The 115,343-nt window shown below is 60.0% G+C and carries 93 protein-coding genes and 4 pseudogenes (2 of these 97 running past the window's edge); 50 read left to right on the top strand and 47 right to left on the bottom strand.

The features are described from left to right. Nucleotides 1-1,247, top strand: partial view of a DUF3772 domain-containing protein gene (locus ABTV22_RS11925; RefSeq protein ID WP_433740334.1) — the 3' portion only. The gene continues 1,138 nt to the left of window position 1, outside the view; only the last 1,247 of its 2,385 coding nucleotides appear in the window; the start codon falls outside the window, past its left edge; the stop codon is at nucleotides 1,245-1,247. Between the two features lie 121 nt (nucleotides 1,248-1,368). Here ABTV22_RS11925 and ABTV22_RS11920 read toward each other — a convergent pair whose 3' ends face one another. Both ABTV22_RS11920 and ABTV22_RS11915 read right to left on the bottom strand, forming a co-directional pair. Beyond that, nucleotides 1,369-2,859: an aldehyde dehydrogenase family protein gene (locus ABTV22_RS11920; protein WP_433740332.1), complete on the bottom strand. Its 1,491-nt coding sequence runs from the start codon at nucleotides 2,857-2,859 to the stop codon at nucleotides 1,369-1,371. Nucleotides 2,860-3,006: 147 nt separating this feature from the next. Beyond that, nucleotides 3,007-3,396 carry a c-type cytochrome gene (locus ABTV22_RS11915; RefSeq protein ID WP_433740330.1) on the bottom strand — a complete coding sequence of 130 codons (390 nt, stop codon included), beginning with the start codon at nucleotides 3,394-3,396 and terminating at the stop codon, nucleotides 3,007-3,009. Nucleotides 3,397-4,648: 1,252 nt separating this feature from the next. On the opposite strand from ABTV22_RS11915, the gene ABTV22_RS11910 reads away from it, so the two are divergent. The 7 genes and pseudogenes from ABTV22_RS11910 to ABTV22_RS11880 form a co-directional block, all read left to right on the top strand. Next, complete coding sequence (locus ABTV22_RS11910; protein ID WP_433740329.1) at nucleotides 4,649-5,971, top strand: hypothetical protein; 1,323 nt, start codon at nucleotides 4,649-4,651, stop codon at nucleotides 5,969-5,971. Nucleotides 5,972-6,106: 135 nt separating this feature from the next. Beyond that, nucleotides 6,107-7,330 (top strand): annotated as a pseudogene (locus ABTV22_RS11905) (PDC sensor domain-containing protein); the annotation flags it as partial. 63 nt (nucleotides 7,331-7,393) lie between these two features. Then, nucleotides 7,394-8,233 (top strand): methyl-accepting chemotaxis protein, encoded by an 840-nt coding sequence (locus ABTV22_RS11900; RefSeq protein ID WP_433741373.1) that lies wholly within the window; start codon nucleotides 7,394-7,396, stop codon nucleotides 8,231-8,233. Nucleotides 8,234-8,592: 359 nt separating this feature from the next. After that, nucleotides 8,593-9,906, top strand: a complete 1,314-nt coding sequence (locus ABTV22_RS11895) for an amino acid permease (RefSeq protein WP_433740327.1) — start codon at nucleotides 8,593-8,595, stop codon at nucleotides 9,904-9,906. Then, nucleotides 9,899-11,176, top strand: coding sequence for an aspartate aminotransferase family protein (locus ABTV22_RS11890; RefSeq protein ID WP_433740326.1), 1,278 nt, complete (start codon nucleotides 9,899-9,901; stop codon nucleotides 11,174-11,176). The genes ABTV22_RS11895 and ABTV22_RS11890 overlap by 8 nt, the downstream gene beginning before the upstream one ends. A gap of 9 nt (nucleotides 11,177-11,185) precedes the next feature. Next, nucleotides 11,186-12,199 carry a phosphotransferase enzyme family protein gene (locus tag ABTV22_RS11885; protein ID WP_433740324.1) on the top strand — a complete coding sequence of 338 codons (1,014 nt, stop codon included), beginning with the start codon at nucleotides 11,186-11,188 and terminating at the stop codon, nucleotides 12,197-12,199. An 858-nt stretch (nucleotides 12,200-13,057) separates the two neighbouring features. Next, nucleotides 13,058-13,297, top strand: a pseudogene (locus ABTV22_RS11880) (DHCW motif cupin fold protein); the annotation flags it as partial. A gap of 98 nt (nucleotides 13,298-13,395) precedes the next feature. Here ABTV22_RS11880 and ABTV22_RS11875 read toward each other — a convergent pair. The 4 genes from ABTV22_RS11875 to ABTV22_RS11860 form a co-directional block, all read right to left on the bottom strand. Next, a complete protein-coding gene (locus ABTV22_RS11875) occupies nucleotides 13,396-14,037 on the bottom strand; it encodes a hypothetical protein (protein ID WP_433740322.1) in 642 nt (213 codons plus the stop codon). Nucleotides 14,038-14,056: 19 nt separating this feature from the next. Beyond that, nucleotides 14,057-14,569 (bottom strand): alkyl sulfatase C-terminal domain-containing protein, encoded by a 513-nt coding sequence (locus tag ABTV22_RS11870; protein WP_433740320.1) that lies wholly within the window; start codon nucleotides 14,567-14,569, stop codon nucleotides 14,057-14,059. A 425-nt stretch (nucleotides 14,570-14,994) separates the two neighbouring features. Continuing rightward, nucleotides 14,995-15,798: an SIR2 family NAD-dependent protein deacylase gene (locus ABTV22_RS11865; RefSeq protein ID WP_433740318.1), complete on the bottom strand. Its 804-nt coding sequence runs from the start codon at nucleotides 15,796-15,798 to the stop codon at nucleotides 14,995-14,997. Nucleotides 15,799-15,808: 10 nt separating this feature from the next. After that, nucleotides 15,809-16,396 carry a hypothetical protein gene (locus tag ABTV22_RS11860; RefSeq protein WP_433740317.1) on the bottom strand — a complete coding sequence of 196 codons (588 nt, stop codon included), beginning with the start codon at nucleotides 16,394-16,396 and terminating at the stop codon, nucleotides 15,809-15,811. A 148-nt stretch (nucleotides 16,397-16,544) separates the two neighbouring features. On the opposite strand from ABTV22_RS11860, the gene ABTV22_RS11855 reads away from it, so the two are divergent. After that, nucleotides 16,545-17,243: a hypothetical protein gene (locus tag ABTV22_RS11855; protein ID WP_433740315.1), complete on the top strand. Its 699-nt coding sequence runs from the start codon at nucleotides 16,545-16,547 to the stop codon at nucleotides 17,241-17,243. Nucleotides 17,244-17,373: 130 nt separating this feature from the next. On the opposite strand, the gene ABTV22_RS11850 is transcribed toward ABTV22_RS11855, so the two are convergent. Then, nucleotides 17,374-18,267, bottom strand: a complete 894-nt coding sequence (locus ABTV22_RS11850; RefSeq protein ID WP_433740313.1) for a polysaccharide deacetylase family protein — start codon at nucleotides 18,265-18,267, stop codon at nucleotides 17,374-17,376. Next, complete coding sequence (locus ABTV22_RS11845; RefSeq protein WP_433740311.1) at nucleotides 18,267-19,139, bottom strand: GNAT family N-acetyltransferase; 873 nt, start codon at nucleotides 19,137-19,139, stop codon at nucleotides 18,267-18,269. The genes ABTV22_RS11850 and ABTV22_RS11845 overlap by 1 nt, the downstream gene beginning before the upstream one ends. A 525-nt stretch (nucleotides 19,140-19,664) precedes the next feature. Between ABTV22_RS11845 and ABTV22_RS11840 the strand changes: the two genes are divergently transcribed. Beyond that, nucleotides 19,665-20,021 (top strand): DUF6124 family protein, encoded by a 357-nt coding sequence (locus tag ABTV22_RS11840; protein ID WP_433740309.1) that lies wholly within the window; start codon nucleotides 19,665-19,667, stop codon nucleotides 20,019-20,021. A gap of 736 nt (nucleotides 20,022-20,757) precedes the next feature. Here ABTV22_RS11840 and ABTV22_RS11835 read toward each other — a convergent pair. The 7 genes from ABTV22_RS11835 to ABTV22_RS11805 form a co-directional block, all read right to left on the bottom strand. Next, on the bottom strand, nucleotides 20,758-22,089 hold the full coding sequence (locus tag ABTV22_RS11835; RefSeq protein WP_433740307.1) for an LLM class flavin-dependent oxidoreductase: 1,332 nt from the start codon (nucleotides 22,087-22,089) through the stop codon (nucleotides 20,758-20,760). 53 nt (nucleotides 22,090-22,142) lie between these two features. After that, on the bottom strand, nucleotides 22,143-22,904 hold the full coding sequence (locus ABTV22_RS11830; RefSeq protein ID WP_433740305.1) for an ABC transporter ATP-binding protein: 762 nt from the start codon (nucleotides 22,902-22,904) through the stop codon (nucleotides 22,143-22,145). 25 nt (nucleotides 22,905-22,929) lie between these two features. After that, nucleotides 22,930-23,715 carry an ABC transporter permease gene (locus ABTV22_RS11825; RefSeq protein WP_433740303.1) on the bottom strand — a complete coding sequence of 262 codons (786 nt, stop codon included), beginning with the start codon at nucleotides 23,713-23,715 and terminating at the stop codon, nucleotides 22,930-22,932. Beyond that, complete coding sequence (locus ABTV22_RS11820; protein WP_433740301.1) at nucleotides 23,712-24,617, bottom strand: ABC transporter permease; 906 nt, start codon at nucleotides 24,615-24,617, stop codon at nucleotides 23,712-23,714. The genes ABTV22_RS11825 and ABTV22_RS11820 overlap by 4 nt, the downstream gene beginning before the upstream one ends. 4 nt (nucleotides 24,618-24,621) lie before the next feature. Next, nucleotides 24,622-25,734 carry an ABC transporter substrate-binding protein gene (locus tag ABTV22_RS11815; protein WP_433740299.1) on the bottom strand — a complete coding sequence of 371 codons (1,113 nt, stop codon included), beginning with the start codon at nucleotides 25,732-25,734 and terminating at the stop codon, nucleotides 24,622-24,624. 33 nt (nucleotides 25,735-25,767) lie between these two features. Then, nucleotides 25,768-26,679, bottom strand: a complete 912-nt coding sequence (locus ABTV22_RS11810) for a TauD/TfdA dioxygenase family protein (RefSeq protein WP_433740297.1) — start codon at nucleotides 26,677-26,679, stop codon at nucleotides 25,768-25,770. 591 nt (nucleotides 26,680-27,270) lie between these two features. Next, nucleotides 27,271-29,331 (bottom strand): TonB-dependent receptor, encoded by a 2,061-nt coding sequence (locus ABTV22_RS11805; protein ID WP_433740295.1) that lies wholly within the window; start codon nucleotides 29,329-29,331, stop codon nucleotides 27,271-27,273. 428 nt (nucleotides 29,332-29,759) lie between these two features. Between ABTV22_RS11805 and ABTV22_RS11800 the strand changes: the two genes are divergently transcribed. The 8 genes from ABTV22_RS11800 to ABTV22_RS11765 all read left to right on the top strand — a co-directional run bounded on the left by ABTV22_RS11800 (nucleotide 29,760) and on the right by ABTV22_RS11765 (nucleotide 38,724). Then, nucleotides 29,760-30,107 carry a hypothetical protein gene (locus ABTV22_RS11800; protein ID WP_433740293.1) on the top strand — a complete coding sequence of 116 codons (348 nt, stop codon included), beginning with the start codon at nucleotides 29,760-29,762 and terminating at the stop codon, nucleotides 30,105-30,107. A gap of 63 nt (nucleotides 30,108-30,170) precedes the next feature. Continuing rightward, nucleotides 30,171-31,418: an MFS transporter gene (locus tag ABTV22_RS11795; RefSeq protein ID WP_433740291.1), complete on the top strand. Its 1,248-nt coding sequence runs from the start codon at nucleotides 30,171-30,173 to the stop codon at nucleotides 31,416-31,418. A 222-nt stretch (nucleotides 31,419-31,640) separates the two neighbouring features. Continuing rightward, entirely contained in the window at nucleotides 31,641-32,153 is a 513-nt protein-coding gene (locus tag ABTV22_RS11790) for a sigma-70 family RNA polymerase sigma factor (RefSeq protein ID WP_433740289.1), read from the top strand. After that, on the top strand, nucleotides 32,154-33,131 hold the full coding sequence (locus ABTV22_RS11785) for a FecR domain-containing protein (RefSeq protein ID WP_433740287.1): 978 nt from the start codon (nucleotides 32,154-32,156) through the stop codon (nucleotides 33,129-33,131). Nucleotides 33,132-33,240: 109 nt separating this feature from the next. Continuing rightward, the gene (locus ABTV22_RS11780; RefSeq protein WP_433740286.1) at nucleotides 33,241-35,673 is read left to right on the top strand and encodes a TonB-dependent siderophore receptor; all 2,433 of its coding nucleotides are present in this window, start codon (nucleotides 33,241-33,243) and stop codon (nucleotides 35,671-35,673) included. 56 nt (nucleotides 35,674-35,729) lie between these two features. Next, a complete protein-coding gene (locus ABTV22_RS11775) occupies nucleotides 35,730-36,917 on the top strand; it encodes an ABC transporter substrate-binding protein (RefSeq protein ID WP_433740284.1) in 1,188 nt (395 codons plus the stop codon). Then, nucleotides 36,914-37,975, top strand: a complete 1,062-nt coding sequence (locus tag ABTV22_RS11770) for a FecCD family ABC transporter permease (protein ID WP_433740282.1) — start codon at nucleotides 36,914-36,916, stop codon at nucleotides 37,973-37,975. Before ABTV22_RS11775 ends, ABTV22_RS11770 begins: the two co-directional genes overlap by 4 nt. Next, nucleotides 37,969-38,724 carry an ABC transporter ATP-binding protein gene (locus ABTV22_RS11765; protein WP_433740280.1) on the top strand — a complete coding sequence of 252 codons (756 nt, stop codon included), beginning with the start codon at nucleotides 37,969-37,971 and terminating at the stop codon, nucleotides 38,722-38,724. Before ABTV22_RS11770 ends, ABTV22_RS11765 begins: the two co-directional genes overlap by 7 nt. Before the next feature lie 263 nt (nucleotides 38,725-38,987). Here the strand turns inward: ABTV22_RS11765 and fhuF are convergent, their stop codons facing one another. After that, the gene (fhuF, locus tag ABTV22_RS11760) at nucleotides 38,988-39,677 is read right to left on the bottom strand and encodes a siderophore-iron reductase FhuF (protein ID WP_433740279.1); all 690 of its coding nucleotides are present in this window, start codon (nucleotides 39,675-39,677) and stop codon (nucleotides 38,988-38,990) included. Nucleotides 39,678-39,875: 198 nt separating this feature from the next. On the opposite strand from fhuF, the gene ABTV22_RS11755 reads away from it, so the two are divergent. Continuing rightward, on the top strand, nucleotides 39,876-41,579 hold the full coding sequence (locus ABTV22_RS11755; RefSeq protein ID WP_433740277.1) for an ABC transporter ATP-binding protein/permease: 1,704 nt from the start codon (nucleotides 39,876-39,878) through the stop codon (nucleotides 41,577-41,579). Nucleotides 41,580-41,699: 120 nt separating this feature from the next. Here the strand turns inward: ABTV22_RS11755 and ABTV22_RS11750 are convergent, their stop codons facing one another. Further along, nucleotides 41,700-42,653 (bottom strand): LysR substrate-binding domain-containing protein, encoded by a 954-nt coding sequence (locus ABTV22_RS11750; RefSeq protein ID WP_433740275.1) that lies wholly within the window; start codon nucleotides 42,651-42,653, stop codon nucleotides 41,700-41,702. Nucleotides 42,654-43,004: 351 nt separating this feature from the next. On the opposite strand from ABTV22_RS11750, the gene ABTV22_RS11745 reads away from it, so the two are divergent. The 3 genes from ABTV22_RS11745 to ABTV22_RS11735 all read left to right on the top strand — a co-directional run bounded on the left by ABTV22_RS11745 (nucleotide 43,005) and on the right by ABTV22_RS11735 (nucleotide 46,386). Next, a complete protein-coding gene (locus ABTV22_RS11745) occupies nucleotides 43,005-44,183 on the top strand; it encodes a M20 aminoacylase family protein (protein ID WP_433740274.1) in 1,179 nt (392 codons plus the stop codon). Nucleotides 44,184-44,224: 41 nt separating this feature from the next. Beyond that, nucleotides 44,225-45,526 carry an MFS transporter gene (locus ABTV22_RS11740; protein WP_433740272.1) on the top strand — a complete coding sequence of 434 codons (1,302 nt, stop codon included), beginning with the start codon at nucleotides 44,225-44,227 and terminating at the stop codon, nucleotides 45,524-45,526. 347 nt (nucleotides 45,527-45,873) lie between these two features. Continuing rightward, nucleotides 45,874-46,386: a PaaI family thioesterase gene (locus ABTV22_RS11735; RefSeq protein WP_433740270.1), complete on the top strand. Its 513-nt coding sequence runs from the start codon at nucleotides 45,874-45,876 to the stop codon at nucleotides 46,384-46,386. On the opposite strand, the gene ABTV22_RS11730 is transcribed toward ABTV22_RS11735, so the two are convergent. The 4 genes from ABTV22_RS11730 to ABTV22_RS11715 all read right to left on the bottom strand — a co-directional run bounded on the left by ABTV22_RS11730 (nucleotide 46,383) and on the right by ABTV22_RS11715 (nucleotide 50,813). Continuing rightward, entirely contained in the window at nucleotides 46,383-47,132 is a 750-nt protein-coding gene (locus ABTV22_RS11730) for a hypothetical protein (protein WP_433741371.1), read from the bottom strand. The two genes, ABTV22_RS11735 and ABTV22_RS11730, sit on opposite strands and share 4 nt — an antisense overlap. A gap of 91 nt (nucleotides 47,133-47,223) precedes the next feature. Continuing rightward, entirely contained in the window at nucleotides 47,224-49,008 is a 1,785-nt protein-coding gene (locus ABTV22_RS11725) for a DUF5666 domain-containing protein (RefSeq protein WP_433740268.1), read from the bottom strand. Then, nucleotides 49,005-49,850, bottom strand: coding sequence for a DUF6502 family protein (locus ABTV22_RS11720; protein ID WP_433740266.1), 846 nt, complete (start codon nucleotides 49,848-49,850; stop codon nucleotides 49,005-49,007). Before ABTV22_RS11720 ends, ABTV22_RS11725 begins: the two co-directional genes overlap by 4 nt. A gap of 192 nt (nucleotides 49,851-50,042) precedes the next feature. Further along, nucleotides 50,043-50,813, bottom strand: coding sequence for a hypothetical protein (locus ABTV22_RS11715; RefSeq protein WP_433740264.1), 771 nt, complete (start codon nucleotides 50,811-50,813; stop codon nucleotides 50,043-50,045). Nucleotides 50,814-51,116: 303 nt separating this feature from the next. On the opposite strand from ABTV22_RS11715, the gene ABTV22_RS11710 reads away from it, so the two are divergent. Beyond that, a complete protein-coding gene (locus ABTV22_RS11710; RefSeq protein ID WP_433740262.1) occupies nucleotides 51,117-52,394 on the top strand; it encodes a flavohemoglobin expression-modulating QEGLA motif protein in 1,278 nt (425 codons plus the stop codon). Between the two features lie 150 nt (nucleotides 52,395-52,544). Then, the gene (locus ABTV22_RS11705; protein ID WP_433740261.1) at nucleotides 52,545-54,338 is read left to right on the top strand and encodes an alpha/beta fold hydrolase; all 1,794 of its coding nucleotides are present in this window, start codon (nucleotides 52,545-52,547) and stop codon (nucleotides 54,336-54,338) included. A gap of 1,092 nt (nucleotides 54,339-55,430) precedes the next feature. Here ABTV22_RS11705 and ABTV22_RS11700 read toward each other — a convergent pair. From ABTV22_RS11700 to ABTV22_RS11690, 3 genes are all read right to left on the bottom strand, one after another. Then, nucleotides 55,431-55,655, bottom strand: coding sequence for a YMGG-like glycine zipper-containing protein (locus ABTV22_RS11700; protein ID WP_433740260.1), 225 nt, complete (start codon nucleotides 55,653-55,655; stop codon nucleotides 55,431-55,433). Between the two features lie 11 nt (nucleotides 55,656-55,666). Further along, nucleotides 55,667-56,047 carry a hypothetical protein gene (locus ABTV22_RS11695; protein ID WP_433740258.1) on the bottom strand — a complete coding sequence of 127 codons (381 nt, stop codon included), beginning with the start codon at nucleotides 56,045-56,047 and terminating at the stop codon, nucleotides 55,667-55,669. A 322-nt stretch (nucleotides 56,048-56,369) separates the two neighbouring features. After that, nucleotides 56,370-57,050 carry a TetR/AcrR family transcriptional regulator gene (locus tag ABTV22_RS11690; RefSeq protein ID WP_433740256.1) on the bottom strand — a complete coding sequence of 227 codons (681 nt, stop codon included), beginning with the start codon at nucleotides 57,048-57,050 and terminating at the stop codon, nucleotides 56,370-56,372. A gap of 211 nt (nucleotides 57,051-57,261) precedes the next feature. On the opposite strand from ABTV22_RS11690, the gene ABTV22_RS11685 reads away from it, so the two are divergent. From ABTV22_RS11685 to ABTV22_RS11665, 5 genes and pseudogenes are all read left to right on the top strand, one after another. Then, nucleotides 57,262-58,101, top strand: a complete 840-nt coding sequence (locus ABTV22_RS11685) for a TauD/TfdA dioxygenase family protein (RefSeq protein ID WP_433740254.1) — start codon at nucleotides 57,262-57,264, stop codon at nucleotides 58,099-58,101. A gap of 52 nt (nucleotides 58,102-58,153) precedes the next feature. Further along, nucleotides 58,154-58,924 carry a class II aldolase/adducin family protein gene (locus ABTV22_RS11680; protein ID WP_433740252.1) on the top strand — a complete coding sequence of 257 codons (771 nt, stop codon included), beginning with the start codon at nucleotides 58,154-58,156 and terminating at the stop codon, nucleotides 58,922-58,924. Nucleotides 58,925-59,010: 86 nt separating this feature from the next. Then, nucleotides 59,011-59,169 (top strand): annotated as a pseudogene (locus ABTV22_RS11675) (IS5/IS1182 family transposase); the annotation flags it as partial. Between the two features lie 299 nt (nucleotides 59,170-59,468). Beyond that, entirely contained in the window at nucleotides 59,469-62,354 is a 2,886-nt protein-coding gene (locus ABTV22_RS11670; protein ID WP_433740250.1) for a multicopper oxidase domain-containing protein, read from the top strand. Between the two features lie 266 nt (nucleotides 62,355-62,620). Further along, entirely contained in the window at nucleotides 62,621-63,697 is a 1,077-nt protein-coding gene (locus tag ABTV22_RS11665; protein WP_433740248.1) for a diguanylate cyclase, read from the top strand. A 249-nt stretch (nucleotides 63,698-63,946) separates the two neighbouring features. On the opposite strand, the gene ABTV22_RS11660 is transcribed toward ABTV22_RS11665, so the two are convergent. The 3 genes from ABTV22_RS11660 to ABTV22_RS11650 form a co-directional block, all read right to left on the bottom strand. Next, a complete protein-coding gene (locus ABTV22_RS11660; protein ID WP_433740247.1) occupies nucleotides 63,947-64,516 on the bottom strand; it encodes a YSC84-related protein in 570 nt (189 codons plus the stop codon). Nucleotides 64,517-64,819: 303 nt separating this feature from the next. Continuing rightward, a complete protein-coding gene (locus ABTV22_RS11655) occupies nucleotides 64,820-65,245 on the bottom strand; it encodes a GNAT family N-acetyltransferase (RefSeq protein WP_433740246.1) in 426 nt (141 codons plus the stop codon). A gap of 91 nt (nucleotides 65,246-65,336) precedes the next feature. Then, complete coding sequence (locus tag ABTV22_RS11650) at nucleotides 65,337-65,546, bottom strand: hypothetical protein (protein WP_433740245.1); 210 nt, start codon at nucleotides 65,544-65,546, stop codon at nucleotides 65,337-65,339. Nucleotides 65,547-66,098: 552 nt separating this feature from the next. On the opposite strand from ABTV22_RS11650, the gene ABTV22_RS11645 reads away from it, so the two are divergent. From ABTV22_RS11645 to arsH, 4 genes are read left to right on the top strand one after another with little or no spacing between them, the layout of a single operon-like run. Further along, nucleotides 66,099-66,446, top strand: a complete 348-nt coding sequence (locus ABTV22_RS11645; RefSeq protein WP_433740244.1) for a metalloregulator ArsR/SmtB family transcription factor — start codon at nucleotides 66,099-66,101, stop codon at nucleotides 66,444-66,446. Nucleotides 66,447-66,469: 23 nt separating this feature from the next. Beyond that, nucleotides 66,470-67,753 (top strand): arsenic transporter, encoded by a 1,284-nt coding sequence (locus ABTV22_RS11640; protein WP_433741369.1) that lies wholly within the window; start codon nucleotides 66,470-66,472, stop codon nucleotides 67,751-67,753. A 27-nt stretch (nucleotides 67,754-67,780) separates the two neighbouring features. Continuing rightward, entirely contained in the window at nucleotides 67,781-68,251 is a 471-nt protein-coding gene (locus ABTV22_RS11635; RefSeq protein WP_433740243.1) for an arsenate reductase ArsC, read from the top strand. Between the two features lie 12 nt (nucleotides 68,252-68,263). Then, nucleotides 68,264-68,965 carry an arsenical resistance protein ArsH gene (gene arsH / locus ABTV22_RS11630; protein ID WP_433740242.1) on the top strand — a complete coding sequence of 234 codons (702 nt, stop codon included), beginning with the start codon at nucleotides 68,264-68,266 and terminating at the stop codon, nucleotides 68,963-68,965. A gap of 528 nt (nucleotides 68,966-69,493) precedes the next feature. Here the strand turns inward: arsH and ABTV22_RS11625 are convergent. Then, a pseudogene (locus ABTV22_RS11625) lies at nucleotides 69,494-70,330 on the bottom strand (type VI secretion system baseplate subunit TssF); the annotation flags it as partial. Nucleotides 70,331-70,611: 281 nt separating this feature from the next. On the opposite strand from ABTV22_RS11625, the gene ABTV22_RS11620 reads away from it, so the two are divergent. Next, a complete protein-coding gene (locus ABTV22_RS11620) occupies nucleotides 70,612-71,064 on the top strand; it encodes a hypothetical protein (RefSeq protein ID WP_433740241.1) in 453 nt (150 codons plus the stop codon). Between the two features lie 201 nt (nucleotides 71,065-71,265). Here the strand turns inward: ABTV22_RS11620 and ABTV22_RS11615 are convergent, their stop codons facing one another. After that, nucleotides 71,266-72,237, bottom strand: a complete 972-nt coding sequence (locus ABTV22_RS11615; protein WP_433740240.1) for an AraC family transcriptional regulator — start codon at nucleotides 72,235-72,237, stop codon at nucleotides 71,266-71,268. A 190-nt stretch (nucleotides 72,238-72,427) separates the two neighbouring features. Between ABTV22_RS11615 and ABTV22_RS11610 the strand changes: the two genes are divergently transcribed. Together ABTV22_RS11610 and ABTV22_RS11605 are read left to right on the top strand one after the other, a co-directional pair. Then, nucleotides 72,428-73,381, top strand: coding sequence for a diiron oxygenase (locus ABTV22_RS11610; RefSeq protein WP_433740239.1), 954 nt, complete (start codon nucleotides 72,428-72,430; stop codon nucleotides 73,379-73,381). 57 nt (nucleotides 73,382-73,438) lie between these two features. Continuing rightward, nucleotides 73,439-73,861 carry an MAPEG family protein gene (locus ABTV22_RS11605; protein WP_433740238.1) on the top strand — a complete coding sequence of 141 codons (423 nt, stop codon included), beginning with the start codon at nucleotides 73,439-73,441 and terminating at the stop codon, nucleotides 73,859-73,861. A gap of 63 nt (nucleotides 73,862-73,924) precedes the next feature. Here ABTV22_RS11605 and ABTV22_RS11600 read toward each other — a convergent pair whose 3' ends face one another. After that, the gene (locus ABTV22_RS11600; protein WP_433740236.1) at nucleotides 73,925-84,763 is read right to left on the bottom strand and encodes a peroxidase family protein; all 10,839 of its coding nucleotides are present in this window, start codon (nucleotides 84,761-84,763) and stop codon (nucleotides 73,925-73,927) included. Between the two features lie 694 nt (nucleotides 84,764-85,457). On the opposite strand from ABTV22_RS11600, the gene ABTV22_RS11595 reads away from it, so the two are divergent. From ABTV22_RS11595 to phnE, 7 genes are all read left to right on the top strand, one after another. Continuing rightward, complete coding sequence (locus tag ABTV22_RS11595; protein ID WP_433740235.1) at nucleotides 85,458-87,194, top strand: type I secretion system permease/ATPase; 1,737 nt, start codon at nucleotides 85,458-85,460, stop codon at nucleotides 87,192-87,194. 6 nt (nucleotides 87,195-87,200) lie between these two features. Further along, the gene (locus ABTV22_RS11590) at nucleotides 87,201-88,541 is read left to right on the top strand and encodes an HlyD family type I secretion periplasmic adaptor subunit (RefSeq protein WP_433740234.1); all 1,341 of its coding nucleotides are present in this window, start codon (nucleotides 87,201-87,203) and stop codon (nucleotides 88,539-88,541) included. Nucleotide 88,542: 1 nt separating this feature from the next. Then, nucleotides 88,543-89,871 (top strand): TolC family outer membrane protein, encoded by a 1,329-nt coding sequence (locus ABTV22_RS11585; RefSeq protein WP_433740233.1) that lies wholly within the window; start codon nucleotides 88,543-88,545, stop codon nucleotides 89,869-89,871. Between the two features lie 953 nt (nucleotides 89,872-90,824). Further along, nucleotides 90,825-91,676, top strand: coding sequence for a putative selenate ABC transporter substrate-binding protein (locus tag ABTV22_RS11580; protein WP_433740232.1), 852 nt, complete (start codon nucleotides 90,825-90,827; stop codon nucleotides 91,674-91,676). After that, a complete protein-coding gene (locus ABTV22_RS11575) occupies nucleotides 91,673-92,470 on the top strand; it encodes a phosphonate ABC transporter ATP-binding protein (RefSeq protein WP_433740231.1) in 798 nt (265 codons plus the stop codon). The genes ABTV22_RS11580 and ABTV22_RS11575 overlap by 4 nt, the downstream gene beginning before the upstream one ends. Further along, nucleotides 92,464-93,291, top strand: coding sequence for a PhnE/PtxC family ABC transporter permease (locus ABTV22_RS11570; protein ID WP_433740230.1), 828 nt, complete (start codon nucleotides 92,464-92,466; stop codon nucleotides 93,289-93,291). Before ABTV22_RS11575 ends, ABTV22_RS11570 begins: the two co-directional genes overlap by 7 nt. Next, the gene (gene phnE, locus ABTV22_RS11565) at nucleotides 93,288-94,055 is read left to right on the top strand and encodes a phosphonate ABC transporter, permease protein PhnE (RefSeq protein WP_433740229.1); all 768 of its coding nucleotides are present in this window, start codon (nucleotides 93,288-93,290) and stop codon (nucleotides 94,053-94,055) included. Before ABTV22_RS11570 ends, phnE begins: the two co-directional genes overlap by 4 nt. Nucleotides 94,056-94,057: 2 nt before the next feature. Here the strand turns inward: phnE and ABTV22_RS11560 are convergent, their stop codons facing one another. From ABTV22_RS11560 to ABTV22_RS11550, 3 genes are all read right to left on the bottom strand, one after another. Beyond that, nucleotides 94,058-94,750, bottom strand: coding sequence for an RES family NAD+ phosphorylase (locus ABTV22_RS11560; protein ID WP_433740228.1), 693 nt, complete (start codon nucleotides 94,748-94,750; stop codon nucleotides 94,058-94,060). Then, nucleotides 94,744-95,151, bottom strand: coding sequence for an antitoxin Xre-like helix-turn-helix domain-containing protein (locus ABTV22_RS11555; protein WP_433740227.1), 408 nt, complete (start codon nucleotides 95,149-95,151; stop codon nucleotides 94,744-94,746). The genes ABTV22_RS11560 and ABTV22_RS11555 overlap by 7 nt, the downstream gene beginning before the upstream one ends. 197 nt (nucleotides 95,152-95,348) lie before the next feature. Further along, on the bottom strand, nucleotides 95,349-96,476 hold the full coding sequence (locus ABTV22_RS11550) for a diguanylate cyclase (protein ID WP_433740226.1): 1,128 nt from the start codon (nucleotides 96,474-96,476) through the stop codon (nucleotides 95,349-95,351). A gap of 400 nt (nucleotides 96,477-96,876) precedes the next feature. Here ABTV22_RS11550 and katG point away from each other — a divergent pair, with 400 nt between their 5' ends. Continuing rightward, nucleotides 96,877-99,132, top strand: coding sequence for a catalase/peroxidase HPI (gene katG / locus ABTV22_RS11545; protein ID WP_433740225.1), 2,256 nt, complete (start codon nucleotides 96,877-96,879; stop codon nucleotides 99,130-99,132). Nucleotides 99,133-99,481: 349 nt separating this feature from the next. Here katG and ABTV22_RS11540 read toward each other — a convergent pair whose 3' ends face one another. Further along, nucleotides 99,482-100,294, bottom strand: a complete 813-nt coding sequence (locus ABTV22_RS11540) for a cupin domain-containing protein (protein ID WP_433740224.1) — start codon at nucleotides 100,292-100,294, stop codon at nucleotides 99,482-99,484. Nucleotides 100,295-100,428: 134 nt separating this feature from the next. Between ABTV22_RS11540 and ABTV22_RS11535 the strand changes: the two genes are divergently transcribed. After that, nucleotides 100,429-100,947 (top strand): carboxymuconolactone decarboxylase family protein, encoded by a 519-nt coding sequence (locus ABTV22_RS11535; RefSeq protein ID WP_433740223.1) that lies wholly within the window; start codon nucleotides 100,429-100,431, stop codon nucleotides 100,945-100,947. A 137-nt stretch (nucleotides 100,948-101,084) separates the two neighbouring features. Continuing rightward, nucleotides 101,085-101,336 carry a glutaredoxin 3 gene (gene grxC / locus ABTV22_RS11530; protein WP_433740222.1) on the top strand — a complete coding sequence of 84 codons (252 nt, stop codon included), beginning with the start codon at nucleotides 101,085-101,087 and terminating at the stop codon, nucleotides 101,334-101,336. Nucleotides 101,337-101,690: 354 nt separating this feature from the next. Here grxC and ABTV22_RS11525 read toward each other — a convergent pair whose 3' ends face one another. Continuing rightward, nucleotides 101,691-102,893 carry an NAD(P)/FAD-dependent oxidoreductase gene (locus tag ABTV22_RS11525; protein ID WP_433740221.1) on the bottom strand — a complete coding sequence of 401 codons (1,203 nt, stop codon included), beginning with the start codon at nucleotides 102,891-102,893 and terminating at the stop codon, nucleotides 101,691-101,693. Between the two features lie 298 nt (nucleotides 102,894-103,191). Between ABTV22_RS11525 and ABTV22_RS11520 the strand changes: the two genes are divergently transcribed. After that, nucleotides 103,192-103,761 (top strand): RrF2 family transcriptional regulator, encoded by a 570-nt coding sequence (locus ABTV22_RS11520; RefSeq protein WP_433740220.1) that lies wholly within the window; start codon nucleotides 103,192-103,194, stop codon nucleotides 103,759-103,761. A gap of 3 nt (nucleotides 103,762-103,764) precedes the next feature. Here the strand turns inward: ABTV22_RS11520 and ABTV22_RS11515 are convergent, their stop codons facing one another. Then, the gene (locus ABTV22_RS11515; RefSeq protein WP_433740219.1) at nucleotides 103,765-104,106 is read right to left on the bottom strand and encodes a hypothetical protein; all 342 of its coding nucleotides are present in this window, start codon (nucleotides 104,104-104,106) and stop codon (nucleotides 103,765-103,767) included. A gap of 306 nt (nucleotides 104,107-104,412) precedes the next feature. On the opposite strand from ABTV22_RS11515, the gene ABTV22_RS11510 reads away from it, so the two are divergent. Both ABTV22_RS11510 and osmE read left to right on the top strand, forming a co-directional pair. Further along, entirely contained in the window at nucleotides 104,413-104,652 is a 240-nt protein-coding gene (locus ABTV22_RS11510; protein ID WP_433740218.1) for a hypothetical protein, read from the top strand. A gap of 13 nt (nucleotides 104,653-104,665) precedes the next feature. Then, nucleotides 104,666-105,019, top strand: coding sequence for an osmotically-inducible lipoprotein OsmE (osmE, locus tag ABTV22_RS11505; RefSeq protein ID WP_433740217.1), 354 nt, complete (start codon nucleotides 104,666-104,668; stop codon nucleotides 105,017-105,019). 117 nt (nucleotides 105,020-105,136) lie between these two features. Here osmE and ABTV22_RS11500 read toward each other — a convergent pair whose 3' ends face one another. The 9 genes from ABTV22_RS11500 to ABTV22_RS11460 all read right to left on the bottom strand — a co-directional run bounded on the left by ABTV22_RS11500 (nucleotide 105,137) and on the right by ABTV22_RS11460 (nucleotide 113,063). Next, entirely contained in the window at nucleotides 105,137-105,325 is a 189-nt protein-coding gene (locus ABTV22_RS11500) for an SPOR domain-containing protein (RefSeq protein WP_433740216.1), read from the bottom strand. A gap of 86 nt (nucleotides 105,326-105,411) precedes the next feature. Continuing rightward, on the bottom strand, nucleotides 105,412-106,185 hold the full coding sequence (locus ABTV22_RS11495; protein WP_433740215.1) for a 1,6-dihydroxycyclohexa-2,4-diene-1-carboxylate dehydrogenase: 774 nt from the start codon (nucleotides 106,183-106,185) through the stop codon (nucleotides 105,412-105,414). A 152-nt stretch (nucleotides 106,186-106,337) separates the two neighbouring features. Continuing rightward, nucleotides 106,338-107,351: a benzoate 1,2-dioxygenase electron transfer component BenC gene (gene benC / locus ABTV22_RS11490; RefSeq protein WP_433740214.1), complete on the bottom strand. Its 1,014-nt coding sequence runs from the start codon at nucleotides 107,349-107,351 to the stop codon at nucleotides 106,338-106,340. A 10-nt stretch (nucleotides 107,352-107,361) separates the two neighbouring features. Next, entirely contained in the window at nucleotides 107,362-107,850 is a 489-nt protein-coding gene (gene benB / locus ABTV22_RS11485) for a benzoate 1,2-dioxygenase small subunit (protein WP_433740213.1), read from the bottom strand. Continuing rightward, complete coding sequence (gene benA / locus ABTV22_RS11480; protein WP_433740212.1) at nucleotides 107,847-109,211, bottom strand: benzoate 1,2-dioxygenase large subunit; 1,365 nt, start codon at nucleotides 109,209-109,211, stop codon at nucleotides 107,847-107,849. The genes benB and benA overlap by 4 nt, the downstream gene beginning before the upstream one ends. A gap of 254 nt (nucleotides 109,212-109,465) precedes the next feature. After that, the gene (locus ABTV22_RS11475) at nucleotides 109,466-110,425 is read right to left on the bottom strand and encodes an AraC family transcriptional regulator (RefSeq protein ID WP_433740211.1); all 960 of its coding nucleotides are present in this window, start codon (nucleotides 110,423-110,425) and stop codon (nucleotides 109,466-109,468) included. Nucleotides 110,426-110,629: 204 nt separating this feature from the next. Beyond that, nucleotides 110,630-111,559 (bottom strand): catechol 1,2-dioxygenase, encoded by a 930-nt coding sequence (catA, locus tag ABTV22_RS11470; protein WP_433740210.1) that lies wholly within the window; start codon nucleotides 111,557-111,559, stop codon nucleotides 110,630-110,632. A gap of 54 nt (nucleotides 111,560-111,613) precedes the next feature. Beyond that, a complete protein-coding gene (gene catC, locus ABTV22_RS11465) occupies nucleotides 111,614-111,904 on the bottom strand; it encodes a muconolactone Delta-isomerase (protein ID WP_175392068.1) in 291 nt (96 codons plus the stop codon). A 10-nt stretch (nucleotides 111,905-111,914) separates the two neighbouring features. Beyond that, nucleotides 111,915-113,063: a muconate cycloisomerase family protein gene (locus ABTV22_RS11460; protein WP_433740209.1), complete on the bottom strand. Its 1,149-nt coding sequence runs from the start codon at nucleotides 113,061-113,063 to the stop codon at nucleotides 111,915-111,917. Nucleotides 113,064-113,190: 127 nt separating this feature from the next. On the opposite strand from ABTV22_RS11460, the gene ABTV22_RS11455 reads away from it, so the two are divergent. After that, nucleotides 113,191-114,075, top strand: coding sequence for a LysR family transcriptional regulator (locus tag ABTV22_RS11455; RefSeq protein ID WP_433740208.1), 885 nt, complete (start codon nucleotides 113,191-113,193; stop codon nucleotides 114,073-114,075). 619 nt (nucleotides 114,076-114,694) lie between these two features. On the opposite strand, the gene ABTV22_RS11450 is transcribed toward ABTV22_RS11455, so the two are convergent. Together ABTV22_RS11450 and ABTV22_RS11445 are read right to left on the bottom strand one after the other, a co-directional pair. Further along, nucleotides 114,695-114,934: a DUF1652 domain-containing protein gene (locus ABTV22_RS11450; RefSeq protein WP_433740207.1), complete on the bottom strand. Its 240-nt coding sequence runs from the start codon at nucleotides 114,932-114,934 to the stop codon at nucleotides 114,695-114,697. A gap of 113 nt (nucleotides 114,935-115,047) precedes the next feature. Continuing rightward, nucleotides 115,048-115,343, bottom strand: partial view of a polysaccharide deacetylase family protein gene (locus ABTV22_RS11445; protein ID WP_433740206.1) — the 3' end only. The gene runs 604 nt beyond the window's last position; 296 of the gene's 900 nt are visible here — the last part of the coding sequence; the start codon falls outside the window, past its right edge; its stop codon occupies nucleotides 115,048-115,050.

Below are 115,343 nucleotides of genomic sequence, written 5' to 3'. Positions count from 1 at the left end.
GGATGATCGGTGCACTTCTGTTGCGTGTCAGCCGTACTCGCCGGGCCCTGATCGCGACGGGTGAGGCGCCCGAAGCCGGCACGACACTGGCCGGGGTCATTTATGCGTTCGCCAGCATTGCGGTGGTGGTTTCCCTGCTCGCCCTGCTGTTGGGTTACGTGTCGCTGTCGCGCTTCATCACCTACGAACTGGTCTGGCTCTTCATTATCTTTGCCGGCTTCTACTTACTGATCCAACTGTTGAAGGACGGCTGCGAATACCTGTTTTCGCCCCGGTACTCCACTGGCAAGGCGCTTAAACAGCTGCTGGGGATTGGCGACACACGCCTGGAGCAGGTTTCCATCGTGCTGTCCGGCGTCGGTCGCGCCACGCTGGTGTTGATTGCATTGATCTCACTGGTGGTGGGTGGGGTGGGATCGACATTGGGACAGCTGGCGACCAACACCGTGGCAATACTCGGCGGCGACGGGCTGCGCAAATTGAACATTGTGCCGGCCAACCTGCTGCAAGCTGTGCTCGCCCTGGTCCTCGGCTTCTACCTGATCCGCACCTTGCGCCGCTGGCTGGACAACGAGTTCCTGCCGAAAACCGAAATGGACCCGGGCATGTGCGCCTCGCTCAGCACGCTGTTTTCCAATATCGGTTACTTGCTGGTCATCTTGCTCGCACTGTCTTCGTTGGGGATCAAGTGGACCAATCTGGCCTGGATCGTCAGTGCCTTGTCGGTGGGTATCGGCTTTGGCCTGCAGGAAATCGTGAAAAATTTCGTCTCCGGCCTGATCCTGCTGACCGAACGCCCGGTGAAAGTGGGCGACCTGATCAGTATCAGCGGCGTCGAAGGCGACATCCGCCGGATCAACGTGCGGGCTACGGAAATACAACTGTCCGACCGCTCGATCGTCATCGTGCCGAACTCACAGCTGATTTCGCAGAACCTGCGCAACGTCACTCTGGGTGGCAGCGCCCAGGGTGTGGCGACTCTGGAATTGATGTTTCCGTTGGACATCGACCCGGAGCAAGTGCGCAAACTGCTGTACGACACCTACATCGAGCACGAATCCATCCTCGATAAACCGGCGCCCTATGTACGCTTCAGCCAACTGAAGCCCGAAGGCATCACCTTGACCATCACCGGTTACGTCAGCAGCCCGCGCACGGTCGGGGGGATCAAGAGCGAGCTGCTGTTTGAAATTCTCAAGCGGCTGGGGGCCGCGGGGATTCAACTGGCGAAACCGGCTGCGACATAACACGAAACCTCTGTGTAGGAGCTGCCGAAGGCTGCGATCTTTTGATCTTGCTTTGAAAAGATCGCAGCCTCGCTACGCTCGACAGCTCCTACACAGGTCCCACATTGGCCCTACAGGTTCATCAATGCGCGATGCACACCGACTTGAGCTCGGTGTAAGCCTCGATCACCGCACGGCCGAATTCGCGGCCCATGCCCGATTGCTTGACGCCGCCGAATGGCATCGCCGGGTCGAGCAGCACGTGGGCGTTGACCCACACGGTACCGGCTTCGATGCGTGGCACCAGGTTCATCGCTTTGCCCAGGTCGTTGGTCCACAGGCTGGCGGCCAGGCCGTAGCGGTTGTCGTTGGCCAGCTCGATCACAGCGTCTTCGTCGTCGAACGGCATCACACCCAGCACCGGACCGAACACTTCTTCGCGGGCCACGGCCATGCTGTGGTCGATGTCGGCAAGGATGGTCGGCTGGACGAAGAAGCCGTCGCCTTCGAGCAATTCACCACCGGTCACCACCCGCGCACCTTCGCGGCGAGCCTGTTCGATGTGCTTGAGCACGCTTTGCTGCTGCTTGCGCGACACCAGCGGGTTGATCGCCGCGTCACAGTTCATGCCGGCGCCGATTGGCATGGCCGAAACCGCGGCTGCCAGGGCTTCGACGAACTTGTCGTGGATCGAACGGTGCACGTAGAAACGCGACGCCGCTGCACACACCTGACCGTTGTTCAGCAGACCGCCGAGGATCGCGCCTTGTACGGCTTTTTCGATGTCGGCATCGGCGAGCACGATCATCGGGTTCTTGCCGCCCAACTCCAGGGAGAAGCGCGTCATGTTTTCCATGCACGCCACGCCGACGCTCTTGCCCACGGCGGTGGAACCGGTGAACGACACCTTGCTCACCAGTGGGTGCGAGGTCAGCACGCCACCCACCGAAGCACCGCCACCGGTGACCACGTTGAACACGCCTGCCGGAATGCCCGCTTCCAGTGCCAGCTCAGCCAGACGCATGGCGGTCAGCGGAGTTTCCATCGCCGGTTTGATGATCACGGTGCAACCAGTGGCCAATGCTGGCATCAGCTTCCAGGCAGCGATCAGCAACGGGAAGTTCCACGGCACGATACCCACCACCACGCCCACTGGCTCACGCTTGGTGAACGCGGTGAACTTGGCGCCCGGCGGCAGCGGGATCGACACGTCGAAGGTCTGGCCTTCGATCTTGGTCGCCCAGCCGGACATGTAGCGCATGAACTCCACAGTGGCGTTCAGATCCAGTGCGCGGGCCATGTTGATCGACTTGCCCTGGCTCAGGGTTTCCAGCTGAGCCAGCTCTTCGGCGTGCTCTTCCACCAGACGGGTGAAGTTGAGCAGGATGCGTTCACGGTCGGCCGGACGCAGCGAAGACCAGACACCGGACTTGAACGCCTTGTGCGACGACTGCACGGCCTGCTCGACGATGGCCAGCGGCGCATCCATGGTTTCGCACAGGGTTTGCCCGGTAGCCGGGTTGACCACGCTAATGCTGTCGCCTTCGGCAAACACCCACTGGCCATCGATAAAGCAACCGTGACGGCGCTCGAGGAATGCAGCCACCTGCGGCAGGATTTCAACGTTGCTCATAAATCACCTTTATTTATTCAAATGTAGGAGCCGGCTTGCTGGCGAAAGCAGTGTGTCAGGCGACATCAATGTTGATGGGGGCATCGCCATCGCCAGCAAGCCGGCTCCTACAGGTTGGTCAAGCGCGTGTAGCCGTAATCCGGCCGCTTAGTGTTGTTCTTTGAGGTAGCACACGACCGCTTGGCGATCGTCAGCCGAAGCCAGCCCCATGTAAGGCATGTAAGTGCCTGGCACGAAGGCTTGGGGTTGGGTGATCAGTTGCTCGATGTTCTCGGCTTGCCAATCGATGTTCTTGTTACGCATCGCCTGGGAGTAGTTGAAGCCTTCCAGCGAGCCGGACTTGCGCCCCACCACACCCGCCAGGTTCGGCCCCATCATCCCGGCCATGCCCTTGCTCACCGAATGGCAGACCCCGCATTCATTGGCGAACACTTCGGCGCCACGGCTCTGGACCGGCGCGCAATCAGCCGCCACGGCAGCCTGGGCCAAGGACAGGGACAACAAACCAAAGAGAGACACACGCAGAGCGGTAAACATAAGTAACGACCTTGAAAATCCACGCGCTCGTCACGCAGACGAACGCCAACACTGAAAGTGCCGCGGCCACGGAGCCCCGGCAGGTTGAAAAGGATTGTCGGCGGTCGGTGGCACGCAGGGTTTGCGCTGCGTGCCAGTTGTGTTGGCGGTTCTGCCAGATCGCTCAAATGCGTGCCGGCAAACCTTGGGCTTATGCAAACTTCCTGTAGGAGCGAGCATGCTCGCGATGGACGCCAACGATAACGCGTGCCATCTGAATGATCGCGTTGTCCGAACGTTCTTCGCGAGCGAGCTCGCTCCTACAGTTTTATTTTACAAGTCCAAAGATAACTTCGGATTCATGCCATGCGCTAACAAAAGCTCATCATACTCGGCCCTTGAAATACTCGAGCACTGATACAACTCATGTAGCGCAGACAGCAAACATGAAGTTCGCTCTTCGGGCGACCTCTTCTTTAAAACAACAAAATTATCCACGGGAAAGTTGAGTATTGCGTAGTTGTACGAATCTTGTTTCATGGAGATCCTTTCCATGGCTTCCCTGCACAGAAAAGCCATGCAGAATGGGTACTGAATCCATGCCAGGGTGTGTTCCTGAGGGCTCGGGCGAGCCTACATCGAACTCTTCGGCATAATTGAAAAAGATGTCACCGAGGTCTTCCTTTAACATGGTTATTCACTCGCACTTAAGAAAGATAGAAAGCGGTAATGACCAGAATGAATGACTTCAATGACAAATGACAAGAAGGCAAACTTTAACGTGCAGGAAACTTCACACACACTCAAAAGACACTTCACACACAAAACGACGAACAGCAACTTTATTGCTTTAACTTAAAACACCACATAACGCAGCCGGCCAGCGTTTCAGTACATGTAGGGCGGTGTAAGAAATTTCCGTCGTTCCTAACAAATCCCCCTCTTAAAGCTGCCGATTCCTTTACCAAAAAACGACGAACGGTCATACCTCGTAGGAGCTGCCGCAGGCTGCGATCTTTTGATCTTGATCTTCAGGACGGTCAGGGCGCCAAAAGATCGCAGCCTTCGGCAGCTCCTACAGAGGGCGCGATTCGTCGATGCAAAAGCGCAGGTCAACAGAAGACGCAAATCCCACCGTGCCATCACCTAGCCACTCAATCTGGCATGCACAACCAATTAATTGGCAAACAGACAAAAGGCCGGAAAAACGGCGGACCTTAGTATTAAAAAAGACCGCAACCCTGCGCCTAAGAACAAGAACGGATGTCATGCCATGCTCAAGTCCCCATTGCTTCGACTTTCCACGCTCGCGCTGATGATCAGTGCCGGGCAGGCCGGAGCCTATGAACTGTACTCAGACAGCGACACTCACCTGAACGCCACCCTGGAAGCGGTTTTCGGCATTTTCCACAGCCAGGAAAACTACAACCAGTCGGGTCGTCTCGATGAAGGTTCGTCGTCCTGGCGCGAGGGTTACATCAAGTACGGCCTGGCCTTCGACAAAGGTCTGGCCGGTGTCGGTACCGCGTACGGTGCGGCGAACATGCTCAGTTCGGGCACCTGGGGTGACGGCGATGCCGCCGGCTTCACCGACGGTACCGAGCGCACCACCAAGTTTGAAGACGCCTACCTCGGCTGGCGTTCGGCCGATTTGTTCCCGGTGCTGGGCAGCGACGGTATCGACCTGTCCTTTGGCCGCCAGAACATTATGGTCGGTGATGGTTTCCTGATTAATGGCGACGCGCTGAACCTGGGCAAGGGCCTGGCCGACGGTGAATTCAACCGTGGCGGCGCCTACTGGCTGGCGGCGCGCAAGGCCTTCGACGAGACCGCCGTATTGCGTATCGGTGGCAAGGAAGGCTGGCGCGGCGACCTGATGTGGCTCAAATCCGACAACCGCGCCCAGGCCAAGACCGAAATGTACGTCGGCACCCTGGAGCACGTATCCGACGTTGGCACCGTGGGCCTGACCTACATCGACACCACCGATGTCGACGAAGAATTCGCCTCGCCGATCCAGCTCGAACGCGACGGCATGAAGACCTACAGCCTGCGCGCCACCGGCAATGCCGGTGTGAAAGACCTGTTCCTCTCCGGCGAATACGCCAAGCAGGACAAGCCACACACCTCCAACGAAGACGCCTGGTACCTGGAAGCCGGCTGGACCTTCTCCGACGTGGCCTGGTCGCCGTATGTCAGCTACCGCTACAGCCGCTTCTCGGAAAACTACGACACCCTGTTCTACGGTTTCAGCCGTGGCTTCGGTACCTGGTTCCAGGGTGAAGTGGCGGGCAACTATGCCGGCCCGTTCAACACCAACTCGCGCATCCAGCAATTCAAGCTGTCTGCCTCGCCGCTGGAAAACCTGAACGTCGGCGTGATGCACTTCAACTACGACACCATCGACCGCAGCCTGGGCAACACCGATGGCCACGAAACCGACCTGTATGCCGAATGGCACGTCAACGACCACCTGAGCATCATGCCGCTGGTGGGTCTGTTCCAGCCGGACAAGAGCGCCGAGCAGGGTGGTACGCAGTTGGGTAACAGCGACAAGAACGTCTACAGCCAGGTGATTTTCGCCACGACGTTCTAAGCCCAACACACCCCTGTAGGAGCTGCCGCAGGCTGCGATCTTTTGATCTTGATTTTAAAAGTCAAAGTCAAAAGATCGCAGCCTGCGGCAGCTCCTACAGGGGTCGGGTTCACTTCCAGGAAAAGGGCCTTTCCAATGCACAAAACATTCCTGACGATCCAGAGCAAGATCGCCCTGCTCGCCGGCCTCTGCCTGCTGCTGGTGGTGGGTTTGCTCATGGGGCTTTCGCTTTACCAGACCCACAAAAGCAGCCAGCAAGTGGCCCAGGCCAGCAGCGAAATGCTTGCCGATGCGGCGAAGGAACACATGCAGGCGCTGAGCAAAGTGCAGGCGATGCAGGTGCAACGCACCTTCATGCAGACCCATGAATTCGGCCAGGGGTTATCGCGATACTTGCTTTATCTGCGACAACTCCAGCATCAGGGGACGCTGCCCCGCCAACAACTGCGCCAGGAGCTGACCACCCAGCTTCATCAGGCCCTCATCGTTAAGCCCGACCTGCTCGGGCTTTATGTCATTTTTGAACCCGATGCCCTGGACGGCGCCGACGCGGGTTTCGTCAATAACACTGATCTGGGCAGTAACGAAAAAGGCCGATTCTCGTTGTACTGGGTGCAAAGCAAACCCGGCGAGCTGCAAGCGGTGATCGGTGATGAAGGCTTGCTCGCCAACACTGAGCCGGGCCCGAGCGGCGCACCCTACAATGCGTTCTACACCTGCGCCCGAGACACGCGTCAGGCTTGCGTGCTGGAGCCCTACTTCGACGAGGCGTCCGGCAGTCGCAAACTGGTGACCAGCGTCGCCTTCCCGCTGCTGGAGAACGGCAAAGTCATCGCTGTCGTGGGCCTGGACCTCAACCTCGCCGCGCTGCAAAAGAACAGTGAAACCAGTGCACAGCAACTGTTCGACGGCCACGGCCAGATCAGCATCGTCAGCCCCCGTGGCGTGATCTCCGCCAACAGCCACGATGTCAGCCGCCTCGGTCAGCCAATGGACAGTACCGACGTGATGGACGCCCTGCACCAAGGCCAGCCGAAGGTGTTTGTCGATCCGCAGCAGATCAAGGTCCTGGAACCGCTGGCACCGATCGCCGGCGCTGCACCTTGGGGTGTGCTGGTGGGTGTGCCGCAAGAGGTGCTGCTGGCACCGGTTACCACCTTGCAAAAAGAGCTGGATGCCCAAGGGGTGCAAAGCACGGCGCTTGAGCTGTTGCTCGGTGGTGGCTCGGCCCTGCTCGGCCTGCTGTTGATCTGGTACACGGCGCAGCGCATCACCCGTCCATTGCAGGTGCTGACCCGGGTCATGGAAGACATCTCCCTTGGCGAAGGCGACCTGACGCGGCGCCTGCAAGTGCAATCACGGGATGAAATCGGTCAGTTGGCCACGGCGTTCAACCGCTTTGTCGAACGCATCCATCAGTCGATGCGCGAGGTCTCTTCGGCGGCTCTGGGCGTCAATCAGGGTGCCCGCCGCGTGCTGGAAGCGTCCAACTCGTCGCTGAGCAATTTCGACGATCAATCCACTCGCACCAACAGCGTCGCCGCCGCGATCAACCAATTGGGCGCCGCCGCCCAGGAGATTGCCCATAACGCGTCCGACGCCTCGCAGCAAGCCTCCAACGCCCGGCAACAGGCGGAAGACGGGCGTCAGGTGGTCGAGCGCACGATCGAGGTGATGAACGAATTGTCGGGCAAGATCCGTACCTCGTGCGCCAACATCGAAGTGCTCAACGGCAAGACCGTGAACATCGGGCAGATCCTCGAAGTGATCAAGGGCATCTCCCAGCAGACCAACCTGCTGGCGCTCAACGCCGCTATTGAAGCGGCGCGAGCCGGTGAAGCCGGTCGTGGTTTTGCCGTGGTGGCCGACGAGGTACGCAGCCTGGCGGGCCGCACCCAGACATCGGCGCTGGAGATTCAGCAGATGATCGAGGAGCTGCAAGTGGGCGCCCGGGATTCGGTCACGACGATGACTGAAAGCCAGCAGCACAGCGAGGAAAGCGTCAACATCGCCAACCTCGCCGGCACCCGCTTGGGCAGCGTGACCCAACGCATCGGCGAGATCGACAACGTCAACCAGTCGGTGGCCGCCGCCACGGAAGAACAGACCGCCGTGGTCGAAGCCCTGAACGTCGACATCACGCAAATCAACACCCTCAACCAGCAAGGCGTGGAAAACCTGCAATCGACCCTGCGCGCCTGTACGGAGCTGGAGCAGCAGGCGGCGCGGTTGAATCAGTTGGTGGGGAGTTTTCGGATCTGACATTGGCGGTGCCTGATGCCCGCCTTCGCGGGCAAGCCTCGCTCCTACAGGTTCTGCGTCGAACACAAATCTCGTGTCCACCGCCAACCCCTGTAGGAGCTGCCGCAGGCTGCGATCTTTTGACTTTAAAAACAGGATCAAAAGATCGCAGCCTGCGGCAGCTCCTACACAAGCATTTGCGTTGTACCCGAGCCAATCTGGCACACACAATCAACGACATGGCATGCACGCAAACATGCCGCGCCGCACCCCGCGCGTAGTATCGAGACCAGCCCCATCCAGTGGGCGCAAAGCAACGCTGAACCCCCTCCATTTCTCACTAAAACAATAAATCGGCCTTCGGGCTGCGGGAGACTTCTGTGCTTAAGAAAAGTGCGTTGGGCTGGCCAAAGATTGCCGGCCTCGGAATTGCGTTGGTGGTGGCCGGGCAGTTTTCCGGCTGGAACTTCGGATTGGCGGCCGGTGGTTGGCTGAACATGCTGATCGCCACCTTGTTGATGGCGCTGTTGTGCGGTGGCTTGGCGTTGTGCGTGGCGGAGCTTTCCACCGCTCTGCCCAGTGCCGGCGGCGTATTTGTGTATGCGCAAACCGCGTTCGGGCCATTCGTGGGATATCTGGTCGGTGTGGCCTGCGCGCTGGCGCTGACCATCGGCACCGGCGCCGCCGCAACCTTCATCTGCGCCTACACCGAGTCGATTTTCGGCATTGGCGGCTGGACGGTGAAGATCGCCCTGTTCGCGGTGATCATCGGCATTCACCTGCGCGGCGTGGGCGAGGCCATGGGCCTGACGTTCATTGCCGGCGTGATTGCCGTGGTCGCCCTGCTGACCTTCGGTGTGGCCATGGCGCCCCATGTCGAGCTGAGCAACCTGTTGGTGTTGCCAGCCAATGTCGCCACACCGGTCAGCCTCGGCGGCATCTTCGCCTGCGTGCCGTTCGCCATCTGGTTGTTCATCACCGTCGAGCAGACCGGCTCGGCAGCGGAAGAAGCGGATAACCCTGGCCGCACCATGCCGCGCGGCATTCTGGCGGCCATCGGCACCCTGCTGGTCACCGCTTTGGTGGTGTTGGTTTGCGCACCGGGCGCCGGTGGCGTTGAGCTGGTGGGCTCGGCAGGCGATCCGCTGTACGCAGCGATGTCCAGCAAAAGCGCGTTCGGCGACGGTTCGTGGCTGGCCAAGGTGATTGGCTGCGGCGGTGTGTTCGGCCTGATCGCCACCTTCTTCTCCCTGGTGTACGCCGCCTCCCGGCAACTGTTCGCCATGGCCCGCGACGGTCTGTTCCCACAATGGCTGGGCAAGACCGGCAAGCGCGGCACTCCGTACCCTGCCCTGTTGCTGATCGGCGCCATTGGCCTGCCGCTGTCCACCGTCGACCCGGCCACCGTGATGCTCGCGGTCGTGCTGCTGCTCAACGTGTGCTACCTGTTCATCTTCGGCGCGTACCTGCGCATCAAGACCAGCCAACCCGACCTGCCGCGCCCGTTCAGCCTGATCGGCGGAAAACTGGTGGCCTGGCTCGGCCTGGCGCTGACGCTGGTGGTGATCGCCGCCTGCTTCCAGCTCGACATGACGATGCTGATCGCCCTCGGCGTGACGTTCGTTCTGTGCATTCTCAATTTCCTGCTGCGCACCCGTCGCGCCCCTGTCATCGAGGTTCCAGACCATGCCTGATACTCTCCTGCAACGCCGCCATCGTGTCCTGGGCAGCGCCTCGCCGCTGTTCTACGACAAGCCTTTGCACCTGGTGCGCGGCGAAGGCGTCTGGCTGTTCGACGTCGACGGTCGCCGCTACCTGGACGTTTACAACAACGTGCCCTGTGTCGGGCACTGCAACCCGCGCGTGGTCGAGGCGATGCATCGCCAGGCGACCACCCTGAACATCCACACCCGCTACCTGGACGAGCAAGTGGTGCGTTACGCCGAGCGCCTGACCGCCACCTTCGCCCAGCCGCTGGACACTGCGATGTTCACCTGCACCGGCACCGAGGCCAATGAACTGGCCTTGCGCCTGGCACGCTTCGCCAGCGGCGGCACCGGGATCATCGTCAGCGACTACAACTACCACGGCAACTCGGCGTCCCTGGCAGAGGTGACCACCGCCCTGCCCTCGCCAGAACCCTTCGCCGCCCACGCCCGCGCCGTGCCGATTCCGTGCCTGTACCGCGCACCGGCAGGCACCACTGAAACGCAACTGGCCGAGGAGTACGCGGCCAACATCGCCGCCGCCATCGCCTCGATGCAGGCCCAGGGCATTCGCCCGGCGGCCCTGTTGATCGACACCCTGTTCGCCAACGAAGGCTTGCCACGGGTACCGGCCAGTTTCGTCGCCAAGGCCGCCGAGCTGATTCGCGCGGCAGGTGGCTTGTTCATCGCCGACGAGGTTCAGTCCGGTTTCGGCCGCACCGGCGATCACCTGTGGGGCCACCAGGCCCACGGCGTAACGCCGGACATCGTCACCCTCGGCAAGCCCATGGGCAACGGCTACCCGCTGGCCGGGCTGATCACCCATAAGGCGCTGGTCGAATCCTTCGGTCGCAACGCCATGTACTTCAACACCTTCGGTGGCTCGCCGGTGGCGGCAGCCGTGGGCATGGCGGTACTGGACGAAATCGAGGAGCGGCAACTGCTGCAAAACGCGCAGAGCGTCGGCGCCTATGTACAGCAGCGCTTGCTCGCGCTGGCCGACAAGCACTCGATCATCGGCGATGTGCGCGGCAAGGGACTGTTCTTCGCCATGGAACTGGTGCGCGATCACGCCACCAAGGACCCGGCAGGGCTGGAAGCGCGCAAAGTGGTCAACGACATGCGCGAGAACGGCGTGCTGATCAGCAAGATCGGCGCCGGCGACAACATCCTCAAGCTACGGCCGCCGCTGGTGTTCGGCCGTGAACATGCCGACCTGTTCGTAGACACACTGGACCAGGCGCTGAGCGCCATTTGAGGAGCTGCCATGACTGAATTTCACACCTTGAGCCATGACCAGCAGATCGCTCATCTGCACGATCTGGCCCGTCACGCCCTGCAGCATTGGGAAGGTGATTTCGCTGACATCGAACTGGTCAAGTTCCGCGAGAACGCGGTGTTCTCCGCCCGCCGCCACGACGGCCAGCGGGTCGCCCTGCGCATTCATCGCAACGGCTATCACTGCGAAGCGGCGCTGCGTTCCGAGTTGCAGTGGATGGAAGCGCTGGAAAGCGCCGGGATTACCGTGCCGCAGATCATTCGCGCTCAGGACGAGCGCCATTTGATCGAGGTGAGCCATGCCGATGTCGGCGAACGCCACGTCGACATGCTCGCCTGGTTGCCCGGTGCAACCGCCGGCACTTCAGAAGCGGGCGTGCAGCCTGATACGGAAATCGATTTTTTGTTTTCCGAAGCTGGGGCGATTGCCGCGCGCATCCACTTGCACTCGGCCGACTGGCAGCAGCCGGACGAGTTCATCCGGCATGCCTGGGATGAAGAAGGCTTGATCGGTGCCAACCCGTTCTGGGGCCGGTTCTGGGAGCTGGAGCAGTTGACTGGCGAGCAACGGGATCTGCTGCAACGGGCCCGGCGACAGGCGCGACAGGATTTGCGCCAATACGGCCGACACCTGGACAACTTCGGCATGATCCACGCCGACCTGGTGCCGGAAAACCTGCTGATCGAAGGCCCGCGCCTACGCCTGATCGACTTCGACGACGCCGGTTTCGGCTGGCACATGTTTGAACTCGCCACGGCGCTGTACTTCTGCCTGGATGACCCGCGCTACGAGCAGATCAAGGCGGCACTGATCGAGGGCTATCACGCGATCAAGCCCCTGACCGACGCAGATCGCCGGACGCTGGCACTGTTCCTGATGCTGCGTGGCACCACCTACCTGGGCTGGATTCACACTCGCAAAGGCACACAGACCGCAATTGAAATGGCGCCGATGTTGATTGATCGGGCTTGTCAGCTGGCTCGGGAATATCTGCAGAACTGAAACACCGCATTCGCGAGCAGGCTCGCTCCTACAGGGGTTCTCTGTCGTACACAAACCTTGTGTTCACAGCAGACCTACTGTGGGAGCGGGCTTGCTCGCGAAATACGTTCTGGCAACGCGGGCATTCAGACAGCCCGCGTTTTCGTTGGCCTCCATCGATAGCAAGCTTCGCTCCTACACAGGTCCGCGTTGAACCTGTAGGAGCGAGCATGCTCGCGAAGAACGTCGAGACCACGCGGGCATTCAGGCAGCCCGCGTTATCGTTGGCCTCCATCGCGAGCAAGCATTGCTCCTACACAGGTCCGGGTTGAACCTGTAGGAGCGAGCATGCTCGCGAAAAATGTCGAGACCACGCGGGCATTCAGACAGCCCGCGTTTTCGTTGACGTCCATCGCGAGCAAGCATTGCTCCTACACAGGTCCGCGTTGAACCTGTAGGAGCGAGCATGCTCGCGAAGAACGTTCAGGCAACGCGGTCACTCAGACAGCCTGCGTTATCGTTGACGCCCATCGCGAGCGTGCTCGCTCCTACAGGGGGATATTGGGCCTGCTCGCGAAAAAACGGGGCGGTGTAGATATCCGTTGCTGCGGTTATGGCAACTTGGGGTTCCGCTTTTGCCCCTGACGTTCGGCGGCGTGTAGAGCGCAAAGCTCGGGCAGACAACGGAGCTCGACGCGGAGGATGTGATGGTGGTGATCAACACGACCGCCAGTGATGAATGGTCTTTTGGCGATGGCCGGGTCAATGAGCCTGCGGGTTTGTGCGCCGCTGTATCGATTAATGGCGGGCCTTCTGTGTCTATCGGTGCGATTACCGGGTTGATTCGGTCCGCTTTCACTGAATCTCGATGAGGCAACCATGAGTCCTGTTGCCCTTCCCTTTGGAACCACCGATTGGTCAACGATTGAGCCGGTGGCCCATGCCGACGAGACAGGCACCGCCTGGTGGCGGACTTGTCAGTTTGGGGTGACGCGAGTTCGGATGCTCGAATACAACCCCGGCTATATGGCCGATCACGGGTGCTGGCGAGGCCATATTTTGCTTTGCCTTGAGGAAGCGTGGTTCACCGCTCCTCAAGAACCTCGATTTTGGTTGACTGACTTCCTCAGGGCGTGAAGCGGTCGCTCATGAAGAACGGGATTCAGCCTGCCCGCAGTTGATGACCGACACCTTCTAACGGCACGCCTTACGAAATTTCAGCGTTGCATTGGAGGAAGTGGGCCAATGAACATCACCTTCAGCCGATCACGTCCGATGACGCGTGCCAACTCTGCGATCACGCAATACATGAATATCAACGTAATGAGCAGAATTTGTATGGCCCAAAAGCGAGGCCAGTTTATTGAGGACCAAAGCAAGGCGTTGGCATCCATGAATCCCGGTGCCTCTTTCCAGTAGTCGTACAGTCGCTCCAGGTAGTGCACGATCAGCGCGACCAGGGCATACATGAGTGTTTTCCAAGTGACATTCCACACCAGTGGTTTATCGGGAAATCGGTTGATGAACGGCAGCATATCGGCGATCAATACGCACTTGCCGAGCACCAGAGAGGCGATCAGTACCGATGCGGAAACAGGCAATTCAACCCCCGAGCCTTTGATCATGAGCGCTCGAATCAGGGCAACAATGTGCAGAATGACAAAAAAGAAAATGGTCGGCGGCAGTACCTTCATGAACTCATGTTTGATCTTGTGTAGTACCGTACTCATATCGGCGTCCTTCAATTGAGATGCGCGTAACTTCACCAGGTTGGTGCTGGGAACCTTGGAGTGATTGCACTCTTGTGAGTCAAAAAGAGGCAAGCCATCGGCATTTGCCAATGACTTGCCTTGATGCAATCAGGCATCCGTAGGAGCATCAGGGGGTGACGATGTTGAACCACAGGTCGAAGTTATCCATGTAGCTCATTAACTCATCAAGCTTGCCCTCGTTGCCGTTGATCTTCACATTGCCCGCGCTGACAGCGTCCTTCAGCGTGGTCTGCTTGAGCATGATGTTGTTCAAGGTGTCACGGGTCAGGGTGATGGTCGCGTCGGCGTCCTTCGCTTGCGCACCTTCGGTGTGGTTGAGTACACCGTTGACCATCTCTAGCGTGTACTTCTGTTTCAGGTCAGTGAAGTCCAGGTTGAGGGTGATGTGCTTGTCTCCCACTTCAGGCCCTTTGAGTCGCATGGCCAAGAAGTCGAAGAAAAGGTCCAGGTCCATCGCCTTGACGGTGTCGGGGCTGGCGGTGTCCGGCGTTGGCAGCTTCTGTACGCCGTTTTGTAAAGGTGCGACCAGCCCAGCGATGACTAGCGAAAGCCTAGTCGTGAAACCGGAGCGCGCAATAGTTTTGGGAAAATAGTGAGACTGGATCTCATTTCCAAGCATTAAAGTTGTGTCCTCGGAAGGCACACAAAAGAACGCTCGCACCGGAAAGATTTAAAGGTTGGTCGCAATTAGCCAGCAGATTTTATGTTCGAAGGGTGAGAATCAGCACCTGCAAGAGCGTCTGCTTTTGGCCCAAGCTGTGTGAAAGCGTTTTAGGGTGTGTTTTACAGTCAGAATCGCAACGAAAATCGCGATCCTACGCAAATTCTTAGTATGTTGACCTACTAACCGTTGGCAGATTTTACGTAGCAACAAAGACTTCAAAACGGTGCATGCGTTTTCACACAACCTGGGCCGATTGCTGACCGAGGTTGACTGACTTCCTCAGGGCGTGAAGCGGCCCGTCGCCACTCAGCCGTTCGGGCCCTCCAGTATTTCAGTTCATCTGAATCCGATACAAAAAGGGTGGGGCGTTAAATGCCCATTCACAGGTCTGCGTTTGGATTTGCTTTGCGCAATAACTGATCGTGAGGCCTGAACCCTTGCATTAGCAGTTGTGGCAGTACCTCACTTGCTCGCCCCCCTAACCAAAACTCCCGCGCGCTTCGGACACACTTGGTGTCTGGATTGATATGCACCACGGTTGCCCCCGCCCGCCAGGCAATTTCTGGTATCTGTGCAGCGGGCTCGACGACTCCCGATGTACCGACAGATAGCAGTAAGTCGCAGTCTTTCGCAGCGGCAAAAGATTGTGCGAGAGCCTGGGTAGGCAGGCTTTCTCCAAACCAAACTACGCCAGGGCGCAGCTTGCCACCGCAATGAAGGCATTTCGGCGGCTCCAAATGCCGACCTGCTATTGGCTCGTCAGGCGGCGGTAAGGGGTCGATAGCGAACCTGGCGCAGGCAAAACAACGTGGCTTGTTTAAACTCCCGTGCAGATGGATGACCTCAATACTGCCGGCGCGCTCATGCAGGTCATCTACGTTCTGTGTAACCAGCGTTAGCTTCGGCACTTTGGCGGAAAGTTCAGCAATTGCGAGATGCGCCAGATTGGGTTGCGCGTTGTACACCTGCATCCGCCGCCACTCATACCAGCCCCATACGAATGTCGGATCTCGTCTAAAGGCTTCACGTGTAGCCAGGGCAGCGGGGTCGAAACGTGCCCACAATCCAACCAGCGCATCACGGAACGTTGGAATTCCGCTTTCCGCAGAAACTCCAGCTCCGGTGAACACAAGGACATGCTTGGCGCTACGTAATGCATCGAGCAAGCCCTGATCAATTTCCACGGGATGTACCTCAGTTTTTTCTTTTTACCAATGCGATATGGATAGCCGACTGTCCATTCGCCGTGTCGATGTAGTTTGCCGTAGACATGTCGCACAGATGCACGGGTTCTAATGCCAGTTCCAGCTTTGGAGCGCCTTCATACCATTCGTCTTCGTCTTGCAGTGCATGTTCAAAGGCCTGAAGCATTCCCTGGAAATCCTCGAACTGACGATTCAGCGCGTACCCGCCGGCTTGATCTTCGTAGAAGCGATGGAATACCAGAAGGACCACACCCCACCGTATGACCTGGTCATTCGATTCGGTATTGGGTATGACCTTTTGCAGGTCACGGCGGATTTCCCATATTTTCTGGTAGGCATTTTTATTATTGTGGACGACTTTGAACTCCACAGAATGAGGTGGCTGCTCTCCTGTCTGATCTTCAATCCACAAATCCACTTTCTTCCGCTCGGGAGCGATCAGCCAGCGGGGCACATTGTGACGCTCATCCAGAGGTTCGCCCAATCCAAACCGGGCACGATTGACGTCCAGTAGCGCAGCAGCTTCCAGGCTCAACCAATGCTCCGGTGCTGCTGTGACCGCGACGGACATCAGCATGCGTCGGCGCTCCTCCTGCTGGAGATGGGTAATCAAGAAATCAAAAAATGAAGGCACAAAGGACATGAGTGGTGTCTGCTCTCGAAGGGTTACGTGGTGACAGCAATGATATAATGGCCATTTGCCATAGTGCAGGAGTGCTGACCGGATGACCAGTAGAAGTGAAATTTTTAGTTTCAAATTCAAGTCACAAAATTTCCAAATCTACAGTTATACCGATGAGGCTGGCTTGCTTTCTCATACAACTATTCAGGAAGTCGATCGCGCCCGATTTGCGTTTCTTGTCAATGCCCCGCTGGATGTCTCGATACAGGTTACCGGCCAGTTCTCGTATGTGTTTTATCTAGATGCGGAACCTGTCGAGCGAACATTCTTGCCACAAAATTATCAACTGGTTTACTCGGAACAGCCGTGTGGTCGCTCGTTCGCCGGGTGGACTGAGACAGTTATCCGCTATTTGTGCGCCTGCTTCTGTTGCAATGCCATTCCGGCGTTCGATGCGCATGAAATAGCAAGTGTCCTCCTGGAAGCGCGGCAACACCGATTGCTTTTCAACGTAGTGCCCTTTGATACCCTTTCGATATTACCGTCGACCCTTGATGGTGAGCGGGTTTTCAATCGATTGCTGGCAGTCGTTTTCTACTCGCCCGATTGGGGCTACGGGGATGTTTTCGATAAGTTGGAGTTATGCGAGTGTCTTGGGCACCGCGTTGTTGGAGGTGGGGCTTTCCATCCGTACGATGAGCGTTTGGTGATGCTGCTAGGTGATCTAGCCTGCTGTGACCAACCTAGTCATGCGATAAAAGCTGAACTCGGTCCCGGAGATTTGCCGGCCATTTATGAATGAAAATGGGGCATACAACCGATAAAGCTCAGCACCGCCTTGGGAAGAAGACAGTCACTTGTCACCGGCCACTTCTGGCCGGTAGTTACCTGTCGCCCGCGACGGACTCAGGCCATTCCAAACCACTCGCCGCTCACGCCGGGAATTGGCTTATCCAGTGCCGGGCAATGTCTTCGCGCCGGCAGATCCACACCGCGTCGTGGCCTTGCACGTAATCGAGAAAACGCGCCAGCGCCATCGCACGACCTGGATGGCCACTGATCCGCCCATGCAGGCCCACGCTCATCATCTTCGGATATTGCGCGCCCTCCTGCCACAGCAGGTCGAAAGCATCCTTGAGCAGCTGGAAGAAATCTTCACCGCAAGCAAAACCGTTCGGCAGCAGATAACGGGCGTCGTTGTTCACCAGTGTGTAAGGGATTACCAGGTGGGCGGGCGAGTCTGGGAGCCAATAGGGCAGATCATCGTTATAGGCGTCCGAGCTATAGAGAAACCCACCCTCCTCACGCAACAGGCGACGGGTGTTCTGGCTGACCCTGCCTGTGTACCAACCCACGGGGCGTTTACCGCAGATCTGCTCGATCACGTCGAGGGTGAGGCGGATATGATGCCGTTCCTCGTCTTCAGGCATGTTGCGATAGTCCAGCCAACGGTAGCCATGCCCGGCAATCTCATGCCCAGCAGCGTGTAGCGCATGGCCAATCGCCGGGGTGAGTTCCAGTGCTCGACCGACAGCGAAGGCCGTCAGCGGCAGGCCTCGGGCACTGAACAGTTCCAGAATGCGCCACACCCCTGCTCGCGATCCGTATTCGTACATGCCCTCGACGCTCAAGTCCGGTTCCCCCGTACGCGGCGGGCGGCCGGGTAGTTCGTGAAGCCAGGCCTCGGACTGTGCATCGCCATTGTGGATGCATGACTCCGCGCCCTCTTCGATATTGAGTACGAACTGGACCGCGATGCGCGCGTCACCGGGCCATCGCGGGTGCGGTGGGCAGCCGCTATAACCAACGAGGTCGCGAGTGGACATCAACCCAGCTCGAAGGTCGTGACGCCGAACACGCGTTCGTGCGCGATGGCCGGAAGCGGCCCGAGGTACATGCGGGCGCAGCCGAACACTTCGATCATGCCCTGTTGGCGCACGAGCGCCATCGCGGCGGGGTTATTCTGCGGGGCATCAAGAAACAGCGGGCCGCCCTGCGCACATTCTGCCAGCCGCGCGTAGAGGGCATTAGCCGCCAAAGCGTCATCGGCGAACAAAGGGCCGATCTTGTAGCCCTCCCGGCAGCGCCTTGCTACGCCATAGCCGCTTAGCCTGCCCTCGCGCTGGCAACCCACGGCGAGTGCGTCGGCTTGGGCTATCCACCCGCTCAGAAAGGTTTCGCGCGCGGCGGGGAAGCAGGTGCGGTCGTAATCGACAACCTGATCGAACGGGAGCGTGGCCAGCGGGACGATGTCTTGCCCGACTACCTGCGAGGTCGTCGGACGTTGGGTGATTTCGGCACGAAAACGCATGTTGCGATGGGAGAAGACGAAACCACCCTTGGCGTAGTAGTCCTGCATCGCAAAGACGCCGTCCATACCGATGCTCGCGCCTGGGCGCAGGCGAGCGAGGAGTCGCTCGCGGCGTGCGTGCCAGAGGGTATTGCCCAGACCTTGACCGCGATATTCAGGTCGGACGATGAAAAAACCCATGAAACCGAATTCGCCATGGTAGGAAGTGATGGCACCGCCGCCGATCAATTCGTCACCCAGGGTCGCCGCGATGAAGGCGTCAGGGTCCGTAGCCCAGAACAGCTCGGCATCGTGAACCCCGGGATTCCACCCCTCACGGGCAGCCCAATCGACGAGCTCATCCAGCTCGGGTCGGGTCATGTTGCGTATGACCAACTCATTGGACACTGCGAAGTGCTCCTGCGTCGCTAATCGGGCAAGGGGTCCATCCCCACTGTGAACCCTTTTGGTATAGCTTCAAGCCGAATATTGATCCAGGTCGTCACGTCACCTGCAGAACATGTTGGTAGCCCTATCGCAATGCACCTCGTGTAGGAGCCCTTCGCCTACTCGTTAAACATCAGCCGCGAGCGCTTGTTTAAAAGCACTTGCCGTTACGGGATGAGGGCTACGAAACCTTGCGTCGCTGCCTACGGTTACGCCAGAATCCGCCGGCTTGTGCGCCTTGGGGTCGCTGGGTAACTTGATTCGCGTCACTGCCCATCAGTGATCGGGTTTAGCAGCCCGCGGTCAATCGGGCGCATCCGCATCCAGACAGTCAGGTCATCTCATGCCTGCACTTTATGGTAGCTGTGCGCAGGGCGCCTCCGGGCGCGCCGGATTCGATTCTCCCCGGTCTGCTAACCTGCGCACGGCTGCCACCCATCGTTTAGCAGCGATTCGGTGACAGCTCCAACTGTTGGAGAATCGAATATGTTCAAAGTCACACCCAATCCCCCTGACAACGATCCAACCTCCCCCTCCGAACCAGCTTCAGACAACCTCAATAAGACCGCCGAACGCGCCCTCGACGTTCCCTTTCCCTCGACAGCCGATATCAAGGCCACCCCACGAACACCTAGCACCCTGTTCACCGTAAACCCGGATACCAGCACTGAAACGCTGATGGTGTACCTGGTCGAAACCCTGGCCTCGGTCGATGTGATGGTTCATCAACTGGTCGATCATCTGGAGGGTGGAGATCGCCATGCGCTGCTGGGGATTTCCAATAGTGTGATGCTGGCGGAGATCACGGCGAATCGGGTGTTGGATCAGATCGTTCCACTCTGAAAAATCTGAACCCGAACCTGTAGGAGCGAGCATGCTCGCGAAGAATGACGAGACCACGCGGGCATTCAGACAGCCCGCGTTATCGTTGACCTCCATCGCGAGCAAGCTTCGCTCCTACACAGGTCCGCGTTGAACCTGTAGGAGCGAGCATGCTCGCGAAGAATGACGAGACCACGCGGGCATTCAGACAGCCTGCGTTATCGTTGGCCTCCATCGCGAGCATGCTCGCTCCTACACAGGTCCGCGTTGAGCCTGTGCTCGCGAAAAATGTCGAGACCACGCGGGTATTCAGACAGCCCGCGTTATCGTTGGCCTCCATCGCGAGCATGCTCGCGAAGAATGTCGAGACAACGCGGGCATTCAGACAGCCCGCGTTATCGTTGGCCTCCATCGCGAGCAAGCATTGCTCCTACACAGGTCCGCGTTGAACCTGTAGGAGCGAGCATGCTCGCGAAAAATGTCGAGACCACGCGGGTATTCAAACAGCCCGCGTTTTCGTTGGCCTCCATCGCGAGCATGCTCGCGAAGAATGACGAGACCACGCGGGCATTCAGACAGCCCGCGTTATCGTTGACCTCCATCGCTAGCAAGCTTCGCTCCTACACAGGTCCGTGTTGAACCTGTAGGAGCGAGCATGCTCGCGAAGAATGACGAGACCACGCGGGCATTCAGGCAGCCCGCGTTATCGTTGACCTCCATCGCGAGCAGGCTCGCTCCTACAGGGGAGCGTGGCACTTCAGGCCGATTTCAACGCAAACCGCGAGACCGGGCGGCTCAGGCCGTAGTGCTCGCGCAGTGTGGTACCCGTGTATTCCTCGCGAAACAGTCCACGCTTGCGCAGGATCGGCAGCACTTCATCGAGGAACACTTCAAAGCCGTCGGGGAACGCCGGTGGCATGACGTTGAAGCCATCAGCGGCGCCGCTGCGGAACCATTGTTCGATCAGGTCGGCGATCTGCACCGGCGTGCCCACCGGCACCCAGTGCCCGCGAGCGCCGGCCAGGCGGTTGATCAGTTGGCGCAGGGTCGGCTTCTCGCGGTCGACGATGTCGATGACCAATTTGAAGCGACTGGCCTGGCTCTCGCCGCCCTCAAAGTTGACCAGATGACGCGGGAACGGCGCGTCCAGATCCTGACCGGACAGGTCGACACCCAGCAGACGGCGCAACTGGCCCAGGGCGACGTTCGGCAATACCAGTTCGTTGAGTTCGTCGAACTTGCGCTGGGCTTCGGCTTCGGTGCTGCCGATGTAGGGGCTGATGCCCGGAAGGATTTTCAACTGGCGCGGGTCACGTCCCACTGCCCTCGCCCGCGCCCGAATGTCGTTGGCGAATTCGGTGGCGCTGTGCAGGGTCTGGTGCGCGGTGAAGATCGCTTCGGCATGCCTTGAGGCAAAGTCACGACCATCCTCGGACGAACCGGCCTGCACCTGCACCGGCCGACCTTGCGGCGAGCGTGGCGAATTGAACGGCCCCTTGACCCGGTAGTGCGTGCCCACGTGGTTGATCGAATGCACCTTGGCACCGTTGGCGAACACCCCGGCGGCCTTGTCCAGCACCAGCGCATCGTCCTCCCAGCTGTCCCACAAATCACCCACCACTTGCACGAATTCTTCGGCCTTGGCGTAGCGATCGTGGGCCGGCGGATGCTGGTCCAGGCCGAAATTCGCAGCGGCCGCTGCCAGGGATGTCGTGACTATGTTCCAGCCGGCGCGCCCCTTGCTCAGGTGGTCCAGCGCGCTGAACGAGCGGGCCAGGTTGTAGGGCTCGCTGTAGGTGGTGCTGGCGGTGGCGATCAGGCCGATGCGTTGGGTCACTGCGGCAATCGCCGCCAGCCAGGTCACCGGTTCGAAACGAATACGCAGACCTTCGCGGTCGCTCTCAGCCAGGGACGGCGAATCGGCGAAGAAGATCGCATCGAGCTTTTCCCGTTCAGCACGTTGCGCCAGCTGCTGATAGTGACCGATGTCCATGGACGCTTCCGGCACCGACTGTGGGTGACGCCAGGCGGCTTCGTGGTGGCCGTTGGGGTAGATGAAGAGGTTGAGGCTGAGCTGACGTTCGGACATTTCCTTTCTCCTGAAATAGAGAGCCTGAAACAAAAAACGGGAATACGCGCGACTCAATGCAACTCGGCAAAGTCGCTCAACACGTCATCGCGCAGGGCAATAAATCGGCTGTCGCTGCGGTTGCGCGGACGCGGCAGATCGACGTCTACAATGCGCCGGATGCGCCCCGGATTGGGCTGCATCACCACCACCCGGTCGCCGAGGAACACCGCCTCGTCGACATCGTGGGTCACCAGGATCATGGTGATTTTTTCCTTGGCCCAGATGTTCTGCAGCTCGCCCTGCAGGCGCGCACGGGTCAAGGCGTCGAGGGCGCCAAGCGGTTCGTCCAGCAGCAGTACGCTGGGACGATTGACCAGGCCACGGGCGATGGCCACGCGCTGCGCCATGCCACCGGAAATCTGATGCGGGTAGGACTCGATGAAGTCCTGCAGGCCGACCAGTTCGATGTGTTCGCGCACGGTGTCGCGCTTCTGCCCGGCGCTCAGGGGTGAGTTCTTGAGGCCGACGGCGACGTTCTGCTCGACGTTGAGCCAGGGGAACAAACGGTGATCCTGAAACACGATGCCGCGCTCCAGGCCCGTGCCCTTGATGGGTTTGCCATCGAGCAGGATGCGCCCATCGAACTCCTCGTCCAGGCCGAGGATCAGTCGCAGCAGCGTGGATTTGCCGCAGCCGCTGGCGCCGACGATGCTGATGAATTCGCCGGGGGCGATGTCGAGGTAGATGTTGTCGAGTACCTGCAATTGCGTCGAACTGCCGGGTTTGGAGGTGAATCGCTTGCTGATGTGTTCCAGGGTCAGGCCGTTGCTCATGTTGCGATCCTTCTCAAAGAGGCAATCAGTTCGTAGCGATGCCGTACAGGCGCTGCATCCGCCGTTCAAGTGTCCGGGCCAGGGCGTTGAGCCCCCATCCCACCAGACCAATAACCACCATGCCAAACAGCACCAGGTCCATCATGAAATGCTCGCTGCCATCGATCAGCGTGTTGCCGATCCCCTCCCCCGATACCAGCAGGTATTCGGCGCCGATGGTCGCCAGCCAGCTGTAGACCAGCGCCAGATAGAGCCCGGTGAAAATCGATGGCAAAGCGGCAGGCAGCATCACCCCGATGATGGTTTGCCACCGGCTGAAGCCATACACCCGCGCCACTTCCAGCAGGTTGGGCGGGACATTGCGCAAGCCGTCACAGGTGTTGACCACCACCGGCACCAGCGCTGCCAGTGACAGGAACACCACCTTGGCCACATCGCCCAGGCCGAACCACACCGAGATCAGCGGAATCCAGGCGAATAGGGAAATCTGTTTGAAGGTATTGAAACTAGGGCCTACCAAGCGCTCGAATTGCCGCGAAAGACCCAGCAGGCAACCCAGTACCAGTCCCAACGCGGTACCGATAAAGAAGCCACTGAGGTTGCGCGCAAGACTCGCCGAAATCGCCCGCCAGAATTTGTCCGAGGTGATTTGATCCCAGGCCGTCGCCGCGACTTTCTCCGGCGAAACCAACAGCCCCGATTCGCTCCAGCCCTGGTTCGAAGCCAGCCACCACAGGGCAATCACAGAGAGGGGCAAGACCCACCCGCGATAGCGATGACTACCACCAACCGATGTCAACGTCGCACTCATGACAGGCGCCCTCCTACCGCTGGCCGACCGCGATTGAGGCGCTTTTCCGCGTAATCGAAACCGCGATCGATCAGCAGGCCGAGCGTCCCGACCACCACGACGGCGGCCATCACCAAATCCAGTTGAAACAGCTGGCGCCCATAGACGATCAGGTAACCCAGCCCTTCACTCGACGCCACCAACTCGACCACCACCAGCGACAGCCAGGCCTTGGTGAAGCCCAGGCGAAACCCGGTGAACAGCGTCGGGATCGCCGCTGGTAAGACGATGGAGATGACGCTTTGCCGACGGCTGAAGCCGTAGGTCCGGCCGACTTCCAACAAGCCTTTGGGCGCCTGGCGGAACGCCTGCAAGGTGCACAGGGTGATCGGCACCAAAGCGGCCTTGGCAATCAGCACGTACTTGAGCGTCTCGCCGATGCCGAACAGCAGCAAGGCAAACGGCAGCCAGCCCAGTACCGGAATCTGCACCAGTGCGTTGAAGGTCGGCAGCAGATAATCCTCCAGCGTCCGCGACAGCCCCATGGCCAGGCCCAGCGCCACGCCGAGCAAGGCGCCGAGACTGAAGCCGACGACCACCCGCTGCAGGCTGGCCGAGGCGTTCATCCACAGATCGCCGCTGCCGACCAGGTCCGACAGCGCCTGATAAACGTAGGCTGGCGGTGGCAGCACTTGCTCTGACAGCCAGCCCCGCTCCACCCCCAGGTACCACAATCCCAGTAACAGCAACGGCAACAGCCAGGGCAAGGCCTTGTCACCCAGACTCAAGGACCAGGCATTGCTGCGCGGCGCCTCGACCTTGCGCACCGGGCGAGCGGGCGCCGGTGGCAGACGTTTGACGTTGTCACTCGGCAGTGCCGGCGCCCCATACTTCTCCAGTCTTGCGGTCTGTGCCCTGGCCATGTGCCTAGCTCCCTTGCTTGCTGGTCGTCGCGGCCGCTACCGCGTTACCGGCCGGCTGCTTGCCATCCGGACCGTAAGGCGTCCAGTAATTTTCCAGGCCCTTGGCCTTGAGGGATTTTTGCAAGTAACTGCTTTCGAACCAGCCATCGAGAGTGATCGGGCGACGGATGAGTTTTTCTTCCTTGGCCTGATCCGCCACGGCCTGATAGCGGCTGATCAGGAAAGTGTCGACCAGCGGCGAAGCCCTGTCCCTGAGAGGGACGCCGGTGAAGTCGGCACGCAGTGAGTCGGCGGGGTCATTGCTCTTGGCCCACTCGGCGAAGACTTCGTCGCGATGGCTCTCGTCCGATGCCCATTTCGCCGCGTCCACCAGCGTGTCGACGACCCTCTGTACCTTGTCCGGATTCGCTTTTTCATAATCCCCGCGAACCACCAGCGCGGTCTGGCGGGTGTAGCGCACGTCCTGTTCGGGGTTGTCGTAAACGATGTCGATCAGGCCTTTGTCACGCAGCTTGAACAACTCGCGCCCGCCGAAGGCGGCATCCACACCATTGGAGATTAACGCCGCCTGGGAGCTGCCGGTATCGAGGTTGATGGCCTTGATATCGCGTTCGCTCAGCCCGTGCTCGGCCAACAGATTGATCATCACCAAGTGGCCGTTGGTACCGCGAAAGATCGCGACCTTTTTACCCTTGAGGTCCTCGATGGTTTTCAGGGGGGAGCCCTTGGGCACTGCCAGATACAGGTTGGCGCGCACACCCAGTGCCGCCAGCAACTTGGTGTCCAGTCCGTTGGAACGTCCGACGACCGCCGGCAGGTCGCCCTGGTAGGCGAAGTCCAGTTGCTGGTTGGAAAAGGCTTCGTTGACCGCCGGTCCCGCCCCCTTGAAGAAGAACCACTGCACTTCGGTTCCGGTACCGGCGAAGGCTTTCTCCAGCAGTTGCTGATTGCGCACGATGCCCAGGGGCGAGCCGCTGAAGGTCACCGGATCACCGCCACCGGCGGTGGCAACACCGATGCGTAAGACATCAGCTTCGGCCACAGGTATTGCAAGAATCGCAGCCAGTACAGCAGCGATGCTGCTTTTTTTAAGCAAACGAATGCCATTGAGCTTCATGTCAGCCTTCCTTGTACCAGTGAGAGTCGCTCGTCAGGCGGCGAGGTGTTTTTTGTCGGCTTCGGTTTTCGGCGAGCGTGCGTCCGGGCTCGGCAGAAGCGCCTGGCTCAGGCGACCATCCACCCCCACCGGCACGTCACCGTCGATGGTGGTGCGGCGCACGATGCGCGGGGCATCGCCGTAATCGTTGATCGCGATGTGCTGGGTGGCGCGGTTGTCCCAGATCACCACATCGCCCTCCTGCCAGCGCCAGCGCACGGTGTTGTCGACATGGGTAATGCGGTCGTGGAACAGGCGAATAAGTTGCTTGGAGTCGTTAGTGTTTACGCCCTGAATGTGTTTGACAAAGTGCCCCAACAACAAACTTCTTTCACCCGACTCTGGATGAACTCGGACTAATGGATGTTCGGTTTCATAGATTTCGGCGGTGAACTGTTCGCGATAACGCTTGAGTCCCGACTCATCGGTATTACGCGGCGCGGCGTAGTCATATAAGTTGGTGTGCAATGCGCGAAGATTATCGGCAAGTTGTTTTAACGGCTCGGGCAAATCGGCATAAGCGGCTGCGGTATTGGCCCATACGGTGTCGCCGCCGTAGGGAGGAATAACCACACCGCGCAAGATGGAAATCTTCGGGTAGTTGGCCACGAAAGTCACATCGGTGTGCCAGGAATTGGCCCGGGTTTCCTTGGCATCCAGGTGCAGAATCGCGGCGCCCTGCTCGGCGGAGCGCACGGTCGGGTGCGGGACCTGATCGCCGAAGCGACGGGAAAAAGCTTCGTGCTCGGCGTCATCCAGATGTTGGTCGCGAAAGAACAGCACTTTATATTTCAACAGTGCCTGATTAATGAATTCGAATGCTTCGGCGCTGATATCGCCCCCCAACTTCACGCCTTCCAGTTGTGCCCCAATTCGACCAGCGACCGGTTTGATTTGAATAGTCATCGAGTTACCTCCTGTCTCACGAGTTGTTGTGAGACAGATCATAAAGACATAAAAGCGGTGATGACTAATCACTAATTATTCTAAAGATAGAATAAGCCTCATATACCAATCACGTCACTAAGTTCAACTAAAAGACATAAGCCATTCGTGTAGGAGCTGCCGAAGGCTGCGATTTTTTGATCTTGCCTTTAAAAGATCGCAGCCTCGTTGCACTCGTCAGCTCCTACAGGGAAATGCGAAACCCTGTGTAGGAGCAATGCTTGCTCGCGATGGATGTCAACGATAACGCGCCCTGTCTGAATGACCGCGCTTACCGGACGTTTTTCGCGAGCAGGCTCGCTCCTACAGGGACCGCCTAATACCTGTAGGAGCGATGCTTGCTCGCGATGGACGTCAACGATAACGCGGCCTGCCTGAATGACCGCGCTTACCGGACGTTTTCGCGAGCAAGCCCGCGCCCACAGGGACCGCCTAATACCTGTAGGAGCGATGCTTGCTCGCGATGGACGTTAACGATGACGCGGCCTGCCTGAATGACCGCGCTGCCCGGACGTTTTCGCGAGCAGGCTCGCTCCTGCACGGGTCATCCATTTACATGTCGTAGCGCAGAATCAGGCCCGCTGTGCGCGGGGCACCGACGTCGATGATGTCGCCACTGCGGTTGTTGGTGACGTACCCCTTGTCGAAGGCGTTTTTCACGTAACCGGAAACTGCGATGTTCTTGGTGAGTTTGTACTCGGCGTTGAAGTTGGCCAGCCAGTAGTTGTCGGCCTTGCGCTCACCGATGACCTGGCCTGCGTCATCGAACTCGTATTCCGACGGCGACGTGCTCTGCCAGACGACATCGGAGTTGAGGGTCACGCGGTCATTCCAGCGATAGGTCGCACCCAGCGCCATCTTGTACTTGGGCGAGAAGAGGAAATCTTCGCCGCTCATGTCCCGGCCGTCACTGGTGACGAAGTCCTTGTACTTGCCATCGGTCACCGAGGCACCAGCGTTCAGGGTCAGCTGTTGGCCGAAGTCTTTTTCAACGGACACTTCCAGGCCCTTGATGTCACTGCGACCGGCGTTGAACACGTCGAAGAACTCGGTATCCGGGTTGACCACACTGACCTGCTGATCCTTCCAGTCGGTGTAGTACAGGTTGGCGCGTGTACGTAGGGTCTGGTCCATGAACGAGCCGCGATACGACAGCTCGTAGTTGGTGGTGTATTCCGGGTCGTAGGCGGTGTGGCCGCTACCGGCACGGACGTTGACACCGCCGCCGCGATACCCACGCTGCACCATGAAGCCGACGAACTGATTGGCGGCCAGTTCGTAGTCGATACCCAGCTTCGGCAGGACCGCATCGGACGTCTGCTTGTCTTTGCCAGGTGCAGAAAAGTCATCGACCTTGACGTCAGTGTCGTTGGTCTCGTGGTCGTAGCGCAGGCCGGTGATCAAGGTCCAGCGTGGGGCGAAGGTCCAGTTGATTTCACCGAACACGGCCTTGTTCTCGATGGTCGTGTCGCCCTTGACCGTGCCGAATGGTTCGCCTTCGAAAAACAACCGGTCATGGAAGTTGTTGGTGTTGTGCCCGTAGTAGAGGCCGGCAAAACTCTTCACCGTGTCCGAGCTGTAGTTCAGGCGCAGCTCCTGGCTGAACAGGTCGCCATACTGCTTGCGCAGCACCACCTGGTCGTCGACCGAAGTCTGGTCGAAGTCCAGGCGGGCGTCATAGTCGGAGTCGGTGTTGGCCGTGAGACTGGTGATGGACCAGTCGTCATTGAGGCGGTAGTCGACCTTGGCGCTGACCGTGTCTTGCTTGAGTTTGTCGTAGGCGTCGGTGTTGGAGTCGATCTTGTAATAACGGATCCTGTCGCCCTGGCGCACCACCGAGTTATCGCCCTTGCGGCTTTGATCGTGGGCATAGGTCAGCAGCACATCCAGATCGTCGCTTGGCAGAATCAGCAACTTGCCACGGTAGTTCGCGTTGCGGGTCTGGTTGGCATCGCTACCATCGAAGAGGTTGTCGATGTAGCCGTCACCTTCCTGATAATCCACGGCGATACGGCCGGCGATCTTGTCGTCGACGATCGAGCCGCCACCGGCTATCGCGCCACCGCGCTCACCGTAGGTCCCCCCGTTGGCCTGCATCGAAAGGCTCGGTTCGAAGGTGGGATTTTTAGTCTGGATGACCACTGCGCCGGCCAGGGAGTTGCGACCCTGGGTGGTGGATTGCGGGCCGAGGAACACTTCGACCTGCTCGACGTCCCACAGCGGCATCGGGCTCAAGGTCAGTGCACGGTTGGGCTGCACGGCACCGTCGACGAACACCGAGACCGCGCCATTGAGCGCGGCCGGGCCCTGGTCGTCGAAACCGGACACCGGCACGCCACGGATGCCCCAGTTTTCGTTGCCGGACGTGTTGTAGACGCCCGGTGTGCGGGCGAATACATCGACCAGGCTGTGGTCTTCCTTCTCGCGCAGTTGCTTGTCGGTCACTACGGCAACACTTGACTGGGTCTGCTCCAGGGTACGGTTGATTTTTTCACCCGTCACGGTGATCGGCGTGATCTCCATTGTGTTCGCCTGTTCAGCCGCCCATGCACTGTTAGCCAGGCACACGGCCGACCCCACAGCCAACGCAATTGTATTCTTTTTGAAATTCACGCCCCGCTCCCCCGCGACAGATTTTTAGTGTTTTTCCTACGCCTTTGGCGGCGCTTTCCTACAGCCGGCGGGAGTCTAATCCAAGTCACACTTAAAAAGAACAGTATTGATAACAACTCTCATTTGTATTGATTGCGCACCTATGTATCAGATCAAATACATGTCTGGTCGGTGCCGGGCGCGTAAACCTGATCAACCGCGGGCCGCCCCACCTGTAGGAGCGAGCACGCTCGCGATGGTCGGCAACGATAACGCTGGGTGCCTGATACCCAGCGGTGTTCTCGGGTACATCGCGAGCATGCTCGCTCCTACAGGAGGAACTGTTAATCTGTCGCGCTTTTTGAATTGCAGCGATGGCACTGCCTGACAATTTCGGGGGGCGATGTCGTCTACAGTTCAGGAGGTCATCAATGACTGAGCCCTGATCCATGGCCTTGAGCGGATCAGGTGCGACAAATGCAAATCGCAAGGGAGGAATGCACATGCACGGCTATGGAATGGCAGGAGACCTACTCCACCTGGCTCTGTATTTACTCAGTATCGGGTTTTGGGCGCTGTTCTTTATCGTCTGCATGTTCTGCCCAAAACAGCGTTTGAAAAAACGCCTGGGTACCCATGCACTGCTGATCGGCCTGCTGTTTTTTCCGGTGTTGCCGGCGACCATCGTCGGTGGCGCATTGATCGCATTTGGTATCGAAAGCCTGATCTGGAGTCTGTGCATCGCCGGTGTCGGAATACCCTTGGCCGGTTTGCAGCTTGTCCGGCGATATGCCTGAGTTGCCTTTGGCCAACCGGCTGACCGACCTACCCTGCGCATTGTTTAAAACCGAGACTGACCCATGTCCCATGCGGGTATCGAAAAGAGTTTGCCTGTTCGCGTTTTGATCTACCTGCTGTTCACGATCCAGCTCATCTCAATGGGCGCCATGGAAATGAGCGGGCCTTTCTGGCCAGTCCATTTGCGTGAAATGACCTCGTCGGAATCGCTTTTCAGTTTTGCCAGCATCGCGGTGTATGTCGGGCCGATGCTGGGCATTTTGCTGACCAGCGCATTCTGGGGCCGTATCGGCGATCGATATGGCCACAAGCTGATGATGATCCGTGCCCTGGCCGGATTGGCATTGACCCAGTTCGCCCTGGCCTTCGCCAATGACATCTGGCTGATCCTGATGCTGCGTTTGCTGCAGGGTGCCTGCGCTGGCTACATCGCCCCTGCCCAGGCTTACGGGGTAAGCATCGAGGCGCCGTCACGGCGCGCGCGGCTGTTTGCCATCCTGCAAATTTCCACCAACGTGGGGTCGTTGCTCGGTGCCGTTGTCGGTGGCTTGATTCTCGACCTTGCCACCTTCTTCTGGATCAACATCGTCGCCGCTGCGCTGTGCGCGCTGTGCACCGTGGTCGCGGCAGTGACATTGCCGGATGTGCCGCCGGTGAAAAAAGCGCCTCCAGCGACTCTTCAAGGCACGGATGCCCGCAAGACCGCCAGCCCGTGGCGCGACTCGCCACTGCTGCCGCTTCTGGCGATCATGGGCATCCTCTTGCTGGCGCGGATGCTGCCGCAAACGTCGTTCTCACTGTATGTCAGCTCGGTCTTCGGGGTCAGCAACGCCGTGGTGGGACTCTGCTACGGACTGCTGGCACTGGGTTTCATCCTCTCTGCAACGCCCTGGGCCCGGTACTTCGAACAGCGATCTCAGGCGCAAACCCTTCAGCGAATCATCGGCATCGTCGTCGGTTGCATCGGCCTGACCGCGCTGGCGGGCACGACACATAACCCGGCAGTCTTCGTGATGACCTATTTCCTCTGGGGCGTACTGCTGGGCGCTACGACGCCGGTACTCATGACGCTTGTCTCCCGGACGGCTGACAGTTCCAGCCAGGGCCATGTGCTGGGCATTGCTCAGGGCACTTCACAATTTGCCTCCATCGCGGGCATCTGCGTCGGGGGCCTGCTCAGCCAGGTTTATGGTTTGCAGTACACCTACCTGTTCGTGGCTGGGGCTTATGTCGTTGCGCTGGTGATGCTGATTGCCATGCGGTATCGGGCGCCGGTTGTGCTGACGAGCGAATCGCCCCCGGCAGAATGATCGGGAAACCCGTAGGAGCAAAGCTTGCTCGCGATGGCGCTCGTCCAATCAGCAACGATGGCGCCTGATGCTACGCCATCGCGAGCAAGCTTTGCTCCTACAAGGGATGCGTTTCAGATGTGAGCACGAAAACAACCAGGACTACCCGCCAGCCGGGCTTGCAGGCAGTTGATGCTTTCCAATACCATCTGCAAATAATTCTCAATTAGAAACTTTTCCCCCATGAGCGAAGCCCTGTCCGCCCACGCCACCCGCCTGCGCACGGTCGAAGACCTGTACAGCGGCCACCACAGCTGGCTTTACGCAAGATTGCGTAAAAAGCTGGGCAACGCGATGGATGCGGCAGACCTGGCCCACGATACGTTCACCCGAATCCTGGCTTCGAATGTCGGTGTGGTCGAACAGCCTCGGGCCTATTTGAGTTGTGTCGCCGGCGGGATACTCGCCACCTGGTGTCAACGCAAAGCGCTGGAGCGCTCTTATCTCGCCGCGCTGGAACACCTGCCCGAAGCCGAGGTTCCCTCGCCGGAACACCGCTACCTGATACTGGAAACACTGCATGAAATCGACGCCATGCTCGATACCCTGCCCCCTCTGGTCAAACGTGCCTTCCTGCTGTCGCAAATCAGCGGCATGAAGTACGAGGACATCGCCGAGCAAATCGACGTATCGCTCATCACCGTCAAGCGCTACATGAAGCAAGCCTTTTTGCAGTGCTTGACCCTGGTGCAATGAATGAATCAAGCCACGCGTGCCGCAGTAATAGACCCCGTTGCCCTCGAGGAAGCCGCCGAATGGCTGATGTGCTTGAGCGCGTCCGATGTCAGCGATGAAGACCGGGCGGCCTGGGCGATCTGGCGCAACAGCAGCCCCGAGCGCCATCAGGCCTGGTGTCGTGCGGAATTGGTGATGGGCAAGCTCGGTGCCGTCCCGCCGTCCCTGGCGATGCGCACACTGGATCGCCCAACCAGTCCGAGCCGTCGCGCTGCGGTGGCCAAGCTGGCGGCGATACTCGCGCTGGCGCCGCTGGGCTGGAGCAGCTGGAGACTGACTGAGCAACAAGGTTGGACAGCGGACTACCTCTCCTCCGTAGGCGAGTGTCGCGAATTGACCTTGGCCGACGGCACGCAAATCTTCCTGAACACCGACTCGGCCATCGATGTGCGTTTCGATGCCAGCCAGCGCCTCATTCGCTTGATGCGGGGAGAGATTCTGGTGCAGACCGCGCCCGATAACGTCGTGCCCTCGCGCTCCCTGCGAGTCATGACGGACGAAGGCCGGATGCAAGCCCTCGGCACACGGTTCTCCGTGCGCGAGACATCGGGCCGTACGTATCTGGCGGTGCTCGAAGGCGCCGTCAGGATCGACCCCACTAACAGCAAGAACACCGAGCCACTGGTAGTCCAGGCCGGTCAGAAAACCGACTTCAACGCCAGCACCACCAGTACCGTCACGCCCGTCGACAAAACTGCCACCGCCTGGACGCAGGGCATGCTGCTGGCGGACAAAATGAGGCTGGCGGATTTCATCGCCGAACTGGGTCGTTATCGTCGGGGCTTCATCCGCTACGAACCGGCCATTGCCAACCTGCTGATATCCGGCACCTATCCGGTCGACGACCCGCAACGAGCGTTGAACATGCTGGTGTTGACCTACCCGCTGACCGCCACCAGTCGCCTGAACGGCTACTGGGTTTCACTCTCCCCCCGCTGAACATTCAACCCACTGAAAAAATAGTGGCCCGAGGCTGATACTTTTTTGCATCTCATTTGGCTAACAAGACAGAGCCCCAATCAACGTTAGTCAAAAGGACCCATCTGTCATGTCTGTTGCGAGTCGACCTTGCGGTGAGCGCGTGTTAACACTGGCCATCCGCGCCGCCATGCTGAGCTGTATCTTTGCCGCAGGAAGCGCCAATACCTGGGCCGCAACGCCCAAGCAACTGGATGCTGTCGAGACCAGGACCTATGACATTTCCGCCGGTCCATTGGGGCGTGCACTTTCCACCTTTGCCATGGAATCGGGCATTGCCTTGTCCTTCGACCCGGCATTGACCGAAGGCCTGGTCAGCCCTGGCCTGACGGGTACGTACTCGGGCCGCGACGGCGTCATGCAATTGCTCAAAGGCAGCGCACTGGAATTGGTCGAGCGTGAAGACGGCAGTTACACCCTCGTGCCTCGTCTGGCCGGCAGCGCCGACGGCCTGACCCTGGCCGCGACCAACATCAACGCCACCTACACGGGCCCCACCACACTGCCAGACGTGCTTGCCGGCGGCCAGGTCGCCCGTGGTGCACGCCTGGGCATGCTGGGCAACAAGGATGTGATGGACACCCCCTTCAGCGTGACCAGCTACACCGCCAAGACCCTGGCCGATTTGCAGACGGTGACCGTTGCCGATGCCCTGGAACGCGATCCTTCCGTGCGCTCCACCGGCCAGACAGGCGGGATCGTCGACTCGTTTTTCATTCGGGGTTTCCCGGTAGGTGAAGGCAACCTCGGCGAACTGGCCTTCGACGGCGTGTACGGCGTGGCACCCAACTATCGTGTGTTCACCGAATACGCCGAACGGGTCGAAGTCCTCAAGGGACCGGGTGCCCTGATGTACGGCATCTCGCCCAACAGCGGTGTCGGCGGTGTGATCAACATCGTTCCCAAGCGGCCACTGAGCGAGGACCTGACTCGCTTCACCGCCAGCTATGCCTCAGACACTCAAGTGGGTGGTCATCTGGATGTCAGCCGCCGCTTCGGTGACGAAAATCAGTTCGGCGTACGTTTCAACGGCAGCCTCCAGGGCGGCGACACCGCCATCGATGATCAGGAACGGGCTGTCGATATCGGCGCCATTGCCCTGGATTATCAAGGCGAACGACTGCGCTTGAACCTGGACTTCATCAGCCAGAAAGAAAGCTTCGACGCCGCCTCGCGCCCGTTCACCGTCGCGCCGGGCATCGATGTCCCATCGGCCCCGAACGGCCGCACCAACCTGCCCCAGGACTGGGGGTGGTCAGACACCAAGGAGCAATCGGCCTTGCTGGGCGGCGAATATGACCTCAACGACTCGGTCACAGTATTCGCCCATGGCGGTGGCGGCCGATCCGATGTGAAGCGCATGTCGGACCAGGTGCCGAGAATCCTCAACGACGCCGGCGACACCACCAACATCCCCGGGTACTACAAATTCAACGTCGACCGCTCCACCGCCGACATCGGCATGCGCGGTATCTTCGCCACCGGCCCGATCACCCACATGACCACGCTAATGGCGACCCAGTACCAGGACGAGTTGTCCAGGGGCATCAACAACGGCACGCCCATCAATTCGAACATCTACCATCCGGTGGACGTACCCAAGCAGTTCATCAACGCACCCAAAGTGCTGCGAATCTCCGAGTCGGAACTGTCCGGCGTCGCACTGACCGACACGATGTCGGTGCTGGACGACCGCCTGCAACTGACCCTGGGCGTGCGCCGACAGGACATCGAAACACGCAACTACAGCGCGACCGGCTCGGTGAGTTCCAAATACGACGACAGCGCCACGACGCCCGTGGTCGGTGTGGTCGTCAAACCCTGGGAGAACGTCTCGTTCTACTACAACTACGTCGAAGGTTTGAGCAAGGGCGACATCGCCCCGGCGACCGCGGCCAACTCCGGCGAGGCATTCGCGCCCTACGAGACCAAGCAGCACGAACTCGGGGTCAAGGTCGAGCACGGCACGTTCATCAGCACCCTGGCGCTGTTCCAGATCGAGAAGCCCAGCGGTGAGCTGGGTGCCGGCAACCAGTTCTCGGTCCAGGCCGAACAGCGCAATCGCGGTGTCGAGCTGAGCATGTTCGGCGAGGTGGCAACGGGCACTCGCCTGATGGGTGGCGTGACCTTCCTCGATGGCGAACTGACCGACTGGGCCACGGCTGCCAATCGCGGCAACGATCCGGTGGGCGTGCCTGACGTACAGGCCAACCTCTGGGCCGAGTGGGACACGCCGTGGATGGAGGGCTTTACCCTCACTGGCGGTGCGATCTACACCGGCAGCCAGTACGTCAATCAGGCCAATACCCAGGAGCTGGACGCCTGGACCCGCTTCGATACCGGCGCTCGCTACGCCACCAAAATCGAAGGTCGCCCCACGACATTCCGCGCCACGGTACAGAACGTATTCGATCGTGAGTATTGGTCGGGGGTGGCGTCCTATGGCGCGTTCTCGCCGGGCTATCCGCGCACGCTGCAGCTGTCGGCCACGGTTGATTTCTGACCCATATGGCACTGGCCTGAGCGTTAATTCCCCTGTTCAACGATAGAGATTCGACTATGGCTTTTCAGCGTCGATTGAGCGCTGTGTGCTTTGCCCTGCTGTTCGCAGCGATGGCGGGTATGGCGCTACTGGCGTTGCTGCCCCGTGGCGCCGTCGCCGCCGATCAGCAGCCGGTGACAACAACAGTGACCGACCTGCTGGGTCGTCAGGTCCAGGTTCACGTGCCCGTGCGGCGCGTGATCCTGGGCGAAGGCCGGCAACTGTATCTGGTGGCCGCGCTGGATACGCAAAACCCGATGCAACGTATCGTGGGGTGGCGCAAGGACCTGATTCAGTCCGATCCGGATACCTGGTCGGCGTACCTGCGCAAGTTTCCCGAGATGGCCAACATTCCCACCTTCGGTGGCTTTGAAGACGGCACCTTCGACATCGAGCAGGCGATCTCGCAGCAGCCGGACGTGATCATCCTCAACATCGAGGCGCAGCACGCTACCGAAGATGCGCGCTACATCGAGAAACTGGGGGCGCTGGGCATTCCGGTGGTCTACGTCGACTTTCGCAACAACCCGATGGAAAACACCGAAGCGACCATGCGCCTGTTCGGCAAGCTGTTCGGCAAGGAAGCCCGCGCCGAGGAATTCATCGAGTTTCGCGCCCGGCAGATCGCCCGGGTGACCGATGTCATCGCCGCGCACAACCCGCCCCGCCCCAAGGTGTTCATCGAGCGCATCGGCGGCTACACCCAGGATTGCTGCTTGAGTTTCGGTAATGAGAACTTCGGCAAATTCGTCGAACTGGCCGGTGGCGATAACGTGGCCAAGGGCATCATCCGTGGCACCTTCGGGCAATTGAATCCGGAACAGGTGCTGGTCTCCAACCCAGACCAAGTGGTGATCACCAGCGCCAACTGGGAGGCGTTCGCCCCTCAAGGCAGTTGGATCGGTGTGGGACCGGGAGCGGATCTGGTCGAGGCGCGGCGCAAGCTCGCCCCCTACACCCAACGCCCGGCCTACTCTGGCATCAAGGCGCAGCAGGACCAGCAATTCCATGCCATCTGGCACCAGTTCTACAACAGCCCTTACCAGTTCGCGGCGATCCAGCAGTTGGCCAAATGGTTCCACCCGGACCTGTTCGCCGACCTTGATCCGGACGCCGGCTTTCGCGAACTGCATGAACGCTTTCTGCCTGTTCCCTACGAGCCGGGTTACTTCCTGAGCTTGAACAAGACCGAGGTTCGCCCATGAGCGCAGTCGATTTGAACGAGGTGGGACAGCGCCAGGTCTACCGTGGGCTGGTGCTGCGCAAACGCCTGATCCTGGGCGGTTTTGGCGTTTTGCTGATCATGAGCCTGCTGCTCGATCTGGCCCTGGGCCCGGCGAACTACGGCATCGGCGAAGTGTTGCAGGCACTGTTTTCTCCCGATACCGCGCCCGCCCAGGTGCGGGTGGTGATGTGGGAGATTCGCCTGCCGGTAGCCTTGATGGCGGTGGTGGTCGGCGCCGCGCTGTCACTGGCCGGCGCACAGATGCAAACGATCCTGAACAATCCGCTGGCCAGCCCTTTCACCCTGGGTATCAGCGCCGCCGCCAGCTTCGGTGCGGCGTTGGGCCTGGCGTTCGGTGTGGCGCTGTTCCCGGTCATCGCACAGTACATGGTGCCGCTCAACGCGTTCATCATGGCCATGCTCTCGGCCGGGCTGATTCACCTGCTGAGCATGCGCCGTGGGGTCACGGCGGAAACCATCGTGCTGCTGGGGATTGCCCTGGTGTTCACCTTCAATGCCCTGCTCGCCCTGGTGCAGTACTTCGCCACCGAACAGGCGGTGGCGGCAGTGGTGTTCTGGACCATGGGCAGCCTGACCAAGGCCACCTGGCCGAAGCTGGCCGTGGTGACGGTGGTGATCCTCATCACGCTGCCGATCTTCGTCCGCCGTGCCTGGGCCATGACGGCCCTGCGCCTGGGTGACGACAAGGCCGCGAGCTTTGGCGTGAATGTGCCGCGCCTGCGCTTGCAGACGCTGATCATGGTCAGCCTGCTCGCTTCGTTTCCGGTGGCCTTCGTCGGCACCATCGGCTTTATCGGCCTGGTCGGGCCGCACATCGCACGGATGGTGATCGGTGAGGATCAGCGGTTCTTCCTGCCGGCCTCGCTGCTGACCGGCGCATTGATTCTGTCGTTGAGTTCGGTGATCAGCAAAACCCTGATTCCGGGGGCGATCTTCCCGATTGGCGTGGTGACGTCGCTGATCGGCGTGCCCTTCTTCATTTCTCTGATTCTGGGCGGGAAAAAGAACGCATGGTGACGATACGACTGGAGGGGCTCGGCGCACGTTACGGCAAGCGCGAGATCATCTCGAACATCAACACCGGGGACTTTTGCGGCGGCCAGGTGGTGGCCGTGATCGGGCCCAATGCTGCCGGCAAATCGACCCTGTTCAAACGCATGGCCGGGCTTATTGCCGGGCCCGGCGAGGTCGTTTTGAAAGGCTCGAAAAAGGGCCCGCAAGGCATTTGCTACATGCCGCAGAACATCAACGCCAATGCACGCCTGACCGTCTACGAATCGATCCTGCTGGCCAGCAAGCAATCGACGCCGGGATGGCGCGTGCAGGACGCAGAGCTAAACCTGGTCGATGGACTCCTGCATTCACTGGGGATCAGCGAACTGGCGTTCAGAAACCTCGGGGAACTGAGTGGCGGCCAACAACAACTGGTGTCCATCGCCCAGACCCTGGTCCGCGAGCCGGAAGTCCTGTTGATGGACGAGCCCACCAGCGCCCTGGACATGCGCCGTCAGGTCCAGGTGCTCGACTTCATGCGCGCGGTCGCCAAGCGCCAGCAAGTCATTGTCTTCATCGCCATCCATGACCTGAACCAGGCCATGCGCTTTGCCGATCAGGTGCTGGTGATTGCCGATGGCACCGCACAAGGCAGCGGACCGTGCGAGGAAGTCATCACGGTGGACATGTTGCGCGACGTCTACCGCATTCAGGCCCGCATCGAGAAATGCAGCCAGCAGGCCAGCCATGTGATTGTCGATGCGATTGTGTAGCGAGCAGTGGGAATACATGTCCCTGTAGGAGCGAGCATGCTCGCGATGGCGGTGTGTCAGTCGCTATAGATGTTGAATGTGCCGGCCCCTTCGCGGGCAAGCCCGCTCCCACAGGTTTAGTGTTTATCCGCAAAACCCGTCAGCGACACACATCACTGTGGGAGCTGGCTTGCCAGCGATGAAGTAGTGTCAGGCAGAGCATCACTGGCTGCCCCACCGACATCGCGAGCAAGCTTTGCTCCTACGAGTGTTCTTCGAGAAGGTCAATCGCCCTGGTAGATGGAGTGCAGGTAACTTACCTGCTCGGCCACCGGCAGGCGGTGCAGCTTGGGGCAGGACTCGCACAATACGGGTGGCTCGCCTTCGACTGGCTTGTGCAATTGGTAATGCAGGCAGCAATGCCGACGCAAAGGCAGTCGGGGGACGATCTGCGGCGCGGGTGATTCGACTATTCGTTGCAGACCCCGCAACTTCAGGCGCCCGTCGTTGACGATCGCTTGTTCCAGCCATTGGTGCGCCTCGGCGAATCCGTCCCTGGACAACTCGGCGTCCATTCTCGCGAAGGCGCCGTCCCAGATGGCGACCATGTTGCCCCACAATACTTTCGGCGCCAGGCCACCGGCAGCGGCCAAGGTGGCAAAAAGCGGTGTCAGGTGTTCGTGAACCAATCGCGACCAGTAGGCCGCGCGGTCTTTTCGAAGCAGTGTGGCGGGTTGGACGGTCAAACCGACGGACTGGGGTGAACCATCATCGTGTAGCAGCACGGCCTCCCCGTTCCAGAAATCGATCGCACCCTGACGGGTGAGGACACAGGCGAACGCGGCCGGCAGGACGATGCTCATGTAGTTCATCGACCACTGCGAAACCACGGCCGCGCGGTTCACCCCCGGATACAGCAGGGCGAAGCGCGTCAGCAAGGGTTGCAGCAAGGCGGGATCGGCAACCTGGCTCAAGGCAATTGAAGGCCGATCCCCCGGCTCATTGCAGATGACCTGAGTGATCGGCGGCCAGGCCTGGTTGAGCCATTCTGGAAATTCGATGACGGGTCTCCCGTGGCTTTCCCTAATGAATGCAAACGATTAGCATTGGCAGATCGTATCCTCCCTCACTTGCAAACTCAACGTCGCTAGCGACCGGGCCATCACGACCTCATGCAAACACTCCGCAATTTCTGGCGTCTGGCCGGGCCTTTCTGGGCCTCGGAAGAAAAGTACCCGGCGTTGCTGTTGCTGGTGACCACCGTGGTGATGACCCTGTGTCTGGTGGGGGTCAACATCCTCACCAACTTCTGGAACCTGCACTTCTACAACGCCTTGCAGGCTCTGGATTACCACGGCTTTATCGTCGGCAGTGCGCAATTCATCCTGCTGCAGATTGGCACTGCCGCCTTTACCGTCGCCGCGTTTCACTTCCAGCAAAAGCTGACATTGCGCTGGCGCCGCTGGGCGACCCGCAACCTGCTCGAGCAATGGCTGGGTCACCAGCGTTATCAGAAACTCAAGCTGACCGAAACCGAAGTCGACAACCCCGACCAGCGGATTGCCGAAGACATCGACCTGTTCATTGTCAAATCGCTCAAGTTGAGCCTGGGCTTGTTGACGTCGGTGGTTTCGCTGTTTTCCTTCCTCCACATCATCTGGCAGGCCTCCAGCCTGGTCAGCGTGCCGTTCGCCGGTGACTCGGTGGTGATTCCGGGGTTGCTGGTGTGGATTGCCATCGTCTATGCGTTGGCGGGCACGGGGCTGGCGTTCTGGCTGGGGCGCGCGTTGCCACGGCTGAATTTCATGCAACAGCGGCGCGAAGCGGACTTCCGTTTTTCGCTGATGCGCCTGCGGGAAAACGCCGATTCGGTGGCCCTGTACAAAGGCGAGGCCGTGGAAAACCTGCGATTCAACCAACGCCTGGAAGCCGTGCTGGAGAACTTCTGGGCCCTGGTGAAAAAGCAGAAGCTGATCATGGGTTACTCGACCTTCTACCTGCGCAGTGCCACGGTCATCCCGATGTTCATCATGGCGCCGCAGTTCTTCGCCGGCGCCTTCCCCCTCGGCCGCCTGACCCAGATCAGCGCCGCCTTCGGCGAGGTGCACTCGGCCATCGCCTATCTGGTGGAGGTGTTCCCGGAGCTGTCGGCGTGGAAGTCAGTGATCGACCGGCTGATCGGTTTTCAGGAGCGCCTGGACAAGGTCGAGGTCAACTCGAACGTCGTTGAAGGGCATCAGCTCGAAGGCCTCGAGATCAAGGACCTCGATATCTGGCTGCCCAACGGCCGGCGCCTGTTCGATGGTTTCAACCTGTCACTCAAGCCCGGTGACAGCCTGTTGATCAGCGCGCCTTCCGGCTATGGCAAGTCGACCTTCATTCGCACCGTGACCGGGCTCTGGCCCCATGCACGGGGCGTTGCCAGCTACGACCGCGAGCGGGCCCTGACCCTCTCACAAAAACCATATCTGCCGTTGGGCAGCCTGCGCGAAGCGCTGTGGTACCCCATGCCCCCGGATCGCGAGGCTGACAGCACCCTGCGCTTGCTCATGCAGCAAATCGGTTTGCAGCACCTGAACGAACAGCTGGACCGGGAACACGACTGGTCGCAGACCCTGAGCGTCGGCGAACAACAACGCTTAGCCTTCGTCCGCGCCCTGCTCGCCCGCCCTGCGGTGCTGTTTCTCGACGAGAGCAGCTCGGCGCTGGACGCGGCCAACGAGGCGCGCTGCTATCAGTTGCTCAAGCAGACCCTGCCGGACACGATTCTGATCAGCGTTGGCCATAACGCTTCGCTGGAGCGTTTTCACTGGCAGGTGCTGGAGTTGCAAAGCGAGGCGCGGTGGCTGCATCGCCGGGTTGAGCAGCCGGTTTGAGTGCTCACTGAAAATCAAAACCTGTAGGAGCTGCCGAAGGCTGCGATCTTTTGATTTTGCTTTTCAAGATCAAAAGATCGCAGCCTCGTTGCACTCGGCAGCTCCTACATGAAGCAAAGCTCAAATCAACAGATCCAGCGTATCGAACAGTTCGACATCCTCCGGTCGCGCCGAGCGGGCCCGGCGGCGGATGACCTGGAACAGGCAATCGACGAAACACTGGGCAGCAACACCCAACTGGGCATTGCGCGGGGTAACGATGCCGATGGTGTCGGTGGCGAAGGTTTCCGACAGAGTCAGGCGTGCCACCCGTTCGCGGTAGATTGGCACAGTGAGCATCGGCTCCGGGAAGTAGCTGAGCATGTCGGTCTGTTCGATCAGCGATAAGGTCAACTGCGGCGAATGCGCCCGATGGATGTGTTGCATGTCGATCTGCGCGCCGTGTTGCCAGAACAGCTCGGTCATCAGGCCTTCGTGGCTGGCATCGGGGTAATTGAGCACCCAATCCTGATCCAGCAAATTGTGGATGGAACGGCTGTCACGGCGTGGATGACCGTGGCGCGCCACGACGGCCATGTGGTAGGAACAGATCGGTTCGCAGACGAACTCCGGACGCGGCAGCAACGAAGACACCAGCCCCACTGCAAACTCCATGGTGCCGTCGCGCAAGCGCGGCAAGGTCACCGCCATCAAGCCTTCGAAGACTTCCAGGCGCACACGGGGCATGCGTTGACGGAACAGCGTGACCACCTCCGGCAACAGGGTCATGCCCATCCACGGCGAGATGCCCAGGCGCAAATGCCCTTCGGCCTGATCGCTCAGGTGAGCCAGTTCCAGTTGCGCACGCTCGAGTTGGCTGAGCATCTGCCGTGCATGCTGCAACAGCGATTGACCGTATTGGGTCAGCACCACCCCGCTGGCGTTGCGCACCAGCAGCGGCAATTGCAGTTGCTCCTCCAGCTCACGCAGGGCCTTGGCCACCGCCGTCTGCGAGACCTCCAGTTGCCGCGCCGCCGCACGAATGCTGCCGCAATCGGCAATCATCACCAGCGCGCGCAATTGATGCAGCTTCATCCTTTCCTCCCAACTCTGGGGTGTAAACCCTGGGTTTTCAGCCCCGCTTTTTTGCGACTGCCGTGGCCTTCGCCAACTCATTAGGATCGCAGGGTATCAGTCGAACCTCCAAAAACGACCCATAAAAACGCAAAGCTGATTACTCAAGAGCGAGCAAACAAGTTTGTGGCGAGGGGATTTATCCCCGCTGGGCAGCGAAGCGGCCCCCTGCGTTATTTCAGACAAAACGAGTTGTCTGGATTTACGACTGCTGCGCAGCCGCACGGGGATCAATCCCCTCGCCACAGATTCCCTCCTCTCTTGAAGATTGTCTTGAGCGAACAGTAGTCAAATAACAACGAGGAATTTTTGATGCTCAACCTGCCTGCCCTGCCCGGCATTCGCGCGCTCGAAGACGAGATGATCGCGTTGCGTCGACACATCCACGCCCACCCGGAACTGAGCTTCGAAGAGTTCGCCACCGCCGATCTGGTGGCGGGTAAGCTCACCGAGTGGGGCTACGAGGTACATCGTGGCTTGGGCGGCACCGGCGTGGTCGGGCTGTTGCGCAACGGCCAGGGCAACAAGATGATCGGCCTGCGCGCCGACATGGACGCCTTGCCGATCATCGAGCAGACAGGCCTGCCCTACTCCAGTCGCCACGACGGCGTGATGCATGCTTGCGGTCATGACGGTCACACGGCGATGTTGCTGGCGGCCGCCCGGTATCTGGCCGAGAGCCGCGAGTTCGATGGCGCGTTGGTGGTGATTTTCCAGCCTGCCGAGGAAGGCGACGGCGGTGCACAGCGCATGCTCGATGACGGGTTGTTCGAGCGCTTCCCCTGCGATGCGGTGTTCGCGATGCACAACATGCCGGGCCTGCCGGTGGGCAAGCTCGGCTTTCTGCCGGGGCCGTTCATGGCCTCCACCGACACGGTGACCATCCGCATCGACGGCGTCGGCGGTCACGGCGCCATGCCGCACAAGGCGGTGGATCCGGTGCTGGCGGGATCGGCCATTGTCATGGCGCTGCAGAGCATCGTCGCGCGCAATGTCGACCCGCTCGACACCGCGGTGGTCACGGTCGGTGCTTTCCATGCCGGGATCGCTGCCAATGTGATTCCCGATCACGCCGAGTTGCAGTTGAGCGTGCGCGCCCTCAAGGCCCAGGTGCGTGATGAACTGATTGCGCGGATCACCGCCGTGGCGCAAGCCCAGGCGACGAGTTTCGGCGCTCGCGCCACCGTCGAAGTCGATGAAGCCCAACGTTTTCCCGCGCTGTTCAACCATCCCGACAGCACTGCATTCGCCCGGCAAGTGGCGCTGGACTGGGTTGGCGAAGACGGGCTGATTCGCGACATGAAACCGCTGACCGGCAGCGAGGATTTCGCCGTGATGCTGGAGCGTTGCCCCGGCTGCTACCTGCTGATCGGCAACGGTGACGGCGAAGGCGGCTGCATGGTGCATAACCCCGGCTACGACTTCAACGACGACTGTCTGGCGACGGGTGCCAGCTATTGGGTTCGGCTAGTGGACACCTTCCTGGCCTGATTCGCACTCGACAACCGCCCTCGTCTTCTGGAGTTCGTCCCATGTCCACTCCCGTTTCTACTGCCATGCCAGCCGCCACCGCAGTGCGCCGACCGATCGGCGCACGCGCCATCGCCGCCATCACCATCGGTTCCGGCCTTGAGTTCTACGATTTCTCGGTCTACAGCTTCTTCGCCACCCTCATTGGTCGGCAGTTCTTTCCGGTCGAAAGCCCGCTGGGGCAATTGCTGCTGTCGCTGGCAACCTTTGGCGTCGGCTTTGGCATGCGCCCCATCGGCGGCCTGGTGCTGGGCGCCTATGCCGATCGGGCCGGGCGCAAACCGGCGATGATGCTGACGTTGTGGTTAATGGCCCTGGGGTCGCTGCTGTTCGCCATCGCGCCGACCTATGCACAAATCGGTATGGCCGCGCCGGTGATCATCGTGTTGGCGCGGCTGATCCAGGGCTTCGCCATCGGCGGTGAAGTCGGCGCTTCCACTGCCATGCTGATGGAATACGCCGACGACAAGAGTCGTGGCTTTTATGGCAGCTGGCAGTTGTTCAGCCAGGGCCTGAGCTTCTTGCTCGGCGCGCTGGTGGCCCTGGCCCTGAGTTCGAACCTGTCGCCCCAAGCGCTGGAAAGCTGGGGTTGGCGCCTGCCTTTCGTGCTGGGCATTATGGTGATCCCGGTGGGCGTCTACATTCGCCGCCACCTCAAGGAAACCGCTGCCCAAGCCCAGGGCCATGAACGCGAGTCGGGCATTCGGCTGATCTTCACCCGTCATCGCCGGACCATCCTGACCGGTGTGCTGCTGGTGATTGGCAGCACGGCGTCCAGCTACATCGTGCTGGACTACATGACCAACTACAGCGTCACGGTGCTTCACCTGCCGATGAAAATGGGGACCACCGCTGCCTGTCTCGGCGCGCTGGTGCAGATCAGCCTGTCGATCTGGGCTGGGCGGTTGAGCGATCGCATCGGCCGTCGTCGTACTGTAGCCCTGGGTGCTATTGCGATGCTGTTGCTGATCTATCCGGCGTTCATGTTGATGAATCAGTACCCCACGTTGGCCACGCTGTTGGCTGTCTCGTTGGTCACCACGTTACTGTTGGTGCTGATCACCGTGCCGACCCTGGTGCTGGTGACGGAGCTGTTTCCGCGCGCGGTACGTGCCACCGGTTTGTCGATTGTTTATTGCCTGGGGGTTTCGGTGTTTGGGGGTTTTGCGCAGTTTTTTGCCACCGGGTTGATTGGCCTGACGGGCAACAATAATGCGCCGGCGTTGTATGTGATGGGGTGTCTGAGCCTGACGTTGGTGGGGTTGGCGATGGTGAAGGAAACGGCTGGCAAGCCGTTGGGCTGACCTGGGATGCTTTTGCTCGCGATGGCGGTGTATCAAGACAGCCCATGATTGACGGGGCTGCCATTATCGCGAGCAAGCTTTGCTCCTACAGGGGATGCGTTCGTTTGGAAAAGACCGTAGGAGCGAAGCTTGCTCGCGATGGCGGTGTATCAGACAGCCCATGATTGACGGGGCTGCCATTATCGCGAGCAAGCTTTGCTCCTACAGGGGGATGCGTTCGTTTGGAAAAGACCGTAGGAGCGAAGCTTGCTCGCGATGGACGTTAACGTTAACGTTAGCCTCCTGAATAATCGCGTTGCCCAGCCGCTTTTCGCGAGCAAGCTCGCGCCTACATAGGATGATCAGGCATGACCACCTGCGACACTTCCCTGCAAGACACCGCCGCGCCGGATGGCGTTTGCTATGGCTGCGGCAGCAGCAATCCCCATGGGTTGCACATCAAGAGTTACTGGCATGAAGACGGCGAGCATGTCGTGGCCGACCACGTGCCGGATGACAAGTATTGCGGCTGGCCGGATCTGGTGTACGGCGGCCTGATCGCGATGCTGGTCGACTGTCATTCCAACTGGACGGTAATGGCGTATCACTACCGCGCCGAACAGCGCGATGTCGCCAGCCTGCCCCGCATCAATTGTGTCACTGGCAATCTGGGCATCAAGTTCATCAAGCCAACACCGATGGGCGTGCCGCTGACTCTGCGGGCAAAAGTGCAAGGCGAAGTCGGACGCAAAACCCGCGTCATTTGCGAGGTTTACGCAGGCGACGTGCTCACGGCAGTAGGCGACTCGGTGTTCGTTCGGGTCGATACCGGGCACCTGGCGGATGCGGCGCATGGGCGCCAGGGCGACGCCGGCCGCTAAAACATGTGATACAGCACCATCCCCCCCTCGGCGTCCGGGCTTGCGTCAGAAAAGCCCTTGACCGCGTACAGTTGGACCTTCCACTCGTGGTTGAGCTTGTGCGTGAGGAACAGGGTGAACTCCTGGATTTGCGAACCGGTGGAGACGACTTTCTGCCGCCAGTCGTAGGAGGCACCCGCCGTAGTGCGTGCGGCCACGGGAAAGGCAAAGCCGAGGGTGGCAAATATCGGATCGTCGAAATTGGTGTCAGGTGGATCACCGAACTTTTTCCACCCCAGCGTCCCAAAGCCCGTCACCCGACCGAACGCCTTGGCGATATCAACTTGAGCGGTATAGTCGGTTTTGCCGGTGCCCAGGCACTGGTCTTCATCCGCCGTGGGGAACTTGATTTTGCCGATCAAATCCAGCAAAACGCCCCCCTCACTGCCATCGAGCAAGGCATAACCTGCGCTGGCGACCGTATCGCCCATGCCACTTTCCACATCCCTGCAACCACCGGGCAACGGGTCGCCTTCGGGACCGACTTCGGGATTGGTGATGCGTAACCAGGGGATGGTGACCTTATAGGTCATGGGACCGGTTTCATACTTTCCCACGACCGGGACGTACCAGATTTCCGACGTGGTGCCCGTGCCATAGTCGCCGCTTGAATAGTCCAGACCAATGGCCGTGCTGAAGGTATCGGCCGGGGCCGGCACGGCAAAACTTGCCAACAAGCCGGCAAAAAGAGGAAGCATGGGTCTCATCTTCACCTCAAAGTCCTGTTGAGAAGTGTGAGTGAACGTACCCAGCCTAGTAGCTTATTTACCGGTTGTAGAATCGTCGTACCGCTTGAATCTAGCGGCCAGATCGATCCGGATGTTCCACTTTTTCGGTTTTCTCCACTTTTTCCACTTCTACCTTCTCAGGCCTTTCGACTTTCTCCACTTTTTCGGGCAGTTCGACTTTCTCTACTTTTTCAGGTCGCTCAACCGTCTCTACCTTCTCGGGACGCTCGACTTTCTCGACTTTCTCGACCTTTTCAGGCCGCTCCACCTTCTCGACTTTCTCGACCTTCTCAGGGCGCTCCACTTTCTCGACCTTCTCGACCTTTTCAGGCCGCTCCACTTTCTCGACTTTCTCGACCTTTTCAGGTCGTTCTACCTTCTCGGCTTTTTCAACCTTCTCGACCTTTTCAGGCCGCTCGTCTTTCTCGATTTTGCCGCTGCGCCCGCTATTGCTCTCGTTCTCGGACTTCTCCACGCTGTCGACGTGTTCCGATTTTCCAGACGTGTCCACCGTTTCAGACTTCCCGCTGTCGCTACGGTCGGAGCCGTGGTTATCTGCGCCGCTATCACCACTGCTTTCACTGCGTGGGCTTGCATCGCGCCCACCGTGTCCGCTGTTATTGCTGCCATTGCTGCCATTGCTGGTACTGCCTGAGCCATCCGCGCTTTGATCGCTGCTGCGCTCCATGCGCCCCCTGCCCGAGTTGTCAACGCGCTCGACCTGGAACTCGACACGGGTTGCCCGCACCTCACGCCCGCCGCTGAACACCCCGCTGACCCGAACGCGCTGATCCACGGCCAATGTGCCGGGCTGTTCGCCGGCAATCACGGTTTCGCGTCCCAGTGTCACATTGAAGCCTGCAACCACCAGGCGTCGGTCTTGCCGGCTCTGCACCAGGCCTTCGATCACCGCTTGATGCACATGCCCGGCAAAAGGCAGGCTCGGGTCGGGACGGCTTTGTGCGACCTCCAACTGACGGCCAGACCACTGGCCACGCACCAGCACTTCCTGCGCAGGCGCCACGCGCGTTCCCAGTTTCAATCCCTGGAGGGTGCCGGTACGGTCTACCGCGCCAATGGCGCTGGCTTCTCGCAGGCCCGGCGCGCGTTCGATGCGGCTGGCCACCACTTCACCATTGGCATTGCGCAGACCGCTGACCCGGACCGGCTCGCCCGGACGCAGCCCTTCAGCGACCCGTGCCCCCGGAGCAAGGCGCACGGGTTGTCCCATGACCCGCAACGGCGCCGAACCATTGGGCAATGCCGTCAGCGGCCCTTCGTAGGCATGCAGAATCGAGATGCGTCCGGCTTGCAGGCCTCGCTTGGTGGGATACGCTTCCAACGCGATCACCTGACCGATCGCCAAGTGAGCGCTGCTGGCTGGGATGCCGTTTTCGCTCACGGGCACGTCTTTGCCGTAGTGCACTTCCATGCCGTTGACGCAGACCGAAGCAAATCCGGTGATGGTGCCAACGATACCGGTGCCACCCGTTCCTCCCGGACGCTGGAGCGGTGCACCCGTGCCGCCCACACCACCGTTACTGTGATCAATGAGCGGGCCATCCACGCCGACCGCCACCGCCCCCGTACCGCCGGTGCCACCTGGACGCTGTTGCAGCGGTGCACCGGTGCCGCCAACGCCACCGTTTTCGCTCTGGATGCCTGTACCACCCACGCCGCCGGTCTTGGCGCCGGTTCCCCCCACGCCGCCGGGAAACTGCATACCCGATGCGCCCGACATGCCCACTTCATCGCGGCTGACACAGACCGGTGCGGCGTCCACCCACGCGGGCATGACCAGGTTCAAACCCAGGACAAGAGTGACGGCACTGAAGCAGCGCTTGAGGAAAATCATGGGGCAGGCGTCTTCGACGAATCGGGATCGGTAGGCTCAGTGTAGAAATAAAGTCCGATGGTGATGCGTTGACGTTGCTCGGTACTGGGCAAATCGAGGTTTTCGAGGTCTGCGGCAAGCCGACTGAACGCGAGCAAGGTTTGCATCCCCTCCTTGGCCACGGCCTCGCGCAACGCCTCGACGCTGACCGGTGTCAGTGCATCGTAGTGCACGCTGCGTTCGAAGAAAGGCTGGCCTTCCCCGCTCAGGTTGTGCACCGCTGCGCTGGCATGATCGTGCAGGTTGTGGCCCAGGTAAGCTGCTTTTTCGTCGAAACCTTTTTGCGGCACGAAAGCCTGGGCCTCAAGGTGAACACAGTCCTGTTCATCGAGCCGCACGACCCCCAGGCGCAACCATTCGTCGAGCACCACCCGCGCGCGGATGTCCGTACTGATTTTCGCCACCAGGGCGTCGAAGGAGCAATCGCCACCGGCACTGGCCAGTCGCGGCAGCGGTAATGCCAGACCCGCTGTTGTGCAGAAAGGCTGGCAGTTGGTCCAGGCGTAGACCAACTGCGCACCTAAGGTGATGTTTTCCGGCAACGCCGCGACCGATGTGTCGCTCTCGTTTCGCAGCCGCCGGACGTCCTTGCGATGAACCCCCGTGAGCAGGCTGATGCGGCTATCGCTCGGGACCTTGTCGTCCAGGCGAAACTCGCGATCCGCCACATCCACGAACACCTCTTTGAGCAAATCGGCGAACACCGTATAGGTGATCCCCTTGCGCAGCATCAGGCGCACCAGCGGGCGCATGACCCGCCGCAGAGCGCTTAACAGAGAAGGAGGTAATGTGGGCGATTGCATTTAGCGCATTCCTTGACAGATAAACCCAGTATAACGACGCGGGAAAAATTCCCATACGTGCCGGTACCCACTTTTTCCAGGGATAACTGCTAGCGCTCACTGCTTGTGCGTTACATGGGGCGTTTGCAGGCTGGGTCACGCCTCATACAAAACCCGCCCCCAAGGTTTTGCATGAGATCCCATCAGAGCCGTTTAGCTCCTGCTGTTGTCGTCCCCGGCTTCACCGCCGACATGAACGCCGTGGTCATCGCCCGGTTCGCCACCCACATGGTTGCCACGATTATGGCCAGGCTCACCGCCAACGTGATTGCCATGGTCGTCTCCAAGCTCGCCGCCAACATGATTGCCATGATCGTCTCCGGGTTCGCCACCAACATGATTGCCATGATCATCGCCAGGCTCTCCACCAACGTGATTTCCGTGATCATCGCCCGCTTCAGCATGGTTGCTGCTACGACCTGAATTCGAAACCCCGCTGTGGCCCTGGCCTGCATCACCACGGCTGCTGCCACTATGATCACCGCCGGTGCCAGCATGGCCGCCACTACCACCGCTGCTGCCGCCACTACCGCCATTTCCGCTACCGCCGCTGCTTCCACCATGGCTGCCTCCGCCACCGCTACCACCGCCGCTACCGCCACTACCGCCGCCGCTTCCACCACCGTTTCCACCGTGGCCACCGCCTCCACCACCGCTACCACTGCCGCCACCGCCTCCACCATTACCGCCGCCACCGCCTCCGTTTCCACCACCACCTCCACCATTACCGCCGCCACCGCCTCCTCCGTTTCCACCACCACCGCCACCGCTACCGCCGCCGCCACCACCGTGGCCGCCACCGTCTTTGGCGTAAGCGCTGGAGTCATGGGAAATCGAATCTGGAACCAGAACGATGGACGCCGACAACACGCCACCGATGGCCATCGCCAATAGAGTCCTTTTGAACAGCGTTTGAATGTGCATTTTCCGTCTCCTGGTCAGTACTGCGAGAAACGCCAAATCGGTATGAAATTTTTTGGGGTTTTTGTCCGTGGGAAAATTTCCCACATCGAAAAATTAGACCTCTTTTCGCACAGGTTCAAGCGGTGCAAGAAAAAGGCGACCGATGGTTGATCCAAAAAAATACTGGACGTGTCGCAGCACGAAATGCCCGGCAGTCGTCATCTGCTGGGGCGAACCGGGGGTTTTCTTTCTTTGAGGGGCATCGCTGCAGGGACGCAGCGGCTAAGCTTTTTCGAGTGAACCTCGTCCTTTAAGGGTGACTCCATGCGCAGTGCCCCCCTGTCCGAACTCGACGCCGCCCTACCCGGTTTGGCGCGCAAGATCCGCGTACTGGATGCCCTGTCCTGGCCGGATGGGGTCGAGGAAGACTTCCTGGCGCGTTGGCGTGACGGGAAAGCAGAGTTGCCCAGAGTCGACATGCGCCCTCGTGAACACGGCGCCGACATCGCCGCGCTGGAGGCGTTTATCGGCCGTTGCGATCAAGGGCATCCTGCCGGGAACTATCTCGCCATGACCGCGCGCAGCTACGCCACGGCCGGACGCATGCTGGGGGCGATAGGCACCCCCGCCTTTACACAATATTCATCCGCGTTGTACCGACGTCCGGATTTCTATTATCCGAAGCAGCAACTGAGCATGCTGGATGCGGCGCGTTTCTTTCTCACCACCACCGACGCCCTGCTGGGTGGCGCCCGGATTCCACCGACTCAGGCTGATATCCCGGCCGAGGCCTTCGCCGCTTGGATGCGGCCGGAACTGGACCGTTTCTTCGGTGAGGGCCGGGTCAACGTCGTGCTCGACCCGACCCTGGCCGCCAAGGCGATCGCCGGGGCGAGCCGCATACGCCTGCGCAGCAGCGCGCTGTTCTCTGAACTGGACAAGCAGCAGTTATTGCAGCACGAAGCCTTCGTGCATGTCGCGACCGCGCAAAATGGCGCACTTCAGCCCAACCTCAAAAGCCTGGGCTTGGGCGCACCCCGCACGACTCAAACCCAGGAAGGCATTGCCACCCTGGCCGAACTGTTCACCGGCAGCATGGACATTAACCGTTTGCGCCGCTTGGCCCTGCGCGTGCTGGCGGTCCAGCAAGCGCTGGACGGCGCCGACTTCATACAGGTATTCGAAGGTTTTCTTGCCGCTGGCCAGTCACAAGAGGAGTCCTTCCGCTCAACCCAACGGGTCTTCCGTGGTGCCGACCTGCGGGGTGGCTCGGCGTTTACCAAAGATGCCGCCTACCTGACGGGTTTGCTGGGTGTCCATACCCTGCTGCGCATTGCGATCCGCGACAACCGACCGGAACTGGTGGGGCATTTGTTTGCCGGACGCCTAAGCCTGGCGGATACCGTACGCCTGGCGCCGCTATTCGAGTCCGGCTGGCTCCAAGGGCCTACCTATGTACCGGCCTGGGCCAGCGATCTGCGACGACTCGCCGCCAACCTGGCCTTCTCCGCTTTCATCGCCCAGATAAAATTGGACCTGCTCGACCTGGAAGTGCTCATGGTCTTTGCCGATGAACATGAAAACGATGCCAGTGCCGTGTGACCACTGACTGCCCACCGGTTCAACTCGTCGGCCAATGACTCCCTTGTCATGAAATGAAAATTCGCTGTCGTGCGATGCGTAGGTGTCGCCGCCGCTGCTGCCCTAGAGTCGGTGCAAAACAACAACGTGCCCGCAAACACGAGAGCCGACATGAGCAGATCCACCCGAACGAGCGAGACCGCAACCTCCACCCAACGTCCCCAGACGACCGGCCGAAAGCGCCGCGCACGCAAAGAGAGCGATCTCCCGGACAACCCTCAGCAACAAGAGCTGATCGGCACGGCCGCCAACCAGACCCTGGCCGGCAATCCGCTGGTCAGCGTGCGCGCGGCTGACCTGGTCGGCTCGGCCGGCTACCTGCTAAAGGCCGTGGGCAAGTCGCCGCTCAAAGCGGGCGCTCATCTGGGTGGCTACCTGAAGTCGCTGCGCGGCATCGTCCGCGGTCATTCCAGCATCGCGCCGGACCCGAAGGACAAGCGCTTCGCCGACCCGGCCTGGCAATCCAACGCCTTCCTGCGCGCGTTGCTGCAGAGCTATCTGGCCGGCCAAAGCGAACTGACCCGTTTCATCGAATCCACTGACCTTGCCCCGCTGGAAAAGAGCCGAGCCCGGTTCGTCGCTGCGCTGCTGGCCGATGCCATGGCACCGAGCAACTCGCCGCTGACCAATCCGGTGGCGCTGCGCAAGCTGGTGGACACCGGAGGCATGAGCCTGGCCAGGGGCATGCGCCAGTTCGGCCAGGATATGGTGAATAACCGTGGGCTCCCGCGACAGGTCGACAGCACACCGTTCAAAGTGGGGGAAAACATCGCCACGGCCAAGGGCGAAGTGGTGTTTCGCAACGAGATGTTCGAGCTGCTGCAGTTCGCGCCCACCACCGAAAACGTCTATGCCCGGCCCTTGGTGATGTCGCCGCCGCAAATCAACAAGTACTACGCCATCGACCTGTCGCCGGAAAAGAGCCTGATCAAGTGGATTCAGGACAGCGGCGTGACCCTCTTCGTCATCAGTTGGCGCAACCCCACGCGCGAGCACCGTGACTGGGGCTTGTCCGACTATGCGCTGTGCCTGGACCAGGCGGTGGACGTGGCGCGCAGGATCACCGGCAGCCCGGACGTGAACATGTGGGGCTCCTGCTCGGGCGGTATCACCCTGGCAGCCTATCTGGGTTGGCTGGCGGCCCGTGGCGAAGGCCACAAAGTGGCCAACACCAACTGGGCCGTGTGCGTGCTCGACATGCCCTCGGCGCTGGACGACACCACCCTGGGGCTGTTCACCACCCCGTCCGCCCTGCGCGCGGCCAAGGCCAGCTCCCGGCGCAAGGGCGTGCTGAGCGGCCAAGGCATGGCCCGCATGTTCGCCTGGATGCGGCCCAACGACTTGATCTGGAACTACTGGGTCAACAACTACCTGCTGGGCAACAAGCCGCCAGCCTTCGACATCCTGGCCTGGAACAACGACACCACGCGGTTGCCCGCCCAATTGCACGCGGACTACCTCGACCTGATCCAGCAGAACCCCTACAGCAACCCGGACACCCTGGAGATTGCCGGCGAGTCGATCGACATGACCCAGGTGAAGGTGGGCGCCTATGTAGTGGGCGGCACCACCGACCACATCACCCCTTGGCAGGGCTGCTACGGCACTGCGCGGTTGTTTGGCGAGGACGCAACCTATGTGCTGTCCAATGCCGGCCACCTGCAGAGCCTGGTGAACCCGCCGGGCAACCCCAAGTCGTTCTACTACGCAGCGCCTGCCGCCGCCGAGGCCCCGGTAGACTGGCTGCAGAACGCCGGGGAACGCCAGCCAGGCAGCTGGTGGCCACATTGGCGCGAATGGATCGGACAACGCTCTGGCGGCAGCCTGCCGGCGCCGAAGAAACTCGGCTCACGCAAATACCCGCCCCTGTGCCCCGCACCGGGCACCTATGTCATGGAGCGATAACGCGATCTGACAGACACACCGCGGCGCCTGCTTCGCCCGTAGGAGCGAGGCTTGCCCGCGAAAAAACGATAACGCGGATCAACAGACACACCGCAGCGCCTGGTTCGCCCGTAGGAGCGAGGCTTGCCCGCGAAGAACGATAACGCGGTCTGACAGACACACTCCAGTGCCTGGTTCGCCCGTAGGAGCGAGGCTTGCCCGCGAAGAACGATAACGCGGTCTGACAGACACACCGCAGTGCCTGGTTCGCCCGTAGGAGCGAGGCTTGCCCGCGAAGAACGATAACGCGGTCTGACAGACACACCGCAGTGCCTGGTTCGCCCGTAGGAGCGAGGCTTGCCCGCGAAAAACGATAACGCGGATCAACAGACACACCGCGGTGTCTGGTTCGCCGGCAAGCCTGGCTCCTACAGGCGAAGAACGATAACGCGGTCTGACAGACACACCGCGGTGTCTGGTTCGCCGGCAAGCCTGGCTCCTACGGGCGAAAAACGATAACGCGGACTAACAGACACACCGCAGCGCCTGGTTCGCCCGTAGGAGCGAGGCTTGCCCGCGAAGAACGATGATGCGGTTCGACAGATACACCGCAGCGCCTGATTCGCCGGCGAGCCTGGCTCCTACGGGCGAAAAACGATAACGCGGACTAACAGACACAACGCGGTGCCTGGTTCGCCCGTAGGAGCGAGGCTTGCCCGCGAAGAACGATGATGCGGTTCGACAGATACACCGCAGCGCCTGATTCGCCGGCAAGCTTGGCTCCTACAGGCGAAGAACGATGATGCGGTTCGACAGACACACCGCAACGCCCGGTTCGCCCGTAGGAGCGAGGCACCGAACGTCAGGGGCCAGAGCGCTTGGTTACTTGGCGCCGGGCGGCGTTAAAACTTCCAAGTGACCCGCTAATGAAATGGCTACCCCCCAGCCGCCAGTGGCCAATACCGCAGCAACGGATATGCACACGGTTAAAGTCTTTCGCAAGCAGGCTCGCTCCCACAATTTGAATTGCACCCGGGAAGTTAAACGAGCAGGCACACACTCTCCGGACAAGGTTTCACAGCGAAACCCTCACCATGGCGCAGATCGGCCCGTCTACTTCTGCTGCCGACCTCTGATATTGCCGGCAACCCCGCCGGCAACGGCGCCGATCGCGGCGCCCGTCCATCCGCTGCCACCGGAAATCGCGGCAATGCCAGCGCCAGCCGCAGCACCAATGGCCGCACCGCTCACCGTCCCCTGCTGCTGAGAAGTCATCGAGGTACAACCGATCACGCTCGCTGCAGTGAGGATTGCGGCAAACAATAGAACCCTCTTCATGTTCACCTCCGCTACTTATTCTGCTTCAGACCCGGCAAGACCATCTCAAACCAGATGGTCTCAAGGACAGGGCGTTTCACTTGGTCGGGATTGGCGGCGTACCACTGATTGAGCCTTTCGCGCACGGTGTCGAGCGTCTGGCCCTTCAAGCCCCTGGCGAAACGTGGGATCAGGCTCTGCTCATCCGTCGGTGGCTTCGCCTTAGAGTAGGCTGCCTCCACCTCGAAGGCGTTGGCGATGCCGATGAGATAGACCTTCTTTAGCTGCTCCGTCGACTGCACCCATTGCTCGCCGGTAATCATGGCAACCCCTTCGGCGCGGGCCATGCCCGATGCCGTCACCAAGGCCACCCATGCCACCCATACCAATGTGCTCCATCGCAATACTCTCATCGCCTTCCCTCCTCGCCAGGTTGAACCTCGATGCCTACCGCTCTTTTCTTCGCCTCGAACTTCCAGAATCAACCGGCGATTGCGAACGTACGGACAAGTTTAGATACCTGTAGGAAGACCGCGAAGTTTTTGATGCAGGCTGCAGATGTCGCGACAAAAGGCACGCCCCCTTGCTCCCATAGTCGGCACGGCGGCGCACTCACGTTATCGCCAGTAATTTTTGAAAACGCTGTTTGCGAACGAGTCAGATGAGCGAACGAGGCGGCTGATCACGGAACATAGGGGCATTTTGACGAAGCTCTGTTGCTGTAAGGGCCGCCTGTCAGTCGAATGCGGATGGACGCAGGCATCCGACAGCCATGGCGACCAGGCTGTCGAGCAAGGCCGGGTTTTCCAGCTGCACCGGAATATCCTCCAATACCGACCGGATTACACTGCGCAGCCCCTGTCCGAGCAAATAAGCCGCCAAGGCGGGGTGCTCCGTGGTGATCTCATGCTTGTACAGATGCAGGAGCGGCAGCCAGGTCGCTTCGATGAACTCACCTGTCGTGTGGTAAGGACCGCGCCACATTCCCAAGTGAAGGGCGGAGTGGTAACGCAAGTGAAAGGCCTTGTTCAGTTTGAACAGGCGTGTTTCGACACGGATGATGTTGGCCAGGATATCTCGCAGTGCCGATTTCAACGGCACGCCAACCAGCCTTTCGCGCACCCTCAGCAGCTCCTCGGACTCCTCGTCGAGCACACGCTCGTACAGCAAGGCAACGATCGCGTCCTTGCTGGGGAAATATTGGTAGATCGAGCCGACGGCAACCCCAGATATTTCCGCGATGCGGGCGACGGTCAGCGCTTGCTCGCCAGCCTCATCCAAAATCCTTAGGCACGCCTGCTCCACGGCATCGACGAGTGCGCGAGAGCGTGACTGGGTCGGGCGCTTGCGTAACGCCGGAAGCTGCTCCGGCGAAAACTTTTGGCCCATCGCGGTTTCATCGCCTTTCTTGTACATGGGAATCCGAGTGGTGCATTTTTCGAAGCGCTAAATTTTCAATAATAATCAATTAAATCAATCTGTTAACAGCATAACTCGCTGCTTCTGGAATGCGAATATCTCAGCTTTCGCGACCTGAGTATGATCGTTTTCGTCGATCAGACATCGTCTAAACGCGTAGTGATGCGCCCCCCAAGATCGGATTTCCAACCCTACCGGGAGATTGCCCATGTCTTCATCTTTCACCGTTCAGCCGCTTGGCCCAAGCCTGGGTGCCGAAGTGCTTGATCTGGATCCGGCTTCAGTCGTTTTGCCAGAAACGCTGGCGGCGCTCGAGGCGGCGCTGGTCAAACATGAAGCCCTCGTACTGCACGTCCCGGGGCTGAGGCCCGAGCAACATTTGGCGATTGCACGGTATTTCGGTGAGCCAGAAGTGCACACCTTCTATCCCAACCTGGGTGAAGGCTTTGAACAGATCACCGTGATCGATTCCAAGCTGGGCGATCGAGCGGATATGTGGCACCACGACGAGAGCTTTCTGCCCAGCCCACCGATTGTCACCATGACTCACGCCCAGATCCTGCCGCCGTGTGGCGGCGACACCTGCTGGATCAGCATGACCACGGCCTACGACGCGCTGTCCGAGCGCATGAAGCACTACCTCGAAGGCCTCAACGCCTGGCACGACATGAACGGCCCCATGACGACAGCGCTGCGCCAAAACGTCGTCACGCACGAGCGCTATCTCGAGGTCATCAACGCGAACCGGCGGCATTTGCATCCGCTGGTCATTCAGCACCCGGTGACAGGTCGCAAGGCGCTGTACCTGAGCCCGACCTACACCACCCATATCGACGGCCTGGCCATCCCCGAGGGCGACGCCATCCTTGCCTACCTGCATGCGCATTGCCAACACGTTCAATTCGGCTTCCGCCATCGCTGGCGCGTCGGTGACATGGTGCTCTGGGACAACCGTAGCGTGCTTCACAACGCCATCCTGGACTATCAACCGCACCAACGGCGCATGCAACGCACCTCGGTATTCGCTCGCGGGTCTTTGCACGCGTAATTCATTGATTGGTTAATCACCGTTTGTGGCAGTCGCTCAAGAGGAAACCGCTATGTTGAAGGATGCGCTGAACAAGGAATTGCTCTCCCGCTACGCCCCCAAGCCAGGGCGCTATGCGCTGCTGCCCCCATTGACACCCCACCAGACCGTGGCATTGCTGTGTCGGGTGTTGTATCGCGAGGGCTATAACGACCACATCGCCGGCCACATCACCGTTCGCCAGGATGACGGCACTTATCTGGCCAACCCGTGGGAACTCACCTGGGGTGAAGTGACCGCCTCGGATATCCTGCGCCTCGATCAGCAAGGCAAGGTAATCGAGGGCGAATGGAACATCACCCCGGCCATCAACCTGCACATTGACGTACACACCGCCCGGCATGATGTCGGCGTGGTGATCCACAACCATCCGCGATGGGGGGGCGTGTGGTCGGCGGCCGGGCGCACGCCACCCATCTATGATCAGACATCCGCCCTGGTTGACACGGACCCGGTACTCTATGACGAGTATCAGGGCACGGTTGAAGACACGGAACGAGGCCGCGCCGTCGTGGACGCTCTCGGTACGCAAAAATGGGCGTTGCTTGCCAACCACGGTGTGCTGGTGGTGGCCAACGGCATTCGCCAGGCACATTTGCGCGCCATCACACTCGAGTGGCGCTGCCGTCTGGCCTGGCATGTCGAAGCACTGGGTGGCGGCTCACCGTTGCCCGCCAGCGTCGCGCTCGCAACCGGAGAGCGCACCGATACCCATGGCTTCCCATTCCTCTGGGAAGCCATGGCTCGGGAGGAAATCCGCCGCGATCCAAGCGTTCTTGAGTAAGCTTCTGGCTCCAGATACAGCGGCATGGCAGACGTCCACGCCGCTGGTACTTCATACTTTGCCCAGGCATGACAACGCGAAGCCACGAGCGTGAGAAGGTCGAAATGTTGTTTGCCCTTCTCAAGCACATCCTGAAACGGGATCGCTTGCGATTGCGTGGCATGAGTGGCGCGAACGATGAGTTCACGCTAACCGCCGCGATACAGAACCTGCGACTTCAACACAATCCCACAAGCGGCCATTGATACATTCAGAAAGTGGCCACTTCACCTAGCCCAAACACCTCGTACGATCGCGCCCTGCATTGGGGGGGATATTCCCCCATCATCGAGGGCTTTGACCCGCGGATCTCATCCCCCTTTAACGCGGACAGCCAAGGGAAACGTCGCGTAGAGCCGTTACTGAGTTCCATTCACTTTTGGCAAAAAAGTTGCGTGTTGGTCATGCCGGCTCGAAATCAATTATTTCGCCAGCCGGCTTGGAAGCCGTGGCTCGCTACCCTGCATTGCCACGTGCTCCGCGGAACCCCTCAGAGGTGTTTTCGATGAAACCAGTTACCGTAAGGTTGCATCCTGGTCCGTTGTCCAAAACCAGGCTGGCACAGAGTATCTCTGCTGCCGTCATCATGCTGGGGTTGGGCTTATCCCAGACCCTGGCAGCCCCCCTCGACAACACCGATCCGCCACCGCCTACCGACCCTTCGGCGTTCACCAATCAGCCTGCCAACCCCGATGCCGCTTTGAAAGATTTGCGCAAGCAGCCTGCGGCAAACGTCGGTGCCTTCGACTTGCCCAATGGCGTGGTCGGTAACCGCAAGACCCCCTTGGCCGACAATGTGCTGCCACCTGATCTGCAACCCAGCTTCAATATCCCCACTAACGGCAATGCCAGCCCGTTGTTCGGGGCTCAACCGTTCACCCAGAAACTTGAACTGTTCGAGGAGTTCGGTTCAAACAAGCTCAATGCAACTGACCCACCATCACCCGTCCCGTTTCCGGTCCCGACGGTGGGCCCAGCACCGGCGCAAGATCCATTGAAGGTCGCACGCAGCGGCCCGTCGCCGGCTGCGCTGGATGCCTTTCTCAGGCAGCCGGCATTGACGCCCTTCCCGACAGAATTTTCCAATGTGCTGGACCGCAACCCCTGGAAGGCGCAGATCGAGGATTTCCTCAATCGCCGGGTCGATTCACCCGCAGAAGGCCGGCCACCGGGAAAAGGCTGGTCGCACCAGCGTTTCAATGAGTTTTTCCCGCGCGATGCCTTCAAGACCGTACAGGCAGGTGCGCACGTCAACAGCGGCTTGCGTGATCGTGCACAACGGCATAACTACGCCGTGGGCGAGTTTGCGCCGGGCGGCCTCTATCACAACACCAACGGCGACCCGGCCAACGAGGGCACCACCAAGGGTATTCAGGTGCAGTTTCATCCCAACCTCCCCATTCAGGACCACAACGCGTTATGGACGTTCGACGGCACCTTTCCACCCAAACTGCTCCAGGTACGCTATGGCCAGGCGATGCTGATGCGTCATTACGATGCCTTGCCCATCGACCCTGCGGCCAACCGCGGCTTTGGCCTGCACACCATCACGACCCACGAACATAACGGCCACTCGCCTGCTGAAAGCGACGGTTTTACCAACGCATTCTTCTTTCCGGGCCAGTACTACGACTATCGCTGGCCGATCCAGTTGGCCGGCTACGACACCATCAATACCGAGGCCGAGGATCCACGGGCGGCCTTCCCGTGCGACCCCGGTGAAACCCTGTTCGTCAACGACGCCAGCCCCGGCTTCAAGACCTGCGACCACGGCACGATCAAGATCCGTGGCGACTGGCGCGAAACCATGAGCACCCACTGGTTCCACGACCACATGCTCGATTTCACCGCGCAGAACGTCTACAAGGGCAACGCGACGATGATGAACTACTACAGCGCCGTGGACCGTGGCAACGAGGCGGTCGACGATGGGGTCAACCTGCGCTTGCCCAGCGGCTCGGCGCTGGGCTGGGGTAACCGTGACTACGACATCAACCTGACGATCGCCGACAAGGCCTGGGACCAGACCGGCCAGTTGTGGTTCAACCCCTTCAACACCGACGGGTTTCTCGGTGACCAGATACTGACCAACTGGGAGTTCAAACCCTTCCTGGACGTACGTGCCCGGCGTTACCGTTTGCGCATTCTCAACGGATCGGTTTCTCGCTTCTTCAAGCTGGCCTTGGTGCGTCAGGTCAATGGCAATGGTGGGGAGTTTCCCGGCCCGAAAAACTCCGGGGTTTCCTACAACCGGGTGCCGTTCCACATGATTGCCAACGACGGCAATATCATGGAGCACGCGGTGCCGTTCGATGGCAGCCTGGACCTCGATGGCGACGGCGACAAACAGGACAACAATGCCATTCTTCCGATGATGGGCATTGCCGAACGCTATGACATCATCGTCGACTTCTCGAAAAACGGCATCAAGCCGGGCGACAAGCTTTTCTTCGTCAACATCGAGGAGCATGAAGACGGCAAGCGCCCCAACCGTGACATTCCATTGGCAGATGTACTCTCCGAGAAGTACCTGCCCGTGGTCAGGCCAACCAGCCACGGACCGCAGTGGATCAACGGTGACCCCGGCGTCGGCGTATTCATGCAACTGAACGTCAAGCCATACACCGGCCAGGATGTCAGCATGAATCCGGTCGACTTCGAGCCCGCCAAACCTGGCAAACCCGAGGGCAAATTCATGATTCCCCTACCCTTGCACCGTGATGACCCTGCCGATATCGCCAAGCTTGCCCAGGCGCGGCACCGCTCCTTTATCTTTGGTCGCTCCGACGGCACGGATTTGACGCCCTGGACGATCAAGACCGATGGCGGCCAGGGCTTCAACATGGACCCGCGGCGGATTTCAGCCGCGCCAAAACTGGCCACTGGCCCAACACCGGCGGGGTTCAAGGGCGAAGGCACGCTGGAAATCTGGAAGATCCAGAACGGCGGCAATGGCTGGAATCACCCGGTGCATGTGCACTTCGAGGAAGGGATCATTCTCAGTCGAGGCGGCAAGGCACCACCTGAATGGGAAAAAGGGGCGCGCAAAGACATCTACCGTATAGGCCCCGATCCCGACAGCCTCGACAATGTCGAAGTGGCCTTACGCATTCGCGAGTTTGCCGGTACCTACATGGAGCACTGCCACAATACCCAGCATGAAGACACCTCGATGCTGCTGCGCTGGGACTCCGAGCACCCGGGCCAGTTCCAGTTGATGCCCACCCCCTTGCCCAGCTGGGACGGCGTGAAGTTCGTGAACTCGGTTGCATTACCGACATTCCGTACGGGAGATGGCGTCGGACCACAGGTCAAGGTCGAGAATAACCAGGGAGATAGCAGCGGCAACGGAGGCAGCGGTGGCAGCGGAATTAGCGGAGGCAAAGGTTAGCGTCCTCTATCCAACGGCTAGCCATGTCGTCGGCAAACGCAAAATCCCCTTACGTGACCGTTTCAACCCAAAGCCGCCTGGCATCACAGTCGGCTTTGGGTCGTGTTCTGACTGTCGCAACGGGCAGAATACGGTCAGGAGCGGAAGTTCGAAAAGTGTTTACCAATCTAGCGCGTGAATAAGTGGTTTAAACTGCAAGGCGGTGTCGCTCGGACTTACGATAGAAATGTTTTCCCAAACTGGATGGACGATAGAGGAAGCTGAAGGTGACTGGCGTCTGGGATGAAGCAAATAAAATCGGCAAAGGACTATCGTTCGCCAAACGGATTTACCCGCCACGCATCATCGGACTGTCGATCGGTATGCTCAGTGTGCTGGCCGCGATCGCGCCACTCGGCTTGCCAGGATGGGTATGGATACTTCTGTTTTTCAACGGTCTGGCCTGGCCGCACCTGGCCTATCAGTTGGCCACTCGTACACGCGAGCCCTATCAGGCAGAGCGCCGCAACCTGCTTTACGATTCATTGTTAGGCGGATTCTGGGCTGCAACCATGCAATTCAATCCGCTGCCCACCGTCACCATCCTTTCGATGATGACGATGAACAACATCGCTGCCGGCGGTCAGCGCCTGTTTGTGCAGGGTGCATTGGCCCAAGGTGCCGGGATGCTGGTGTCGGTCGCGTTGTTCGGCCCGGGGCTGGTACTTGCAGCCACCCAGCTGCAGATCTACGCCTGCCTGCCGATGCTGACGCTCTACCCGTTGGCCGTAGGTGGGGTCTGTTATCGCCTGGCCATCAAGCTCGCCGAACATAAACGAAAACTCGGCGTTCTGAGCCGAACCGACGGCCTTACCGGCTTGCTCAATCATGGGTCGTTGAAGGACTTGCTTCACTTGCGCTTTTACACCTGCCGGCAGGAGCGCAGTGAAGCGGTCATAGCGATCATCGATGTCGATCACTTCAAGAAAATCAACGACACCTATGGCCATATCGTCGGCGACGGTGTGCTGTGTCAGCTAAGCGCAGAACTGAAAAAAAACCTGCGCCAAGGCGACTTGGCGGGTCGCTATGGTGGTGACGAATTCTGCGTGATCCTGCTCAACAGCTCACTGAGCCACGCCTGCGATGTAATGGAGCGCCTGCGGCAGGTGATGGGCAACTATCGCAATGAACAATGGCCCGAGCTGCGGGTCAGCCTGAGTATCGGCCTTGCGTCGTACCACAGTGAAATGGCCACCCCCAGCGCCTGGCTCAACGAAGCCGACAAGGCACTGTATGCGGCCAAAAACAGTGGGCGCGACAAGGTCAATTTCACCCCGGACGGTATCGTCGGCATAACGTGAACGACCTTTACCTGCTGCACTGCGGATCACCCGTCGGCAAGCGTTGGCGCTGATGTGATATTGGTCTCAGCGGCTGAGGTTTGCTTTGCTCAGGATTTCGTAGACCACCAGCTGCTGTGGGTCGAAACCACACCTCTTTCTACCTGTCATTTTTTCGTTGGCTGTGGTTTGACCAACTCCGCACTCCTGAAGGCAACGAGGAGGCTCGCTAGCTGTCACTCGAGCCTCCAGCTGAAGCGACCGACGGGTTCAACGATCGAGCTTGGTAATTTTTGAACCCTGCAGTCCCAGCCCGGCCATTAAGCCCTTTTGATCAAAGATGAACGCATAAACATCAGACTGAGCCGTTGAAGTAGTCAGCGACTTAGCCATGCCTGAATCTACGAACACAACGCTTGGGCCCACGCCGACCTCAAAGCCATTAACTTTTTTCAGATCGTTCATCGCTGAATAGGTCATGAAGAACATCACGTAACCAAACTTCTGCGCGCCCGCCTGAAGACCGTATGAGGCTGCAGTGGTCGAGTAGTATCCCGTGACTTTGCCGTTCTCGATCAATTCGCCTTCGCCATGCTGTGCACCGACAATGAGACCCGCTTTCAGCACATCCGGGAAAACGAGGATACCCTTGGCTTTCTGCGCTAAGACACGCGCTTCTGGCGTACTGCTATATAAACTCTTTAACGCCGCTTTTGCCTCCTGATCCATCTGAGCGTTCGCAGCCTTCACATCAGAGGCGGAAGTCGATTGATCCGTTTGGCACCCCGCAACGATCGCGAAGATAGAAACCAATGCCATTATTTGAAGGTGTTTGATCATGAGGAATACTCTTTTTCTACCCCCCGTCACTGATGAACCTGCGTGACGACAGCCGTTGCTGGCTAACGTCTAACAGGTCCGACCTTTATTGCGTCGTGCTCACAAACAATTGGACTTTAGCCCTACTAAGCGTTTGGTCAAATACGATGCGATGAACGCTTCGGATCGGCCCAGCAAAACCAAAATAGATCGCAGTGGTTTTAGATAGCTTCCACCCTCTCTCTGAATCGCCCCCAATTTAATAGATGCATTACCCGCCGCTTCACGCCCTGAGGAAATCAGTCAACTTAAATCAAGGCATTGTCAACGCAACAGCTTCTGGTAGTAGAGCCGGGTATGTCCCGGTGGATAGTCTGCCAGGCGTCCGAATTCGGAGTAGCCCAGTTTTTGATAAAAGCCTGGTGCTTGAAAGCTGAAGGTTTCCAACCAGATGCCAGTGCAGTTCTTTTTCTGAGCGATGTCCTCGGCCATGCGCATTAGCCGTTCTCCGATGCCTCGGCCACGCATCGACTCGGGAACACTGACAAGATCAATGAGCAGCCATTGATAGGAGACTTTGCCGTACAACCCGCCTATCACGTCGTTACTGTCAGGGTCACGTAGCAACAGGGCAAATGTTTCATGGGCGTCATCCCCACCATTGGCCAGATTATGGGCCAGTAATGGCGTCAAAATGCCTAACCGCTCTGCTTCAGTCACATTTTCCGAAAGCTGGATTTCTAAAGACACGGCGCTCCCCCTGAGCTATGAGCAAATGGGCCAACACGGTGGCCCATTTCTGTAATTGCATGGCAAATCAGTCGGAGCATAGCCGACGATTTCAGCGACTGAGCTTGCTAATCTTTGAGCCCTGCAAACCCACCCCAGCCATTAAACCCTTTTGATCAAAGATGAACGCATAGATATCAGACTGAATCGTTGAAGTCGTCAGCGTCTTGGCCGCGCCTGCATCTTCGACCACGATGCTTGGACCCACGCCAACCTCAAACCCATTGCCGGTTTTCAGTTCTTTCAGCGCAGAATCACTCATGAAGAACATCGCGTACCCAAACCTCTGCACGCCCGCCTGAGTGATGAGAAACGCTGCGGATCAAGGACTGACGGGGTTGACCTTTATTGTGTCGCTACTCACAGACACTAGACTTTAAGACTAGTAAGTGGCTGATCAAATGCTATGCAGATGCAGGTTCAAACCAGTTCGGTAGCGGTGTTGTACTGCGCACCTGCAATCGCCCGGCGTCCTTGCCTGGAAAGTCCTCCCAATCCAAGACAGCCGAGATTTACCCTCCTGCGACGTCCTGCCGAGCAAACACAATCCATCTTTGGCCGTAGTGAACCCTCAAAAAATCGCTGGTAGTCTCGCCGCCACGTTCGCTCGACATTAAGGGATGTAGGCGAAAATAGAAGCCCCGAGGCCGCGAACCTACGGGGCTTTGCTTTTTCTGTCTGGTGCTACGCCGATCTCATGTCCGAGAAGAAGCGTTCTGCAACTGGCCAGGAGCGACCGTTCACTCGCAGATGGCTTGCCCAATACATATGGATATCCGTATATTTGATTATCCATATGTAAAAGGTACCCGGCATGATCACGCCTCCAGAAGTATTCAAAAGCCTGGCTGACGAAACTCGCGTCCGCGCCACGTTGTTGATCGCCAACCAGGGCGAGCTTTGCGTTTGCGAACTGATGTGTGCCCTCGATGACAGCCAACCGAAGATCAGTCGCCACCTCGCCCAACTGCGCAGCAGTGGCCTGCTGCTGGATCGCCGCCAGGGGCAGTGGGTTTACTACCGCCTCAATCCGGATCTTCCTGCCTGGGTGCACGACATGCTGCAGGTGACGTTGCAGGCCAACACCGAGTGGCTGCAGAACAACGCCTCGCGCCTGCAAAACATGGATGGACGCCCTGTCCGCGATGTTGCCTGTTGCTGAACCCCTGAATGAGTGAGCCTTCAATGCTGGTCGCTGTAGCTGTTTTCGTTTTCACCCTCGTTCTGGTGATCTGGCAACCCAAGGGCCTCGGCGTAGGCTGGAGCGCCACTATCGGCGCGGTCATCGCCCTGTCGGTGGGCGCAGTATCGCTGCAAGACATTCCGACGGTGTGGGCCATTGTCTGGAACGCCACCGCTACGTTCATCGCCGTCATTATCATCAGTCTGTTACTGGATGAAGCCGGCTTCTTCGAATGGGCCGCCCTGCATGTGGCGCGCTGGGCCAATGGCAGCGGCTACCGCTTGTTCGCGTTTTGCGTGCTGCTGGGCGCTGCGGTGTCCGCGCTGTTTGCCAACGACGGCGCAGCGCTGATCCTGACGCCCATCGTCATGTCCATGCTGATGGCGCTGCGTTTTTCCCCTGCCGCGACCCTGGCGTTCGTCATGGCCGCCGGCTTCATCGCTGACACCGCCAGCCTGCCTCTGGTGGTGTCCAACCTTGTGAACATCGTGTCCGCCGACTACTTCGGACTGGGCTTCGCCGAGTACGCCTCGGTGATGGTCCCGGTAAACCTGGCCAGCGTCGCCGCCACCTTGCTGGTGCTCTTTGTGTACTTCCGACGGGATGTGCCGCAACGCTATGCCATCGATGCACTGAAGAAACCCGAAGCGGCGATTCACGACCGCGCCACGTTTATCGTTGGCTGGTGGACATTGCTTGTGTTGCTGGTGGGTCTCTTCGCCCTGGACCCCTTGGGAATTCCCATCAGTGCGGTCGCAGCAGTTTGTGCGGCGATCCTCTTCGCGGTCGCCGCAAAAGGCCACAAGATCTCCACACGGCGTGTGTTGCGCGAAGCCCCTTGGCAGGTGGTGATTTTCTCCCTGGGCATGTACCTGGTGGTGTATGGCCTGAAGAACGCCGGGCTGACGGATGCGCTCACCCATGTACTCGACCGCCTCGCCGAACAGGGTCTTTGGAGCGCCGCCATCGGCACCGGCCTGATGTCCGCGCTGCTGTCGTCGGTGATGAACAATATGCCCAGCGTGCTGATTGGCGCACTGTCGATTCAGGCCAGCGATGCGCAGGGTGTTGTCCGCGAGGCGATGATCTATGCCAACGTCATCGGTTGCGACCTGGGCCCGAAAATCACCCCCATCGGCAGCCTTGCCACGCTGCTCTGGCTGCACGTGCTGGAACGCAAGGGCATGCGCATTACTTGGGGTTACTACTTCAAGGTCGGCCTCTTGCTGACTCTTCCGGTTCTGTTGATCACCCTCTCGGCGCTGGCTCTGCGCCTGAGCCTTTGATGTCCGCAAACGCGGAAGGAGCAATCCATGCGTGTCCTGTTCATGTGCACGGCCAACAGTTGCCGCAGCATCCTTTCAGAAGCCCTGTTCAATCATTTGGCGCCGCAGGGATTCGAAGCGGTGAGCTCCGGGAGCTTTCCCAAGGGGCAAGTGTTGCCGCGCAGCCTCACCACGCTGCAGCAGGCCGGCATTTCCATTGAGGGTTTGAGCAGCAAGGGCAATGACGCCTTTGAGGGCAACCTGCCGGATATCGTCATTACCGTGTGCGACAAGGCGGCCGGTGAAAGCTGTCCGGTGTACTTCGGCCCAGCGCTCAAATCCCATTGGGGCCTGAAAGACCCCTCTGACGTGGTGGGTGACGAAGCCACGGTGGACGCCGCTTTCCGCGCCACACTGGCGCACATCGAGCAACGCTGCAAAGCCTTCCTCGCCCTTCCCTTCAACAGCCTCAGCCGCGATGAACTCAAACGCGAGCTGGATCGAATCGGCGCTCTCTGAGCCGGAGGCCCCATGTCAGAACAACTGCCCAACCTTGACTTGTCGCTGTTCGACGACGCGCAGACCGCACCCCGTCCGGGTGATCACAAGCCACGTATCTTGCTGCTGTACGGTTCGACCCGCGAGCGCTCGTTCAGTCGTCTGCTGGTGGAAGAAGCCGCTCGACTGTTGCAGCACTTGGGCGCCGAAACCCGCGTCTTCAATCCCTCTGGGTTGCCACTGCCCGACGACGCGCCTGCCGACCACCCCAAGGTCCAGGAACTGCGCGACCTGGTGCTGTGGTCGCAAGGTCAGGTCTGGTGTTCACCGGAGCGCCATGGTGCGATGTCCGCCGTGTTCAAGGCGCAGATCGACTGGATCCCCCTCGCACTCGGCGCCATTCGCCCGACGCAGGGCAAGACGCTGGCGGTGATGCAGGTCTGCGGTGGCTCGCAGTCCTTCAACGTGGTCAATCAGCTGCGTGTGCTGGGCCGCTGGATGCGCATGTTCACCATCCCCAACCAGTCTTCGGTGCCAAAGGCGTACATGGAGTTCGACGACGCCGGCCGGATGAAACCCTCGGCGTTCTACGATCGAGTGGTCGACGTGATGGAAGAACTGGTGAAGTTCACCCTGCTGCTGCGTGACCGTCAGGATTTCCTGGTGGATCGCTATTCGGAACGCAAGGAAAGCGCCGAACAGCTCATGGCACGCGTAAACCAACGTGCAATCTGAGGCCGGCCTTTCTATCGAAATCAGTGGGAGCGCGGCTTGCCCGCGAAGAGGCCGGTGCAGCCAACATCGACGCCACCCGACACCACGCGTTATCGTTGACGTCCATCGCGAGCGTGCTCGCTCCTACAGATAGCGCAATCGACACAATATCTGTAGGAGCGTGGCTTGCCCGCGAAGAGGCCAGTGCAGCCAACATCGATGCCACCCGACAGCCCGCGTTATCGTTGACGTCCATCGCGAGCATGCTCGCTCCTACAGGGTTTTGTGTCGTTCACAGACTATGCAATCGACACGCAACCTGTGGGAGCGGGCTTGCTCGCGAAGGGGCCGGTACAGTCGATATGAATATTGAAGGTGCACAGGCGCATCCGGCCAAAGAGGAACCCTCAAAAATCGAAACGACTCAACGCCGCCTGTCGATCAAATGGCAGATATCGCGTACTGGCGGTGGATGGCGGGCATCGGGTGGGGAGCTTGTAGGCGCTGAATCACAAAACTGTGTGCGAGCCTGCTCGCTCCCCACCAGGTTCAACCGGGAATACGCTGACTGTGGTTCTCGTTCCATCGCAGGCATTTTCCGGAAGGCTGAAGGATCAGCGTGAGCTGGTTGAACAGGTGAATGTCGGCGTACAAGGCGAAGAAGCGATGGAGCATTTCGCCGAACAAGCACATGTCCCCCTCGCCGCAAAAGCCGTTGGCATCGAGGGTGACTTCGATATCGACGCCGCGCAGCAGGAAGCCTTTTTCGAAGCGCTGTAACAGGCCGTGTTTGACCTCAACGATGGCGTCCAGGCGTCGACGATTCGCCTCGCTACCTGTCCACTCATACAGCGCCAGCGTGCCGCGCAGCACTTCGGCGTTGTCGAGCATCGGCAGGAAATTCGAGCCCAGGTGGCTCATCACTCGCCAGTGGAAGCGGTCACGGTTCGGTGGGTAGCACGGCAAGGTCGGCGCACACAGATTGCGCACCCGCAGGTCCACCTGGGAGGACTGCGCCAGTGTGTCGAGCAAGGTGCTTTGCAGGACCTGGCGCGGGAGTTGGCCATTGGTACCGGTCATGCGCAATGACAATCCCTGATTCTCGATCAGCGAATCGGCCTTGAACCCCTCGCCTCCCAGGATCAACCAGGTGTCATTCAGACCATTGACCGCGCGTTTCAACCGCGTATGGAAATAGCGCTCAGGCTCCTCGTCGCGCAGCATGCCGCCCTTGTGCTGGAAACTGCTGAAGGGCACATAGTCGTGCCTTGCGGTGTTTTTCGAGGCGCTGACCTGGTCTACCGAATAAATTTCAGCATGAGCGTCCTGCAAATACGAACCGCGCAGCAGATAGTCAGTTTTCAAAGGGTCCAGTTTCAGCGGGTCAACCCCGTCACATAAGGCCCATTGGGTTGATGCTGGGGCGGTGGTTGCTGAGCTGGGTCATGCACTGACACCACACGCCCCCTGTAGGAGCTGCCGAAGGCTGCGATCTTTTGATTTTGGTTTTTAAACGCAAGATCAAAGATCGCAGCCTTCGGCAGCTCCTACAGAGTCTGCGGCGGGACGCCGGTATAAGCCAGCAGGCAGGAATTGCGCCGCAAAGGCGATGAATGAGCTATACCCGCTAATCTCCCCTTGGCGTTTTCAGCACAGGAGTTTGGCAAATGAAACTCAGACACCCGATGGCGATGCTCATGGTCGCCACAAGCCTTTACGGCTGCGCCACGTCATCCGGCCAGAGCGTGAACGTTCCCCTGCAAGCCACCCGGCAGAACGCCGGCCAGATCGGCACTGTTTCGTTGACCGAGTGGGATAAACAAACCGGGCTCAGTTTCTTCATCAGTGGCATCCCCAGCGGAACGGTGCTGCCTTTGCGCCTCTATTCGTTCATCTATAAAGGCACGTGCCAGCAACCCGGGGCTGTCGCGTACGAATTGAATGATCGGGTCAACACCGAGCGGCAACCTGTACGCGGTTGGAGCTTTTCCAGAACCGCGCCTGTGCCGTTGTCCACCCTGCTGGCCGGTGAGTACTCCGTGGTCGTGCGAAGTGCGGCAACCGATGGCAACGTCGATCTTTTTTGCGGTGATATCAAACAGGCGAGCTCGGCAAAGTGACCAGGCTTTCGAAGCGTCTGTAGGGGCGTAATGCTGTTCACTTATAGACAGGCGCTCGCCACAGTTTCATGTCCGTCTCGAGATGTCCTGAAGTGAACAGCATTACTGTAGGAGCGAAACTTGCTCGCGAAAAATTCAAGACAACGGGTTCATTCAGATGATGCGTGTCATCGTTGACGTCCATCGCGAGCAAGCTTGCTCCTACAGGGTGTCAGGGTGCCCGGCCTGTTTGCGCCAGGCGCCAGGCGATGTGCCGAACTGGCGTTTGAAGGCACGGCTGAACGCCGCTTCCGACTCGTAGCCCACGGCAAAGCCGATCTGCGCCACATTCCCGTGCCCTTCGCGCAGTTGTTGCGCCGCCAGGTGCATACGCCAGAGCGTCAGGTATTGCATCGGTGGCTGTCCGACCAATGCCGTGAAGCGCTCGGCGAAAACCGAGCGCGACATGCCCACGTCCAGCGCCAGGGCCTCTGCGGTCCAGCTGTCGGTTGGACGCGCATGGAGCAGCGCCAATGCGCGTCCGATGTGCGGATCTCGCAAGCCCGCCAGCCACCCGCGCCGCTCGGCGGGAAGGCTGGCGACATACTGGCTGACGGCTTCGACGAAGAGCAATTCGGACAGCTTGGCGATGACCGTTGCCGAGCCGACACGCCCTGCTGCGATCTCACTGACAGCGAAACGAAATGAGCTTTCAATCCAGGCGCCCGAAGCCGTCGCGCGCAAGTCCAGTTTCAATAAGGCTGGCAACGTCGAAAGCAACGGGCCGAAGGCGGTTTCGGAGCCCAGGAACCCACACAGGATCTGCGTGGATTCGCCACCTGCGCCATATTTGATCCGTGAAATGCCGCCGATGTCAGGTGGTTCAATGACTTCCTTCACCGGCATGGGCGCAACGCTCAGGTCGCTGCCAAAGGTATGCAGGTCATTGCGAGGCAGCAGAACGAGCTCACCTGCCCGTACGTCAAGGGCGCTCCCCTTCTCGATCCGGATTTGCATACTGCCGGCGGCGACAAAATGCGAGGCAATGATATGTCGAGGGGCCGCCAGGTACGGCTTGCAATCGTCTGCGGAAATTTTCCCGCTGATGCACCAGGGCGCAGTGAACTCTGCCTCGAGGAAGACCCCTCCAGACAGCCGGATCACACGCAAGACATCAGACAGTGCATCCAACAAAGGCCAGCCCTCCTTTCCGGAGTCCGGAGCAGGTAATCAGGCGCATCGGTCATTCTTCGCCTGAACCGCGAGGCCTAGATTAGCACCAACGCGGACCCGGCGATCGAGGCGATCCCCCCAAGGTTTCACCCAGGGTCATTGGCTCCGTAATTGCCCTATTTCAGCTCGAACAGGTAAGCAGGAGATCGCTATGAACAGCCTCGTCACCCTAACCTCTCCAGACCCGCGCAACGCTGCCCGCTATGCCCAGATGGTCAGGTCATCGAAGAAAGCCGAATGGCAGATCGATCGCGATCTGCTGCAGGACCGGCAATTCGACTTCTCGCGTAAATTCCTGCCCGACGGGCTATCGCAGATCGATCGCCTGACTTTTCTCGCTCCGCACGAGGCACGCTTGCTCAGCCAGATTCAGGGCCGCACCTACGCCTACATCTTCGGCCTGGTCGAGCGCTTTATCAGCGCCAAAATGCTCGATCAGGGTCGAGCCCACGTATTCGACGATCAACTGGCACTCGAGGCGCTGGTGCGCTTTTCCAATGACGAGATCAAGCATCAGGAAATGTTCCGGCGTATGGAGACGATGATCGGCGCACACATGCCGGCGGGGTATCGCCAAGTGGCCGACCCCAACGATGTGGCGCGCGTGGTACTGGCGTCCAGCACCTGGTCGGTACTGGCGCTGACCTGTCATATCGAGCTGTTCGTGCAAACGCACTACGCGCAAAGCATCGCCCCGCGCGAGGAGTTGTGCCCGCTGTTCAAGGACGTTTTCAAATTTCACTGGAAAGATGAAAGCCGGCACGTCGTGCTCGATGAACTGGAGTGGAAGGCCGAGCACGCGCGATGCTCACCCACCGAACGCGACCAGGCCGTGAACGATCTGATTGTGCTGGTGGCCGCCGTCGACGACATCCTGCAAGCACAAGCCGCGGCCGATGCCGATTACTTCGTTCGCAATGTCTCACCCTCGTTCGGTGTCGATGAGGCTGCACAGATCAAAGCCTCGGTACTGGGTGCCTACCGCTGGCAATACATTATCTCGGGCGTGCAGCATCCCCACTTCGGTCGGCTGTTGACGCGCATGACGACTCCGGAGCAGATGTCCAGGATTCAGACCGCGCTGGCCCCCATCATGAGCCCTTGATCGACAGCGGGCAGCTGGGGATGACGTTCAGAAAATGATTGATCGAGGACGGCAGCCATGACGATTCCGATGTGGATGTTGCTTGGATTCGCGACCTGGACGCTGCTGCTGTTGATGGCAACGGTCGGGGTGTATCGCTGGGGCGGCATATTATTCGCCAAGGTTGCGATTGGATCGTTCCGAAGCGATCAGCTTGAAGGCGCGGACTGGTATCGGCGCGGAACAAGGGCACACGCCAACTGCGTGGAAAACCTTCCGGTGTTTGGCGCGATCGTATTCGTGATCTCGGCCTTGGGTATCGACAGCCCTGTCGTGAACGCCTTGTCCATTCTGGTGCTGATCGCTCGCGTGTGTCAGTCGCTGGTTCACGTGTCCCATGTACAAACCGATGGGTTCGTGGCGGTTCGGTTCAGCTTTTTTTGTGTTCAGTTGGTCTGTTTTTTGGCGCTCATTGTGATTGCCGCCAGTTACGGCGCATAAAAAAGGGAGGGCATCCACTGCCCTCCCTGTTGTCACGCTCCTTTGCGGAGACTGATCAGGACCTCAAGTGGCCAGGATGAAGTCTGCAGAAGTGACGGTTGTTGCGTCGGCCACACCCACCAGGCGGATTGAGTCAGCACCTCCAATACTGATCAAGGTATCCGCACCGACATCGGCGATGGTGACACTGCCGGCAAAGGTCGCCGCCGTGATGTTCAACCCGGAAATATCAATCCGGTCCTGGCCTCCCGCCAGGACGGCATCGAAGCCGAGGATCTGATCGGTACCGAAGCCCGCTGCGAACATGAAGATATCGTTGCCACTGCTGGCAACCATCACGTCGTTGCCGGCACCGCCAGTGACCGTATCGTTGCCATCGCCCCCGTCGATAAAGTCATTGCCGTTGCCACCCAACAGGGTATCGACGCCGATGCCACCGAGCAGCGTGTCATTGCCATCTCCTCCCTGGAGCAGATCGTTACCGTTACCGCCGTCCAGGTTGTCATTACCCAGCCCGCCGAGCAGCGTGTCGTTGCCGGTGTCACCGATCAGTGAGTCGTCGCCGTCACCGCCGTCGAGGCTGTCATCGCCATTGCCGCCGTTGAGAATATCGGCGCCAAGGCCACCCAACAGTTGGTCGTTACCGGTTTCGCCGTTGAGCCTGTCGTTACCGCCATTGCCGATGAGGATGTCGTTGCCGCCGCCACCATTGAGGGTGTCGCTACCTGCCCCGGCGGTGATGACGTTGTTCAACCCGTTGCCAATGCCGACGAAGGCGCCAGCGCCGGTGAACGTCAGGTTCTCGACATTGCCTGCCAGGGTGTAACTGGCCAGGGTCGTTTGTACGGTATCCACCCCCCCGCCAAACGCCTCGACCACCGTGTCCCCGCCGTTATCGACGATGTAGGTATCGTCGCCGGCCAATCCCACCAGCCGGTCGACACCTGCACCACCATTGAGGAGGTCGTTGCCGGCCCCGCCGTTGATGGTGTTGTCCAGCGCATTGCCGGTACCGGTGAAATTTCCGGCGCCGGTAAAGGTCAGGTTTTCGACGTTGGCACCGAGCACGTAGCTTGCCAGGCTGGTTTGCACCAGATCGGTACCGCCACCCACCGCCTCAATGACAGAGTCACCGACGTTATCGACCACAAAGGTGTCGTTGCCGGCACCGCCATTCATGGCATCGGCGCCAAGCCCGCCGTTGAGAGTGTCATTGCCGTCCTCGCCATTGAGGACATCATTGTCGTCACCGCCGTTGAGAATGTCGTTGCCAATACCGCCAAACAGCTGGTCGCTACCTGCCAGGCCGTTGAGCGTATCGTTCCCGCCCAGGCCAAACAGCAGGTCGTTACCCGCACCGCCGGTGAGGATGTTCGCCTGTGCATTGCCCGTCAGCACCACGCCAGTCGGCACCGTCACCGCTGCCGTCGCCGCCGAGGTCACTGACTCCTGCGTGCCGAAGCCATCGGTGTAGCGCACGATCACCCTCAGTTGCAGGTTGCCTTGCGCCGAACCCGGTGTGAACGTTGCAGCAGTCGCACCGCTGATGTTGGTGAAGGACGTGCCAATACCCTGCTGCCATTGGTAGCTGAAGGTGCCCAACCCATCCGCATCGGCGATCCCGGCCGTGATCGCAGTCAGCACTTGCCCTTGATCCGGTGTCGTATCGCTGATCAGCAAAACACCGGTCGGTGCATCGTTGACGTTGGCCACCGGCCCCAGGACGTCGGATGCGATGCTTTCGTGTACACCGAAGTCATCCACGTAATTGACCACCACGCGCACCGTCTGACCCACCTGAGACTGGCCAAGCGCGAGTGTGCTATTGGTGGCACCGGCGATGTTGACGAAGCCCGCCGGGCTGTTGACCTGCCACTGGAAGGTGAACTGCGGATTGCTCAGGCCATCCAGGTCGACGATGCTCGCCGGGTTGGCGGTCAACACCTGGTTCTGCACCGCCAGTCCCGCTACGGTCGGCACTATGCTGGGCAGGCTGTTGGGCGTCGAGTCGACGATTTCCAGCGTGCCCTTGGCATCCTGATACACCGCCCGCACACGGATATTCAGACCCGCTACATCATCCGCGACCCGGTAGGTGGTGCCGATCGCCCGCGATACCTCCCCAGCGGCGACGAAGGTGATGTCTTCATAAACACCCGTGCCTGGGATGTTTTCGACCTGCCAGTAGTAAGCCACCGCACCGGTCACCGCACCGCTCGCATTGCCCACTCCCACGTTGTCCGCATCGTGCACGCCCAGATTGCTGACGCGCAGCAACTGGCCGGCGACCGGCGTATCGTCACGCACACCGGTGGCATCATCGAGGATTGCCAGATGCCCCGTCGGACCGGCGTTTTGCGCGGTCCCCACGCCGGACGACTGCGCACGATCAGCGAACTGCAGGCGCTCGATGCCCGTCAGGCGATCGACACCGTCACGCCCCGCCACCGAGTCGGTCACAACGACGGTATTGCCATCGACCACGACGCTGTACTCCGACGCATTCCCGGTGAACAGCGCGGTGTCGTACTTGTCATTGCCGGTCAGAATCTCCCGCACAATGACCAGTTGGCCGGGGTTGTAGGTACCGTTCAACATAAATGGCACCATCGGCTCCATGCTGTCGAACGAGGCGATTTCCGGGCCGGTGCCATCGATGTTTTGCCGCACACTGATGCGTACGTTCAGCCACTTGTCACCGTCGATGATGTCGTCACCGCCGCGACCTTCGATCAGGTCGCTGCCGCTGCCACCGAGGATGATGTTACCGCCGTCGAAGAACGTCGCTCCGGCGGGCAGCAGACCTGCCAGGCCGTCGATCAGGTTGATGTTGGTCAGCACACTGCCGGTTGCCCCCGCAGTGGGCAGCGATGTCGCGTCTTCGTTATCGCCGCGCAGGAAGTCACCGTGGGACGAACCCGACAGACCTTCCATGATGTCGAAGCGCACCAGTGCCGAGGCCCCCGAACCCGGTACCGGCGGTACATCGAAAAAGCGGTCGCTGTAGTCGATGGTCACGCCCTGGGTGAGATCCTTGAAGGTCGCCCAGTCATAGCCGGAGCCGCCGATATAGCGGTCACCAAAGCCAAGACTGCCGACCATGATGTCGTCGCCGCCTTCGCCGTTGAACTTGTCGTTCTCGTTACCGCCGACGAACACATCGTTGCCGATCACCGGGTCATTGCCGAGCGGATCGAAGTTGTCGCCAGGGGCACCGTCCGACGTGCCCTTCTCGATCCAGTCGTCACCTTCGTTACCCATGTCCTGCTCGTTGGCCTTGCTGCCCAGGATGAAGTCGTTGCCCTGACCGCCAATGGCCTCGGAGGCGTCTTCACCGGTGATGATGAAGTCGTTGCCGAACCCGCCAATGATCAGGTTGATGCCGTTGCCGCCGTGCAACACGTCATTGCCGTCGCCACCCTGGATGTTATCGTCGCCGCCCATGTCGGTGATGATGTCATCGCCGGCGCCACCGCGCAGTTGGTCGTTGCCGTTACCGCCTTCGATGCGATCGTTGCCGCCGTCACCCCACACCGTGTCATCGCCGCCCCCGGAGATGAGGATGTCGGCATTGTTGGTGCCGCCCATCACGATGTGTTCTTCACCGATGTACTTGATGTAGTTGGCGTCCGGCCCGGCAGTCAACGGGTTGTCGCGGAACACCACCTGATGGTTGTTTTCGCTCAGTGGATCGGCGCTGCCCAGGCCTTCGTTGTACTGCTTGCTCTGGTCCTTTTCCAGATAGAACGCCACATCCGAGAACACCAGGCCAGGCAAGTGCGTGGCCGAGGTGTTGGCCATGATCAGCTTGGCGAACGAGTTGCTTTCAAGCTCGGCATTCATCGACAGGCCAGAGGTACGTTCCAGATAGTAGAAGCGGTCGCCATCCTGCAGTTTCTCCATCTGGTTCTCGAACACGAAGTTGAAGGTCGAGCCGAGCATGCCACCGAACGGCGTTTTCTCTTCGGCCAGGCCGCCGATCCACAGGTCGATGGCATCGACCCCCGTGATCGTCACACCCTTCAGATCATCGACGGTTCCCAGAGCCCCATCCTTGCCGGCCAGCGTTATGTTGGCCCAGGCGCCGGAGCCGTTGAGGAAGTCCATCCGATCGGCTGGCTCGTTAACACCACCATCGCCAAATACCAGCAACATCGCCGCAGCGCGCTTGCCTTCCAGCGTGGTTGCCGACGTGATCGTGCCATGCGTGCCATAGGCGGCGATGAAGTTGATCAACGACTCCGGATGCTTGAGGTGCTGCACCAGATCGACCCAACTGCTGTACGGCTTGAGTTGGGTATCACCGGTCTGGCTATAGATGTCGCGGCGAATGGCGTTGAGCGAGGGAATTCCCACGTCGCGGCCACGGGCGATGTTGATCGCCGGCAGGTCGAGCGGCAGGCCCAGCAGGTTGTTGCGCAGCGCCTCAGTGACGAACTCGTCGATCTCGTTACCGGCTTGCCGGGTCACCCCACGCACGATCGCACTGGTCGCATCCTCGGGCGTCACGCCACTGGCGGCGTACGCCAACGGGTTGAGGAACGCCGCGATCAAGCCCAGTTGCTGATCGGGATCTGCACTGCTCGGGTCGCCAATCACGTCGAAATTGACGTCGAAGCGATCGACGGTCTCGGTCAGCATCGAGTGGCCAAACCGGTACACGGTGTGGGCGAACTCGGCGACGATCGAGGCGTCGAGATCAACGTCATAGACCTGGGTCGGTGCGAAGAACAGGTCAACACGGGGCTGGATGGTCCGCGCAAACTCCTCGAACACCAAGTGCTGATACTGCATCTCGGTGCCGAACTTGGCCGCCTGGAACAGACGCTCGCCGTTCCACACCAGGGCATCGATATCGGCCTGGGTGACCGGCATTGCATTCACCGGATTGATCAGCCACTCGTTGAGGAAGGCCACGTCATGCGAATCGAGCACGGTGTCCTTGGTCTGCGCCACCAGCCGATTGTGCTCGGCGTGGAAGATCGCATGCACCGCGGTCAGGCCGATGTTTTCGTTGACCCGGCCATCACCGGCGATGTAGTGCGCGTCGAGCAGTTCGTTGTCATAGGTCAGGTTGTTGCCGGTCGGGCCAACGTTCTGCGCATTGCCGACATCGATATCGCCATCGGCCTGCAGAACCCCGCCGGAAATGACCGGCACGGCATTGTGGGCGATGTCGTTGAGGAAGGCATGGCCGGTGCGTACCGCGTTCGCCAGGCTTATCGGATTGGCCGGATCGCCTTCCATAAGGGTCGTGACGTCGTCGGCGTTGCCGGCAATGCCGTCCAACCCGTTGTTGACCCGAATGACAACCTGCGGGAAGCCATGCGGCCCCTTGATGAAGTTGCCGTAGGCGTCAGTCGCCAGCAGCGGACCGCTGTCGATATCGGCGTCGGTGAGATTGATGCCCAAAACGTCACGTGCCTGAGCCTTGACCACTTTCCAGGTCGCCATGCCACCGATTTCGGTGTCGTCCCCGGTACCGTACTTGCCGTCCAGCCCCAGGTCACGGTTGGTGATCAGGTTGCCGGTCGCTATAGGGCCGGCACCCGTCATCACGTATCCGCGCAGGAACACCTGGTGCGATGGATGCGAGCTGTAGGTCTGGTTTTGGTCCACGAACGGCGTGGTGGTGTTGGTGTGCTCATGGATGTCGTCGGCCGTGCCGAGAACGCCATCGGCCCCCGGCAGGTTGGTCGCGCGGGTCACCACCATGAAGTTGGTGTTGCCGCCCGGCACGTACAGCGGATCATCCGGTTGCAACGGGATGTAGATGGTGCCCGAACCACCCTTGGTCACCAAGTCCAGACCATGGTCGAAGAACTGCCCGAAGAAAGTCATCCAGGCATTGAACGGCGCGGACAATCCCGCATCCGCCGCGGTGTTCTCGAACAGGTACACATCGTGGTCGTCGGCCGTGCCGAACTGACCATCCATGCCGGGGCTGGCGACGATCCGCACGCCATCCTTGAGCACATCGTCGTTACCGCTACCCGTTACGCCGAAGTCGAGATGACCGTTCGCACCCGGGTCGTAAGCCGTGGCATAGGCCGCCGGGTTGTGCGAGGTCTGGTCGACGATCAGGTTACTGATGGTACGCGGCTGCGAGTCAAACACCGGGCCGCTGTTCTGCGCATAGGACGATCCCGGAAAAGCCGGGGAGCCTGGGCCGAAGAAACCCGCAGGCACACCTTCCGCCGGATTGAACACCGGATCGCTCAAGCGCGGGAAGGTGTTATCGGCGGCACCATATTCGGTGTGGTTGTTGCCGTTGAGGTTCATCAGGTTGTTGTTCGATCCGTCAACCGCCCGCAGGCCCAACGGCGCGCGGATATTCGGGATCAACGAGAGGATGTCCTGTCCGGCCGCGTCAGCCTCGGCAATCTTGATCTGATCAAGAATGAAATTGAGGTCGGAACGAACCATGTGAAGGCCCTCGCCGCCTGCGGTGGCGTCGACCACCGGCACCTGCGGCGTAGGCACAACCGGTGCGCCAGGCGCCACCACGGCGGTCGGCTGCGAGAACACCACTTCAGTGGTGCCATGACCATCCTGGTAGATTGCCTTGACCCGCAACGACAACCCGGCGAGGTCTGGAGAGACCTTGAACGCGGTGCCGTCGGCACTCTGGAACGCCAGGTCGCCGGCCGGCAGCAGGATGATGTCCTCGAACACGCCACTGCCTGGATCCGCCTCGAATTGCCAGTAGTAGGACACCGAGGAATTATTGAGCGTCCCCCCGACATTATTGGCATCGGTCACCCCGGCCACGCTGACGGTCAGCATGTCGCCCACGGTAATCGCGCCGCCGTTCCCATCGGTGATGGTTGGCCGGCCAACCGGTTGTGCATTCAGCCCTTCGACCAACACGCGCTGACCATCGGCGAATTGCAGGCGCTCGATGTGCAGCAAGGTATCGGTGCCGTCGCGGGCCACGACGGTATCCCTCACCGTCCAGACATCGTCCGCCAGACTGTCCGTACCGCGGGTGTCTTGAGTGACCACGTAGTCGGCCTGATTGCCGGAGAAAATCGCAGTGTCGAACGCCGCCCCGCCCGTGGAGGTACCAGGCAGGATTTCCCGCACGGCCTTGAGCTGCCCAGGGTTGTAGGTGCCGTTCATCATGAACGGAATCATATCGACCATGCTGTCGAACGAGGCGATCTCGGGGCCGGTGTGGTTGGTATCACCGGGGGCATAGACTGCAATCCTGACGTTGATCCATTTGTCGCCGTCGATCAGATCATCGCCACCGCGGCCCTCGATCAGGTCACTGCCATTGCCACCCAGGATGATGTTGCCCGTGGCAAAGCCGGTGGTCGGCAGTCCGGCGTCGGCCAGGAACTGCGCCAGGCCGCGGATCAACGCCACATTGGTCAGCGCACTGCCCGTGGCACCACCGTGATTGAGGATGGTGACCGCATCGACATCATCGCCTTTGAGCACATCGGCAAACTTCGAACCGGACAAGCCTTCCACTTCGGCGAAGCGATCAAGGATCGAGGCGGGCGAGGCGCCGACCGGATTGAACACCCCGGCATTCTGGTTTGGCGCATTGCCGTGAGGCTGGGCCAACGCGGCCAGGGACAGATCAGCGGTGACCCCGACCTTGTCATTCTTGTAGGTTATCCAGTCGAAACCGGACATGCCGTCCATCTTGTCCTGGGCATCGCTGCCGACAAAGATGTCATCGCCGCCCTCGCCGATCATTTCGTCGAAGCCACCGCCGCCGACGAAGATGTCGTTGCCGACCACATCGTCATTAAGCAATGGCGAGAAGTTGTCGCCAGGCGCACCGTCCTGGGTGCCCTTCTCGATCCAGTCGTCACCTTCGTTGCCGGTCGGTGGCAGGTTGGTCTTGGCACCGAGGATGAAGTCGTCACCCCTGCCACCGAAGGTGGTGGTGATGTCTTCGGTGGTGACGATGAAGTCCTGGCCATCGCCACCCAGGATCAGGTTGCCTGCCGCCAGCATGCTGCCGGCGATGATCACGTCGTTGCCGGCATTGCCTTCCAGACGGTTGTCACCGAACGAGTCGGTGATGATGTCATCGCCGTCGCCACCCAGTACCGCGTCGTTGCCGGCACCGCCTTCGAGGCGGTCGTTGCCCGCATCGCCATAAAGGGTGTCGTCGCCGTCACCAGAGATGATGATGTCATTGCCGGCGGTGCCGCCGAGAACGACATGGTCTTCACCGGTGTAATGCAGGAAGTTGGTATCCGTGCCGGGGGTGTCGGGGTTGTCGCGGATCACCAGCGGCACGATTTCCACGCCGTTGATCATGATGCCGCCCGTAGGGTCGGCATTGCCGTTCGCGCCAAGACCCGTGAACTGCTTGGCCTGATCCACCTCAAGGGTGAACGTTGGCGTCAGGAACACAGTGTTCGACAAGTGGGTGACATCGCTGTTGAGCATGATCAGTTTGGCAAAGGAGTTGTTCTCAAGCTCCGTGCCGAAGTTCAGACCCGCAGTACGCGACAGGTAGTAGAAGCGGTCGCCGTTCTGCAACGCCTCCAATTGGGTTTCAAACACGAAGTTGAATGTCGAGCCGAGCATCCCGCCGAACGGCATTTTCTGCTCGGCAAGACCACCGACCCAGAAGTCGATGTCGTCCACACCGGTGGTGGTGACGCCATTGACCATGGCGTAGATGCCCGTACTGTTAAGGAATGCCAGGCGATCGGCCAGGTTGGCGGTAAAGATCCGCTCATCAGCAGTCCCCACGTTGATCACCGCGCTGCCGCCAAACACCAGGGCAGCGGCGACCGCACGCATCTCGACCAGGGTATCCACATCGGCTGCAGTCAAGGCCCCGTGGGTGCCGAAGGCGGCGATGAAGTTGACCAGGGATTCGGGGTGCTTGAGGTTGTTCGCCAGGTCAGCCCAGCTGATGTACGGCTTGAGTTGGCTATCACCCGTCGCTGCATAGAACTCACGCCGCGCCTCATTCAAGGTGGGGATACCGGTGTCGCGACCGCGCGCCAGGTTCAGGGCTGGCAAATCGAGCGGCAGGCCGAGCAGGTTGTTGCGCAACGCTTCGGTGACAAATTCGTCGATCTCGTTGCCGACCTGACGGGTCGCACCGCGAATGATCGCCCCGGCCGCTTCGTCCGATGTCGCCCCGCTGCCGGCGAACGCCAGCGGGTTGAGGAAGGCCGCGATCAGGCCGAGTTGCGAGTCGGGGTTGTCCGGGTCGGTTAGGATCGGATTGAACTCGGGGTCGAAGCGATCGACGGTTTCGGTCAGCATCGAGTGACCAAAGCGGTACACCACGTGGGCGAATTCGGCGAGGATCGCCGGGTTGATCGAGGTGTCATAGCCGTTGGGAGCCAGGAACTCATCGACCTGCGGCTGAATGGTTCGTGCAAACTCCTCGAACACCAGGTGCTGGTACTGCATCTCGGTACCGAACTTGGCGGCCTGGAACAGGCGTTCGCCGTCCCACACCAACGCCGCGATCTCGGCGGCGGTCGTCGGTATCGCCGCCACATCGTCCGCCAGCCACTCATTGAGGAAAGCCAGATCGCCGGCGGCCAGGATGGTGTCCTTGGATTGCTGGACCAGGCGGTTGTGCTCGGAGTGGAACACATGGTGCACGGTGGTCAGGCCGATGTTCTCGTTCGCCCGGCCATCGCCGGCGATGTAGTGGGCATCGAGCAGTTCGTTGTCATAGGTCAGGTTGTTGCCGCCCGCGCCGACGTCCTGCGCATTGCCGACATCGGTGTCGCTATCGGCCTGTAGAACCCCGTTGACGACGACCGGCGCGGCGTTGTGGGCGATGTCGTCGAGGAAGCCATGGCCAGTGCTTACGGCGTTGGCCAGGCTAATCGGCGCATCCCGGTTGCCTTCAACCAGTTGAGTAATGTCATCGGCGGTCCCGGCGACACCGTCGGCACCGTTACTGATGCGCATCACCACCTGCGGCATGCCGCTGGGGCCACGAATGAAATTGCCATACGCATCGGTCGCCAACAGCGGCACGTTGTGCACGTCGGCGTCGGTCAGGTTGATGCCAAGAATGTCGCGGGCCTGGGCCTTGACCACGGCCCAGGTCGCCATCCCGCCTTTTTCGCCGTGGCCGTCATCGGCGGTGCCGAACTTGCCATCGGCGCCGAGATCGCGATTGGTGATCAAGCGCCCGGTTGCAATCGGGTCGCCGGCCGAATTGAGGGTGTACTCGCGCAGGAACACCTGATGCGACGGGTGCGAGCTATAGGTCTGGCTTTGATCCACGAACGGTGAAGTGGTGTTGGGCTGGCCATCATCGGCCGTGCCAACGATGCCGTCCGCGCCGGCGGTACGCACGGCGCGTGAGAGCACCATGAAATTGGTCGGGCTCTGCGGATCGTACAACGGGTCGTCCGGTTGTAGCGGTATAAACACGACGTCCGTAGCGCTCTTGGTGACCAGGTCCAGGCCATGGTCGAAGAACTGGCCGAAGAAAGTCATCCACGAGTTGAAGCTGGCCGTCAGGCCGACATCCGGAGACTGATTGGGGATGAAGAACACTTCCTTGTCGTCATCCGTGCCGAACACTCCATCCAGACCGGGGCTGATCACCGGGTCGGCACCGCCGTTCGCCGCCACCGCCGCCGGGTTGTTGGCGGTCTGGTCGACGATCAGGTTGCTGATGATGCGTGGTTGCGGGTCTACCACGCTCCCTGTCCCCTGGTAGGACGCTCGATACGCAGGGTCAAGCAGGCGCAGGAAAGAGTTGTCCGCGGCGCCGAACCCGCTTTGTCCGGCGACCAGGTTGTTATAACTGCCATCGACGGTGCGCAGGCCGAATGGCACCTGACTGTTGGGTAACAAATCTATGAGGCTGGCGCCGTCGGCATGCGCTTCGGCGATGAAGATCTGCTTGAGGATGAACTCAAGGTCCGACTTGCTGAAATTTGCCATTTTCGATTGCCCTCGATTTATCTGTGAAAGGCACGGGACGAAAAAGCCCTCCCGCGCCCAGTCAGGTGCTGGCGTGCGCAGTGTTGGTTGTTATTTTTTTGGCGAGAGCAGGCGCGCAGAAGGCTAAGCCTTACGCGGGAAAAGCGCCTGGAATTCGCTGAAGGAACGGCTCGCTGAGCGATTAAGCGAAGCGAACCCGAGCCGATGGAGGCCCATGGAATCTGGAAGTCGCAGCGAACTTCCTGAACGGCTCCGTCGCCCCGCCAAAGGACGAAATGATCGACATGTTCTTGCTCCTTCAGGAGTCAACGTGCCGAGCATTGGCCAAGCGATGGCTGGCATGCGGCGGGCGACACCTCACCATGACTAAAGTTCCAGAAAAATCGCCTGTCAATATTACGCCGCAAAACCTGACGGCCGGCATCAGTCTTTCTAACTTGCTGTTATTAAACGATATATAGAAATTTCTAAGCATTACTAGAGCGAAATGTTATTTGAAACTGTATCGCTTAAGAAACAAACGCCGCCTACGCTCCAGCATGTGGGAGCAACGCGAAACCTCGGAACTTGCCAAGACAACTACACCTTGTGTCGACGCGCTGCCTACGGACCTACATCTATTGTTAGCCAGCTACGTTTACTGCCGGCTGTTTGCCGCGTGCCGTTCGGCTTTTCGGTGGGGGAATGTATCAAAATGCACAAGAATCCGAGCACCCGTTCTGAACTGGCTGACGCGATTTTTCGCCTGCGCCGGAGTTTTTACGCGCTGGCAGGCTTCAGCGGCGTCATCAACGTCATGATGTTGACGCCTGCGGTGTATATGCTCCAGGTCTACGACCGCGCCCTGGTCAGCCGCAACGTCACAACTTTGACGATGTTAACCTTGCTGGTGATCGGGCTGTTCTTGCTGATGTCCTTGCTGGAAATGGTCCGCACCCGCGTGTTGATCCGGGTCGGCAACTGCCTCGACATGGACCTCAACCGACGCGTGTTCACCGCCGCGTTCGAACGCAACCTCAGCCGCGCCGGCGGTAATCCCGCCCAGGCCCTGCAAGATCTCGCGCAAGTTCGTCAGTTCCTCACCGGCAATGCCCTGTTCGCCTTCTTCGATGCGCCGTGGACGCCGATCTACCTGCTGGTCGCCTACCTGATCCACCCGCTACTCGGACTGGTGACCCTGATCGGCTCGCTGATACTGATGGGCCTGGCCTGGCTCACCGAAAAGGCGACGCAGAAGCCGCTGGCCGAAGCCAATCAAGCCGCCCTTTCCTCCTCCCTCTATGCCAACAACAACCTGCGCAATGCCGAGGTCATCGAGGCGATGGGCATGCTGCCGGCGATCAGCAAGCGCTGGTTCCAGAGCCATTTGCGCATACTGGAAATGCAGACTCTGGCCTCTGACCGCGCCGCCCTGATCAGCAGCACCGGGCGCTTCGTGCGGATCACATTGCAATCTCTGATCCTCGGTGCCGGCGCTCTGTTGGCGATCGAAGGCAAGATCACCCCGGGGATGATGATTGCCTGTTCGATTCTCACCGGCCGCGCGCTGGGCCCGGTGGAACAGGTCATCGCATCATGGAAGCAACTGCTCGGCTGCCGTTCGGCCTGGGGCCGGCTCAACGAGATGCTGCAGGACTACCCGCGCCGGCCACCGAGCATGTCACTGCAGCGACCACAAGGCATGGTCGCGGTGGAGAATGTGTTTGCCGGCGCCCCCGGTACCAACACCACCATTTTGCGTGGGGTCAGCGTCAGCCTCGTACCGGGCGAGAGCCTTGGCGTCATCGGTCCATCCGCCTCGGGCAAATCCACCCTCGCCCGCCTGCTGGTCGGCGTCTGGCCGGCGCAGGCCGGCAAGGTACGCCTGGACGGCGCGGACATTTTCACCTGGAACAAGGGTGAACTCGGCCCTTGGCTCGGCTACTTGCCACAGGACGTGGAGCTGTTCGAGGGCACCATCGCCGACAACATTGCGCGCTTTGGCGAAGTGGACAGCGACGCGGTCATCCGCGCCGCCAAAACCACGGGTGTGCACGAGATGATCCTGCGCTTCCCGCAAGGTTATGACACCCGTCTGGGCACCGATGGCAGCCCGCTTTCCGGTGGCCAGAAGCAACGCATCGCCCTGGCCCGCGCACTGTATGGCGAGCCCAACCTGATCGTGCTGGATGAGCCGAACGCCAACCTGGACGACGTTGGCGAAAAGGCCCTGGTCGATGCGCTGGCCGTGCTCAAGGAACGCGGTGCCACCGTCATTCTGATTTCCCATCGTCCCAACGTGCTCTGCGCCGTCGACAAGGTGCTGATGCTGCGTGATGGCGGCGTGCAGATGCTCGGTACCCGCGACGAAGTATTCACCGCACTGCGCAAGGCCAGTGTGATGCCAGCGAGCGCACCGACACCGCTGTCCTCCGTCAAGGCACGGGAGTAACCGATCATGCAGATGAGCCAACACACCGAAATGATTCACGCCGACCCCAAAAGTGTGATCGACCTGGACGTCGGCAAACCTGCGCGCTGGGGCGTGTGGCTGGTGCTCGCCGGCTTTGGCGGCTTCCTCCTGTGGTCGTGGCTGGCGCCGCTGGATGCCGGCGTGGTCGCGACGGGCACAGTCAAAGTCACCAGCAATCGCAAAGCCGTGCAGCATCTGAGCGGCGGTACCGTGGAGGCCATTCTCGTTCGAGAAGGCGATGTGGTGAAAAAAGGCCAAGAGGTGGTCCGCCTCGACTCGTTGCGTGCCGTTGCCGAACAAGGTGCTGTAAGCGCCCAGTACATCGTCAGCAAAGCGGTGGAAAACCGCCTGGCAGCGGAGCGTGACGACCGCGACGTGGTGAGCTTCGACCCGGAGTTGCTCAAGCGTTTCGGCGATGACCAGCGCCTGGTGGCCGCCATGGAACTGCAACAGCACCTGCTGGACACCCGCCGTGCCGGACTTGCGGGCGAAATCAGCATCCTGGAGGAAAACCTGGCGGCGTCGCAGGTACAGCTCAAGGGCCTGCAGCAGGTCTATGGCTCCCGCGCCTCGCAAATCAACTTCCTCAACCAGGAACTGCAAGGCACCCGCGTGCTGGCGGCCGAAGGCTATGTGCCACGCAACCGCCTGCTTGAGCTCGAACGCAGCAACGCCGACTTGTCCGCCGGCCAGGCCGAGAATCTCAACAACATCGCTCGCGTGCGTAGCCAGATCACCGAAATCAAGCTGCGCATCCTGCAACGTCAGCACGACTACCTGAAAGAAGTCGATTCGCAGCTGACCGACACCGCCAAGGAAAACACCACCCTGGCCGACCGCTTGCGCGCGCTGGACTATGAAGTGACCCACACAGTGATTCGATCGCCCATCGATGGCATGGTCCAGTCCCTGAGTATTGCCACCGTCGGCGGGATCATTCAGCCGGGCTTCAAGATCATGGAAATCGTTCCGGTCAACGAACCGCTGCAGGTCGATGCGATGATTCCCGTTCAGGCCATCGACAAGATGGTCCCCGGACTGGACGTGGACCTTTCCTTCCCTGCCTTCAACCATGCCCAGACACCCAACATCCCGGGGCGGGTAAAGACCATTTCTGCCGACCGCCTGCTCGACGAGGAAAGCAAGCAGCCGTTTTATCTGGCGCAGGTGGAAGTCACACCCGATGGCATGAGCCTGCTGGGCAGCAATCATATTCGCCCCGGCATGCCCGCCAGCGTCACCATCAAGACCGGCGAGCGTAACCTGATGAGCTATCTGCTAAAACCGATGCTCGAACGTGTGGACAGCGCCTTCAAGGAACAATGAAATGGACCGTCATTGCCTGATTTTCTGCCTGCTGGGGTTGTCTCTGCCGGCCAGCGCCATGGACCTCAAGCAGGCCTGGGATCTATTGCAATACCAAGGCCCTGTCTACCGCGCTGCGGTGCATGAAAAAGAGGCCGGCGGGGAAAATCGCGCCATTGGCCTGGCGGGACTGCTACCACAGGTCAATGCCTCGGCCTACGACAACAAGGTCAATGGCACCCAACGCCAGAGCGGCATCGAGCGGGATCTGGACTACGACTCCAAGGGCGCCAATTTGCGCCTGCGCCAGCCACTGTTCAACAAACAGAAGATGGCCGAATACCGTCAGGGCCAGCAGCGTGCGGACTACAGCGTCGCCGTGTTCGATGCCAAGACCCAGGACGCCGCGGTGCGCCTGACCGAAAGCTATTTCGATGTGCTCCTGGCCAGCGAAACCATCGTCCTGGCCAAGTCCAAGCTGAGCGCCTTCGAAGAGCAACTCGCCTCGGCCAAACGGCGCATGGAGCTGGGGGCCGGCACCATTACCGACATCGACGAATCGGTCGCGCGCCGCGACCTCGCCGAAGCCGAGCTGATCGAAGCGCAGGACAACCTGATCAACGCACGCCGCAAGCTTGAGGAATTCATCGGTGAAACCCCCGATTCACTGACCACCCTGCGCCCGAGCTTCAATACGCCGCCGCTGCTGCCGGACAACCTGCAGGACTGGCTGGTCAAGGCCCAGGCCGATAGCCCGCTGATCCATGCGCGCCGTCACAGCAGCGACCTCGCCGAAGAAGAAGTGAAACGCGCCAGGGCCGGCCACTGGCCAACCCTGGATTTCGTGGCCGGTTACACGGCGGGCGATAGTCAATCAATCTCCGAACTGAATCAGCGCAACCGTTACGGCTCAATCGGGCTGGAAATCAATGTCCCGATTTTCAACGGTGGCGGCGTCAGCGCGCTGACACGCCAGGCCAGCGCCAATAGTTACAAAGCCCTGGACGAACTCGATGCCACGCGACAGGAAGTCATCTCCGGAACCACCCGCGAGTATCACGGCATACAGAGCGGCGCCAAACGCATTCACGCACTGGAAAAGGCCGTGCAGTCCAATGAACGCTCGTTGATGTCGACCCGCAAGGGCTTCAAGGAGGGGGGCACCAGCACCAACTCGGACGTTCTCAATGCCGAAGAACTGCTCTTCGTGGCGCGCCACGACCTGTTCGAGGCCAAGCTGCGCTACTTGATGTCGCGCCTGCGCCTGGCCTCTTCGGTGGGCAGTCTGGGCGACGATGATATCGACCAGATCAATGACTACCTTGGCCCGGAGTTGTTGGTAAAAAACTAGTTTTCATCTGCTGGTCGGTCGAACCCAAAGATCGGCGCCCCCTTCGCTGCACTGGCATTTCGCACTTGCAACCCAGCAACACCGAGCACTTTGTGGCGAGGGGATTTATCCCCGCTGGGCCGCGAAGCAACCCCAAAAAGATCGCAGCCTTCGGCAGCTCCTACAGACTCACGCCTCCCGGTAGGAGCTGCCGAAGGCTGCGATCTTTTGATCCTGGTCAGCTCCACGCTGCTGAACATCAAGATCAAAGGATCGCCACCTCGCTTCACTCGGCAGCTCCTACACCTACGGATCGAGCACTTTGTGGCGAGGAGATTTATCCTCGCTGGGCCGCGAAGCAACCCCAAAAAGATCGCAGCCTTCGGCAGCTCCTACAGACTCACGCCTCCCGGTAGGCGCTGCCGAAGGCTGCGATCTTTTGATCCTGGTCAGCTCCACGCTGCTGAACATCAAGATCAAAGGATCGCCACCTCGTTTCACTCGGCAGCTCCTACTCCTACGGATCGAGCACTTTGTGGCGAGGGGATTTATCCTCGCTGGGCCGCGAAGCAACCCCAAAAAGATCGCAGCCTTCGGCAGCGCCTACAGACTCACGCTTCCCGGTAGGAGCTGCCGAAGGCTGCGATCTTTTGATCCTGGTCAGCTCCACGCTGCTGAACATCAAGATCAAAGGATCGCCACCTCGTTTCACTCGGCAGCTCCTACTCCTAGGGATCGAGCACTTTGTGGCGAGGGGATTTATCCCCGCTGGGCCGCGAAGCAGCCCCAAAAAGATCGCAGCCTCGTTTCACTCGCCAGCTCCTACTTCTGCGGATCGCTCAAATCCAGCTCTCGGTTCGCGTGGTGTGTCCTCTATACTGGCGCCTTTTCGTCTACCCTCTCAATGCGTCCCGCCACCATCAGCCGGCGCTCGGCGCATCGACCCTCTTGTGCAAACCAAACGGAGAATTTCCATGCTCAAGCGTACCCTGGCATTGGCCGTCGGCTTGACCCTGTCTGTTTGCAGCGTGCTCGCACAAGCGGCGGACACCCTCAAAGTCAGCGCGATTCCTGATGAGGCGCCGACTGAACTGCTGCGCAAATTCAAGCCGCTGGGTGCCTACCTGGAGCAGCAATTGGGCATGAAGGTCGAGTTCGTGCCAGTGAGCGACTACCCCGCCGTGGTCGAGGCACTGGCCACCGACCGCATCGACCTGGCCTGGCTGGGCGGTTTCACCTTCGTGCAGGCACGCCTGAAGACCGGCAATGCCATCCCGTTGGTGCAGCGCGAGCAGGACGCGAAGTTCACCAGCAAATTCATCAGCGCCGACCCGGCCGTCAAATCCCTGGCCGACCTCAAGGGCAAGTCCTTCGCCTTCGGCTCGGTGTCCTCCACTTCGGGCAGTTTGATGCCGCGTTACTTCATGCTCCAGGACGGCATCCGACCAGAAACCTACTTCAGTCGCGTGGGCTACTCCGGCGCCCACGACGCCACCGTCGCCTGGGTGCAGGCCGGCAAAGTCGATGCCGGGGTGTTGAACGCCAGTGTCTGGGAAAAACTGGTCGCCGCCGGCAAGGTCGACACTGACAAGGTCAAAGTGTTTGCCACCACGCCGGCCTACTTCGACTACAACTGGACCGTTCGCGGAACCCTCGACCCAGCGCTCGCCAACAAGATCAAGGCCGCCTTCCTGGCGCTCGATCCAGCGAAGCCTGCGGACAAGGAAATTCTGGATCTTCAAGCCGCCAGCCGCTTCATCGAAACCAGCCCCGAGAACTACAAGGGCATCGAGGAAGCCGCCCGAGCCGCCGACCTGCTCAAATGAGTTTGCAACTGACCGGGATCAGCCTGACCCATGCCAATGGCGTCCAGGCGCTACGGGGGGTGGACCTGCACATCGCTGCCAGCGAACAGGTGGCGATCATCGGCCCGTCCGGCGCGGGCAAGTCGAGCCTGCTCAATCTGCTGGCCACCGCCCTGCGCCCCGGCAATGGCGAGTTGCAGGTGTTGGGCGAGCGCGCCTGGCAGTTGTCCGCCCGTCAACGTCAGCGCCTGCGCGCCCGTATCGGTCTGGTGCATCAGGCGCCTCCCCTGCCCCCGCGTCAGCGCGTGGTCACGGCGGTGCTGGCCGGCAAACTGGGCCAATGGGGGCTGGGCAAGAGCCTGCTGAACCTGCTGTATCCGCTGGACATTCCTGGCGCGCGTGCGGCGTTGGCCCGGTTGGATCTGGGTGACAAGTTGTTCGCGCAGTGCCAGCAACTGTCCGGAGGCCAATTGCAGCGGGTGGGCGTAGCCCGCGTGTTGTACCAGGCGCCCGAGGTGCTGCTGGCCGATGAGCCGGTGTCGGCGATGGACCCGGTACTGGCCGGACACACGCTGTCGGTGCTCTGTCGGCATGCCCGGGAACACAACGTCACGCTGGTCGCCAGCCTGCATGCGGTGGAACTGGCCCTGGCGCATTTTGCGCGCATCATCGGCCTGCGTGACGGGCAGATTATGTTTGACCTGCCAGCGAGCGCCGTCGACAGCGAGCTGCTCGACAAGCTCTACGCCAACGAGCAACTGCAATCGCCACCGGTGCCTCAAGTACCCCTGAGCGTGCAGATTCCCCGATGCTGACCCGCGATGCCCGAGATCCGGCCACCCGGCCCCGCCTGCTGCTCAGCCTGCTGGCGCTTGCCCTGCTATGGCCGGGCATCCGCTTCAGCGAACTGGATCTGGGCGTGCTGTTGGCGGCCGACAGCCAGAGCGAAATGGGTCGCTTCGTATCGACGTTCTGGCCGCCGGCCCATGGCGAGGATTTCCTCCAGCTTTTGTGGCAAGCCACGCTGCAAACCCTGGCCATCGCCACGGCCGGCATGACCCTGGCGTTGCTGTTGGCGGTGCCTGCCAGTTTGCTGGCCAGCCGTGCGCTGTCGCTGTCGGCGGCTTCCCGTGGCGGTCGCCCAAGTGTGTGGGGACGACTGTTGCGCTGGCCGGTGCGCGGATTGCTGATCTTCCTGCGCAGCGTGCCGGAAATCGTCTGGGCCTTGCTGTTCGTGCGCGCCGTCGGCCTTGGCCCCACGGCCGGGGTGTTGGCCATCGGCATTACTTACAGCGGCATGCTGGGCAAGGTCTATGCGGAAATCTTCGAGTCGGTGGACCAGCGTCCGGCCCATGCATTGCTGCAGGCCGGTAGCGGTCGGCTCTCGGCGTTTGCCTACGGCATCCTGCCCAATGTCGCGGCCGAGCTGCTGTCGTACACGGTGTACCGATGGGAATGTGCCATCCGCGCCTCGGTGGTGATGGGCTTCGTCGGCGCAGGCGGATTGGGTCAGCAAATGGACCTGTCGCTACGCATGTTCGCCGGTGGTGAAGTGGCCAGCCTGTTGCTGACCTTTCTGCTGTTGGTGCTGCTGGCCGATCAACTCAGCCGCCTGTTGCGCTGGAGGCTGGTATGAATCGCCTGATCAACTTGGCCCTGCTGCTGTGCATCGGTGTCGCGGTGGTCGCTTCATTCAGCTATCTGAACATTGACCTCACTGCACTGGGCGGCAGTGACAACCTCAAGCAGATGACGGCCTATGCGCAGCGTTTTCTCAGCCCGGACCTGAGCCCGCGCCACCTGCAAGCCATCGCTCAGGGTGCGCTGGAAACCCTGGCCATGTCCGCTCTGGGCACCTTGCTCGCCGCCGTGTTCGGCCTGATTTTGGCGTTACCTGCGGCCGGTCGATTCGGCTGGCCCTTCAAGAGCGTGTCGCGCCTGGCACTCAACGCCTTGCGGGCGATTCCGGAGCTGGTCTGGGCCGCGCTGATGGTGCTGGCCGCCGGGCTCGGGCCGAATGCCGGCACCCTGGCGCTGGCCCTGCACACTACCGGCGTGCTTGGCCGGCTGTTCGCCGAAGCCCTGGAAAACACTCCGCCGCAACCGGCCGAGGCGATCCGCCTGCAAGGGGCCAATGCCGTATGGGCGTTCTGCTACGGCACCCTGCCCAATCTGTTGCCGCAGTTACTGGCCTACATCCTGTACCGCTGGGAAAACAATATCCGCATGGCCAGCGTGCTCGGCTTCGTCGGTGCGGGCGGCTTGGGCCAGATGCTGTACGTCAGCCTCAGCCTGTTTCAGGAAGCCCAGGCCAGCACGGTGATTCTGGCCATGTTGCTGCTGGTGTTTGCGGTCGACTCACTGAGCAGCTGGAGCCGTCAGCGCTGGGTCAAGGCCTGAGGTCAGGCTTCGCTGATCTGGTTGACGCTGGTGATCTGCCGGTTCCAGATCATCTCGTAATGGGCGGTCTGGACAATCGACAGCACTGGTCGAGGGGTCATCAAGGCCCAGCATTGGCTGCCCGGCCTGCGCACGGAGTGGTAACGCAGGCCGGGGCAACGGGCCTGCCTGATGGCTTTGCCAAACCCATGGGAATGCGAGTAATCATCGGGATCGTAGATCGGATCGGTGAGCACAATGGATGTCGCCTCTTTCATCGCTTTGTCATGAAACGAGCAGGACAGCCCACGAAAAACAAAGCGCTCATAGTTGAGGTCGCGCACGTTCGACCAGTACAGCGTTTGATGATGCTGCACCTCGGCCAACGCCGTTTCCAGGGTGTCGGCCAGGTACAGCACGCCATAGCTGCCATCGCTGAATCGCGACCCCGCCGGGTTGACGTGGGTAAAGGGCGCCGTCGCATAAGAGCAGCCAGGAATGCCGAACGGGATCTCGCTGCGGGGGATCAACTCAAGCTGACCGACCTCGTTTTTCAGGCGCGGATTGGTCAATGCCTGGATCTCGTACAACACCTCGAACTCGTCCGCATCGGCCACGTCATCAAACATCGCAATCGGCGGAAACTTTGAATTGACCAGGCGCCAGGCCTGTAACGGTTCACCGGTGAATACGGGAAGTTGATTGACCATCACCATTGCGCGCCCCGCAGCGCGTCGATCCGGCGAAAGGTTTCGTACAACGAAATCATGTCCCCCTGGCACATGATCTCAAGCGGTGTCCGACCGTTAAAAAACTCATTGTCGTTGGCCATCGAAACAAAACCGTAGACGTTCTGCGGGTTGTCAAAGATCAGGCGCAAGGTGGCGTGGATGTTCAGCACAAAGCTGATGCGCTGCATCTGGTCGGCATCCAGTGCCACGGCCCAATCGGGATCGCGCTGCCTGGCGCGGGTGTAGGTGCTGCGGGAAATGCGCAGGATGCGACAAGCCTGCTCGCTGGACACGGCCCATTTTTCCAGGATGCCGACCGCGGCCCGCAGGCCGGTCACGCATTGGTTCTTGGTGAATCCCTGCTGGGACTGAAGGGCGAGTGACATGCCGGACCTCTCTTTTTGAGTCTATAGATTCAAAAATAGGCATTATGCATCTATAGATCAACAACCCATCGACCAGTGGCCCAGACTGTCATGCCACAACACCGTTCTTTTGACCTTGCACTGGAAAATCAAAAGATCGCAGCCTTCGGCAGCTCCTACAGAGAAATGATCAGATCGGCGGCCAGGCCGCCTCGCGCCTACTCCGACACCACCACCTGATTGCGCCCCCGCGCCTTCGCCCGGTACAGCGCCTTGTCGGCGTTGCTCATCAGGCTGTGCAGATCCTTATCACTGGTATCCATGGACGCCACCCCGACACTGGCCGTGATGCAGTGCACCGGCCCGGTCATCAGGCCGGCAATGGAATGGACAAGTTCCTCGGCAATGTTTTGCGCGGTTTCAAGGGAGGTGTCCGGCAGCAAAACGGCAAACTCCTCCCCGCCCAGTCGGCCGTAGACATCGGTTTCGCGAAAGGATCGGCAGATGACCACGCCCATTTGGCGCAGCACCTGATCACCGACCTGATGGCCGTAGGTGTCGTTGATATGTTTGAAGTGATCCATGTCCAGCATCACCGCACACAGCGGCAACTGGTAGTTCTGGCAATGGTTATAGAGCCTCTGGGCCTGCTCGAAGAACGCCCGGCGATTCTTCAGGCCCGTCAGTTCATCGGTTTGCGCGGCGCGGGTGGAAATGCTGTGCGCCAGTTCCATTTCACGGGTCAGGCGAAAGGCCGCCTCCAAAGCCTCGGAAAGCTTGCGTGTCGCGCTGCACACAAAGGAGGCGAAGACCAGAACGGCCAGGCCCATACCCACTTGCAGGGTCGAAGGCTGGAGCAAGAGCCAGAAGGTACAGGGCAACAACACCAGGGCGATGGACACGACGGTCATGTAGCGATAGGCCGAATAACAGGACACCGCGCTGACAGACATACCGACGGTAAACAGCATCACCAGCGCCTGGGCCAACAGGTCGTCGGGCGGCATGACGGCCAACGCGCCACCGCCCCAAATACCGGCGGACAACACCAGGGTAACCAGGTAAATACGCTCCCAGCGTTCGGGTGTGCGTGCCGTTTCCACACTGCGGAAATACATCAAGAACATCGTGATGCGCACCAGCGTCGACGCCGTCAACAAGGCGACCCACCCGATAACGACGTCATGATCGAAACGCTCCCAGCACAGCCAGCACAGCATGACCAATGCCAGGAAACTGCCGAAAACCGCGGTAACCGATTGCCGAAACAGCTGATGCAATCGGTCTGTGCGCACCTGCTGGGCGATAAAGCGTTCCTGCTCGTGCCGTAATCGAAGGGCATCCATTGTGTTCGCCTGATAATGCTGCAGTGACGTCGAGTATTGTGGCACATCGCCAATGGGCACCTGCAAATCCCTGTGCACCGGTAAAAGATTTCGCCTATCAGTCACTAATACTCCCGCTATTAGCTGACTTGCCATTCGGGGTCTACCCTTTTCTAGCGTCGGCGTAGTCTGGCCGACACAGACCTGATGTGAAGATAAGAATGAGCCGGAAACTGACCAGGCGTAGTGTGGGTCGTCATGATGGCAACTTGACTGCCACTGCCCGTAATGCCCACGTGACCACAACGATCGGTTGATCGACATGCGGATCCGGCAGCCTGAGTCACTGATTTCGCTCGCTTCCATTCCAGGCCCGAACCGGGCCGGGTAGCGCAAGAACTCGACCGAGGGTAGCTCACACATGGCAACTGAATCGAAATGCCCGTTCAATCATGCCGCCGGCGGTGGCACAACGAACCGCGACTGGTGGCCGAACCAACTGAATCTTAAGATCCTGCACCAGCACTCGTCCCTGTCTGACCCAGCGGACGAGGGCTTCAAGTATGCCGAAGCCTATAAAAAGCTGGACTTTGCGGCAGTCAAAAGAGACCTGACTGCGCTGATGACTGACTCGCAAGACTGGTGGCCGGCGGACTTCGGTCACTACGGCCCACTGTTCATTCGCATGGCCTGGCACGCCGCCGGCACCTACCGTACCGGTGACGGCCGCGGTGGCGCCGGTTCCGGCCAGCAACGCTTCGCGCCGCTCAACAGTTGGCCGGACAACGTCAGCCTCGACAAGGCACGCCGGCTGTTGTGGCCGATCAAGCAGAAGTACGGTCGCAACATTTCCTGGGCCGACCTGATCGTGCTCACCGGCAACGTCGCGCTGGAATCCATGGGCTTCAAGACCTTCGGTTTCTCCGGCGGCCGCCCGGACGTCTGGGAACCGGATGAGGACGTGTACTGGGGTTCGGAAAACAAATGGCTGGGCGGTGACGTCCGTTACGACAAAGGGCAAAAACCCGTACAAGCCCCCGGCGATGTGCCATTGGTGGCCGAACCCGGGAAAAACGATGCCAGCCGTACCGAAGGCGAGCGCAATCTGGAAAATCCGCTGGCCGCCGTGCAAATGGGCCTGATCTACGTGAACCCGGAAGGCCCGGAGGGCAATCCCGACCCAGTGGCCGCCGGCAGGGATATCCGCGAAACCTTCGCCCGCATGGCCATGAATGACGAAGAAACCGTGGCCCTGATCGCCGGTGGCCACGCCTTCGGCAAGACCCACGGCGCCGGCCCTGCCGATAACGTCGGCCCTGAACCGGAAGCCGCTGGCCTGGAACAACAGGGTCTGGGCTGGAAAAGCAGCTTCGGCACCGGCAAGGGCGCCGACACCATCACCAGCGGCCTGGAAGTGACCTGGACCACCACGCCAACGAAGTGGAGCAACAACTTCCTGGAAAACGTGTTCGGTTTCGAGTGGGAACTGTCGAAAAGCCCGGCCGGTGCACACCAGTGGGTACCGAAAAACGGTGCCGGCGCTGGCATTATTCCGGACGCTCACGACCCATCCAAACGCCGCAACCCCACCATGCTGACCACCGACCTGGCCCTGCGCTTCGACCCGATCTACGAGCCGATTTCCCGGCGTTTCCTGCAGAACCCGGATCAACTGGCCGATGCCTTCGCCCGAGCCTGGTACAAACTGATCCACCGCGACATGGGCCCGCTCTCGCGCTACCTCGGCCCGGAAATGCCTAAGGAAGAATTGCTGTGGCAAGACCCGATCCCGGCGGTCGACCACCCACTGGTCAACGACAGTGACGTCACCGCGCTCAAGAGCAAAGTGCTGGCCTCGGGCCTGAGCGTCCCGCAGCTTGTGTCAACAGCTTGGGCGGCGGCTTCCACCTTCCGTGGTTCGGACAAACGCGGCGGTGCCAACGGCGCACGTCTGCGCCTGGAACCCCAGAAATCCTGGGCCGCCAACCAGCCAGCACAACTGGCTGGCGTACTTGCGAAACTCGAAGGCATCCAGAAGGAGTTCAATGCCGGCGGCAAGAAAATCTCGCTGGCGGATCTGATCGTGCTGGCCGGGTCTGCCGGCGTCGAGCAGGCGGCGAAAAATGCCGGGCATACCGTGACGGTGCCATTCACGCCAGGGCGGATGGACGCGAGCCAGGAACAGACGGATGTCGAATCCTTCGGCTTCCTCGAACCCATCGCCGATGGCTTCCGCAACTACCTCAAAACCCGTTACCGCGTATCGGCCGAGCACCTGTTGATCGACAAGGCGCAATTGCTGACCCTCACGGCCCCGGAAATGACCGCGCTGATTGGCGGCCTGCGTGTGCTCGACACCAACGTCGGACAAACCGCCCACGGTGTGTTCACGACTCGCAAGGGGGCGTTGACCAACGACTTCTTCACCAACCTGCTGGACATGGGCGTGGAATGGACCCCCAAGTCAGCGGACAACGAAGAGTTTGAAGGTCGTGATCGCAAGACCGGTCAGCCGAAGTGGACCGCAACCCGTGTGGACCTGGTTTTCGGCTCCAACTCACAACTGCGGGCGCTGTCTGAGTTCTATGCCAGCTCCGACAACAAGGAGAAATTCGTCAAGGACTTCGTGGCGGCGTGGACCAAAGTGATGAACCTGGATCGCTTCGACCTGAAGTGATGTGAACGGAGACCACCTCGACCCTGCTTGGGTCGAGGTGGTCCTCTTTTGGATCAGCTTTGTGCGGTCGGCGCTTGCTCGGGCGCTCTGTAGACGCTGTTTGCACACTCCATAAAAGAATCCTGAAAATCAAAGTGCGCGATCAATAATCAGAAAACTCATCCCGATAACACACTGGCGAACTGGCGCCTGGGTATCGATCGACCTCCTCTCGCCATTGGGCAAGAAATCGCCGCTGTAATGCCTCTCTTGTCGCCGCAGGGCAAGCCTGCGCTCGACGGCGAAGCAGCCGTAAAACCTGCCCCCGCGATCGGCCTGATAAACCGAATTGAAGTAAGTTCATGATCACTCAGCCCCTCCACTCCCGCGGACTCACCCCGGTTTTGCGGCGAAACGCCCGGGCCAGGGCCGAAGGGCTTTCGTAACCAACCTCTTCGGCGATCAACGCAATCGGCTTGCCTTCGCGCAGACGCTTCTGCGCCAGGCTGATGCGCCAGCTCACCAGATAATCCACCGGCGCCTGGCCCACCACGCGCTTGAAGTGCTCGGCAAAACTGGCGCGGGACATGTTGGCCTGGGCCGACAGCTCAGCCACGCTCCAGGCTTTGGCTGGCGCTTCGTGCATCTGGCTCAAGGGTCGCGCCAGACGCGCATCGGCCAAACCGGCCATCATTCCCGGCTGCTGATTGCCCGTATTCAGTATGTAGCGCAGCAACTGAATCACCAGCAGTTCAAACAGCCGGTCCATCATCGCCTCACGGCCGCAACTGCCGTCAAAGGCTTCGTTGAACAACCATTCCAGGGTGCTGGCCAAGGTCGGGATCTCATCGAGTTTGAGCACCAAGTAATCCGGCAACGCCGTGGCCAGGGCATTGCCCGACCCGCCATCGAAACTCAGGGATGCACACACCAGTTGCGTGGCAGACGCTTCGGTGGCGAACAGGCGGTGACGGTAAGGGCGAGGGAAAAAGATCAGCGTCGGCTCGGCGAGGCGCAGCTCACGCTCATCCGCCAGCTTCAGGGTGACCTCGCCGGCCTGGAGTAAATGCAAATGACCGCACGCCTGGCTGCCATCAAAGGCCGTCGTACCGCAAAACGTACCGCAGTGAAAGGTGCCGGCGTTAACACCGAAATGCGTGAGCAAGGTAGACAGGCGATCCATGGGGCAACTCCCGGGAACAGTTCTGGACGATCTGTCGCATATCGTCGACGATTTGCACCCAATTGACCAGACCGAATCACTAGCATGGACTCCGTACCCAGCGCCTGTCGCGCGTTCATCCTCGGAGAATCACCATGACCCGCATTGCCCCTGTCAGCCTCGACCATGCCACCGACACCACCCGTCCCTTGCTGGAAGGCGTGCAGAAGAAAATCGGTTTCCTGCCCAACGTCTTCCGGGTGTTGGCCCACGCCCCCGCCGTGCTCGCTTCGTACCTGCAAAACTCGGCGGCACTGGGCAAGACATCCCTGAGCGCTACGGAAAAGGAAGCCATTTTCCTCGCCACGTCGCAGGTCAATGGTTGCGACTATTGCCTGGCGGCGCACACCGTGTTCGCCGGAAAGGCCGGGCTCTCGGGCCAGGAAATCCGTAGCGCCCGGGAAGGCAAGCTTGACGCCTTCGCCCTGCTTGCCCGGCAGATCACCGAAAGCCGAGGTCATCTGAGCAGCGACCAGATCGCCGCGGCCCGTGCCGCCGGGATCAATGACGGGAAAATCGTCGAAGTGGTCGCCCACGTGGCCTCGCAGACACTGACCAATTACCTGAACAACGTCGCCCTGACGGATATCGACTTCCCGGCCATCGACGCCTGATCAATTGCCCCTGTAGGAGCTGTCGAGTGCAACGAGGCTGCGATCTTTTGGTTTTTTGTAACCAGGATCAAAAGATCGCAGCCTTCGGCAGCTCCTACAGCAGATGCAGGGCGTAAACACCGTTTTGGAGAAAGAACATGAAGAACGTCACCCTCTACACCACCGACACCTGCCCCTACTGCCGCAGCGCCAAATCACTGCTGGCCAGCAAAGGCATCGCGATGCAAGAGATCAACATCCAGCGCGAACCCGGCAAGCTGGAAGAAATGCTCGAGCGCAGCGGACGACGCAGCGTGCCGCAGATTTTCATTGGCGACGCGCACATTGGCGGCTTCGACGATTTGGCCAAGCTCGATCGCCAGGTCGGGTTAATGTCGATGCTGGCCTGAGCCGTAAACCAATGCTTGCCCTGCCCCTGAACCTGTAGGAGCGCGCAAGCTCACACACGGGCATGTGTCCACCCGCGGACCTGTAGGAGCTGTCGAGTGCAACGAGGCTGCGATCTTTTAAAAGCAAGATCAAAAGATCGCAGCCTGCGGCAGCTCCTACAAGGAATCAGCCCACCCGCGGACCTGTAGGAGCTGTCGAGTGCAACGAGGCTGCGATCTTTTGAAAGCAAGATCAAAAGATCGCAGCCTGCGGCAGCGCCTACAGGGAGGCCGTGTGAATGTGTGCACAAAAAAATCCCGCCCAGTGAAACCCAGGCGGGATTAGCTCAAACAACCAACGCTATTGAAAAAGAATCAAGCAATCGGAATCAAAGGGTCCGCCGCCGCCCAAGCCACCTCACGATCAGCCACTGGCGGATAAATCCACACGGTATTGATCTGCGTCTTCAGCTCCTTGCCTTCTTGTCTGGTCAGCTTGACCTGGCGATCCCACCCTTCGGTGTAAACCGCACCCCAGGCGCCCAGGTCCAGGCAGGTGACGTATTTGGGCTGGCGATACGGCGTCGGGTCGACACCCAGGATCTGCGCGGCGACGTTGTTGCCCGCATGGCGGCCCAACACAATCGCGTGCTGACAGGTCATCAGTGCATGGTTGCCGATGTCATCGGTGGCAGCGTAAGCCACGTCGCCGGTGGCGTAGATGTCTTGCTGGCCGATGACTTTCAGGTGCGCATCAACGTGCAGGCGGCCCAGGTGATCGCGCTCGCCGGGGATCTGCGCGGTCAGCGAACTGGCGCGTACACCGGTGGTCCAGATCACGGTCTTGGCGTCGATACGCTGCCCGTCGGACAGCGTCGCACCGTGTTCATCGACGGCGACAACCGAGGCGTTCAGGTGCCATTTCACGCCGGTTTCGAGACTGGCTTCAGCGATTTTTTCCGCGATTTGCGGGCCCATGGAGCCGCCGACCTTACTGCCACGATCGACGATGATCACCTTGATGTCCGAGTGCTCACCAAGGATGGCGCGCAGACGGCTTGGCATTTCAGTCGCCGTTTCGATCCCGGTGAAGCCACCGCCGGCCACCACCACCGTGTTACGGGCCTGGCTTTCTGGCTGATCGGCCAGGGATTTGAGGTGGTTCTCCAGGCGGACCGCTTGCTCGATCTGATCGACATCGAACGCATATTGCGCCACACCCGGAGTGCCGGGCAGTGCAAGACCACTGCCGGTGGCCAGAACGAGTTTGTCGTAGATGATGTCCTGCTTGTTGCCCGAGGCATCAATGTAGCCAACTCGTTTTTGCGCGACGTCGATGGACTCGGCCGCGCCCTTGATGAAATTCACGCCAACCGCCTCGAACAATTCGCCGATCGGTGCGGCCAGTTGATGGGCGTTCGGTTCGTAGAAGCGAGGGCGAATACGCAATTCGGCCTGAGGAGCCAGCACCGTCACTTCGGTGCTGTTGTGATCATGAATGTTGAACAGACGCGTCGCGCTCACCGCTGCCCACATGCCACCGAAACCCGCACCGACTACCAGGATGTGTTGTTTCATTTTTAACTCCAGTGAAGAAACAGGCATTGAATGTTGTTGAAGGACCAGGAGCGTGGCGCGAGTCACTCTTGGGAAGCGCCGTTCACTGCCGATCTGACAACGGCGACTATATTGATCGTAGTTAATGAGCGCAATGGATTTTTTACAATGGTTGCCATCGATCAAATCGATACACCTAAAAATCCCTATAAAGGCCTTGATAAACCGGGTATCGCTCAAAAACACGCCGGCAGCCACCGTCGTTGTCCACGTCAACATCACCTGATATTATTTGCGACAATATTAGTCGGAGATCGAAATGGCTCTTTACAGCGCAGGCGTCGAGTACGGCCTTCACTGCCTGGCCTACCTGGTGGGCAATTGCGGCGACACCCGCGAAGCCAGCGTGCGTGACCTTGCCGAGTTGCAAGGGGTGCCCCTGGACTATTTGGCGAAAATCTTCACCAAACTGGCCAAGGCCAAACTGGTGGTGGCCACCGAAGGTGTGCGTGGGGGATTCAAGCTGGCCCGACCGGCCGACGAAATCACCCTGTTGGATATCGTCAACGCCATTGACGGGCGCAAGGCTATTTTCGAATGCCGGGAGATTCGCGGTCGTTGTGCGCTATTTGAAGGTGAAACACCGGATTGGGCACTGGACGGGCACTGCTCGATCCATGGCGCGATGTTGACGGCGCAGAAGCGCATGGAAGAAGCCCTGGCCCAGCAGACCATTCTCGACATCGCCCGACGAGTCGGACGCAAGGCCCCGGCACAATTCAACGCACAGGTGGACAACTGGTTGAATGATCGCCGGGAAAAGAAAGGCACCGCGAGTGCCCAGACAAGCGGCGATCAACTCATCCGGGTCACCGAAGTTTCCGACTGAAGGCTATATGCAGTCGCGCAGGGCCTGGCGCAGTGCCGCAGACTTGGCCCATGGCGGCCCTTGGTACAGCGACGCACGGCTACCATCCTTGGACTTCACGATGTCCAGAATCTCGTCAGCCGTAATGATGCTGGGCGCGGTGATCCGGTAGCCGTTGGAAATCGAGGATTGCGTCGTGCCGGATATTTGTTTTTGCCACGCCGGCAGCACGCACGCTGCCAGTTCCTTGGGTGGTTTTTCACTGTACTTGCTGACATTCGGCTCGCCCGGCACGAGTGACGCCGGCAACGAACACCCCGTCAGCAACGCCAAAACCACTCCCCCTACCAACATCCGACTCTGCATGAAACGCCCTTTATCCTGAAAAAATGAAATGTAGCCTGTCGCCACCCATACAGCCATGGGTCATGCCTGATTTAAACGGGTGGCGTGGTGATTCTTCGGCCCCGAGGTACCCCCCTGAAATCATCGGTTGTCGACATTTTCAATGGTCACTCCCCTGCCGATGAATCGGTACTTCACTACGACAGCGAATTTTTTCCAATCGTGCAAATGTCCCGACCAAAGGAAACGGCCAGGGACCGGACGAACACATCCCCTCCCCTCAAAATGGGTCTAAAATTTCGGAGCGAAGCGTTACAGGAGATCATCATGTGGCTTAACGAATCGGAACAAGAACTGCGACGAAACTTGATCGGGTTGGCGTCGGATTTACGCTGGTCAGCGGTCGAGCTTTTGCGAATCGCCGAACAGTTACGCCTGAACGGCAACGATGCCGACGCGCAAGCCGCGCAAAGACTGTGCGAATTGTTTCAGGGTGACGAAGAACGGTTATCGGGCTACGCCGAAGAAGTGAAGGCCAAGATCATCACCCGCAACAAGGCTCAATAGCGGACACGCTGCGATGAACAAGTCTCTGGTTACACTCGCCACCTTGCTTGCGCTGTTGCCAGGCTGCAACAGCAACTCACAAATCTATCGGGATCAACCTCTGGTCGCCAAAGTCGATTCCGGCATGAGCAAGGAACAGGTCCAACAAATCGGCGGCCCGCCATTAGCGATAACCGACCGCACCGTCGAACCCGGCACCTGTTTCGATTACAAGTTGACCCAATCCGGCCATCAGCAACCGTTCAATGTCAGCTTCGACAGCCGGGGCAAGGTTGACCACACCAGCTTCATGAGCTGCGCGGAGTGGAGTAATGCCCAGCTGAAGGCCCGAGAGGCCCGCCCCGGTGGTGGTGGCGGCGGTTATTAGCTTTTTTTGTAGGAGCGAGCATGCTCGCGATGATCGTCAGAGCACCGCGTGCATTCAGAAAACACGCGTCATCGTTAACGTCCATCGCGAGCATGCTCGCTCCTACAAATCAATGGGTCACTGGCTGCGCGAACGTCTCGACCGCGACTTATAGCCTGGAAGAGACGCCGCAAACGCCAGTGCTTCCTCCCGACTGCCAAATGATCCCAGTCGATCACCTTTGGTGCAGACCCGCCAGGGGCCATTGTTCACGCTGAGTACGTCATAACCGTTCATGTGCATTTTGTTCAGCATCGGAACACTCATGGTCACCTCCATCTGGGCAATGATATCCAAGGCCAACGCACCTACCTTACACCCTGACTCCACCAAAAGGCCGACCAGACGTCGAGTCAGCCCTGATCGCCGCCGCCCACGGGCATGACCATGCCAGTGATATAGGAAGCCTCGTCGCTGGCCAGAAACAGAATCGCACCGGCCTGTTCATCCAGCGTGCCGTAGCGCTTCATCAGGCTGCTGTCGAGGGTCTGGTCGACGATTTGCTGGTACCAGACTTTCTCTTGGGCACTCTGCTCGGCACTGTTGCGTGGAATCACCCGTGGCGGTGCTTCAGTGCCACCCGGTGCAGTGGCATTGACCCGCACCCCGCGCCCAGCGGTTTCGAACGCCAGGCAAGCCGTCAGTGCATTCACCCCGCCTTTCGCCGCACCATAGGGCACGCGGTTGATACTGCGGGTGGCAATGGACGACACGTTGACAATCGCCCCACTGCCCTGCTCCAGCATGAACGGCAATGCGGCATGGCAGCACCACAAGGTCGGGAACAGCGAGCGGCGCACTTCGGCTTCGATCTGCGCGGCCTCGTAATGCTCGAACGGCTTGGCCCAGATCGTACCGCCGACGTTATTGATCAGCACATCGAGGCGACCGAAGCGCTCGACTGCGGTCTGCATTACCCGGCTGCACTCCTCGTATTGCTCAAGGTCGGCGGTCAGCGCCAGCACCTGGCTACCCTGCCCCAGCTCCTTCTGAACCTCGAACACCAACTCGGAGCGATCCACCAGAATCAGCTTCGCCCCTTCAGCGGCCATGCGCTCGGCCACTCGCCGGCCGATACCCTGGGCGGCGCCGGTGATCAGTGCGATTTTTTCGTGAAATCTGTTCATGAGTACCTCATGTCGAAAATCGTATTCACAACGATGCCCTCTGTAGGAGCTGCCGCAGGCTGCGATCTTTTGATCTTGTTTTTTAAAAGCAAAGTCAAAAGATCGCAGCCTGCGGCAGCTCCTACAGGATTCCTGTCGTCGCTGAAAAATGTTTAAGCCGCGCTGGCAGCAAACTTCTCGTAGTAGAAATTCGCAGGCTGGATGCCCTGCTCGCCAATGTATTTGCTGACCGCCTCCACCATCGGCGGTGGGCCGCACAGGTAGACGTCGACGTCGCCATCGTTCAAATGCTTGGGCTCGATGTGCTGGGTCACGTAGCCCTTGAGCGGGTGTTGGCTGTCGGGGCTGGCCACGCAGGCGCTGTAGGTGAAGTTGGGGATGCGCGCGACGAAGGCTTCTAGGCGATCGAGCTCCACCAGGTCGAAATCCTGGGTCACGCCGTAGATCAAGTGCAACGGATGATCGCTGCCCTGCTCGGCGATTTTCTCCAGCATCGCGGTGAACGGTGCCAACCCGGTGCCGCCGGCCAGCAACAGCAACGGCCGACGGATATCACGCAGGTAAAAACTGCCCAAAGGCCCCGCCAGGCTCATGCTGTCGCCCGCCTTGGCCATGCCGGTCAGGAAACTGCTCATCAGGCCGCCCGGCACGTTGCGAATCAGGAAGCTCACTTCGCCGTCGCGCTGCAACGAGCTGAACGAATAGGCGCGGGTCTGCTCGCTGCCCGGAATGCCCAGGTTCACATACTGCCCCGGCAGGAACGCCAGCTTGCTCAAGGATTCGCCCTTGATCGACAGCGCGATGGTGCTGTCGGACAACTGGCGCACGGCGCTGATGGTCGCGTCGTAGCTGGCCTGACGGGTGCGGCAGACTTCCGAAGACGTCGGCACACGCACCACGCAATCGCTCTTGGCGCGCATCTGGCAGGTCAGGACAAAGCCTTTTTCTGCTTCTTCAGCGCTGAGGGCGTCTTCGATGTACTCCTCGCCCAGATCGTACTGGCCAGCCTCGGCGAAGCACTTGCAGGTGCCGCAGGCGCCGTCGCGGCAGTCCAGCGGAATGTTGATGCCCTGGCGGTACGCGGCATCGGCCACGGTCTCGCCGGCATTGGCGTCGATGAACCGGGTGACGCCGTCTTCGAAATTGAACGCTATGGAATGGGTCATGACGGCAGCCTCACAAGTGGTAAACATCGATGACCTGGCGAACGTAGTCGTTCTTCAAGATCACTTTCTTGGCCTTGATCAGCGGGTTTTCACCGCGCACATCGAGGGTGTAGAAACTGCTGCCGAAGTAGCTGTCGACCGCCTTGTAGCGAAAGCTCAGGGTGTGCCAGTTGAAGCGCACCTTGCACAGGCCGTCGGCCTGCTCCAGCAGCTCGATGTTGCTGATGTTGTGGGACGTGCGGGTGTCCGGGACGCTGGCGCTGGAACGTTCGGTCTTGATGCGGAAGATGCGGTCTTCAAGGCCGGTGCGGTTGCCGTACCAGATCAGCGAGATTTCCCGCTGCGGGTCTTCGGTCAACTCGTCGTTGTCATCCCAGGCCGGCATCCAGAACGTCGCGTCGGGAGCGTACAGCTCCAGCCACTCGTCCCACTGCCGATCGTCCAGGTAGCGGGCTTCGCGGAAGAGGAAGTCGCGAACGGCGTCATAGGTAATGGTCATTGCACGTCCTCCACGGCGATCAGCTTGGACTGCTCGGCGTCCAGGGCCTTGAGCATGGTCTGCTGCCAGTACTTGTGTTGCAGCACGAACAGGCCTTCGTCTTCGGTGCGTACGCCGCTGAGCAGCGGGTGCAGGTCGATTTCCTTCGCCGCATCGTCGGCGCCTTCGATCCAGTGCTCGGCACCACGGGACATGTCGTTCCAGGTAGTGACGCTGCCCTGGTAGCTGGTCTGGCAGGAGCGGAACTCTTCCAGGTCATCGGGCGTGGCCATGCCGCTGACGTTGAAGAAATCTTCGTACTGGCGGATACGGCTGGAACGCGCGTGATCGCTTTCTCCCTTGGGGGCGATGCAGTAGATGGTGATTTCCGTACGATCCACCGAGATCGGCCGGGCAATGCGGATCTGCGAGCTGAACTGGTCCATCAGGTACACGTTCGGGTACAGGCACAGGTTGCGCGAGTTCTCGATCATCCAGTCGGCGCGAGCCTTGCCGAAATCCTGGGCGAGTTCGTCGCGACGCTCGTAGAGCGGACGGTCCTCGGGGTTGGCCCAACGGGTCCAGAGCAACATGTGGCCCTTGTCGAAGGAGTAGAAACCACCGCCCTGCTTGGCCCAGCTGCCGGCGCTCATGGTCGGGTTTTCGTCGCCGGCCTCGCGCTGTTTGCGCTGGTTCTGGGTGGCGGCGTAGTTCCAGTGCACGGAGCTGACGTGGTAACCGTCGGCGCCGTTTTCGGCGGTGAGCTTCCAGTTGCCTTCGTAGATGTAGCTGGAGGAACCGCGCAGCACTTCCAGGCCATCGGGGGACTGGTCGACGATCATGTCGATGATCTTCGCCGACTCGCCCAAATGCTCCACCAGCGGCAGCACATCGGCATTGAGGCTGCCGAATAGGAAGCCACGGTAGGACTCGAAACGCGCGACGCGGGTCAGGTCGTGGGAGCCTTCGCAGTTGAAGCTCGACGGGTAGCCGGCGTTGGCCGGGTCCTTGACCTTGAGCAGCTTGCCGGAGTTGTTGAAGGTCCAGCCGTGGAACGGGCAAGTATAGGAGCTCTTGTTGCCGGACTTGTGCCGGCACAGGGTCGCGCCACGGTGGCTGCAGGCGTTGATGAAGGCGTTGAGCACACCGTCCTTGTTGCGCGCGATGAAGATCGACTGGCGCCCCATGGTGGTGGTGTAGAAATCGTTGATGTTGGGGATCTGGCTTTCGTGAGCCAGATACAGCCAGTTGCCTTCGAAGATGTGTTTCATCTCCAGGTCAAACAAGCGGGGATCGGTGAACATCTCGCGCTTGCAGCGATAGATGCCTTTGGCAGGGTCGTCTTCAAGCAAGGAGTGAAGGTATTCGGGTCGCAGGGTCATGGCCGCCGCCTCCATTGTTATTGTTCAGGCAAGGCTCATGCTAGGACGGGGCAATGGGGTGGACTATCCGCGGGGTGCAGACCTTTATCCGTTTTGTGCAGGGGGGGGTGGGGGTCGGGGTTCCGATCACCGCCAATACTCTGTGGGAGCAAAGCTTGCTCGCGATGGCGTCGTGTCAGCCAACATCAATGTTGAATGTGCCGGCCTCATCGCGGGCAAGCCTTGCTCCCACAGGTGCAAGGGTGTTTACGAGATCAATGCCGGCGTTTGAGGGTGTCGGACGGCAATTCGCCGAATTGCTTGCGATAGCTGTCAGAGAACCGGCCCAGGTGCAGGAAGCCGTAATCCATGGCCACTTCGGTGACGTTGCGCACATTGCAGGTCGGGTCGCTCAGGCAGGCGTGGATACGCTCCAGGCGTTTCTGGCGGATGTAGTTTTTCGGGGTGGTGTCGGCGTTGCGTTCGAACAAGGCATAGAAGGAGCGCAAGCTCATGTGCGCCTGTCGCGCCAGTTCTTCGCTGTCCAGGCTTTGCTTGAGGTTCTTGGCGATGTAGTCGGCAATCGCTTCGAAGGTCGCGGTCTGCGAACCGATTTCCAGGCGGCAGACGTTGGTCTTCATCAAGCCGAGCATCTTGCTGACGATGATCTGCGCGTAGTGCTCCTGCACTCGGGGGATCTGCTCGGTGGCCTCGGCCTCCTGGCAAATCATCGCCAATAGGTTGACGAAGCCTTCCAGCTCATTGAGCTGATAACGGTTCTCCAAAAACCGCACGCCCTGCCCCGGATAGCGCCAGCGCTGCTCGTTGCAGACCGACTCGAGCAAGGTCGTGGGGACTTTGAGGATGAATTTTTCGCAATCGTCGGAGTACGTCAGGTCCACCGGATCGTCGGGGTTGATCAGCAGCAATTCGCCGGGGGCGAAGTAATGTTCCTGACCGTGCCCGCGCCACAGGCAATTGCCGCGCAACAGCACTTGCAGGTGGTAGATGGTTTCCAGCGCGCCCGAGGTGACGCGAACGCTGCCGCCGTAGCTGATGCGGCACAAGTCCAGACTGGCGAACTTGCGATGATTGAGGCTGGCCAGGGGATGCCCGGCGCGAGGCATGAGAATGCAATGGTTACCGACGTGCTGATTGACGTATCCCGACACCGCATAGGGGTCGGCATGGTCAAAAATCGTACTGCGCTGACTCAGCAGTTGCGCTTGCATCATCGGCTCACTCTCGTTTTTGTTATGAGTTATGTCGGGCCATTCTAAGGCAGTACGGGCAGCGGTGTGTCAGCAGACTGACCTGTGGAAGGTCATGCCATGAATCCCATGTAGGAGCTGCCGCAGGCTGCGATCTTTTGACCTTGCTTTTAAAAGGCAAAGTCAAAAGATCGCAGCCTGCGGCAGCTCCTACAGGATTGAGGTGAATCAATCCTCGAGGGCACGCACCCGCTCGTGACGCTGCTGCTCTTCAGGCTGAGCCGACGATTGCAGGGTGAAGTCAAACTCGATCTCGGCGAAGCGACCGCTGACACCATAAGCCGCTGCGCGGGCCTGGTCTTCGCTGAAGGTGATCTTGGCGATCAGCTCGTCGCGGGTGGCGTAAGCGAAGTCGTCGTGCAGGTACTGGTCGCCATCCAGGTTGATCTGGGTGGTCAGGTGACGGTGATCCGGCGCGGAGATGAAGAAGTGCACGTGCGCTGGACGCTGGCCGTGACGGCCCAGTTGATCGAGCAGTTGCTGGGTTGGACCGTCCGGCGGGCAGCCGTAGCCCGACGGCACGATGCTGCGGAAACGGTAGCGGCCTTCGGCATCGGTGACGATACGGCGACGCAGGTTGAATTCCGATTGCGTGGTATCGAAGTACGAGTAGGTGCCGCCTGTGTTGGCGTGCCACACATCCACTACGGCGCCAGCCAGGGGTTCGCCAGCGGTGTTGAACACGCGACCTTGCATGAACAGGGTCACACCTGGGTCAAGGCCATCGTCCAGACGCGCTTCGCCTTCGGACAGTGGAGCACCGGCCACGTACAGCGGGCCTTCGATGGTGCGCGGGGTGCCGCCGGTCTTGCCGGCCTGCTCGTCTTCGGCGTCCATCAGCAGGTCAAGGTAGTGCTCCAGACCCAGGCCAGCCACCACCAGCCCGGCTTCTTGACGCGCGCCCAGCACGTTCAGGTAGTTGACCGCTTTCCAGAATTCTTCCGGGGTTACCGCCAGGTCTTCGATGATGTTCACCGAATCACGCAGGATGCGGTAGATCAGCGCCTTGGTGCGCGCATCGCCAGCATCGTTATGCAGGCCGGCGGCTTCTTCGAGAAATTTCTGTACTTCGGCAGTGTGGGAAATCTTGACGTTCATTTTATCGGTTCCTCATCTTGTAATTATTGGCAAAGCTCACTGAACAGGCTGGGTTCAGCGGTCATCCTCGCGAATCGAAGAAGGATGGCGGCACATCGCGGTGACTTCGATCGCCATGTACGGATACAGCGGCAATTGCATGAGCAGATCGTGCAGTTCCTGAACGCTGTCGACATCGAACACGCTGTAGTTGGCGTACTGGCCGGCGATGCGCCACAGGTGACGCCACTTGCCTTGGTCCTGCAGGCGCTGGGCCAGGGCTTTTTCGTCAGCCTTGAGCTGCGCGGCGCGTTCGGGGTTCATGTCGACCGGCAAGTTCACGGTCATCTTTACGTGGAACAGCATAATGCTCTCCTCAGGCTTGATGAATGGCAGTGGATGTTTTGTCGCGACGGAAAAACGCCAGGCGTTCTTCGTCCAGGCTCAGGCCCAGACCCGGCGTCTTCGGCACATGCAGTTCGAAATCTTTGTAAACCAGCGGCTCGCTGAGAATGTCTTCGGTCAACAGCAACGGGCCAAACAACTCAGTGTCCCACGCCAGTTTGTTCAGGGTGACAAATGCATGGGCCGACGCCATGGTGCCCAGGCCGCCTTCGAGCATGGTGCCGCCGTACAGAGCGATACCCGCCGCTTCGGCGATGGAGGCGGTGCGCAATACGGCGCGCGGGCCACCGTTCTTGGCGATCTTCAGGGCGAACACCGAGGCCGCGCCGTCACGGGCCAGGTTGAACGCATCTTCCACGCATTCGATGGACTCGTCGGCCATGATCGGCGCCGGGCTCATGGCATTGAGGCGCACCATGCCGGCGCGGTTGTTGCGCGAAATCGGTTGTTCGATCAGGTCGATGCCGTTGGTGCCGAGAATCCGGCACGCGCGCAGCGCGACGGCTTCGTCCCAGGCCTGGTTGACGTCGACCCGCACGCTGGCGCGGTCGCCCAGGGCTTTCTTGATCGCAATCACGTGCGCCAGGTCACGGTTGACTTCGCCGGCACCGATTTTCAGCTTGAAGATGCGGTGGCGGCGCAGGTCGAGCATTTTTTCCGCTTCGGCGATGTCCTTTTCGGTGTCGCCGCTGGCCAGGGTCCAGGCCACTGGCAGCGCATCGCGAACGCGACCGCCGAGCAATTCGCTGACCGGCACACCCAGGCGTTTGCCCTGGGCGTCGAGCAACGCGGTTTCGATACCGGACTTGGCGAAGGTGTTGCCACGGATGCTGCGCTCCAGGCGCAACATTGCCGCGTTCACATTGCTGCCGTCCTGGCCGATCAACAGCGGCGCGAAATGCGTGTCGATGTTGGTCTTGATGCTGTCTGGGCTTTCGTTGCCGTACGCCAGGCCACCGATGGTGGTGGATTCACCGATACCTTCGATGCCATCGGCGCAACGCACACGGATGATCACCAGGGTCTGATTCTGCATAGTGTGCATCGCCAGCTTGTGCGGGCGGATGGTCGGCAGATCGACGATGATCGTCTCGATCGATTCAATGGCAGTTGCAAGCATTTCGATACCCATCAGGTTCTTGGAGTTCTGGAGTCGATTCTCGTACGGCTTTTTTTGTGACGCCAATATAGAATTGGTCTGACTTGATACCTTAAAGGTATGCAACCGATTGACGTCCGGAGGTTCCATGGAACTGCGTCACCTGCGGTATTTCCAGGTATTGGCTCAAACCCTCAACTTCACCCGCGCCGCCGAATTGCTGCACATTGCCCAGCCGCCCCTGAGCCGGCAGATCCAGCAACTGGAAGACGAACTGGGGGTGATGTTGCTCGAGCGCGGCCGGCCGCTGAAGTTGACCGATGCCGGGCGGTTCTTCCATGAACACTCCACCGCCCTGCTCGAACAGCTGAACAAGGTCTGTGACAACACACGACGGATCGGTTTGGGCGAGAAAACCTGGCTGGGCATCGGTTTTGCGCCGTCGACGCTGTACGGCGTGCTGCCGGAACTGATCCGCCGCCTGCGCAGCGGCGAGCCGTTGGAGCTGGAACTGGGGCTGTCGGAAATGACCACCCTGCAACAGGTGCAGGCGCTCAAGGCCGGGCGAATCGATATCGGCTTCGGCCGTATCCGTATCGATGACCCGGCCATCGTCCAGACCGTATTGACCGAGGACCGACTGGTCGCCGCCCTGCCCGCCGGCCACCCGTTGCTGGCCGGCCCCATCAGCCTGCGCGACCTGGCCAAGGAGGCTTTCGTGCTCTACCCCGGCAACCCGCGCCCCAGCTACGCCGACCACGTGATTGCGCTATTCGAATCCTACGGCGTTAGTATCCACGTGGCACAGTGGACCAACGAACTGCAAACGGCGATCGGCCTGGTGGGGGCCGGAATCGGGGTCACGCTGGTGCCGGCCTCGGTGCAACTGCTTCACCGCGACGACATCGGCTTCACTCCGCTGCTGGAAGACAACGCCACCTCGCCGATCATTCTCAGTCGGCGCGTGGGCGATGTTTCACCGGGGTTGAATCATTGTTTGCGGATGATTGAAGAATTGCAGCCACATCGATGACGCCCTCTGTAGGAGCTGCCAAAGGCTGGTGCTGAGAAAAAGGTTGGCCTGTAGGAGCGAGCGATGCGGCGACCCGACTTGCCCGCGATAGCGGCGCTACATTCAAAATTGTTGTCGACTGATGCGACGCCATCGCGAGCAAGCCGAAAAGAGATTTATCTGTAGGAGCAGAGCTTGCTCGCGATGGCGGCGTTACATTCAGAATTGATGTCGACTGATCCGACGCTATCGCGAGCAAGCTCGGCTCCTACGAAGAGCAACGCGCAAAATGCTGAGAAAAAGGTTTGCCTGCGATGGCGGCGTTACATTCAGAATTGATGTCGGCTGATCCGACGCCATCGCGAGCAAGCTCGGCTCCTACGAAGAGCAAAGCGCAAAATGCTGAGAAAAAGGTTTGCCTGCGATGGCGGCGCTACATTCAAAATTGATATCGACTGATCCGACGCCATCGCGAGCAAGCCGAAAAGAGATTTATCTGTAGGAGCAGAGCTTGCTCGCGATGGCGGCGTTACATTCAGAATTGATGTCGACTGATCCGACGCCATTGCGAGCAAGCTCGGCTCCTACGAAGAGCAAAGATCAAAAGATCGCAGCCTTCGGCAGCTCCTACAGGGTATTGTCAGCCAGCAAACACTTGGCGACCGGCGCTCAACTCGGTGCGCAATTTGCCAACCAGGTCGGAAATGGCCCACACGCTGGTCAGGTGCTCGGTCGAAACGCCGCTGATCAGCAGTTCGACCCGGCCGCTGACCGGCTCGTAGACCTCGATGCGCAGCATGCCACCGCTCTCCGTGCATTCGCAGGACAGCGGCGCAAATCCGGACTCGACGATATTACAAAGGACTGAAATGGGAAGCATGACCGGTCCCTCGGACGTTGGCTGATCAGATTGGATCCCATTTAGCATAGCTGCACTTGGCTGATTTTGCGTTCGCTAAAAGTGTTATATGCCTCGCCATTTCAAGCGGTTCTTTACTCGGAATTCCGTTTCCAGATCCAATTCCAGAACCCCGGCAGTTGTACTGGTTGCGAACTGTCGCGCACGGTGCGCGCCATCGCCGCCCGTTGCAGTGCGGCGGTGTCGTCGTAGAACGGTTGATCGGCGGTTTTCACCCCGGTCGCCCGGGCGCTGTCGAGGAGAATTTGCAGGTACTCGCGGGTATGCCGGGCGGTGTAGCGATTGAGGTCGTGAAAGGTCACCACCACCGGAATCACGCCATCGACCACCGGCAGCTCGCCCAGGGCAATGCGTTCGCGTACTTCGGACA

Source organism: Pseudomonas putida (assembly GCF_050990305.1).
GTDB classification, from domain to species: Bacteria; Pseudomonadota; Gammaproteobacteria; order Pseudomonadales; family Pseudomonadaceae; genus Aquipseudomonas; species Aquipseudomonas putida_AH.
The sequence above is the reverse complement of the archived record's forward strand: the minus strand, read 5'-3'. Positions and strand labels throughout refer to the sequence as shown.

Excerpts from the sequence above, each read along its gene's own strand:
- ABTV22_RS11920 (WP_433740332.1), bottom strand. The coding sequence starts at position 2,859 with ATGAGCAACGTTGAAATCCTGCCGCAGGTGGCTGCATTCCTCGAGCGC.
- ABTV22_RS11915 (WP_433740330.1), bottom strand. The coding sequence starts at position 3,396 with ATGTTTACCGCTCTGCGTGTGTCTCTCTTTGGTTTGTTGTCCCTGTCC.
- ABTV22_RS11910 (WP_433740329.1), top strand. The coding sequence starts at position 4,649 with ATGCTCAAGTCCCCATTGCTTCGACTTTCCACGCTCGCGCTGATGATC.
- ABTV22_RS11900 (WP_433741373.1), top strand. The coding sequence starts at position 7,394 with ATGCGCGAGGTCTCTTCGGCGGCTCTGGGCGTCAATCAGGGTGCCCGC.
- ABTV22_RS11890 (WP_433740326.1), top strand. The coding sequence starts at position 9,899 with ATGCCTGATACTCTCCTGCAACGCCGCCATCGTGTCCTGGGCAGCGCC.
- ABTV22_RS11885 (WP_433740324.1), top strand. The coding sequence starts at position 11,186 with ATGACTGAATTTCACACCTTGAGCCATGACCAGCAGATCGCTCATCTG.
- ABTV22_RS11870 (WP_433740320.1), bottom strand. The coding sequence starts at position 14,569 with ATGCTTGGAAATGAGATCCAGTCTCACTATTTTCCCAAAACTATTGCG.
- ABTV22_RS11860 (WP_433740317.1), bottom strand. The coding sequence starts at position 16,396 with ATGCTGATGTCCGTCGCGGTCACAGCAGCACCGGAGCATTGGTTGAGC.
- ABTV22_RS11855 (WP_433740315.1), top strand. The coding sequence starts at position 16,545 with ATGACCAGTAGAAGTGAAATTTTTAGTTTCAAATTCAAGTCACAAAAT.
- ABTV22_RS11850 (WP_433740313.1), bottom strand. The coding sequence starts at position 18,267 with ATGTCCACTCGCGACCTCGTTGGTTATAGCGGCTGCCCACCGCACCCG.
- ABTV22_RS11840 (WP_433740309.1), top strand. The coding sequence starts at position 19,665 with ATGTTCAAAGTCACACCCAATCCCCCTGACAACGATCCAACCTCCCCC.
- ABTV22_RS11835 (WP_433740307.1), bottom strand. The coding sequence starts at position 22,089 with ATGTCCGAACGTCAGCTCAGCCTCAACCTCTTCATCTACCCCAACGGC.
- ABTV22_RS11830 (WP_433740305.1), bottom strand. The coding sequence starts at position 22,904 with ATGAGCAACGGCCTGACCCTGGAACACATCAGCAAGCGATTCACCTCC.
- ABTV22_RS11825 (WP_433740303.1), bottom strand. The coding sequence starts at position 23,715 with ATGAGTGCGACGTTGACATCGGTTGGTGGTAGTCATCGCTATCGCGGG.
- ABTV22_RS11820 (WP_433740301.1), bottom strand. The coding sequence starts at position 24,617 with ATGGCCAGGGCACAGACCGCAAGACTGGAGAAGTATGGGGCGCCGGCA.
- ABTV22_RS11815 (WP_433740299.1), bottom strand. The coding sequence starts at position 25,734 with ATGAAGCTCAATGGCATTCGTTTGCTTAAAAAAAGCAGCATCGCTGCT.
- ABTV22_RS11810 (WP_433740297.1), bottom strand. The coding sequence starts at position 26,679 with ATGACTATTCAAATCAAACCGGTCGCTGGTCGAATTGGGGCACAACTG.
- ABTV22_RS11800 (WP_433740293.1), top strand. The coding sequence starts at position 29,760 with ATGGCCTTGAGCGGATCAGGTGCGACAAATGCAAATCGCAAGGGAGGA.
- ABTV22_RS11795 (WP_433740291.1), top strand. The coding sequence starts at position 30,171 with ATGTCCCATGCGGGTATCGAAAAGAGTTTGCCTGTTCGCGTTTTGATC.
- ABTV22_RS11790 (WP_433740289.1), top strand. The coding sequence starts at position 31,641 with ATGAGCGAAGCCCTGTCCGCCCACGCCACCCGCCTGCGCACGGTCGAA.
- ABTV22_RS11785 (WP_433740287.1), top strand. The coding sequence starts at position 32,154 with ATGAATCAAGCCACGCGTGCCGCAGTAATAGACCCCGTTGCCCTCGAG.
- ABTV22_RS11780 (WP_433740286.1), top strand. The coding sequence starts at position 33,241 with ATGTCTGTTGCGAGTCGACCTTGCGGTGAGCGCGTGTTAACACTGGCC.
- ABTV22_RS11775 (WP_433740284.1), top strand. The coding sequence starts at position 35,730 with ATGGCTTTTCAGCGTCGATTGAGCGCTGTGTGCTTTGCCCTGCTGTTC.
- ABTV22_RS11770 (WP_433740282.1), top strand. The coding sequence starts at position 36,914 with ATGAGCGCAGTCGATTTGAACGAGGTGGGACAGCGCCAGGTCTACCGT.
- ABTV22_RS11765 (WP_433740280.1), top strand. The coding sequence starts at position 37,969 with ATGGTGACGATACGACTGGAGGGGCTCGGCGCACGTTACGGCAAGCGC.
- ABTV22_RS11755 (WP_433740277.1), top strand. The coding sequence starts at position 39,876 with ATGCAAACACTCCGCAATTTCTGGCGTCTGGCCGGGCCTTTCTGGGCC.
- ABTV22_RS11750 (WP_433740275.1), bottom strand. The coding sequence starts at position 42,653 with ATGAAGCTGCATCAATTGCGCGCGCTGGTGATGATTGCCGATTGCGGC.
- ABTV22_RS11745 (WP_433740274.1), top strand. The coding sequence starts at position 43,005 with ATGCTCAACCTGCCTGCCCTGCCCGGCATTCGCGCGCTCGAAGACGAG.
- ABTV22_RS11740 (WP_433740272.1), top strand. The coding sequence starts at position 44,225 with ATGTCCACTCCCGTTTCTACTGCCATGCCAGCCGCCACCGCAGTGCGC.
- ABTV22_RS11735 (WP_433740270.1), top strand. The coding sequence starts at position 45,874 with ATGACCACCTGCGACACTTCCCTGCAAGACACCGCCGCGCCGGATGGC.
- ABTV22_RS11730 (WP_433741371.1), bottom strand. The coding sequence starts at position 47,132 with ATGAGACCCATGCTTCCTCTTTTTGCCGGCTTGTTGGCAAGTTTTGCC.
- ABTV22_RS11725 (WP_433740268.1), bottom strand. The coding sequence starts at position 49,008 with ATGATTTTCCTCAAGCGCTGCTTCAGTGCCGTCACTCTTGTCCTGGGT.
- ABTV22_RS11720 (WP_433740266.1), bottom strand. The coding sequence starts at position 49,850 with ATGCAATCGCCCACATTACCTCCTTCTCTGTTAAGCGCTCTGCGGCGG.
- ABTV22_RS11715 (WP_433740264.1), bottom strand. The coding sequence starts at position 50,813 with ATGCACATTCAAACGCTGTTCAAAAGGACTCTATTGGCGATGGCCATC.
- ABTV22_RS11710 (WP_433740262.1), top strand. The coding sequence starts at position 51,117 with ATGCGCAGTGCCCCCCTGTCCGAACTCGACGCCGCCCTACCCGGTTTG.
- ABTV22_RS11705 (WP_433740261.1), top strand. The coding sequence starts at position 52,545 with ATGAGCAGATCCACCCGAACGAGCGAGACCGCAACCTCCACCCAACGT.
- ABTV22_RS11700 (WP_433740260.1), bottom strand. The coding sequence starts at position 55,655 with ATGAAGAGGGTTCTATTGTTTGCCGCAATCCTCACTGCAGCGAGCGTG.
- ABTV22_RS11695 (WP_433740258.1), bottom strand. The coding sequence starts at position 56,047 with ATGAGAGTATTGCGATGGAGCACATTGGTATGGGTGGCATGGGTGGCC.
- ABTV22_RS11690 (WP_433740256.1), bottom strand. The coding sequence starts at position 57,050 with ATGTACAAGAAAGGCGATGAAACCGCGATGGGCCAAAAGTTTTCGCCG.
- ABTV22_RS11685 (WP_433740254.1), top strand. The coding sequence starts at position 57,262 with ATGTCTTCATCTTTCACCGTTCAGCCGCTTGGCCCAAGCCTGGGTGCC.
- ABTV22_RS11680 (WP_433740252.1), top strand. The coding sequence starts at position 58,154 with ATGTTGAAGGATGCGCTGAACAAGGAATTGCTCTCCCGCTACGCCCCC.
- ABTV22_RS11670 (WP_433740250.1), top strand. The coding sequence starts at position 59,469 with ATGAAACCAGTTACCGTAAGGTTGCATCCTGGTCCGTTGTCCAAAACC.
- ABTV22_RS11660 (WP_433740247.1), bottom strand. The coding sequence starts at position 64,516 with ATGATCAAACACCTTCAAATAATGGCATTGGTTTCTATCTTCGCGATC.
- ABTV22_RS11650 (WP_433740245.1), bottom strand. The coding sequence starts at position 65,546 with ATGAGTGATTCTGCGCTGAAAGAACTGAAAACCGGCAATGGGTTTGAG.
- ABTV22_RS11645 (WP_433740244.1), top strand. The coding sequence starts at position 66,099 with ATGATCACGCCTCCAGAAGTATTCAAAAGCCTGGCTGACGAAACTCGC.
- ABTV22_RS11640 (WP_433741369.1), top strand. The coding sequence starts at position 66,470 with ATGCTGGTCGCTGTAGCTGTTTTCGTTTTCACCCTCGTTCTGGTGATC.
- ABTV22_RS11635 (WP_433740243.1), top strand. The coding sequence starts at position 67,781 with ATGCGTGTCCTGTTCATGTGCACGGCCAACAGTTGCCGCAGCATCCTT.
- arsH (WP_433740242.1), top strand. The coding sequence starts at position 68,264 with ATGTCAGAACAACTGCCCAACCTTGACTTGTCGCTGTTCGACGACGCG.
- ABTV22_RS11620 (WP_433740241.1), top strand. The coding sequence starts at position 70,612 with ATGAAACTCAGACACCCGATGGCGATGCTCATGGTCGCCACAAGCCTT.
- ABTV22_RS11610 (WP_433740239.1), top strand. The coding sequence starts at position 72,428 with ATGAACAGCCTCGTCACCCTAACCTCTCCAGACCCGCGCAACGCTGCC.
- ABTV22_RS11605 (WP_433740238.1), top strand. The coding sequence starts at position 73,439 with ATGACGATTCCGATGTGGATGTTGCTTGGATTCGCGACCTGGACGCTG.
- ABTV22_RS11600 (WP_433740236.1), bottom strand. The coding sequence starts at position 84,763 with ATGGCAAATTTCAGCAAGTCGGACCTTGAGTTCATCCTCAAGCAGATC.
- ABTV22_RS11595 (WP_433740235.1), top strand. The coding sequence starts at position 85,458 with ATGCACAAGAATCCGAGCACCCGTTCTGAACTGGCTGACGCGATTTTT.
- ABTV22_RS11590 (WP_433740234.1), top strand. The coding sequence starts at position 87,201 with ATGCAGATGAGCCAACACACCGAAATGATTCACGCCGACCCCAAAAGT.
- ABTV22_RS11585 (WP_433740233.1), top strand. The coding sequence starts at position 88,543 with ATGGACCGTCATTGCCTGATTTTCTGCCTGCTGGGGTTGTCTCTGCCG.
- ABTV22_RS11580 (WP_433740232.1), top strand. The coding sequence starts at position 90,825 with ATGCTCAAGCGTACCCTGGCATTGGCCGTCGGCTTGACCCTGTCTGTT.
- ABTV22_RS11575 (WP_433740231.1), top strand. The coding sequence starts at position 91,673 with ATGAGTTTGCAACTGACCGGGATCAGCCTGACCCATGCCAATGGCGTC.
- ABTV22_RS11570 (WP_433740230.1), top strand. The coding sequence starts at position 92,464 with ATGCTGACCCGCGATGCCCGAGATCCGGCCACCCGGCCCCGCCTGCTG.
- phnE (WP_433740229.1), top strand. The coding sequence starts at position 93,288 with ATGAATCGCCTGATCAACTTGGCCCTGCTGCTGTGCATCGGTGTCGCG.
- ABTV22_RS11560 (WP_433740228.1), bottom strand. The coding sequence starts at position 94,750 with ATGGTGATGGTCAATCAACTTCCCGTATTCACCGGTGAACCGTTACAG.
- ABTV22_RS11555 (WP_433740227.1), bottom strand. The coding sequence starts at position 95,151 with ATGTCACTCGCCCTTCAGTCCCAGCAGGGATTCACCAAGAACCAATGC.
- ABTV22_RS11550 (WP_433740226.1), bottom strand. The coding sequence starts at position 96,476 with ATGGATGCCCTTCGATTACGGCACGAGCAGGAACGCTTTATCGCCCAG.
- katG (WP_433740225.1), top strand. The coding sequence starts at position 96,877 with ATGGCAACTGAATCGAAATGCCCGTTCAATCATGCCGCCGGCGGTGGC.
- ABTV22_RS11540 (WP_433740224.1), bottom strand. The coding sequence starts at position 100,294 with ATGGATCGCCTGTCTACCTTGCTCACGCATTTCGGTGTTAACGCCGGC.
- ABTV22_RS11535 (WP_433740223.1), top strand. The coding sequence starts at position 100,429 with ATGACCCGCATTGCCCCTGTCAGCCTCGACCATGCCACCGACACCACC.
- grxC (WP_433740222.1), top strand. The coding sequence starts at position 101,085 with ATGAAGAACGTCACCCTCTACACCACCGACACCTGCCCCTACTGCCGC.
- ABTV22_RS11525 (WP_433740221.1), bottom strand. The coding sequence starts at position 102,893 with ATGAAACAACACATCCTGGTAGTCGGTGCGGGTTTCGGTGGCATGTGG.
- ABTV22_RS11520 (WP_433740220.1), top strand. The coding sequence starts at position 103,192 with ATGGCTCTTTACAGCGCAGGCGTCGAGTACGGCCTTCACTGCCTGGCC.
- ABTV22_RS11515 (WP_433740219.1), bottom strand. The coding sequence starts at position 104,106 with ATGCAGAGTCGGATGTTGGTAGGGGGAGTGGTTTTGGCGTTGCTGACG.
- ABTV22_RS11510 (WP_433740218.1), top strand. The coding sequence starts at position 104,413 with ATGTGGCTTAACGAATCGGAACAAGAACTGCGACGAAACTTGATCGGG.
- osmE (WP_433740217.1), top strand. The coding sequence starts at position 104,666 with ATGAACAAGTCTCTGGTTACACTCGCCACCTTGCTTGCGCTGTTGCCA.
- ABTV22_RS11500 (WP_433740216.1), bottom strand. The coding sequence starts at position 105,325 with ATGAGTGTTCCGATGCTGAACAAAATGCACATGAACGGTTATGACGTA.
- ABTV22_RS11495 (WP_433740215.1), bottom strand. The coding sequence starts at position 106,185 with ATGAACAGATTTCACGAAAAAATCGCACTGATCACCGGCGCCGCCCAG.
- benC (WP_433740214.1), bottom strand. The coding sequence starts at position 107,351 with ATGACCCATTCCATAGCGTTCAATTTCGAAGACGGCGTCACCCGGTTC.
- benB (WP_433740213.1), bottom strand. The coding sequence starts at position 107,850 with ATGACCATTACCTATGACGCCGTTCGCGACTTCCTCTTCCGCGAAGCC.
- benA (WP_433740212.1), bottom strand. The coding sequence starts at position 109,211 with ATGACCCTGCGACCCGAATACCTTCACTCCTTGCTTGAAGACGACCCT.
- ABTV22_RS11475 (WP_433740211.1), bottom strand. The coding sequence starts at position 110,425 with ATGATGCAAGCGCAACTGCTGAGTCAGCGCAGTACGATTTTTGACCAT.
- catA (WP_433740210.1), bottom strand. The coding sequence starts at position 111,559 with ATGAACGTCAAGATTTCCCACACTGCCGAAGTACAGAAATTTCTCGAA.
- catC (WP_175392068.1), bottom strand. The coding sequence starts at position 111,904 with ATGCTGTTCCACGTAAAGATGACCGTGAACTTGCCGGTCGACATGAAC.
- ABTV22_RS11460 (WP_433740209.1), bottom strand. The coding sequence starts at position 113,063 with ATGCTTGCAACTGCCATTGAATCGATCGAGACGATCATCGTCGATCTG.
- ABTV22_RS11455 (WP_433740208.1), top strand. The coding sequence starts at position 113,191 with ATGGAACTGCGTCACCTGCGGTATTTCCAGGTATTGGCTCAAACCCTC.
- ABTV22_RS11450 (WP_433740207.1), bottom strand. The coding sequence starts at position 114,934 with ATGCTTCCCATTTCAGTCCTTTGTAATATCGTCGAGTCCGGATTTGCG.